The sequence below is a fragment of the Dyadobacter luteus genome (genome assembly GCF_003383615.1).
Classification (GTDB): Bacteria; Bacteroidota; Bacteroidia; order Cytophagales; family Spirosomataceae; genus Dyadobacter; species Dyadobacter luteus.
Map to the genome: position 1 here is coordinate 1 of NZ_QNUL01000008.1, position 115,343 is coordinate 115,343.

The following is a 115,343-nucleotide window of genomic DNA, read 5'->3' on the forward strand; positions in this document are numbered from 1 at the left end:
ACAGAATCTCAAATCAATCAAAATGTCAATGAACAATGGGACTTATTTAATTAAAAAAACTTAACGCATCAGTACTATTTACAAATCGTGGATCAGCCTGTCAATTGACTTCATGATGGCCCTGCGGTAGTTGAGTTTACCTGTTAGTTTCGTAATCATCACCGCTCCTTCAATTGTCGCAATGATCGTCAGCGCTACTTGCTCAGGATCTGTATTGGCTGCAAATTCATTATTAGCAATCCCCTTTTGAATCATTCTGACCACCTTTTCTTTCCAGTAGATAATTGCATCCGCCGCTTTCTTTTTCAGTTCGGGATGTGTGTCATCTGCTTCTATGGCTGTATTCAGAACCGGACAGCCACCTTCGGGAAATGGGAATTCGTAAAAGTTTTCATAGACTTTGGTATACACCAGCAGCTTCTCCCGATACGTATTAACGGTTGCCATTTCCTGCCTGATCACCGCATCTACTTTTTTCAAATTAAAATCAAAAGCTGCCAGCGCCACATCATCTTTGTTCACAAAGTTCCCATAAATACTCCCCTTCGTTAATCCGGTAGCTTCAATCATATCATTAAGTGACGTACCCGCATATCCTTTTTTGTTAAAAATCGGGGCCGTTTTCTCAACGATAAATTGTTTGGTTCTCTCTGCTTTGCTCATGAGTTTTATAAATTTCGATACAAATATATACCAATCGGTATTATTTTGCAAATAATTTAAAAGATAAATAAAAATCGATTGATCCCGGCTGAACCTTGACCAATCGATTCTGTAACCATACTCTATCAATTTTATTTCGCAGCAACTCGCCAGATCGTATTCCCCGAATCGTCATTTACCAATAGTGAACCATCTTTCATCACAGTTACACCAACTGGCCTGCCGTACACTTTCTTTTCACTCTCTACGAATCCGGTCAGAAAATCTTCCATTTTACCACTCGGTTTACCGTTTTTGAACGGAACGAAAGTCACTTTATATCCGGACAGCGTCGATTTATTCCATGAGCCATGTTGGCCTATAAATACACCATTACGGTATTTGGCAGGAAATTTATCCTGATTGTAAAATGCAAGTCCCAGGGAGGCGGTATGCGATCCAACTGCTACGTCCGGCACAATGGCTTTCGCCACAAGATCAGATCCTTCCCCTTTCATCCGCGGATCTTTATTCTTTCCAAAATAGGAATACGGCCAGCCATAGAATCCTCCGTCCTTCACACTTGTGATGTAGTCAGGAACCAATTCATCTCCCAGTTTATCCCGCTCATTCACCGCAGTCCAAAGTATGTTAGTCCTTGGTGCCCAGTCCATTCCTACAGGATTTCGCAGCCCACTCGCATATATCCTCTCCCCCGATCCATCGGGATTAATTTCCAGTATATTCGCTCTTCTTTTTTCGGTATCCATCCCATGCTCGGCTACATTGCTGGCTGAGCCCACCGAAATATAAATCTTAGATCCGTCAGCATTTGCAAGCAAATTCCTCGTCCAGTGGTTGTTATAACCTCCCGCAGGCAGTTCCAATATCTTCTCCCCTTTTCCTGTGAGTTTTGTTTCACCTTCCTTATACGGATAGCGATATAGTCCGTCGGTATTAGCTACATAAAAGTGGTTTTTCAGAACAAGCATTCCGAGTGGCTGTTTCAGCTTTTCCAGGTAAATTTCTCTCAGTTCAGGAATTCCATCTTTATTTACGTCCCTGAGAAGAGTAATCCTGTCGGCACTGTTTTTAGTTGCGGATTCAGCTACAAAAATATCGCCGTTAGGTGCAATATAAGTCCAGCGTGGATTCTTCAGTTTATCAGCGAATTTGGTCACAACGAAACCTTCCGGTGCAACAGGCATTTTTCCTTCCGGCCAGCCCGCCTCATCCGGTCTGTTGGTTACCGACTCTGTTTCAAAAGGAGCGGGTAAAATGAGACTATCTGTTACTGTTGCCACGGAATCCGGTCCGGCCGCTCTTGCTTCTTCCTTTTCTTCTTTGGTATTTCCTCCGCAACCTGACAGGCTACCAGCAATGGCGATACTTGCCAGTAATGTGTGAATTTTGTTCATAACATATCATTTAAAATAAAAGGGGCATCAACAATATGTTGACGCCCCTTTCATTTTAAATAATAATGCCAGTATTTATCTAGAAAGTGATAGGCACCTCCACTACAGTATTTTCCCAACCCAAAGCCATTACTGCTTTTGAAGGTGAGTCACCAGTAAATACGATTGAGAAATTTTCAATCAGTTCAGCAGGCTTTGCGGAAACAGGTACAGTTACGCGCGCCACATCACTGGCTTCTTTGTATTTGTAAGCACCCCAGTAGTCTACATCGGAGTTCAGGATAATTGTCCATTCTTTTTCACCGGGGATAGCAAAAAGAGAATAGGTTCCGGCCTTAATCTTCTTACCGCCAAAAGTAGCATCAGCATAAAATTTTATTTCCGTAGACTCATCGGCACCTGCTCTCCACACCTTTCCGAAAGGTTCGAGTTTCCCGAAAATCTCTCTTCCTTTTACGCCCGGACGGCTGTAAGAAACTTTCACCAATGCTTTTTCTCCATCTTTACGTTTTCCTGCAAATCCATCCGGATAGTAGGCGATATCACGCGGACTCTTATCAAGTGGCTTGAATTTCTGCGCCTGAGCGCCAAACGCAAGAGCAGTAAGCATCAGGGAAAGAAAAATTGTCTTTTTCATCGTTAGATTATTGTTTAAACGTTTAAGGGTAAAAATAAGCAAAAGTGCCGGTTATTAATCAACAACCAGCACTTTTGATACAACCCCAGAAATAACTAGATTTTTACAACCATTTTGCCCGTATTGCCTCCTGTGAAAAGATCCAGCATTGCTTGTGGCAACTGATCAAATCCTTCCACAATTGTTTCTGTGAATTTAAGTTTATCCTCCTTCACCCATTGAGAAAGGTGTTTCATACCCTCTCCGAATTCACTTTCAAAATCACCTACAATAAAACCCTTCATTAAAGCACTCTTTGTGAGCAAAAGTGGCTGAATACGTGGACCGGTGGCAACTTCCGTGTTATTATACACAGATATCTGTCCGCAAAGCGGAATACGCGCCTGAAAGTTAATATGGCTCAAAACCGCATCGGAAATTTCGCCACCGACATTATCAAAATAAATATCAACTCCATCAGGACAAAGCTCGCCAATTGACTTTTTCATATCGTCAACAGTTTTGTAATTGATCCCTTCATCGAAGCCAAATTCATCTTTCAGCATGCTGATTTTTTCATCCGATCCGGCAATACCTATCACCCTGCATCCCTTCAGTTTAGCAATCTGCCCCACTACTATTCCTACTGCTCCCGCCGCACCTGAAACCACCACCGTTTCTCCTTCCTTCGGTTTCCCAATAGAAATCAAACCGAAGTAGGCAGTGAGGCCTGTCATGCCCAGAATACTGAGATAATAGCTGGCCGGAGCAAAGGAAGCATCAATCTTTTTGAGTCCTTTGGCCGACGCAATAATCTGTTCCTGCCAGGGCAATCGCCCGGTAACTAGGTCACCGTTTTGAAATTGTTCGCTACCTGAAGCTATCACTTCTGCCACCACGCCACCCACAATTGGCTTATCCAGTTCGAACGGAGGGGCATAAGATTTTGCGTCGTTCATTCGTCCCCTCATATATGGATCAACTGAGTAATATAGTCCTTTGAGCAATACCTCTCCATCCTTTGGTTCCGGCAATGTAATTTCCTCAAAACGAAAGGTTTCTGTGGTGGGAGTTCCTTTTGGCCGGGAAGCTAATACGATCTGTCTTGTCTTCATTTGTAAACAATTTAAAGTTCTGGTTCCTTAGATGCCGCATAAAACAGCTTTTAATGTAGCAACGCTGCTTCAAAAACCATTCCGTCGGAAAGAGGTTCTAGAACGAGCGCTTACCCACTATAGCCGGACGAGCATCTTCTGTATTATTAATAATCGCCAGACTTCTCCTAAAGCTAAGTTTGACGTTATCATCCTGAAACTGGCAAGTTACAGTCTGGTAATGCGCTGTCTCTGTAAATCTCCAGGTCATTACATACGTATCGTCATCCAACCAGGTACCAGCAGCAACAACTGGCGTAACGGTTTCTCCCGGAACCGATGTTGGAGCAAGTTTGAGTGGCAAAACAGACAAATCGGTTTTGCCTTTTTTCCACTGACCGCTACCACATGATATACTGTGTTCTCCCTGATCATCTGTCATTTTGAACACACAATTGTCGTTATTAAAATGTAGCAATATCGATTTGATTTTCAACTCATTGCTATCAAAGTTATAGGTACCATTATTAATTTTTGCGATCAACGGGCTGCTATTCGCGGGCGGTATGGGGAGTGCTAATGTGGCAAGTTTCTGTTTAAGCTGTGCTTGCGAACCTTTATTTGTAACTACGTCTTTCTGAACAGCAGGCAGAATATGTTTCCACACATGGTTCATTACCGCTCCCATATCACCCGTTTCGCTGGTCATGGCGATCACCATATTCAGTTTAGGAAGCACAATACAATATTGTCCGAAAGCACCATCACCACGGTAGGCATCGTGCCGGCAACGCCAGAACTGATAACCATATCCCTGCTCCCAATCACTATCCGTTCCCTTGGAAGGAACATGGGCCGATGTTGCTTCATCAATCCACTTTTCCGGAAGTATGCGTTTCCCATTCCACATGCCCTTTTGAAGATAAAGCTGACCGAACTTTGCAATGTCCTCTGTCTTTACTCTAAGCCCCCATCCTCCTGTATTGATTCCATGCGGATCCACTTCCCAGTCGGCACCTTCTATTCCGAGTGGCACAAATAGCCTTAGTTTAAGGTAATTGATGAGTGTCTGCCCGGTAAGCTTTTGAATGATAGCCGACAACATATAGGTCGCACCGCTGTTGTAAACGAAGAATGTACCTGGCTCTTTGGCAACAGGATAAGCCAGAAAAGAGCGGATCCAATTGGCATCACCCGATTCTCTCAGCGCCGGTGTAGAATCCTTCTCATGCCCTGTACGCATAGTCAGCAGATCACGTACACGCATCTTCGCCAGATTCTCACTTACCATATCAGGCACCGATTCCGGAAAAAATGAAATCACTTTATCATCAACGGTCAGCTTGCCCTCGTTTACAGCAAAACCTATGGCACTGGACGTAAAGCTTTTACTGAGCGAATAAAGCGTATGCTTCAGATTGGAAGCATAAGGAGCCCACCAGCCTTCTGCCAATACTTTCCCATTTCGCAAAACCATAAGGCTATGCAAATTCAGTTTATCTACTTCAATCGCATTGACAAAATCAAGAATACCAGAGGATTTTACTCCCTGTAACTCAGGTGTACTTCTTGGCAACTGGCTTACTTTCAGGGTTTCAGCAAATGCACCTTCTGCCATATAACTGATCAGACCCAGCTGCAATGCGCCCAGTCCGGCCTTCTGTAAAAATTCTCTTCTGTTAACCATCATACGAATAGTGGTATCTTTGTAAAAATCATTTCAGCAAGTATCCGCAATTTTTATGTCTTTCCAAGCACTGGGGCTCTCAGAACCCTTACTTAAAACCATAGCAGAACAGAATTATACTCAGCCTTACCCTATTCAAAAAGAGGCTATTCCCGCCATTTTGAAAGGAAAAGATATACTTGGTATAGCAAGAACGGGTTCCGGAAAAACGGCCGGATTCGTACTGCCTATTCTGGAATGGTTTCAGGATAAAGGTGCTCCTAAAAACAGATCAATCCGTGTACTGGTGTTGGCCCCAACCCGGGAACTGGCGCTGCAAATTGCTGTAGTATTTCAGACCTTCGGAGAAAAGCTACCTCGAAAGGTGAAAACAATGGCTGTATACGGCGGCGTTTCCATCAATCCGCAAATGATAGGCTTGCAGAATGTGGAGATTCTGGTGGCAACACCCGGACGGCTCCTGGATTTGCTCTCGCACAAAGCACTGACCATATCTGACACCGAAATACTGGTACTCGACGAAGCCGACAAAATGCTTAATATGGGTTTTGCAGAGGAAATGAAGGACATTTTTTTCCTTCTTCCTAAGAAAAGGCAGAGTATACTATTTTCCGCAACGCTTGGAGATGACGTTGAAGCGATACACAAAAGCATACTGCGGGAGCCTGTCAAAATAGAAATTCCCGAAGAAGAGCAGAACCTTGATCTGATCAAACAATCGGCCTATTTCGTTGATCCCGAACGAAAAGGACCACTTCTCAGATACATTATCAAAACGGAAGAAATGAAACAGGTTTTGGTATTCGTTTCTGCTACCAGAACTGCCGACAACCTGGTTGAAAAACTTAAAAAGAACGGAATAGATGCCGCAGCCATGCACAGTGGAAAAAGTCAGGGAGCGCGGACGGAAGCTTTAAACAAGTTCAAATCAGGCAAGCTGAATGTGCTGGTAGCGACTGATCTGGTAGCGCGGGGAATTGATATTCAGTTCCTACCCTATGTGATCAACTTTGAATTGCCACGTTCACCGAAGGATTACGTCCACCGCATAGGCCGTACTGGAAGAGCCGAAACCCCGGGCGAAGCGATCTCTCTGATCTGTCCGGAAGACACCCATCATTTTAAAATTATCCAGAAAAAAATGGGTAAAAAGGTAGAAATGAAGGAGAGTTATGATCTGGAGCTGAAAGGATATTGAGCCAGAAAGACAAACTATTTTCTCACTTACACCTATATACTTCGAAAGTTACGGGTTATATTAATCATATCAACAAATCTTTAAAAAGTGCCTTTTATTAATCGAAGGGCACTTTTTACATTTGCATTATTGCAAAATCCTAACAATATCTTGGCTTATACAGGAGTCTACATGAAGGTGTGATGTTTGACAATGTGGAAATTTGGAGTAAATCTAATCGCATACAAACCATGCATATTTACTACTCATCCTCAAACATGTTAAAAAAGGCGCATCGACACCTCGCCTTATTCATGATTTGTCTTCTGACTGCCGTTACGTCCCAAGCCGTGTTGGCTCAGACGACCATTACCGGAAAGGTTACTGGTGCTCAGGGAAATGAACCTTTGCCCGGTGTTAACATCATTGTAAAAGGGACAACCACGGGGACATCTACCAATGTGGAAGGAACTTATTCTATCAACGCACCCAAAGACGCTGTTCTTCAATTTTCCTTTATCGGCTATGAGCCGCAGGAAGTTCAGATCAACGGACGAACAAAAATCGACATTTCACTTTCAGATGACTCAAAGGCTTTATCTGAAGTAGTTGTGATCGGATACGGTACTTCTAAAAGAGCCAACCTCACCGGTGCGGCAGCGAGTCTTTCTGCAAAAGATATAGAAGAAAGACCCGTTTCAAGGTTGGAAAACGCATTATCAGGACAACTTCCGGGTGTAGATGTACAAACTACAACAGGTGAACCAGGCGCTCCACTTCAGATTCGTGTACGTGGAACAGGTTCTCTGAATGCCTCCAATGACCCTCTTTACGTTGTAGACGGAGTACCTGTAGAATCTTTAAATGGTATAAATCCTGCCGACGTACAAACCATTGACGTTCTGAAAGATGCTTCTTCTGCGGCTATATATGGTTCACGCGGATCAAACGGAGTTGTAATTATTACTACCAAAAGAGGTGTAAAAGGCAAGCCACGTATTCAGTTCAATATGACGCAGGGTGTTTCCAAAGTGGAAGGACGCCTGGATATGATGACGCCTGAGCAATGGATCCAGCAACGTAAGGAAGGTATTGACGCAGCTTGGGTGAGCCGTGGTGTAAGCCAGAAAAAACCATATACTGCGAACGATCCGATGTCTTTCCGTGCTTCCGAATTGGGTATCAGTGAGAGTAACCCGAATACTACTTTGATGTACGATCCGAAATGGGCCTACGGTAGAGATAGTCTTGATTATGTAGACTGGCAGGACGCATTTTTCGGAAACACCGGTACATTGTCCAACTATCAGCTGAGTGTGAATGGCGGAAGCGACAACATCACTTTTAACATCAACGGTAGCTACATGGATCAGAAAGGTGTGATCATTAACACCAACTATAAACGTGCTACAGTAAGAGCTAACATCGACGCAAAAGTCAATAAATTTATCAAGGTAGGCTTAACACTCTCGCCATCTGTCGAATGGATCAACGGAGGAGGACAGGTAGACGGAAAAGACCGTCAGGGTATGAACGCAGTACAAATGCCTCCGGTGGCTCCTTTAGGAACTGGCCTCTACGTAGGTGCACAACCAAACGGTACCTATCCATGGTCAGGAAGATATGTAAGTCCTGTTGCTGTTCTGGAAAGAACGCAAGCCGACCAAACACGTAACCGTCTCAATACCAACATATATCTGCACGCAACACTTGCAAAAGGACTACAACTGCAATTGACCGGTGGTATGGACAACACCTCTCAGGTATCCAATTCATTTGTTCCGACCAACGCAACCCGCGACTGGGCATCGGCTCCGAATGAAGGATACGCATCCTCATCAGACAGACAAAATCTGAATTCGTACAGGTATTTATTCCAAAGCACATTGAACTACAATCGTTCTTTTGGAAAACATAACCTGACAGGTCTTTTAGGATATTCTGTTGAAACTACCAATGGCTATGGAAACCGTCAGAACCATACCCGTTTGCCAAACGACTGGACCAACCTCTTCAACCAGGGATCGTCTACCGTTTCGACTTCTAACATTACTCAGGATAAAACTGCTTTGCTATCTTACTTCGCTCGTGTTCAGTACGATTTCAATGAAAAGTATCTGTTCTCTGCCAGTTTGAGACGTGATGGTTCTTCTAAATTTGGTTCGGAAAATCGTTGGGGAACATTCCCGGCGGTATCAGCCGCTTGGCGTGTATCCAGCGAAAACTTCATGGCTGGAATTGATGACATCACCGATCTTAAACTTCGCGCAAGCTTTGGTATCACCGGAAACAACCGTATTCCTAACAACGCGCAGTTTTCACTTTTGGGCAACAGCGATTATGCTCTCGGTGGTGCACAGCAGACAGGTTATGCGCCTTCCGGATTCGAAAATACAATGCTTGGATGGGAACAAACCAGCAGCTACAACTTTGGTGTAGATTTTGGTATACTTAAAAACCGACTTATTGTTGCTGCAGATTACTACAACAGAAAAACATCTGAGCTCCTACTACAGGCACCCGTAGCGGCCGTAACAGGATTTACCCGCAGCTGGCAAAATATCGGAGACATCGAGAACAAAGGTTTTGAACTCTCTTTGAATTCGAAAAATACTGTTGGTGTATTCAAATGGGGAACAAACTTCAATTTGTCGTACAACAGAAACAGAGTATTGAAACTCGGATATGACAATACGCCTATTCCATCAGGCTTCTCAGGATTGACTTCCATGATCGAAGTAGGGCAACCTATCGGCTATTTCAAATTGTATGATGCAATTGGTGTATACAAAAACCAGGCAGAAGTAGATGCTAATCCCCGTATGTCGAAAACATTGGTTGGAGACTCTCAGTATCGCGATGTAAACGGAGATGGAGTAATTGACGAAAACGACCGCACCAATGTAGGACAACCGCTTCCGGCTTTTGTATACGGACTTACCAATACATTTAACTATCGCAACTTTGATCTTACCATTCTGACAACTGCACAGACAGGCGGGATGATCTATTCGATGATCGGTCGTTCGATCGACCGCCCGGGAATGGGTTATTTATACAACAAGCTTGCTATCTGGGAAAATCGCTGGAAATCACCTGAAGATCCCGGAGATGGTATGACGCCAAGCATCAACTCTACAACAGGTTCTTACTACGATACGCGCTGGTTGTATAGCTCTGATTATATCCGTGTCAAAAACATCACATTTGGCTATAATGTACCAAAAATGAAATGGTTTGAGCGTGCAAGAGTGTATGTATCTGTTGAAAATCCATTTATCTGGCACAAATACTCAGGAGGTTTTACGCCTGAAGCTGCCAACAATGAAGGTGGCGATTACGGTGGATATCCTCAGTCCAAAACCTATTCAATCGGTATCAACCTGAATCTTTAATCATCTGTTTTTAAGCTGAAGATTTAGTAAACATTTCTCCCGCATTCATTTTTGAGACTATGAAAATCACAAAAATATTTCCATACCTGCTCACACTGGGTTTATCGGCAACGATGATTTCCTGCAGTGAAAGCATACTCGACATCACACCGCTGACCAACAATACCGCCAACGATTTTTACAAAACAGAAGATCAGGTCAATCAGGGTGTACTGGCTATATACAATTCATGGCTGCCAGTTCCGGTGTCGTCCAACTGGTATCTGTCAGAAGTGCGTTCCGACAATACACACGAGATCGAAGGCGGAGCGCAGCGCGATTACAAAGAAGTTGGTAACTTCACCGCCTCATCGCAAACAGCCGCTTTCCAGACTGCCTGGTCGCAGCTGTACAATGTTGTATATCGTTCCAACGTCGTTCTTTCCAAAGTAGAGGGTTTTGAATTTGCACGTGTGAATCAGTTCAAAGCTGAAGCACGTTTGTTCCGCGCTATGGCCTATTTCGATCTGGTTCGTTACTGGGGCGATGTGCCTTTGGTAGATAAGGTTCTTAGTATTTCCGAAGGAAAAAATGCAGTGCGTACACCTGCTACTGATATTTATAAATTCATTGTAGACGATCTGACATTTGCAGCAGAAAACCTTCCTGAATCTTATGTGGCTGCTCAAAAAGGACGAGCTACCAAATATGCGGCCAAAGCTTTGCTGGGAAGAGTGTATCTTACAATGGCAGGCTACCCATTGAAACAAACTGATAAACTTGCTTTGGCTAAGAGCCAGCTGGAAGATGTGATGAAATCAAGTTCGCTATTCCCGGCACCCACGCTCTACCGCGATCTTTTCACCATCGCTAATAAGAATAAATATCACGTATTCGAGATCCAGTATTTATCAGGAGGAAAAGGACTGGGTTCTTCTTTGCCTTCAGAAATGGCCTTCCAATTTCCATCTCAATGGAGTCCGTTTACAGGAGGATTTGAAGGAGAAGTAGAACCTGCATTGCTTGCTTCTTACGCATCAGGCGATGCAAGAAAACAGGCAACGCTTGACTCAGGCTATGTGGATACCAAAACAGGGGCAACCTCTGGTCGTGTTCAGTTTACGAAGTTTCTTGAAAAAGGAGATCCGACTGTAACGAGCCGCAACGACTATGCCCGTAACTTCCCGATCGTGCGTTACGCAGATATATTACTTATGTATGCCGAAATCCTGAACGAAGAAGCTGCAACACCTCCGGCACTTGCGCTGCAAGCGCTGAACAAAGTACGATCTGATGCAAAAGTAGCGCCTGTTACACCAGCAACTAAAGCTGCTATGCGGCTGGCATTGGAAAACGAACGTCGATGGGAATTTGCTGGAGAAGGACTTCGTTGGTTTGACCTTGTCCGTACCGAACGTGCCATTCCGGTGATGACAGAGTTCTTCCGCTCCCATGACATTCCTTTGGCAAACGGCGTCACAAACCGCGATCTGCTGTTCCCTATTCCGCTGAACGAAATGCTTATTAACCCTGGTTTCTGGAAACAAAATGACGGGTATTGATATTGAATAATGTAGACTACAGTAGTGCATTACGGAGCCGGGAGAATTTTTCCGGCTCCGTTTTATTTTCGATGTAATGGCAACACAGGAGACCACAGGTAGGACTAATGTATTGCATACTTTAACTTTACTTTTCAGGCTTCTGAGCTATTAAACTTGAAAACCTTTACCCCAAATACCATGAAAAGAGCCGCTTTTAAAATGAACCTGAATCCGGGTCAGGCAGAAGAATACAAAAAACGCCATGATGAATTATGGCCTGAGCTGAAAAAACTATTGAAAGACAACGGGATCAGCGATTATTCTATTTTCCTGGATGAGGAAACAAATATTCTATTCGCAGTACAGAAGCAAGATGGGTCAGGATCGTCACAAGATCTTGGAAGTACAGAAATCGTGCAGAAGTGGTGGGCATATATGGCTGAAGTGATGGAAACGAATCCGGATAACTCGCCGGTGAGCGTTCCGTTGACGGAGGTATTTCATATGGAGTGAGGAGTTAGTTGGGACACAGAAAACACTGTATACCAGAATCACGCAAAGAAGGGAAGATTAAACGAAGGTCACGAAGATTTTGCTTAGCGTGAAATTAAAAATGACACAGAGAACCACAGAGTTCAAAGGAGATTCACAGAGAATAAATCATCCTCCGTGCTACTCTTTTTTATCTCAGTGAAACTCTGTATAAATAACAATGCGAACATCTTAACGCCTTTGCGTGAAATTAAAAATGACACAGAGAACCACAGAGTTTAAAGGAGATTCACAGAGAATAAATACCCTCCGTGCTCCTCTTTTTTATCTCAGTGAAACTCTGTGTAACCTAAAAAAATATGACTAGAAAAATATTAACCTCCCTGCTCCTCTTATGCACACTGTTCTCTGCAACTGCTCAGCGACAGATGGAGCGTTTGAATCGGGGATTGGTTGCGATTAAGGGAGAAAATAATCAGGTTTATATAGGCTGGCGGTTGTTGGGCACCGATCCCGCCGACATAGCTTTCAGTCTGTATAGAGGGAAAGTCAAAATCAATAAAACACCGATTACCGCATCTACGAACTATGTGGATATGAATCCTTCTGAAGAGATTTATACCGTAAAAACAGTCATTAGAGGAAAAGAACAAAAAGTCAGTGAATCTGTTTCTCTGAGCCAAAATCCTTTTATTTCTATTCCCCTTTCTGCACCCGCCGAAGGCATAACACCCAAAGGTGATACCTATACATACAATGCCAACGACGCCAGTGTCGGTGATCTGGACGGGGACGGAGAATATGAAATTATACTTAAATGGGATCCTTCCAATGCCAAAGACAATTCACAAAGAGGGTATACAGGCAACGTGTATATAGATGCTTATAAACTAAATGGCACCCGACTTTGGCGTATTGATCTTGGAAGAAATATACGTGCAGGAGCGCACTATACTCAATTTATGGTATATGATTTTGATGGTGATGGCAAGGCGGAAATCATTTGTAAAACTGCAGATGGAACCACCGACGGAACCGGAAAGACAATTGGTGATGCCAAAGCAGATTTCCGTAACGAGACGGGTTATATCCTCTCAGGTCCGGAATACCTCACGGTTTTTGAAGGCATTAGCGGAAAAGCATTGGATACCCAGGAATTTTACCCGAAACGGGATATTACAGTTGGCGACAATCCTACTCCCGAACAAATGAAAACCGGCTGGGGCGACAACTATGGCAATCGTATAGATCGCTATGTATCTGCGGTGGCCTATCTGGATGGCAAAAAACCAAGCTTCATCGCCGGGCGCGGGTATTACACCCGATTGGTACGGGTCGCCTGGGATTTCAGAAATGGCAAGCTACAACGTCGCTGGATATTCGACAGCAATGAGGCTTCTAACCAAAACTATGCAGGAATGGGAAACCATAGTATGACAGTAGGCGACGTGGACGGAGACGGAAAAGACGAGATCATCAACGGTTCCAGCGTGATTGATGATGACGGCAAAGGATTGTACACAACAGGACTGGGACATGGAGATGCGCTGCATATGACCGACATGGATCCTGACAATCCCGGAATGGAAATTTGGCAGTCGTACGAAGAGGCAAAAAAGTACGGACAATATGGACTTAGACTGCTTGACGCAAAAACCGGAAAGACACTTTGGGGTGTAGATGGTGGCGGTAAAGATATCGGTCGCGCTATGGCATCTGATATTGACCCAACGCATCCCGGATATGAATATTGGGGATCTGTAGGTGGTCTGTATAATAGCAAAGGAGTCGAGATTTCTTCAACCCGCCCTTCCTCTATCAACTTTGCAATATGGTGGGATGCCGACCTCACAAGAGAACTTCTTGACAAGAATCGTATCGACAAATGGGATTATCAGAGCCAGACTACAAAAAACCTGTTTACCGCGGAAGGTTTTACATCTAACAACGGTACTAAAGGGACACCCGCACTTAGTGCTGATATCCTGGGCGACTGGCGTGAGGAGGTTATCTGGCGGAAGGAAGACAATACGGAATTACGCATTTATACAACCACAATTCCTGCAGTAAATCGTATACCGACACTCATGCATGATGCTCAATACCGGGTTGCTGTTGCCTGGCAAAATTCTGCCTACAACCAGCCACCACATCCCTCTTTCTTCTTGGGCGAAGGCATGAAAACCGTTCCGAAACCGAATATTAAAACAAATAAATAAAGCTGTCAGCCATCAGCTCATAGCCTTCTACTACTCGTAAATTTCAACCTGTGAAAATGAAAACCAACATCATTCGTCTTTCAATATTTTCCCTTTTCTGTGTAGTCGTGCTGGCGGCGAGCATCAAACCAAAACCTGTTCAATTATTCCTGATTGGCGACTCTACGGTAAGAAATGGATCAGGCAAGGGCGCCGACGGACTTTGGGGATGGGGAACGGTATTGCCCGAACTGTTTGACACAACTAAAATCAAAATTCACAATCATGCGATCGGAGGTCGGAGCAGCCGGACATTCGTAACAGAAGGACGTTGGGAAAAGGTATTGGCGCAACTGCAGCCTGGCGACTATGTGCTCATGCAATTCGGACACAACGATGGTGGCGCAATCAATGACACCACCCGTGCCAGAGGTTCTATTAAAGGCATTGGAAATGAAACTGAAGAGATTGACAATCTGATGACCAAAAAACATGAGGTTGTTTACACCTACGGACATTACATGCGTAAGTACATTGACGAAGCGAAAGCAAAAGGCGCTATTCCCATTGTATGTTCGCCTGTTCCTCGTAATATCTTCAAAGATGGTAAAATTGAAAGATCCGAAGGAAGCTATAGGTTGTGGTCCAGGCAAGTTGCACAAACGAATGGTGCAGATTTCATCGACCTGTTTGAACTGATCGCAAAAAGATACGATGCCATGGGTCCAGAAAAAGTACAGGCTGACCTCTTTACAGCAAAAGATCACACGCACACAACTGAAGCTGGTGCAAGGGTAAATGCGCAGGAAGTAGCAGCGGGAGTTAAGGGATTGAAGAAAAATAAGTTAAAGAAGTATCTAAAGTAGCATTTGGCAGAGGGTTCGGGGCAAAGAGCGCGAAGATATTACTTGATGGTTCTTTTTGTGAAACCAAAAAACACAAACGAAAACACAATGAACAGACGGAATGCACTCGGGTTATTGCTGGCAGGTGGTGCCGCTATACAGACAACCTGGGCTTTTGGAAAAAACTCGGAAGCATCTAAAATTGATAAAAAGAAAATCCTGAAAACACTCCGCCTCACCAACGACTACTTTGTCAAGAAATGGCCGGACACAGGTAAATCGATCGTTACAAACAGGGAACGTCCCAGTAACATCTGGACGCGCGGCGTTTATTACGAAGGGTTAATGGCGCTCTATACGGTTGATAAACAGCAGTCCTATATCGACTATGCCATATCCTGGGGCGAGAATCATAAATGGGGACTACGTAACGGGATCAAAACCCGTAACGCCGATGACCAGTGCTGCGGACAAACATATATTGATCTCTACCTGATGGATAAAAAACCGGAAAGGATCAGAGATATAAAGGCATGTATTGATCTGATGGTGAATTCTGAACAGAAAGATGACTGGTCGTGGATTGATACCCTGCAAATGGCGATGCCTGTTTTCACACAATTGGCGATCATCTACAACGATGACCGTTATTACGAGAAAATGTTTGATCTCTACAACCACACAAAAACCATTCATGGCGGCAACGGATTATTTAATCCCAAGGAAGGTCTGTGGTGGAGAGATAAAGATTTCGTTCCACCATATAAGACGCCTGGCGGTAAAAATTGCTATTGGTCACGCGGAAATGGCTGGATTGTAGCCGCGTTGGTACGTGTGCTGGATATTATGCCAAAGAATGCACCTCACCGCGACGAATACGAAAAGATGCTTCTTACCATGCTGGAAGCGCTTTTACCATGGCAGCGGAAGGACGGATACTGGAATGTATCTCTGACAGACGAAACAGACTTTGGAGGAAAAGAAGTGACTGGTACTTCTTTGTTCATCTACGGAATGGCATGGGCAATTCGTAAGGGTCTCGTAAAAAGCAGCAAATACGAGCCAGCCATCACCAAAGCATGGAATGCCATGGTTTCGGAATGCGTTCATGACAACGGATTTTTAGGATTTGTGCAGGGAACAGGAAAAGAACCGAAGGATGGTCAGCCCGTGACGTATGACAGCATGCCGGATTTTGAAGATTTCGGTTTGGGATGTTTTCTGTTGGCAGGAGTGGAAATTTATAAAATGAAATGATATTGACATAAGTGGATCGTTCATAAATCAAAAAAACCGTCGCGCGATCGTGACGGTTTTTTTACACGATAAGTAAAAATATTTTACAGAGACCCTCTTCTGATCATAAAAAATGGGTTTTTGACACGCAGCTGCTGCTTATTCATGATGAGTGTCGCAGCAGTTCTGCCCATTTTCTCGAAGTCAGTAGTAATGACCGTAATTTCAAGTAACTCTTTTAAAGTGGTTTCGTTAAAAGATATAATTCCGACTTCCTCTCCGATTTTATATGACGACAGCCTTGCCTTTTTAACCAGCTCAGCCAACTCTCCCTCCTCCACAACGATATAGGCTGTACGCGGTTCAATTTCCGGCACTCGGTTCTTAATGGCAAACTCTTTTTTATAATTAATACAATAATTTCGGAATCCACGGATGATCTCTTTGGGATAATTACCTATTTCAGGAAATATCAATACCAGATTATCATATTTCTGAATCAAATCGTTAGCCTCTTCCAAAGCGCCAAAAATATCTTTATCAAAACTCTGGTGCACACTGCTAATCTCCTGTTGCAAAGCCGGCATATCACGATCCAGCAATACCAGTTCGGAGGCAGGAATGCGTTTCAATATATTCGTATAATCTTCTTCCGAATCCGAATCTGTATTAAAATGGGGCATGATCACATATCTGTTATACTTCCCCAGATTCTTTTCCATAATCTCCCTGAATTTCAACACACTACCATGGTGAATTTCCAGATCAACCGTAGCCGACTCACCCAGCGTTTTCAGAAAAGAATAATAGATAATCTTCTTGTAAGAACTTAGTTTATTAAACACCAAAAGTATACGCTCCTTGCTGTCTTTCACTGCCTGCACATAGTATCCCTTTCCCTGTACGGCCGATATATATCCCAGATTTCGGAGTTCTCTATACGCTTTCTCTACCGTATCACGCGCCAGCTGGTATTCCGCACTCAGCTCGCTGATAGAGGGAAGCTGAACGCCTTTCGCCAAAACGCCAATCTCGATATCAGTTTTGATAGAATGGACAATTTGCCTGTACTTAGGCATCTGATCACGGGGATCAAACTGCATGTGAAACAGACCGTCACGTTCCGGTACATACACATGCTGAAAAACAAAATCCTTGTTATCTAACTTTGTTCCGACACCCGAATATCCATTCATGAGCTTATAAACTTAATTGAATTTTTCTGTGAATTAACGTTCATCAGCGGAAAGGCCTCCGAAAGAAACGTAATGAATATTAGCCAATTAAGAATAGAAAAAATGCAATTAGAAAGGATTTATTAATGCACACGTTATCGGGAACGTTGCCAAAAAGGAGAAAAGCCGTGATAATTTATTATAATTTCGTGGTAATATGATATAAGCCGAAGCGAAGTGCCCCGGCTTATCAGTAATAGTAGTTATATTATTAGAAGACTATGCTTATTTACTCTTCGCAGCAAGTTTGACAATATCCTCTTTACTCCCTTTCCAGAATGCGATTTTCTGTCTGTTCCAGGTATAGGTTACAGCCACAGAATCACCCCAACTTACGATGGCAGGATAAGAAAACTCATCTTCCTTTTTGCCTTTGTCAAGATCAAACTCGTCTGTCCAGGTTTTTCCATTGTCATGGGAAAGTGTCAGGGATAACGGTGAACGGGAGCCCCAGTTTTCCTTATCAGGATTATATGTCAAAGCAATGGTTCCGTCTCCAAGTTTAGCGGCGTCTATGCCACTGTTAGGATTAGGAAGGCTTGTTTTTTTGATTTGAGACCATGTCTTTCCATTATCGAAGGAATCACTCCTGCCAATAACACCTCCTGTTGTACGCACCAGCATATGTACTGTACCCGGCTTAGATTCCCATAATGTAGGCTGAATAGCACCTTTTCCTTTGATCTCCGTTGTGTCAATTTTAAAATACGGACTGGCTGTCCAAGTTTTGCCCTTGTCTTCGCTTCTATCCACAAACACTTCCCAGCGGCCTACTTCATTGGATGCACCAGCCAGCCAGGTACCGTCAGCCAGTTCTATCAATTTATCCTTTACAGGACCACGTCCGCCTTTATCACCTTTTACCAGTTCGTGTGCCACCGACCAGGTATCACCGCCATCTTCGGACGTCTGTACCCAGGTTTCCCAATGAGAGATTTCTTTACCTACCTTAAAATAAAGAATTACCTTTCCATCTGCAGTTTTTTGCAATACCGGATTCCAGTGGGCATCTTCACGAATCTTCGCTATTTCCTTTGGTGCGCTCCAGTTGCCTGGCTGCCCTTTCGAAAGCCATATACCCACATCAGGATTTTTTTCTTCTGTACCTCCAAACCATGCTATCAGAAACTGACCATCATCCAATCGTACCAAGGTAGAAGCATGGCACTGGGCAAATGGCCTGTCGTCTCCGAAAACAAAGCTTTTTTCAACTTTTAATGAATCAGCTGATTCCTCTGCGGCAGATTGTTTTGAGTTTGAATTACATGATAAACCGGCCGCTACAAGCAATGATAAAGCTACATACCGGCCAGATTTAAAAACAGATAAATTCATCATGAATGTGGGTTTGGATTAAAATACCCAATACGATCCGGTAACGTTAAAAGGCTACTATTTAAGATTTTTTTTCAATTCCTCCATAACACCCGCCGGAGCCTGTTCGTCGTAGAGAATACTATATACGGCAGTAGTGATCGGAATATTTACATGAAATGATTTATTCATCTCCATAATACTTCGCGTTGCATAATAGCCCTCTGCAATCATTTTCATCTCCAATTGCGCCGCCTTTACACTGTATCCGCGGCCAATCATATTCCCAAACAATCGGTTCCGGCTGAACTGAGAATAAGAAGTAACCAGTAAGTCGCCAAGATAGGCAGAAGAACTAATTTCCCTTTCCCGTGGATCAAGCGCAGTCACAAACCTTCCGATTTCCTGCATGGCATTGGAAACCAATACTGCCTGAAAATTATCCCCGTAACCAAGCCCGTGTGTAATTCCGCAGGCCAGTGCCACAATGTTTTTCATCACAGCCGCATATTCTACTCCATAAAGATCTTCCAGCGGATTGGCGGTAACAAAACGACAGGTCATCAGTTTGGCAAATTCTGCAGCAGTAGTATTACCGGTAGAAGCGATGGTTAAGTATGACTGTTTTTCTAGTGCTACTTCTTCTGCATGGCAAGGGCCGGCAATTACGCAGGTTTCGTTGAGAGGTACTTTGAATTGCTCGGCAACCCAGTCGGTCACCAGTATATTCTGATCCGGGATCATACCCTTGATGGCAGATACCACGCGTTTTCCCTTAAAGTGTTTTTCTGTAAGTCCTTGTAGTGATTCCTGCACAAATGCCGCGGGAACCGCCAGAATGATATAATCGGCTCCTTTTACCGCATCGGTTGTCTTCTCAAAAACCTTAATTTTTTTTGGAGACAAATGTACATCACTCAGATAACTGGGATTGTGATGAAACTTACGGATATGGTTGATATCGTCCTGATTACGCAGCCACCACCGAATCTGTACATTGGGTTGTTCGGAGAGAATTTTGATCAATGCCGTTGCCCAGCTTCCCCCACCAATTACCGCGATTTTAATATTATTCAAAAAACTCATTGTCTCAGTTGGTCTGTTACTTTTCCTTTCCCGGAAATTAAGGTAAAAAGGAAACTACAAATAAACTGCTTAATGTTGAATTTTATCAAAACTGGCCGTTTTTAAACATCTGCTGAATGTTGCAGACGTAGTGCCCAGGTAGGTAGCAATGTAATGATCAGGCACTCTCCGAAAAAGAGAATAAGGCTGATTGATATAGTATTCAATTCTTTTTTCCACTGATAAATACTTGAAAAGCCGCACCCGTTCGCTAAAACTGACAAGACGCTGTTCCAGCAACTGGATAATCAATTGGGCGATGAGTATATCTTCCTGCGCCATTTTACGGTATCCTTCGTACGAGATCGAATACACCATGGTATCTTCCAGGGTTTCCATTACCTCATCCGATTCCTGCTGAGAAAAGAAACTTTCAGCTACGCAGGCGATTTCCCCTTCGGCAATCAATCTTGATGTAATATCCTCCGAGCCTTTCAGGTAATAGGATCTGATCACACCGGATTTGATAAAGTAGATGGCATTGTTTACCTGACCAATATCCACAAGCACTCTCCCCTTTCGTAAAAATGTGGGTGTAAATAGTTGTGTAAAATGTTCTTTCAAACCTTCGAAACGAGGCGTATCAATCGCTTCAAGTAATTGGTGCAGCGGTAACTTTTCTTTTTTCATAGTCATTCAAATGTTCAGGTTTAAATAACTAATTGAACAAAGCAGATTTAAAATGAGCCAAAATCTTGTCGTACGACAAGTCGAATTGTTGTCGGAGGACAAGATATAAATATTACAAGAACAATTTACTTTGTTTCGGGAATTCTATTTACAAATTCTCATTACTCATCTCAATGAAAAATAATTGTCATGAAAAAGCGCTTACTGCTAATCTGCTATTTTATAGCCATTTCAACCTGTAGCTACGCACAAACTCCTGAAGCAGTTCATGAGATACAAGTCGGATATAGCCCGTTAGCCCGACCACTTTTCTACTCCGACATCACCAGTTTGGTATCAAAGTCGTTTCGCGAGGATTTTCATTTTTCCAATTCTTATCAAATTTCATATCGATACAAAACGCCACGCAAATTGACCCTGGGGTTTTCAGCATCTTTATTGAATGGACAATTATCTAAAAATCAGAATATTGAATTACATCACTCAAGTATTGTAACTGCCTTTGAACCTAGATTCAGTTATTTAAAAAAACCAGCATTTGAGCTTTATTTCTTTGCTGGCGCAGGTATCATTTTCCATAAAAACAGAACGATCATGAATGGTGAATCCGTTGCCTCGCAGCTTTACACCGATCCAACAACTCAACTTACCCCAATAGGCATACGGGCGGGCAAAAAGATAGCGGCATTTGTGGAAATCGGTTATGGATATAAAGGAATCGCCAATTTGGGACTCAGTTCAAGGTTTTGACAGTACGAATACAATCGCAATTTCAGACTAACCTCAGAAGAAGTACGGATTATATAACGTCAAACATCAGGGAAATTATGAAATCGAAACGCTTAACTACAGTAATAGCATATCTGTTTTTTTCCGCCAGTACATTTTCTCAAACTCCGGACAGGGAAGAATTACAGGTTAGCTTTGGCCCATTAGCCAGAAACCAGATTGCAGGAGACATCCTGCTTAACATGGGCCGGGCACTGTTGCGCGAACCAATCAGAAAAGTTGCCTTTTCGAAAAAGGTATCGGCTACTTACAGATACCAGACTAATAAAAAACTGGCAGTGAGTGTAAATGCTGGTCTGGGATGGGGAGATGCCAATAAAAAATATCTGTTTGCAGAGCGATTCAATTATCGTCATAAAAGTTACATGATGAGTTTTGAAGCTAAATTCAACTACGTTTCAAAACCTAACATTGAACTCTATTATTTTGCTGGCGGAGGTGGCATACTTGTTCGCGAAAGAAGGCTGGATCTTGCAACAAATCAATACGAAACATTTATGTATCCAACATTCCAGATAACCCCGTTTGGTGTGAGAGCGGGAAAACAAACCGGCATATTTGCAGAAATTGGCTATGGATACAAAGGAATTATCAATATGGGATTGAGCTCCCGATTCTAAGCATTTCGACAGTTAAATAAAAAATCCTTGCAGCAAAGCCGCAAGGATTTCTCTTTTAACCTAAACTAAATCGAACTTATTACAGTTTTACAACGTATCAGTTAGACTTTTCATTTGATTTTTTTTCGTCTTTTTTCACTTCTTCTTTCTTTTTCTCTACAAGGTCACCGGCATTCAGATTTTTAGACACAACAATATATGGTCCGGATATGATCTGATCCCCTTCTTTCACTCCTGAAACGATCTCAATATTCTCAAAATCACTGATGCCTGTTTTTACTTCACGCATTTCAGCTTTTCCTTTTACATCAACAAACACCACCTCTTTCACAACAACCGGAGCTTTGCTTTTTTTGCTATCGTCTGCACCTTCTTCAACAGGAGCGGCCGGCGTATTATTTCTTGTTGTTACAGCTGCAATGGGGACAGAAACCACTCCGTTTTTACGTTCTGTAATAATCTCGACCGAAGCAGTCATCCCCGGTTTGAAAGGATAAGATTTTTTGGCACGTGTACCCATCAGATCACTGAAAGATTCGTTCAGAATTTTCACCTTCACCTGAAATTCAGTTACAGCGTCTGCAGAAACACTCGCTGTGGCAGTACTTGAAGCCAAACCAGCGGCAGTATTCGCAATTTCTTTCACGATACCTTTGAACTTGCGACCTGATGCATTGTATGCATCTACATCAATCTCTGCCGTATCACCGATTGAAACGCGAACAATATCATTTTCATTTACATTGACACGAACTTCCATATTACTCAGGTTAGCAATACGCATCATTTCCGTACCGGCCATTTGAGATGTACCCACTACGCGCTCTCCCACTTCCACATTCAGCAACGAGATAATCCCGCTTACCGGCGCAAAAATGGTGGTTTTACGAAGGTTCTCAGCAGCATCTCTCATCCCTGCTTCCGCATTTTTAATGTTAAACAACGCTGCCGAAACGTTCGATTTCGCTGATGCGACATCCTGTTGCGCTACCGCATAATTGGACTCAAAGGTTTCAAAATCGGAAGCCGAAATTACCTTGTCGTTATACAGTTTTTTATTTCTGTCAAAATTTGCCTTTGCCTGAATTAACCGCGATTCGGCCTGCAACACCATGGCTTTGGTTTGTTCGTAATTCGCTTTACTGGAATTTACTGATGCCTGGGCACGCGCCATCAGCGACTCATAATTATCCGGTCTGATCTTCAATAGCAATTGTCCTTTCACAACCGAGTCCCCTTCTGCTACATTAAGGCTTATGATTTCACCCGATACATCCGGGCTCAACTTTACCTCTACCTCCGGCTGTACTTTTCCTGAGGCAGTGACGCGTTCAATGATGTCATTGCGTTTCACTGTGGTGTATTCCACTTCGGTCTTTTTCGGCTGACCGATCAACCCTGCCTGTTTGGCACCGAATAGTCCAACTACCAACACCAGCAGAACACCTCCGGTAATCCACCATATTTTATTTGAAGATTTACGCGCCATATTGTTATTCGTTTGCAGATTAATATTGTAAAGGGTACTCGTTAGTAATATTGGATAGTAGCTTAAAAATCAGATAACGGGCGATTCATATAGAAATCCAGAATTTTTGTTCTGAAAACATAGTCGTACCTGGTCTGAATGAGGTTGGCATTGGCTCTGTCCAGATTGGCTTTTGCGATATTGTATTCTACTGAATTGATCGCGCCCACATCAAACCGAACCTGTGCTACACGGAAACTCTCAGCCAATGCCTGTACCTGATTAGCCGTTGCGGAGTAACGTTTTGCTGAGTTATTCATGTCAATATAAGCCTGTTCCACATTTTTGCGAATTGACAACTGCACCTGCTGAGACTGATACTCGGCATTCTTCTGCTGCAATTTTGCATTCGCCACATTATATCGCACCTGAAACTGGCTGAAGATCGGAATACGTAAGCTCAAACTGATGGCTGAGTTTCTGTTACCATCCAGCTGATTGAAATAACCGAAATCCTGGAGACGCCCGTTAGGCGTTGTTACACGCTGAATGACTGGAACTGTAATACCCTGATAAGAAACAAAATTGGTAGTAGAAGGAACGTCTACTGTGGTACTTCCAGTCCCATCTGCAACAAAACGTTGCCTTGGAGCTACACTGGAATAGTTGGTACCCATACCCGCATTTAAACTTAAAGAAGGTAATGCTACACCCTTGGCAATATCAATATTCTGTCTTGCTGCCTCTACTCTCAATTGAGCAGCCTTCATTTGTGGAAGATTTCCTAAGGCTACGTCGTATATTTCCTGAATAGTAGCGTCATAGGGTTGCAAAGCAGGATCGCCTACCGGGATCTTCACAAGGAAAATCGGCTCGCTCCCCGGCATATTCATCAGCTGTTTCAGATTCAATTTGGCAGTTTCCAGATTGTTCTGTGCGTTCACAAGGCTTAGCTCATCGTTAGCCAGCTGTGATTTCAGATCCAAAAGATTGCTTTCTGCAAGTGTTCCTGCATCTACGAGCTTTCCTGTACGTTCCACCTGAAGAACCGAGGCATCCACCTGTCGTTGTGCTACTTCAATCAATTCCTGATTGGTAATTGCCTGCAGGTAAGAAAGAGCCACATTCAGCATCAGATCATTACGGGATGCATCCAGATCTTTCTGACTTGCCTTAAGATTCGTTGCGTTTCTCTTGATAGAATTATGCAGCTGCATACCATTAAATAGTGCTAATGATGCACCCAACTGATAATTCGTTGAGTTTACGCTTTGCTGTACATAAGTATTGGTAAAAGGGTCAATGTTACGACCGGAACTAAATCCCTGCCCCGCACTGAAACTCAGACTTGGCCAACGCTGCCAGCGCGACTGATTCAGAATATTTTCGTTTGAGGAAACCTGTAGCTCAGTGATCTTTACTTCCGGGTTGGTTTCAAGTGCTATACGAATGCAATCTTCCAGAGAATACGTATTGGGTGCCTGCTGAACTTTTGTCTGTGCCGAAACAGATTGAAACGAGGTAAATCCTGCAATTATCAGCGCAATAAGTACGGATTTTCGTAACGATTTAGTCATGCTTATATAAGTTTGATAATCAATATTACACGTTGTAATAAAAAACAACCATCCATTTTGTACGGACGGTTGCATATCTGGGTAAAGGGCGATATGTACGTTTTATCAGGAATGAAAAAACAGATAACCAAGCCATATACCTGCTAACACTCCGATCAGATCGGCGATAAGTCCGGCCACAATCGCATACCTTGTATTCTTAATACCCACTGAACCGAAATACAGTGCAACAATATACAATGTGGTATCTGCAGACCCTTGAAAAATACATACCAATCGCCCGACAAAAGAGTCAGGTCCGAATTCTTTCATTGCATCAATCATCAGTGCGCGGGCTCCGCTTCCACTCAATGGTTTCATCAATGCAACGGGAAGTGCATCCGTAAAATCTGTATTGAAACCTGAAAATGAGAATATCCATTTCATAAAGTCAATCAGATAATCCATCGCCCCGCAAGCCCGGAATGCACTGATGGCGACAAGGAGGCCGACCAGATACGGAATGATTGTAACCGTGGTTGTAAAGCCAGCCTTTGCTCCTTCGATAAAGGTTTCAAAAACATTCACTTTTTTGACCATTCCCCAGAATAAAAACCCTGCAACTACGCCCAAAAGAACTGCATTACCGGTAAAGACTGAAATGGTTTCAATCTGCTCTTTCGGCAATCCCGACAAATACCAGAGCAGTAATCCCATTACGGTCGTGATACTGCCCAATCCCAGCATCACCGACTTGTTGAACAAATTGGTTCGCTGCCAGGCAGCTGTGATAAGCATAGCAGCAACAGTAGTTACATAGGTTCCTACAACGCAAGGAATGAATACATCAGATGGACTTTGTGCCCCGAGGATAGCACGTTGTGCAATAATAGATAATGGAATAATCTGTAAGCCGGAGGTATGCAACACCAAAAACATGATCTGCGCATTGGAGGCCGTATCCTTGCTTGGATTGAGTTCCTGCAAACTTTGCATCGCTTTGAGTCCAAAGGGAGTTGCCGCATTATCCAGCCCGAGCATATTAGCAGAAAAATTCATGATCATCTGTCCGTTCGCCGGGTGATCTTTAGGTACTTCAGGAAATAATTTATTAAAAAACGGGCCGATTATCCGGGCTAATGCATTGATAATTCCTGCCTTTTCTCCCACGTTTAAAATCCCTAAAAAGAAAGTCATCACCCCTGTCAGCGGCAGTGCAATATCCATCACGGCAATTTTGGACATCTCCAGCATTCCTTCAGTAATAGATTTGAAGGTTTGCACATCGCCCGTCATGATGAATTTCAGAAAGGCAATGAAAAAAGCAATTACAAAAAAGGCTACGAAAATGTAGTTTAATGCCATAGAAGATTACTGCGGGATGGTCTGGTTTTTTAGGAATATTTGCTCGAATCTGACTAAGGATATTATCCTACGTTTAAATCAAGATTCAAATTGGCTGTAAAATAGCACAAATTGATGACAGCTTTCTATCTTTATGCCCACACGCTCTAACTTTTCTATATGATGATAAAAAAATACAGTATTCTGTTGGTGGGATTTCTTGCAATAGCATGTGGTAAGGAAAATAAAACTGAAACGGATAAAGGCGGGATGGTGATTGTCAACGACACTATTCCTGAAATCAGAACAAACATTAAGAAAGAAGCAGTAGCCAGCTTTTCGGAACCAGTTCCTGACAAAGACAAACTCAACGATTGGAAGTTTTCAGTGGATGCGTATGAAACCGGAAAGACCTTTCAGTATCTGCTCAAAATCCGCTACAAAGAATTGCAGGTGAAAGACTCGCTAACATTACCGGATTTTGGAATCATGCCTACCATTGAGCTTCAGAAAGGCAGTGAAGATTTTTCCTGTATTGTAGGGTTTAAAGGAAAAGAAAACGAGTTTAAGGAATACAAAAAAGTCTTCATTGACAATGGGGAACTGAGAATTACCACGATCAAAGCATACAGACGGACGCTGCAAAGGAAGAAATAACTGAAATGCAAAATGCCAGGTTGTTGCCTGGCATTTTGCATTTCAGTATTCTATAATCTTACATTAAGCTTTAAAAACCTCATCCATTTTCTCACGTATTGTAAGCAATCGTTTTCTGTCGCCTCCCGACACTTCCGCAGAAGCCCAACCTGAGTAGCCGATTTTCTGCAGCGCTTTGTTCACTTCCGGCCAATTACAATCTCCTTCCATAAACTCTACATCAAATCCTTTCCAAAGACCCAGATCATTCTGCTTTTTGAAACTGAATTCTTTCAGGTCCAATTTCAGAATTCGCTTATTCAGTCCTTCAATCCACGATACCGGCCAGCCATAGCGGAGTACATTACCCACATCAAAATACCAACCGACCATAGGGTGATTAAATTCATCGACATAGCGTGCAGCTTCCAGAGGACTGAGCAGAAACTGATTCCAGACATTTTCAAAAGCAATTTTTACGCCTGTTTCTTCCGCTACCGGCAACAATTTGCGAATCTCTTTCTGCGAACGTTCATAAGCTTCAGCATAAGTTACGTTGGCATTCACTACGCCGGGTACCACCAATACAGTTGTTCCGCCATATTGTTTGGTATCCCGAAGGGCTTTTTCAATGGATTTTACACATTCTTCGCGTTTTTTTGGATCCGGATCCGACAAAGGCAGTTTCCAGTGCATAGAGTTTACCGTTCCTGGTAATTCCAGTCCGGTTTTATCCCTGGCAGCCAGTACCTCTTTCATATCCAGTTTATCCGGCGAATCCAGCTCCACACCATCATATCCAAGATCTTTCAGTAATTTGAATTTATCCATGATGGACAAATCTTCTTTCACCATGCCCCATTTCAGGCTCTTCTTCACCATGGGCCGGGCCGCAGCGTTCGTAAGTTCTGATGGAGATGGTATAATACCTGCGGCATTAGCTGCCGAGCCGACTACAGCAGCCCCGGCAACCAATGCACTGTTTCTGATAAAATCTCTTCTCTGCATGGGATTATGAGAAAGAAGTGATACCCGGACGAGCTACTTCCACAACCGGCGGTTTCATATCGAAGCTATAAGTATCCGGTCCCAGTTTTTCAGTTGAATTCATAGCCTCATCCCAGGTTACACGCTTGCCTGTGTAGGCAGCCATTCTTCCCATAATAGCAAGCAATGTACTTTGCGCCATGTATTCTCCATCGTTGATCAGCTTACCGCTACGGATAGAGGCAAATAATTCGTTGTGTTCTGTCTGATACATATCGTTCTGCGCACCATCGTATTTCCATGGATTCTGTCCGTAAATCTCATGTACGTTTCTGGCGCAGTTAGCCATCGCACGGCCTTTTGTTCCCAGTGTTTCCACCAGGTAGCTTTTTTCGCAATTATCCTGCTGACGAGAGTGGTGGAAGCCTTTTGCTCCGTTTTCGTATTCGTAGGTTACTGCGAAGTGATCAAATATATTTCCGTAAAGAGAATCTGTTCTTACCTGGCGTCCACCTGTACCGGTCGCTGATATTGGCAATTTTCCGCCAAATGCCCACGACATCATATCAATACTATGTACTGCCTGTTCTACAATGTGGTCACCAGCCAGCCAGGTGTAGTAAGTCCAGTTACGCAAAACATATTCAGCATCTGTCCAGCCAGTCTGGCGTGGGAAAGACCATAACGAACCTGTATCGTAGGTATTATAAATCGCAGAAATGTCACCTACTGCACCATCCAGAATTTTTCCGAAAATTGCGCGCTTTGGCTCATGATATCTCCAGCAAAAACCTGACATCAGAGATACATTTTTTTGTTTCGCCAACTTAGCTGCATCCAATACCTTACGTACACCTGGTGCATCTACAGCCACAGGTTTTTCGCAGAAAACGTGCTTACCTGCATTGATAGCTGCCGTCAAATGCTCAGGACGGAAATGTGGAGGCGTTGCAAGAATGACTACATCAACACCAGAGTCCAATACTTTTTTGAATGCATCAAATCCTACAAACCGATGCCCTTCGTCTACCTTCACCTTATTGCCATGTACTTTCGTCAGGTTGGCTAGTGAAGCATCCAGTTTATCCTTGAAAATATCACCCATAGCATGAAGTACCACGTTAGAGTCTGCCTTCAGCGCCTGATTGGCAGCACCGGACCCACGGCCTCCGCATCCGATTAATCCCACTTTCAAAGTTTCGTTATTCACTCCGGCAAATGCACGGTTCGGATTTAGAATGGTAATAGTAGGAAGAGCAGTACCTGCCAGCGCAACCCCGGCCATTTTCAAGACATCCCTGCGAGAAGTATTCATTATTGTAAGAATTTGGTGATTAGATTAAGGAACTCCACTTTTAAAGACTGCCATTTCATGTAAATCCTGACAACCTTCAGCGCATTAAAGATAAATAAATCTATTGTGATTTTTAAAAAATAATCTTAAAAATTCGGCTGTGTGCTCGATAACACATCAGTAAAACGCTTGAAACACAATTTAACCAAACCATGCCAATCACTTACTCTTGAAAATGTGATAACAAGAAAAAACCGGAACAGCTTATGAGGGCAGTTCCGGTTTGAATATGTACAGATTAGCTTTCTCAATCCCACTGCACCTCTACCACTGCGTTTTTGAGGTCAATTGTGGTATACTTTTCTCCGCTCTGACGTTTGAGTGAAATCTTGCCGTGCTGCACTTTTGCCACCTGCTGAGAAAGTACATCCTTTTCATTTTTCTTTCTGTACACGGCAACGAGGGAATCAGTACTGTTCACTTCCACTTCACAAGTTTTTCCCTTTGCCACAACCTTTTTTGAATTATCCGGTAAATACGGAGCTTTGAGCAAAGCCAGTGCGCGGGACGCCATCGGTACTCCATAGCCGACATAATTGTTACCATAAGGATACAAATGAGCTGATTTCTCTATCACATCAATCAATTCCTTGTTCGACAATTTCGGATTTGCCTGCAAAAGACAAGCTGCAAAGCCAGTAATCACCGGCGCAGATAAAGACGTACCGTATAGCGAAAAGCAGGAAACATTCGGTTTTACATACGAAAGGAATTCAGGCCCAATACTGCTGTAGCCGATACGGTTCCAAAGCTTTGCATTGGTAGCACCAATTGACAAAACTCCTTTGGCATCTGCCGGAGCTGAAACGATTCCCCATCCTTTGTCGTCGCCTTCGTTGCCGGCAGAAACGATAATCATAATTCCTTTTTTGTCTGAGGCAATCTGAGCAGCACGCGTAATGGCGCTCGTTTTACCATCCATTTGTGATGGCGTATAATTCTCTTTCGGATCAGAAAACCCTTTTGCATAACCCAAAGAAGTATTGATCAATCTTACCCCAAGACTATCCATCCATTCCATGGCAGCGATCCAGTTATCTTCCTCGCCACGGTATTCACGCAGAGAATAATCGGTACGCGCCAGATAGAATTTAGCATTGGTAGCCATTCCATATTGCATATCATCCTGATGATCCAGACCACTGATAGCAGCCATTACCTCTGTACCGTGCATATCAGAAAACGACTCAGCAGTGCTGAACAGAAGGTTTCCGGCACGTCCTGGTTTTACGTAGTCACGAATACCAAGAATGCGTTTGTTAGAAAAAATATGGGTCAGAGAAGTAGACGAATCAGCACCATAAAAACCGGCATCAATCACTCCTATTGTTACATTGTTTGCAGAAAGTCCTTCTTTCAAAAATGCATTGGCTTGTACCTGAGACATCACAGGGGCCATTTGCGCTTTCTCGACAGGAGACTGTCGGGCGATATAAAAGCCAGGATCAATAGGCACGACCTCCTGCACAAAATCAAGCGAACGCACACGAGCTGCCTGCTCACTTGTCATCACTGCCGATACGGCATTCAACCATTTAGACCGGTTGATGATCTGAATCGAATTATTCTTCAGAACCGTTTCAAATGCAGAATTAACAGGAATATCAAGTTCGTCGGATAATGGCAAACCCAGTTTCTGTCTGTTATCCAAAGTGAGATGTGAAACAGCCGGTGCAACACTAATATCTTTGGATTTAAGATAAATCCAGTATTTGGGACTGGCAGATAAAAATAAAGGCGCAAAAAGAAGTGCCAGTAAAAATACTTTTTTCATGAAAAGATTATCAGTTAGGAATTTCTGGTATTAATTTTCCGGCATTAACTCTCACTCATTCCTTCTTGTAAGGACAGATTTGGCGCTAAGCTGAATTAATAAACAAGATAAACGTAATTTTACGTAATAAATTACCAGGTACAAAATTTTACCACTGATGCGCTATCATCCGATCAACAACACTTTATTTACCGAAAACCGGAAACAGTTTGCCAATGTATTGAAACCGAAATCTCTGGCCATTTTACATGCCAATGATTTTATGCCAACCAATGCGGATGGTACGATGGGCTTCAAACAGAACAGCAATCTTTTCTATCTTTCAGGAGTGGATCAGGAAGAAACCATTCTGCTCATTTCGCCCGATCACCCGGATGAAAAATACCGTGAAGTTTTATTTGTAAGGGAAACCAATGAGCTTATCGCTGTTTGGGAAGGTGAAAAACTGACCAAAGAGCAAGCCAGAAATGTTTCGGGAATTAAATCGGTATACTGGACTCATCAATTCGAAAGGGTTTTCAGCGACATCATTTTTGTTGCAGAAAATGTCTATCTGAATACCAACGAACATACCCGCAACAGTTCTCTTGTACAAACACGCGAGGCCAGATATATCGAGGAGTTTCGCCAAAAGTACCCATTGCATCAACTCTCCAGGCTGGCACCATTGATGCACCAGCTTCGGGCAATCAAACATCCGGTGGAGATTGAGCTGATGCAGCAAGCTTGTAATATCACAGCTTCAGGTTTCAACAGACTCCTGAAATTTGTAAAACCAGGCGTTCAGGAATATGAAATCGAAGCTGAGTTGATTCATGAATTTATACGTAACCGCTCAAAAGGTTTTGCGTATCAGCCCATTGTAGCTTCGGGAGCTAATGCATGTGTGCTACATTATATTGAGAATAATAAAGCATGTAAAGATGGTGACGTTTTGCTACTGGATGTAGCCGCTGAATACGCCAACTATGCATCTGATCTGACAAGAAGTATTCCTGTCAACGGCAGGTTTACAAAACGCCAGCGGGAAGTATACGATGCTGTGTTACGTGTTTTCAAGTCGGCAAAAAGTATGTTGGTTGTTGGCAATATATGGGATGAGTACCATATAGAAGTCGGCAAAATCATGGAAAGTGAATTGATTGGTCTTGGACTAATTACCAAAGACGATATTGAAAAACAGGATCCTGAATGGCCGGCGTATAAAAAGTATTTTCCGCATGGTACCTCGCATTTCCTCGGATTGGATGTTCATGACGTTGGCAATAAATACCAGCGTTTTGAAGCAGGAATGGTTTTCACTTGTGAGCCGGGTATATATATAAGAGAAGAAGGATTAGGCATTCGTCTGGAAAACAATATTCTGATTACCGAAAATGGCAATACAGATCTGATGGCGCATATTCCAATTGAAGCCGAAGAGATTGAAGACTTGATGAACAGCTGAAACCTGGTACAGAATAGCAGAATATGGAATTTGTAGCTGAGGATTTTTTGAAATTAATGTTGTCGTTTGTGTTAGGTGCTATTATTGGAACCGAGCGCGAGTACAGGAGTAAATCTGCAGGATTAAGAACGCTCATTCTTATCTCTGTGGGTTCTACTTTGTTTACGATTATTTCAACAAAAACAGGTCCGGATGCCGGAAGAATTGCCGCCAACATCGTAACAGGAATTGGCTTCCTGGGCGCAGGAATCATTTTCAGGGAAGATAACCGTGTGGTAGGGCTTACTACCGCTGCTATTGTTTGGGTTACGGCTGCCCTGGGAATGGGTATCGGCGTAGGGCTATATACGCTTTCTATCGCAAGTTTTGTGATTGCAGGACTTTCGCTCGTTATACTCACACCGGTACAAAAGCTGATCAGGAAGAAAAGCCAGATCAGGAATTATCAGGTCATGTGTGTGTATCAGAGAAAGACGCTTAAAAACTATGAGGACCTGTTTCATCAGCACGATTTGAAAATACTACGCGGCGAACAAAGCAGATCCGGAAGCCATATTACAGGAAGCTGGAGCCTGCAGGGAGCTGAGCAAGCACATGAGAAATTAACGGAATACCTACTCAACGATCAGGACATTTTGGAATTCAGCTTTTAGCACCTTCCGAAATATCCGGTATACAAGTTTTAAAGAAGAATAGCTGATCATAGGTATCAGGTCAAAACTTCATACACATCATTTCATTACACACACATTCCATCGCTATCATCCTGCATCAGGGAAACTTTATTGTTTCAATGAGGCTTTTAATAAGATTGATGCAGGTCATTTTAAATCCGCAAAGGTTCAGTCACCTTTGTAACCCGAATGAACTTTAATTTATGTCAGATTTCATAACAAAATCAATTTTCGAGATTCTCAGCCAATATACCACTGAAACTGAGCTCGCATGGCTGGAACAAAAGAGCCAGGCGGAGTCTATGGAAGTGATGACCGCTTTCGTGGCCTGCCCGAGATTCCTTTCTAAAAAAATCATTCAGCCTTCGTCAGGAGATGCGACCAGATTGCATACAGAACTCCCGGGTTTTTCGGTACAGGGTTGGTCGCTCGTAAGACTTGCCAGGGTGTGGTTGCTCACACAACTTGATTCCTCGGATAAGGAAACTTATGTCAACCATATCAATACACTTTTCGATACAGCTGAGCTGAATGAACTCGTAGCGTTGTATTCAGCACTTCCTCTGTTGTCTTACTCTGATCAATGGTTATTCAGAGCGACAGATGCAGTACGTTCCAACATGGGATTTGTATTTGATGCCATTGCATTACGTAACCCTTATCCTGAAAAGTATTTCTCTGAAGCAGCGTGGAATCAGCTGGTGATGAAGACGATTTTCAACGATAAGCCGGTACACCTGCTCGAAGGACTTGACAACAGAGCCAATGAGACTTTAGCTTTTATACTTTCCGACTTCGCACACGAAAGATGGGCAGCAGGAAGGTCAGTACCTGCGCAGGTATGGCGACTGGTAAGTCCATTCCTGAACGAAACACTTGTCAACGACATGCGTCACTTGTTGGAATCTGACGTAGTTGACAACCAGCGTGCTGCTGCACTTGTATGTATAGCATCCGGCTATGAGCCTGCACTTAAACTCATAGCGCAATACCCGGAACTAAAAAACCAAGTAAGTTCAGGACAAATAACCTGGGCTGATTTTGAAACCAATGACCTGAACGCCTGATGTGCCTTAACCATAATCAAACACCGAACCCATCTCATTTTGAAGACAGTGACGCTGCCAACGCACCTGCTCACCGTGATATAGCCTGGAACGACTACAAAGATCTTATCGCAGGAATGCGCTTTTTTGATCCGCATATCCACATGGTTTCCCGCACAACTGACGATTACCAAGCCATGTACCAGGCGGGTATTGTAGCTCTGATCGAACCTGCTTTCTGGGTGGGACAGCCACGTACAGGTCTCTCCAGTTTTAAGGATTATTACAGCAGTCTCGTGGGCTGGGAAAGATTCCGTTCTTCACAATTTGGCATCAAGCATTATTGTACGATGGGCCTCAATTCGCGGGAGGCTAATAATGAACCACTTGCTGAACAGGTAATGGAAATATTGCCTTTGTATGTTTACAAAGAAGGTGTTGTAGGCATTGGCGAAATTGGTTTCGACGACCAGACACCAGCCGAAGAGAAATATTTCCGTTTGCAACTGGAACTGGCGAAAGAAGCAAAACTGCCGGTTCAGATTCATACGCCTCACAGGGATAAAAAGAAAGGAACCGAGCGGAGCATGGCTATTGCTTTGGAACACGGGATCGATCCTTCCTGGGTGATTGTAGATCATAACAATGAGGAAACGGTAAAAAGTGTTCTGGATCAGGGTTTCTGGGCTGCTTTCACGATTTATCCTTTTACCAAAATGGGCAATGAGCGTATGGTAAAAGTGGTTGAGCAATATGGCCCGGAACGCATCATGGTCAATTCCGCAGCTGACTGGGGTATTTCTGATCCGCTGGCGATTCCTAAAACTGCTGCTTTGATGAAAATGAGAGGTATTTCAACAGACACAATCGTGAAGGTAACTTACCAGAATGCGATTGATGCGTTTGGTAAAAGTGGCCAGATTGATGTCAATGATTTTGATCAATCAGCTAACAATGATCTTACTGCCAAATTCCATGGAAATTCAATTTTACGTGGAGGGCAGCAGCCCGTTGCCAACAAAAATTCTTTACTGATCCAATAAAGTGAGTAGTTTAAAACCATATCTTCAGCTTACCCGGCCAGCTAATCTTGTTACAGCAGTAGCAGATATACTGGCCGGGATGGCTATTGCCCAGTTCACATTCTCGGACTTCTCTCCCCTCCCTCTTATCATTTCCACGTTGGGTCTGTACGGAGGTGGTGTGGTGATGAACGATGTATTTGATGCCCGCCTCGACAGCATCGAAAGACCGGAAAGACCTATACCCAGCGGGAGAGTGCCTTTGCAGTCGGCCATGACGCTGGGCATCACCCTTTTATTTATCGGTATTCTTTCTGCCACCATTTACAGTTCACTAAGCGGGCTCATTGCTATTGCCATTGCATTTCTTACAGTTATATACAACCGCTTTGCTAAACACCACACCGTTTTGGGACCTGTCACAATGGGAATGTGCCGTGGCGGCAATCTGATTCTCGGTATGAGTGTACTACCCGATTCTATCGACAAATGGGGACTGATTGCACTACTACCTATCGCCTACATAGGAGCCATTACGCTGATCAGCCAGGATGAAGTACATGGAGGAAAACGAAGAACACTTTATATCGCAGCATTTCTGTACGCAGTTGTGCTGGCGGCTCAACTTGTGATCGCTCAAAAACAAGGAAATATCCTGTATACCGTACCGTTTGTCTTGCTCCACACCTGGCTCATAGGACGTCCGCTCTGGAATGCCATTCTGAATCCCGTGGGGCCTTTAATTGGAAAAGCCGTGAAAGCTGGTGTTATATCTCTTATTGTGATGAATGCTTCCTGGTGTATGGCTTTCGGACTTTGGCCTGTGGCTATTGCCGTATTGCTTTTATTGCCGTTGTCTATCTTTCTTGCAAGAATTTTTGCAGTAACCTGACGGCACCTGATACCTGCCTCAAACAGTTTTTATGATTAAAATCATATTAGAATGAAGATATTTCAACGCTGACATGGTAAAAAAAACTCTTTTTAGCGTTTATCTATTAGTACCAATTTCTTAGGCCTTTTTTCAATGCAAACGATACACCAACGTTTTCAGATTGAATACCAGTATTCGGTATTTTTTACTGAAAATCTTTTTCACCAGAACAACCCCTTACTGAAAGACTTTTTCAGCAATTATAAAGATCAGGGCTTTCAGCGTAAAGCCTTAGTGGTAGTAGATGAAGGCTTTGCCAATCATCACCCCACACTTGAACAGGACATCAAATCTTATTTCGAAAGTCAGGTTCAGGATATAGCACTTGCAAAGGACATTATTTTTGTTCCCGGAGGGGAAGCCTCGAAAAACGATCCTGCTCTTTTTGAAAAGCTGTGTAAAGCCGTTGATATATATGGAATTGACCGTCATTCTTTCGTTGTTGGAATAGGTGGAGGTGCTGTGCTTGACCTTGTAGGTTATGCCGCTGCTGTATCGCACAGAGGTATCAAACTCATCAGAATACCCACTACGGTCCTTTCTCAGAATGACTCAGGTGTGGGTGTGAAAAATGGAATTAACTTCCACGGAAAGAAAAACTTTCTGGGTACTTTTGCTCCGGCTGTAGCTGTGTTTAATGATCTAACCTTCTTGCGCAGTCTTGAAGACCGCGATTGGCGTGGAGGAATTTCTGAAGCCATTAAAGTCGCTTTGATTAAAGATGCAGGCTTTTTCACATGGATGGAAGAAAATGCTACTAAACTTGTTAACCGTGATGAGGAAGCGATGGCTTATCTGATTCACCGTTGTGCCGAAATGCATACCGATCATATCGCAGGCGGAGATCCATTTGAATTCGGCTCTTCCCGTCCTTTGGACTTCGGACACTGGGCTGCGCACAAACTGGAATACCTGACCAATTTCGAAGTTCGTCACGGAGAAGCAGTAGCAATTGGTATTGCATTGGATTGTGTTTACGCAGTTCAGATTGGCATGTTAGCTGAAAGTGATCTTTATCGTATACTTGATCTGCTGACCAAACTCGGCTTTGACCTATACCATCCTAAGTTGGCGGAAAATGACAAAATTAATTTAAGAAACGGATTACAGGAATTCCGGGAACATTTGGGAGGCAGATTAACTATCATGCTTCTTGAAAAAATCGGTAAGGGTGTCGAAGTGCATGAGCTGGATGCAGATATCATCGCGAAATCTGTGGATTACCTGGAAACAGCTACCCTGGCAACACCTGAAAAAATTTCCTAGCGAAGAGCTGTGGGCATAAACTTATACCCATATCTCTTTTCACCAATCCCTATGCCCTATGCTAACCCCACAAGGACACTTAACCTATTGCAGTAATATACATCCCGGAGAGAAATGGGATGATCATTTTAAGGCACTGAGAGATAATCTGCCTTATATTAAAAGCCAGCTTTCGCCGGAACAACCATTCGGGCTCGGCTTGCGTGTGGCTAACGAAGCTTCTCTGGAACTAAGTAAGCCGGAAAAACTGGCAGAGTTCAAAACCTGGCTGGACGAGCAGGATATATATGTGTTTGTGATTAATGGCTTCCCGTATGGCGGATTCCATAATACTGTTGTGAAAGGAGATGTACACACGCCCGACTGGACGACTCAGGACAGATTGAATTACACGATCCGGCTTTTTAATATTCTTCAGCAACTCCTGCCCGATGGCATGGATGGCGGTGTCTCTACTCCTCCCCTTTCTTACCGGCTGTGGTGGAAGGACGAGGCTGAAAAACAAAAAGCAACTTCTTCGGCTACGGAACATGTACTCGATTTGCTCGACGAACTGATCCGTATTCAAAAAGAAACCGGCACGACGTTACATCTGGATATTGAACCTGAACCGGATGGAATACTGGATAATGTTGATGACTTTGTGAACTGGTATCGGGATATATTGTTACCTGCAGGAATTGCCAGACTTCAGGAAAAACATGAACTTGATCCTGAGGTAGCGAGAGAAGTGATCCTGAAACATATTCAGCTTTGCTACGACATCTGTCATGCTGCTGTTGCGTACGAAGAGCCCGAAACTATTCTGAAATCTCTGGAAGAAATTGGTATCCGTGTAGGACGTATTCAGATCAGTTCTGCGTTGAAAATTGATTTTGCGAAAAATGCGGAGATCAAAAAGAAAGCAATAGAAAGCTTCAACGAGCCTGTTTATCTGCATCAGGTGGTTACCAGAAATGCAGACCATACAAGCAATCACTATCCTGATCTGACAGAAGCACTCGAAGACTGGAATGAAAACCAGGAAGAATGGCGTATCCATTTCCACGTGCCGCTGTTTATTTCTTCGTATGGCGTTTTGGATTCTACTCAAAATGAGATTGTCAAGACACTTGCTATTCACAAGCAACAACCCTTTTCAACTTTCCTTGAAGTCGAAACATACACATGGGGCGTTTTACCTGAAGACATTCAAAAACCGATTGGTGAGTCAATTGTGAGAGAAATGGAGTGGGTTAAGAAAACATTGTCCGATCTGTAATGATCCCGGACGATCAATGCTATCGTTATGAACAAAACAGTTGTTATAGATATTGTCGGGCTAAGCGCCAATTTGATTGGAGAGCATACTCCTTTTTTAAAGGCTTATGTCGAGAAACGCCATTTAACATATATTAAACCTGTACTGCCTGCAGTTACCACTACAGCACAAAGTACGTATGTAACCGGAAAATGGCCTTCCGAACATGGAATCGTGGGCAATGGCTGGTATGACAGAGACGACTCCGAAATAAAATTCTGGAAGCAATCCAACAAACTGGTGAAAGGCGACAAAATCTGGGACAATGCAAAAAAGCTGAATCCTGATTTTACCTGTTCCAAAATGTTCTGGTGGTACAACATGTATTCTACCGCCGATTTCTCAGTAACTCCCCGCCCGCAATACCATGCGGATGGTGTGAAAGCACCGGATTGTTATGCCTATCCTCCTGAATTAAGAGACAACCTCCAGAAAGACCTGGGACAATTTCCTCTTTTCAATTTCTGGGGACCGAATGCCAATATCAAATCCTCAAAATGGATTGCTGATGCATCCATGTGGGTGGACGATAAACATGATCCTACACTCACATTGATCTATCTGCCTCATCTGGACTATTGTCTTCAAAAGTTTGGACCCGACTTCGGCAAAATTTCGGCGGAACTGGAGGAAATAGATAAGCTTGTTGAAGAGCTTGTTAAGTTCTACGAAGCTAAAAACAGTAAAATTATCCTACTCTCTGAATATGGTATCAATCCTGTTTCCAATCCGATTCATATTAACCGCATTCTGAGAAAAGAAGGACTTATTTCAGTACGTACCGAACGCTGGTATGAATTGCTGGATGCAGGAGCTTCCAAAGCATTTGCTTCTTCCGATCACCAAATCGCGCATGTGTACCTCAACAACCCTTCTGTAAAAAATCAGGTAAAAGAGGTATTGTTAAAGACTCCGGGAATTGAACTGGTGCTGGACAGAGAAGAACAGAAAGATTACCATATCGAACACGAACGTGCGGGAGATCTGGTTGCAGTTGCCAAACCTGATAGCTGGTTCACTTACTACTATTGGAATGACGACGCTAAAGCCCCGGATTATGCACATTTGGTTGACATTCACCGTAAACCGGGATATGATCCTGTTGAAATGTTTATGGATCCGGCCAATCCGTTAATTAAATTAAGAGCTGGTTATAAATTGGCGAGAAAATTGATGGGTTTCCGCTATCTTATGGATGTAATTCCGCTGGACGCTACATTGGTAAAAGGCTCTCATGGCGGAATAAGCGCCGCAAAGGAATATTACCCTGTTTGCATCACCGACCAGCCTTTATCATCAAAAGAAGTAGTTGCTACTGATATATATAATGTGATCTGGAATCACCTGACATAAAGAAGATGATCGGTATGTGGCATTTTAGGTTTGGAATGTCACGTACTGAAATCAGAATTGATCCCATACTTCATACACTGCAAATCCGATCATTACCAGGCATAGCAGCACTTTGATTGCGATGCCTGTGATAAATCCGATAAAGGAGCCAAATGCGGATTTCAATGCACTTTGAAAAACTGCACCGCCAATGAGCTCGCCAACAAGTGCGCCCAGAAATGTTCCGATAAAAATGCCTATTGCCGGAATAAAAAGAAACCCGACAAGCAGCCCAAGTGTTGCTCCAATCGCACCATACTTTGTACCGCCAAATTTTTTTGTACCCCATATCGGTATATAATAATCCAGCACGGCAATCACAACTGTCACAAAGCCCAGGCTAATCAACGCGGTCTTGCTAAATTCCGCATACTTACTGATATGAAGCAGAATAAGTCCGCCGTAACTCAATGGTGGTCCGGGAAGTGGTAATACGGCTCCCGCCAGTCCGACTAAAAGACAGGCAATGCCAGCAATCAGCAACAAAATGTCCATTGTGGTTGTGTTAAATTACTTCTGAATTAACAAAAAAAGATATAGTCCTCCTATCTTTGCCAAAAATATCAAAGTGAAAAACAGTTTACTGGTTAAGGTTCTGTCATTCAATCATTAAAATCACAAAATGTCTAAAGTTCTTATTATTGGTGCCGGTGGAGTTGGAAGTGTAGTTGCACATAAGTGCGCACTAAACAGCCAGGTATTTACCGAAATTATGCTTGCCAGCCGCACAAAGGCTAAGTGTGACAAAATAGCTGCTGAAATTAAGGAAATGCATGGTGTAAGTATTCAAACTGCTCAGGTGGATGCTGATATCGTTGCGGAAACAGTTCTTCTGATCAAAAGATTTCAACCTAAATTGCTGATCAACGTAGCTCTGCCTTATCAGGACCTGACGCTGATGGAAGCTTGTCTTGAAACAGGAGTACACTATCTGGATACAGCGAATTACGAACCAAAAGACGTCGCAAAATTTGAATATAGCTGGCAATGGGCATACCAGGAGCGCTTCAAAGAAGCAGGACTGATGGCATTGCTGGGTTGCGGGTTTGATCCGGGTGTAACGCAGGCCTATACTGCTTATGCCAACAAACACCATTTCGATGAAATGCATTATCTGGATATTATCGATTGTAACGCGGGAGACCACGGTAAAGCATTTGCCACCAACTTCAATCCTGAGATCAATATCAGAGAGATTACGCAACCAGGACGTTACTGGGAAAATGGCGAATGGATTGAAATTCCAGCCATGTCTATCCACAAACCGATAGACTACCCGGGAATCGGACCGAAGGAAAGTTATGTACTTTACCACGAAGAGCTTGAATCTTTGGTAAAAAACTTCCCTACGCTGAAACGTGCAAGATTCTGGATGACTTTCGGACAGGCCTATATCACGCACCTTAATGTGCTTGAAAACGTGGGAATGACCAGCATCGCTCCGATCAAATTCCAGGGCATGGATATCGTCCCTCTTGAATTCCTGAAAGCAGTATTACCTGCACCGGATTCTTTGGGTGAAAACTATTCCGGTCAGACTTCAATAGGTTGCCAGATCAAAGGGATCAAAGAAGGTGAAGACAGAACTTACTATGTTTGGAACAACTGTGATCACGCTGAATGCTACCGTGAAGTGAAAGCACAGGCTGTAAGCTACACAACGGGTGTACCGGCAATGATCGGTGCCATGCTGATGCTTACTAACGAGGAGTGGCTGAAACCAGGTGTATACAATGTGGAAGAAATGAATCCTGATCCATTCATGGACTTGCTGAATCAGCACGGTTTGCCCTGGAACGAGAAAATCAATATTGAGCTACCTCACGAATATCCGGCATAATTATCGACAATATATTATCACAGAGGCCTGTCAGCACATTGTTGGCAGGCTTTTACTTTTTCATACTACTTTGAATGTAAGAAAGGATTTCTTCGAATGTATCAGGATGAAACCAGCGAAAATCTCCCTGATGCCGGAACCAGGTAAGTTGGCGCTTGGCATATCGTCTCGAATTCTGTTTCAGCAATCTGATCATTTCCTTTTCATCATATTCCCCATCCAGAAAACCATATACCTCCTTGTAGCCAACCGTCTGTAAAGCATGATGATGCCTGAATGCTTCCAGCTGCTTCGCTTCATCTACTAATCCCAGCAGCAACATTAAATCCATCCTGAGATCAATTCTATTATACAATTCAGCCCTATCCCGATCCAGTGCGATCAGAATCTGGTTAAATGGCCGGTCATTTTTCAGGTTTTGCTGATATTCCGAAATCGGCTTTCCTGTCGTTTCAAAAACCTCCAAGGCTCGAACAACCCGCTGAGGATTCGAAAATTCACTGGAAGCAGCAAAAACAGGATCAATTACAGCAATTTCCTTTTGCAGTACTTCCAATCCCTGTTCTGTCAGCTTTTGCGTCAGAGATTCGCGCAATCCAGGTAATGGCTGTGGTAGGGCATCAAGTCCTTCCGTCACAGCCTTTATATAAAAACCTGACCCACCCGTTATAACTACACATTCATGTGTTTCGAAAAGTGTTTCCAGCAAAGTGAGAACATCCCGTTCAAAATCTCCGGCACTATATACCTCTGATATAGAGTGAGAATTAATGAAGAAGTGCTCGGCAGCTGCTAATTCCTTATCTGTAGGTTTTGCCGTACCGATGTTGAGTTCCCTAAAAAACTGCCGTGAATCCGCAGAGATGATCACTGTTTTTAATTCATTAGCCAGCCTGATGGCCAGCTCTGTTTTTCCTACAGCAGTTGGCCCGGCAAGGACAATCAGGTATTTCTCTTTACTATTTGGCATTCTCCGCTTTTTATCTGAATTTTATTTAGACCCCTGTTCCTGATTATCTGTTACTATATGATTCATCAGAAGTATAAGATAACTACCGTCGTATCGGACTCCACATTACAAAAATAGAGATCATGGATAGCAACACACTACTTTTTTTCATTTTATCACTGGCAGCCGGCGCTGGCTTGGGAGCTGCGGTTTATTATTCTCTTTCCAAACGAAATACTCCTTCCGGTAATACCCAGGCAGAAGCCACGGTATTGGTTGAAAGAATTGAAAAAGTCTTTAAAGTGGTGATGGCAGAGGGTTACTTCACTGAAATTTATAATTATCAGCACGACAAAAGTATCTGGAACCTTATTAATGATAAAAAGAAAGCATTAATTATTGCCAAAGCGAAAGTTCTGGTAGGTTACGATTTTGGAAAAATGCGGTTTCACGTTTCTGGTAGTAACCGTAAAATCGTAATAGATTATTTCCCTGAGCCGGAGGTACTTTCTATGGATACAGATTATAAGTTTTACGACATAGAGCAAGGCTGGCTTAATCGCTTTCACAGCGACGATTATACCTCTATTTTGAATGAGGCCAAGCAGACCATGAATGAAAAAGCACTTCAAAGTGATCTTCCACGGATTGCCACAAATCAGGTGCAGCTTATGATGTTTCAGCTGGCCGCCTCCATGAACTGGAAAGTTGACCTTCAACTACCTGAATCCAACAGGAAAGATCTTGCCGAATACACCTCCTATCGACCTACCGACGCAGAAATTGATTCTTTGAACCCCAGGCGGGATTGAAAAATATTTTATGTACTTTGTGCTACTTTGGACGACCAAACTCGTCACTTCCACTATCTCTTGCGTATAGGTCAAAAACTATATTTTTTCATTCACTAAACATTTAGCTATTATGTTCAAAAAACTATTAATGATTGCCTGGGTTGGTTTGGTAGGTTTAACGGTAAGTTGCAAAGGTCCACAAGGCGACGTAGGTCCACAGGGTGAGCAAGGCGCTACCGGGGCAACCGGCCCACAAGGTCCCGCGGGACAGGATGGTGAAGGTATAGGATCCGTACCGCTAATTTACTCCTTTGGTGCAGATACAACAGATGCTGATGGCTATTTCCCTACACTTACAGTTAGTGATTTGTCGGCAGAAGAAGAAGAAGCATGGGATTCTGCCGTTATAATGGTTTACCTTAAGTCTGGTGGCGTATATTGGCCTCTTCCTGGCATTGTAGACTTTCAAGCTGGCTCAAGTCAGTTTTCGTTCTATCACGGTATAGAACAAAAAACATTTTTTGTTGATGTATTTCAGCTTGACTGGTCTGGCAGAGCTTCTGCATCAGAAAAACCCCCTGTAAGAATTGTTCAGGATTTCAGACTAATTGTCATCCCCGGTAGTAAGCAGGGTAAGTTGAATGGGCAGGTGAAATGGAAAACCTATGAAGAAGCCGTATCGGCACTTGGCTTAACAGAAGCTAATGTTAAAATAGTTAATAAATAAACAGAAGCTACTGCCTGTTTAACTTGAATTGCCCTCTAATAACATCAAAAAATCAAGAGTTATTAGAGGGTAATTTTATACCTAAACTATAAATTCATTCTAAGCATAGCATAATACAGCGCTCAATCTATTACAAAATCTTCAGCCGGCCTATTTTATCTTTCTTTAAGAGCTTTACGAGCAATAAAAAAGGCCGTTCTTCCATTTTAAGAACGGCCAAAAAACATTTTCAGTACTAACTTGATCTAGTACTCCCAAAGTCCGTGCTCCAGCTCCATAAGCTCTTGCTCGTAATTCAGAGATTTAATCAAAGCTTCTTTTTCACCTCCATAGATATCCAAAAACGCTCTGTCATTAGCATTCGAGAATTTGGTGATTCTACCCCAGAACAGACGTAGATCGAAAGCATCTGCAAGGTTTTTATTTTGAGCCGTATTTTCTGTGTTATACCAGATATACTTCTTGGGATCGCTGCGGAACAAACGTTCTACATCTTTGTATCTGAAAGAAGCAACCGGTAATTCTAATCCACTCGCCGTCTGATCTGATGGAAGAACGATTGTCAGGGTTTGAATATCGGTGTACAAACGTGAACGTTTCTTGTCAAACGCCCAGTCTTCCTTAATTTCAAGAATAGAAAGTTGCTCAGGGAAGTACTCTTCCTCAGTAGCAGCCGCAACTTGTTGCTGCTGGAAAGTATCTACAACTGGTTCTGCTACTGGTTCCTCTTTCTTAGCTACTTCAGTTTTGGCACCTTTCTTGGTAGATTTTTTCTTTGGAGGTCCCCAACCGTCATCTACAACTGCTTCTTCCGCTTTGGCATCTTTTTTGGCAGGTGCTCCCCAACCATCATCTGTAGTATTAGCCTGCTTTGTAGCGTCAGCTTTTGGCTTTGCATCCCAGCCACCGTCGTTCGCCGCAGCTGCAGGAGTTCCAAAACCAGCTGCAATTTCATCAGCGGAAAGTCCAGCCACCTGATTAGGTATCAAAAGCCTCGTATGTATATCACCCGAAGTTACCTTAACAGTACAAGAATCGTTCGTATATGCGTCTATCAGACCCGCCTTAGCGGCCTCCAAAAGATAACGTGTAATCTCGTTGTTTTTAGAGAACATGGAGATATTTTGCTTCTCTTTCAGATCTACCCTTCTCCACAAAGTGCGTTTCATCATAAGATCACCGTCACTAATCGGACGGGACGAAAAGCGATTCTCCACAGAGTCCACCTTTTCCTGCGCGTGAACAGTAGAAGCGCTTACCGAGAAAGCAAGCAAAGACCACGCAATTGTTTTTCTGTTCATTCTTATCATAACTCTAGTGTTCTTATATGCCTTACGCGAATACTATCAGCTCTTAGTTCAAAGGTACTGTACGGAACTGATTCCCCATCTCAACTTCACTTATAGCTCCTTTAAAGTTTTGACGTTCAACCTTATTAACAGTGATTACATAACGATCACCTGGTTGTGCTTGTTGTGCAAGACTGGAAATAGATCCACCACCGTTACCCAATGTCACACCATTAATTCTTCTTGTACCTCTCGCAAGCGAAACTTCGATAGAAGAAACTCTGAAGCGTGCATCCTGCGGAGAAAAGTTTTTGAAACTTTCATCAGGCACAGCAATCACCTGGATGCTTCTTGCTGCCGAAGCCGCAATACCTCTTCTTTCATCAAACGCAGCTCCGTTTACTCTTACTTCCAGAGAAGGCTTTGGTACACGATTCACTCTAAAAGGATCTGATCCCAAAACATTTCCACCATTACTTACCGTAATATTCAGAGAAGCTTTGTTAGGTACGATAGTGAATTTACCTTTTTCACCACTTGGGATAATCTCACCTCCATCTGTAGAGAAAGAAGGCGACCATAATGCACCCAGCGAAGGGCTCTGAATGCTCAGCTTGTTAGCACATCCAAAATAAAGCGGAGGCAATGTTCCTGTCTCAATCTGGTAAGAAGGTTTTACTACGTAATATTCCTGCGTCATACTGTAAGTAGTATCACGACCGGAAGGAGTAGGAATAGTGATTTTTCCTGACAACTCACGCTTTGCTATACCTTCAGCATTGTATCCACCTCCCTGAGCCGTAAACTCAACAAGACCCACACCGTTTTCAACTTTTACTGCCGCTCCGTTCAAGCTCATACGAGGTGTCAAACCGGATGCAGAAGCTGCAATAAACATTTGTCCTTTGAATTTAGTACCTGCTACTACAGTTTTAGCATCAGCACTGATCATGGCCAGAATTCTGTCAAACTTCACATCAGCAGCACCTACTTTACTTGCCAAATAGTTCAAAACTTCACCTTCCATTCTGCGAATGTCAGTTTGTTTCTGGCTCAATACTGCAAGTGCGGCAGCAACCGGAGTCTGTGCAAAGTTAAGCTCTGCGAAGTCTTTATTTCTTTGATCTTTATTGTCTTTGGCAACAGGATCATCTTTACCATCCATCGCCAGAGGCAAAAATTTGTTCTGAGCTATATTGTTAAGCTGATTTGTAAAGCCATTCAAACTTTCCTTCAATTTGTAAGCTTTACCATTCTTTTGCCCACCAACCATCAACTCAGCAACTTTTCCTTCTTCCTGAGGATTTTTAATTCCTCCCTCTTCATTACGTCCGCCTCCGGCTTCAGCTATAATCTGCTGTTTAAGTCCGTTCAGCTCATTAATGATATCAGTAGAATATTTTCTTACATCATCAGCCTGTTTCATGACCGCAACATCGGCGGCACGGTTACCCGATTTTTCAACAGCTGCTTTTATTTTAAGTACCGTTTCCTGGTTAATCTTATTGGCTGCTCCGGAAGATAGTTCCAGAGAATTATTCAGGAGGATGAATTTCTCTATGATCGCTGAACTTACCTGCAATGCGAGCATCGCTGTAAGTACCAGATACATCATTCCAATCATCTTTTGACGGGGTGTTTCTTTTCCACCTGCCATATTGTTCAGTAATCAGTTATCAGTGATAGAATAATTTAAAAGCACAAACAATGTCTCATTCCCGATCTGCCTGTACTGCAATTGTATTATGCATTACCACGCATTGCGGTTAGCATATTACCATAAATACCGTTCAGAGAAGAAATGTTGGTTGTCAACTTATTCATTTCACTCTTGAATACCTGAGACTCTTTGGTAGCATCTGCCATATTTTCCATAGCAGTTGTAAGATTACCGTAGAATGCGTTCATTGCTTTCAGATGCTTGGTTGTATCCTGCAATTCAAGTTCATAAACTGCATTCAGCGCACCCATATTCTTAGTAATCTGCTGAAACTGCTCACGGTACGACTGTGCATCCTTCGTAGCATCAGCCATGGAAGTCATTGCGTTAATCGCAACTCCATACGATTTGTTCATATCGCCGATCGCTGCTGAAGCACTCTTTACGTTTTTAGCGTAGTCGTTTGTAGCAACAGTTGCGTCTGTAAGATCAGTGATTTTACCAACCGTATCGGAAAGCGCACGGAAGTTTTTTCCAAGACTGTCAAATACATCAGGAGAAATTTTAGCATTATCAAGCATGTTATCAAGCTTTGCAGTAACTCCGCTTGAAGGCCCTGAAGAAACGCGGTTAATAGCTGGTCCTGAATAATCATCAGCAAGTTCAGGATATACACGTGTCCAGTCTGGTTCACGGTCTGATGATTGGGTCAATGTTTGTAGTGCGTAAAGTAAAAATATAAGTACCTCTGTCCCCAAACCGATGGTTAGCATTTCGCTACCTCCATCCCAGTGTTGAATTTTAAATAAAGCTCCTAAAATAACGACAGCAGCACCGGCGCTGTAAATCGTTGGTACCAGTTTATCCCAAACAAAACTAGGTCCGCTATTCTTAGCCATACGAATGAAAATCGGTTACAGTGAAAAATTTAGTTATTGTAATAAAAATTTGTGCGATCTGAGAAGGCCGTAAAAAAGAAGCAGTGTGATTTACGCTGCTTCTTTTTTAATTAAAAATCATATTAGCGACGGCGGGTACGCGCTCCTCCACGATCATTCACGTTGTCCATTACACAACGGAAGCCAATAAAGGCACGGCGTTCGGTTTCGTATTCGAAACTGCGTGTGCCTGTCTGAAGGTAGTATGCGATGTCTTTCCATGAACCTCCTTTGATCACCTTGCGTGGTTCATCAGGATTATCATATCTTGGGTTCATATCCCAAACAATTGCAGTTGCATTATCTGTATAAGCATCTGAAGTCCATTCCGCTACGTTACCAGCCATGTTGTAAAGTCCGAAGTCGTTCGGATTGTAAGCATTTGCAGGTGCAGTATAAGGATAACCATCTGCGTCATAATTTCCACGTTGGGGCTTGAAGTTAGCCAGGAAACAACCTTTGGCGTTCATCGTATACGGATTACCCCATGGGTATTTCGCTACAGCGCGTCCACCTCTTGCGGCCCATTCCCATTCTGCCTCGGTTGGCAAACGGAAGCCTGTAGAGTGAAATTGGTTTTCCTGATTCTGGAAGTCATGCAACAGATTTGTTCTCCATTTCGAGAAATACTGAGCTCCCTGCCAGCTAACCCCTACTACCGGATAGGTGTCAAAACCTGGGTGCTGATAGTAATACTCAACAAAAGGATCTCCGTTTGAATAGGCAAAGTCTTTTTTCCATGAAGTGGTATCAGGATAATACTTGGACATGATTTCCTCCTCACCAAGTACAGATACAGAGTCAACCAGAAGGGCATCTACAAACTGGCGGTATTCATGATTGGTAATTTCTGTGTCATCCATATAGAATGAACTGATCGTCACTCTACGGTTCATGTTATTCATGGATGCAGCGATATCCTCATCGGCCTGCCCCATGATGAAAGATCCCGAAGGAATCACTACCATACCAGCAGGAGTAGTTTGCTTATATCCTTTGCGGGCAGTAGCTGTAATTTCCCCGTTTGAAATTCCGCTTTCTTCCTTCCCTCCCTTTCCAAACTTACTTTTGATAAATCCGCAACTCTGCATGAGCATAAGAGCGGCTACCAAAAGCAGGCTTTTGACTCCATCCCGATAGAACACTTTCACATTCATAGTGGTTTTGTAAAATTTGAGTAATAAATGATAGCCTAAAAACGTCGGCAGTAATTATATAGTATACTTTAAACAAAAACAAAAGTAACAATTGGTACAACGGCAGCCTGGAGGTACATTCACAGCACTTTTGTTGTTTCAGTTGCAGGGATATTCGTCATAACGATTGCAATACCAGTATTGATATACCCCTGGAAAATTTTACAAATATAAATTAAAGTTTCACAAACTGAACTTCACCAATCCCGAAGTAAACAACAAAAAAAGCCATTTTTTCACCTTTTTTGGCCACAAATAATATTTTTTACATTTAGCATATAACTATATTACTATCAGAATCTAAACCTTGGTGTACGTATGATTGTCTTTTTCCCAAACTTCGGCGAAGGCAGGTCGTAAGACAATAATACCTCGAATGAAGATGGTGACTTGGCTTTATTTCCACCAATCACGAAGTCGTATGCTCCGGATAACCTTAGAGACTGATCTTCGAGCAGGTAAATCCCACCCATAGCAATGATGTATGCATCCTGATAACGATAAGTTCCTCCCGCCCAGAATCGCTTATTAAATGTAACCGTTGCTCCTCCTTCGGCCGTGTAAACTGCAAAATCGGATTTAACGAGAACGATTGGCTGAACATCCACGAGATATCCCACTTCCAGATTTAGTCCGGCATTCAGATACACCGTACGAGCCAGTGGATTAGTCGCGAGATCAGAACCAAAGCTATACTTAGGTTGCAAAAGGTGATTAAGAGAAAGCCCAAGATGAAAAGTTTCATTTTCATATCTGGCTCCTATAGCCAGGTCAGGATTCATTTGGCTAACGACACCGGTTTGAAGCAGAGGGTCATCTGCATCTATCGGCCTAAGTTTATTAAAATCCATTGCCTGTCTGAAAATTCCCGCACTGGCTCCTACCTGCAAATCACCGCCCATCAGAGGAATCTTATAAGCTGCAGAAACCTTAAAATCCTGATGTGAGAGTGGACCTGTACGGTCATTGAGTGCATAAAAACCTATCCCGAAATTTTTGACAGGCATGCTGAAAGAAAATAGCTGGGTCGATAATGCACCGCCTTCGTCGCTTGGATTGGTTGCCTGGTAGCCCGCATATTGGGTACGATGTGTAAGTTGAAAACGGGTAGCTCCTCCCGCACCTGCGGCAGCCGGATTGAATTGAAGCTGATTCAGTGAAAACAAGCTAAATTGCGCATCTCTCTGAGCTATAGCACCTGACGAGACAAATACTAAAAGAGCAAGTAGCCGGGTACATTTAATATGTTGTGAGATAGACGTCAATGCCATACCGATAGGTTGGGTTTAAAAAGATTCGCTCCTTGTTATTTATATGAATCAATAACGCATATTGCTCAAAAAAATTGACAATATCAGTAAAAAGGCCGGGAAAATTTCCCGGCCTTTTTACTGATATATCGTTCTTAATTATTGTTGGCCTCTTTGATATAAAGTTCAAGAGCACCCGTCATAGACGGCGCATTAGGCAAAGGTGCCTGAATATCAAGTATTAAACCTGCATTTTCAACTGCTTTTGCTGTAGTTGGCCCAAATGCTGCAATACGTGTTGCATTTTGTTTGAAGTCAGGAAAATTGTCGAATAAAGACTTAATTCCCGAAGGGCTGAAAAATGCGATAATGTCATAGAAAACCTCGGTAAGATCAGACAAGTCTGCAGATACAGTCTGATACATCGTAGCTTCTGTGAAATGGAACTCTTCAGTATCTGCAAATTCAGGAATGTCGTTTTTCCTGACATCTGAACAAGGATACAGGAACTTCTCTTTCTTGTGCTTACGCATCAGTTCAATAAGTTCTGCGGCTGTTTTGGTACCTGCAAAAATCTTACGCTTGCGGATAACGATGTATTTTTGAAGATAATTAGCCGTCTGCTCTGAAATACAGAAGTACTTCATCGTAGCCGGCACCTCTATTCTACCTTCATTACAAATCCTGAAAAAATGGTCAATCGCATTACGGCTTGTAAAAATGACCGCTGTATGATCAAGAATATTCACTTTTTGCTTCCGGAACTCCTTATAAGAAACTCCGTCAATTTGGATGAAGGGACGAAAATCTACTTTGACATTGTACTTACGTTCTAACTCAAAATAAGGGGAATTTTCGTCTGCTGGTCTGGATTGGCTAACCAATAGACTGGTAACTTTTGTTAACCGATCCTGATCAAATTTGATAGTCTCACTCATGTATAAGCCTCAATTAGTTTGTTCCCGCTGGTTCGGAAAATCTACAATGCAAACTTTATACCAACGATCAGCGGGATAATTTCAATGACGCAAAGGTACGAAAATAAATACAGATTAATAAAAGTACCCGGCGGTGTGGTGACGATATACAGGGTAATGAAACGGATGGTGTAAAAAATCAGGAAGGGAATTAAAATGTACGGACGTACAGAATCCAGCCACAACGGTCCGTTAAAGGTTAGCATAAAAACAAGAAGAAAAACCGCTACATAAAACAGGTAAGATGATTGGACTATTTTAATAAAGACAATGTCAACCACCTTATCAAGGTTCAGCATATTCCCGATCATCACCATAAGAATGTACTTGCCATAGTACAATAAAAAAAATATTCCTGAGATCAGGAAAAAATCTCCGACAAGCTGAAAGGCGTTCCCCTTCTCGGAAAGAATTGTACTGACAGAAAATATATTTATTTTGTTCACCGCGAGGAAAATGACCACAAAACTACTCAACATGGCAACCACCAGCACAAATAGAATAATACTGTTGCTATATGGTTTGTAGAACTTGGTAAGCGGATCTCTCGGATCATTTCTGAGGAAATCAACCGGATTTATGAGTCTGGTGAAAGCCAGAGGATTCGTATTATGCAGCCAGGCACTCAGCATTAACACCACCAGCATCGCCATCACAGCAAAGCTACCAAAAGGAGAAAAGTTAATTGGCTTGATATTAATAAAGCTTGATGTTCCTGCTTGTAAGCCAATAGCATCATTCGTCTGCCGTTGGTTGCACAATAAAAGATCCTTATCCCCTATTCCTGCACTTCCGTATACCGTAAAAAGCAGTTCATCTCTCTTGTATATCCTATAAAGACTATCAATACTTAAAACAAGCCATTCCTGCTGAGGCACTTCCTTTTGCAACGCGCCTTCTAAAAAAAGATAACTCTTACTTTCAGTTTTAAGTAATAAAAAGTAATTCCTGTTCTTAACAAGATCTATGTATGTACTCACATACCTGGAATCATCATTGATTTCCTGAGAGTACGGAACATAGTTTTTATACTGGCCATTATAGACAAGCCAGTCATTCTGATAATTGTAAATGGGGATAAAGCGGTCGGGAGGAGTGATTCTCGGACCAGCTAAGGAATTGCTCCCGGTTAACAACAGGATTGTAAAAGCCCAAAAAAGGAATGATAGTATGGACTTCATCGTATATTAAAAAGGGCGGGGTTTCCCCAGCCCTCTTGAAGTATTATTAAGATAGATTATCTGTTATTTTCTTCCCAAAGCAAGAAGCATTGTCTCTCCGATCAATGCTGGTGACTCGGCAACGAAGATACCAGACTCTTTCATGATACGGATTTTCGCCTCAGCAGTATCATCAGCACCACCGATAATCGCACCTGCGTGACCCATACGACGACCTTTCGGTGCAGTCTGGCCAGCGATGAAACCAACAACAGGTTTTTTGTTTCCGGTTGATTTGATATAGTGAGCTGCATCTGCTTCCATGCTTCCGCCGATTTCACCGATCATAACGATTGCTTCAGTTTCGTCATCGTTCATCAGAAGTTCAACTGCTTCTTTTGTAGTTGTTCCGATAATCGGGTCACCACCAATACCGATAGCTGTAGTCTGTCCCAAGCCTACACGTGTAAGCTGATCAACCGCTTCGTAGGTAAGTGTTCCTGATTTGGAAACAATACCAATAGTACCTTTTTTGAAAATAAAGCCAGGCATGATACCTACTTTACACTCATCTGCTGTAATAATACCAGGACAGTTAGGACCAATCAGACGGCAGTTTTTGCCTTTGATATACTCCTTCGCCTGCATCATATCCTTTGTAGGAATTCCTTCTGTGATACAAACAATGACACTAATACCAGCATCAGCGGCTTCCATAATAGCATCTGCAGCAAACGCCGGCGGCACAAATATGATAGATACATCTGCTCCGGTTGCACGTACTGCCAGATCAACGGTATTGAAGACAGGTCTCTCAAGATGAGAAAGTCCGCCTTTGCCAGGTGTAACACCACCTACCACGTTTGTACCGTACTCAATCATTTGCTGGGCATGAAAAGAGCCCTCAGAACCCGTAAATCCCTGAACTATAATCTTAGAATTTTTATTAACTAAAACGCTCATGTTGGTAAATCTGTTTTTTTGGTAAAAGTAGGACGAAAAGCACGAAGTAGCAAAATGTAGCCATAATTTGTAAATTGCTTTTTTGAGATTATTCCGCCTTTTTGAGATATGCCCATTAATCCTAACCTATTTTCAAACCTGACGCTTTGCCTGACAGGAATATTCGTTTTTTACAAGTACCTCAGCCGCCAACCTTATTTCAACCGCTTGCTGTGGAGTATATTTCTGCTTACTATTTCGCTCACTGCATTTACTGAACTGCTGATGTTTACAGGACTACGCTTACCCGATAGCTTCCCTGTTATTGCTCTATCCCTGGAACGCACGCTGGGTTCGATAGCTGTTGTTTCAGCAACGTGGTGTCTTATTATGCGCTATAAATCAGGCCAATTTCTTTTCTATTCCACAGTACTGATCGGGCTATTGCTTTTTTATTGCATTGTGTGGTACCATGTTGAGTTCATGGGGCTGATCATCCAACCTCTTTGTCTTATCATTACATTGCTGATTTGTTGCCTCGGACTCGCCGGAAAGCAAACCAGCGCCTTATGGATCATATTTTCCATGATGTTTGTTGCGCTGGCTACCAAATCCAGAGAAATTCCGATCCCGATGAGTCCGCTGGATATAAACCGTTATATGATGACACTCGCGGTGCTGTGCTCAGGAAGGGCGCTAAGAGATGAATTCAAAGTCCTTTTCTAATCTTTTGTTTTTTTCAAACAATTGTTAATGTGCTATTTTTTTACTTTATCATCTATTAAATTGCACGAGTAATTCAAATTAACAAGTTTACTATTATTCAAATATGAAAAGGATCAGTTTTAGCGTATTGTTTCTTGCTTCTGTTATCGCTTTTGGTGCATCTGCAACTACTGTAAATGCAGCTAGTAAGGTTGAAGTTAGTGATGCAAAACAAGAAAAAGCCATAGTTATAAAAGGTAGCGATGCCATGCAGTTTGACCTTAAGGAAATTAAAGTTAAAGCTGGCCAGAAAGTAAAACTTACTTTGACTCACTCAGGTAAGCTTGCTAAAGCTGCAATGGGACACAACTTCGTATTGCTTAAAGCAGGTACTGACGTAGCTGCCTTCGGATCGAAAGCTGCTGCTGCCCGTGAAACAGAATATATTCCTAAATCAGAAGCAGCAAGCATTATCGCTCACACGAAACTTGTAGGTGGTGGCGAAAGCGACACAATTACTTTCACTGCTCCTAAAAAAGGAACATATACTTATATCTGCAGCTTCCCTGGTCATTATGCTTTGATGAAAGGAACTTTCATCGTAGAATAATTTCAAGAAGGTTATAAATGAAGAATGCCACGACGATTGTTGCGGCATTCTTCATTTAATAGCAAACCTACTGTTTAAATTTCCGCGATGTGCTTGTCAATAAGCTCGATAATTTCCGGACGATCCCACTGTGAGGCTCCCACTTCCTGCGCCAATACTTTTCCTTTATAAATAATGTAAGTACGCGGAATAGCATTTCCGTCGAGCAAAGCCGGATACGCTCCCGCAAATTGATAGAACGGTAGATTATATCCCTTGCGCTCTACAAAAGGACTCACAATGGAAAAGTCTTCATCAGAAACGATATAGAAAGCAACCTTCTGATTATCCTTATATTTATCATATAATGTCTGGATACCTGGCATTTCCATATTACACGGTCCGCACCATGTAGCCCAGACATTCAGAAAAACAAGCTTATCTTCCTCCATTGCAGACTGCTCACCCGCAGCGTTGCTCAGGCCTGACAGGTAAACACCATTTGCCTCTGCCGGAGCTGCTGTTTCTTCTGTTACATTCCCGGTACGAACGAATACAAAATACACCGCCAGCGCAGCTACAACTGCCAAAACTGGTACTATTACTTTTTTCCCCACTGTTGCCATCGTATTTATTCTATAAAATTTTTATTTCTCACCTCAAAATTATGTATAAAATCCAGAATGGTTTCTCTAACCTGTTAACAATACATATTACTTCTAAATACAAAGGAGATTTTTAGATACTTTTACCATTAAAATTCACACCACCCATATTAAAGGAAACGTTTACCTTCATGAAACCTTTACTTCTATTTACCCTTTTACTGGCTTCTGCCAGTCTCTCACACCACACACTTGCCCAACGTTCTGCTGCAGAATTTTTTGATGATGGAAACACAAAAGCGGGCAAAGGAGATTTCCCCGGCGCGGTCCAATCCTACACCACTGTAATCGGCATGAGTCCTCAGCATGCGCCCAGTTTTTTCAACCGCGGATTAGCCAAAGCAAACCTTAAAGATCACAGAGGAGCTATCGCTGATTATAACAGTGCCATCGACTTCGATCCTAAGGTTGGTCTTTATTATCAAAGCCGCGGCGTTAGCAAAAGCATATTGGAGGATCACCGCGCAGCAATTATGGACTATTCTAAAGGAATTGAGCTCGATCCCGAAGATGCTAAATCTTACTATAACCGTGGGGTGAGCTATGCCAAAATTCTCAACCATCGTAATGCATTAAGTGATCTTGATCATGCACTATCCCTGCAACCGGATGATCTGCCGACATTATATGCCAGAGGTAGCTGCAAGCAGGATTTACAGGAATATGCCGGAAGTTTGGCTGATTTTACCAGAGTGATTGAATTAAGTCCGAAAAGAACCGGTGCATATGTAGGTCGGGGACTTGCCAAGTTAGAACTTGGTGACTACCCGGGATCGATAGCTGATCTCACAAAGGCCATAGAACTAAGCCCTGAAGACGCCAGTTTATATAACAAGCGCGGATTTGCTAAAAATAAGGTAGAAGATTTTAAAGGAGCGATCATTGACTTTGACAAAACGATTGAACTCAGCCCTGATAGTTATGAAGCATTTTATGGCAGAGGGTTTTCCAAGGGCAAGCTGAATGATCAGCGTGGCGCTATTATGGATCTTACCAAGGCTATAGAACTCAAAAACCTGTATGTTGGTGATCCCAAGAAAATCGTTTACTCAGGAAAGATAACAAGGGAAATTCTCGACGGTCTTCGGGATGAAGTGAAGGAACGTGTTAAAATTGAGCCCCTTACGAGTGAGCGTGCAGAGGCGTATTATTTCAGAGGAATTAACAAATCAGCGATAGGCGATAAAAAATCAGCAATCATTGATTTCACCACAGCGATTGAGCTGAACCCTACTTACTCCAACGCATATTTTGCAAGGGCAATGACCCGGTCCTCAACGGGCGATCAGATGGGCGCAGTGCTTGATTTCAACAGTTCCATCAAACTTCGGTCCGACTATGCAGAAGCTTACTACCTCAGGGGAATCCTTAAAAACAGTCTGGGAGCAGTAAATGATGGCTGTCTGGATATGAGCAAGGCTGGAGAATTGGGTTACCAGCAGGCATACAAAGTAATTGGCAACTATTGCAATACGCCTGGTACGAAGGAATAAAAAACAGAGCCGGGAGAAAAATCCTCCCGGCTCCTTATAAATCTGTCTATTCAGATCAAACTTAAAGTATTATCAGGCTTTTTTGAAGTTCTCTACTACTTTATCCCAATTTACAACCTGCCAGAATGCTTTGATGTAATCAGGACGCTTGTTCTGATAGTGCAGGTAATAAGCATGCTCCCATACATCCAATGCTAACAGAGGCGTTCCTTTAATATCCGAAACATCCATCAAAGGATTATCCTGATTAGGAGTTGAACCGATGGACAATTTACCGCCCTTGGCTACTAACCATGCCCAGCCTGAACCAAAACGTGTTGTAGCTGCTTTTCCGAATTCTTCTTTAAATTTCTCGAATGAACCGAATTGAGATTTGATAGCATCTCCCAGTGCTCCTTTTGGTTCTCCACCTTTCCCTGGCCCCATCACTTCCCAGAAAAAGCTGTGATTCCAATGTCCGCCACCATTGTTACGGATAGCAGCAGGAGCCTTACTGATTGTTTTAAGAATCTCTTCCAGCGATTTTTTTTCAAATGCAGTTCCCTTCACTGCATCATTGAGATTTTTGACATAGGCAGCATGGTGCTTTCCATAATGTATCTCCATTGTCAATTTATCAATATTGGGTTCCAGCGCGCCGAAATCATAAGGTAACGGAGCTTGTTTAAATGGAGCCGTCTCCAGCAAAATATGCTCTGATTCAGATGCAAATGTTTGTGTTCCCAACGCTCCTACTGCAAGAGTACCTCCTGCAAGGGTGCGCAAAAAATCGGTTCTATTCATTGTTTCAGCGTTATTAATTTATTCATCAATCGTAGGCCACCCGGCTCACGATACTTCTGCCCAAAGTAATTTCATCGGCATATTCCAGATCACCTCCAATAGGTACTCCTCTGGCAATAGTACTAACTTTTACTCCGGTAGCTTTTAATTTTTTCTGTAAATAAAATGCGGTAGTATCACCTTCCATAGTCGGGCTGAGCGCTAGTATAATCTCATTCACATCATCGCGACCTTCCTTTTTCTCAACACGGCTAAGCAATGAATCAATGTGTAAATCCGAAGGCCCGATACCTTCCAGCGGAGAGATGATTCCCCCTAATACATGATACAGGCCTTTGTACTGGCTCGTGGCTTCAATGGCAAGTACATCGCGCGTATCCACAACAACACATATAATAGAAGCATCTCTACCTGCATTATTACAGATAGCGCATAGCTCCTGATCAGCAATGTTATGACAACGGGAACAATAGGTGGTTTTTGTTCGCATATTTACAATTGCATCTGCGAGTGAACGTGCTTGTTGTTCTTCTCTTTTCAGCAAATGTAGTGCCAGACGTAATGCAGTTTTCTTTCCTATTCCTGGCAGGCGGGAAATTTCTACAACTGCTTCCTCAATAAGACGTGAGGGGTAGTTCATGGGGACGTGTAAAAATAAGGCGAAATTCCGTTGAGTACTGTATGAACAGTATTTACCGTCCGGAAAAAATAATCAATGTATCTCTGCTGAAATACCGCGGCGACAAATCTCAGTGCGCATGCCCAGCAATTCATCGAATTCTCCCTCTTTTACAGAACACTTTCCTTTATAGTGTATGATCAATGTACATTGTTCAGCCTGCTCACTGGTATGGTTACAGACCTCGACCAAGGTATCAATCACCCAATCGAAAGTATTCACATCGTCATTAAAAATGACCAGTCTCTTTATATCGGTTTCAATCGTTTTTTCCAGAATTTCAACCTCGGTATCCGTAAGCGCTTGCATAACAACCAAATTTCTGTTTGATTAGCAAATCTAATTAAAAACAGACACTAACAGAAGACATTTATCTTCTTTAGATAACCCACTTTCATTTTATATTCATTTGCATTTCATAGAACAAACTTTACGCACCACAAACTTGATATGAATCCGTACATCTCTCTCATTATCCTGATTCTCTATTTCGGGATGCTGATCACAGTGTCTATCTACACTTCCCGTGGAGCTGATACCAACACCTTTTTCACCGCCAATCGCCAGTCTCCATGGTATCTGGTAGCATTTGGCATGATCGGAACTTCGTTGTCCGGAGTAACTTTCATCTCAGTCCCCGGGGCAGTCGCCAATATTCAGTTTTCTTACTTTCAGGTTGTTATAGGATACATCTTAGGCTATCTGGTGATAGGTACCGTTTTGATGCCTCTGTATTACCGGCTCAATCTGATCTCAATCTATTCTTATCTGGATCAGAGATTCGGATTCTGGTCTTATAAAACTGGTTCGGGATTTTTCCTGCTCTCCAGAACAGTAGGCTCAGCTGTACGTCTTTATGTTGCTGCTCAGGTATTGCAGCTGGCTCTTTTTAAGCCACTTGGAGTGCCGTTTGAAGTAGCTGTTGCTATTACCATTTTCCTGATCTGGATATATACCTTCAAAGGTGGTGTGAAGACAATTATTATTACAGATACCCTTCAAACCTTCTTTTTGATCACAGCCGTGATTCTTACAATCGTACTCGTTTCTAACGAACTTAATCTCAGTGGCGCTTCAGCTATTTGGAAGACCGTACAGGAAAGTAAGTATTCCCAGATTTTCTACTGGGACACCAATGATCCTAAAAACTTCTTCAAACAATTCTTTGCCGGTGCTTTCATCGCGATAGTAATGACGGGACTTGATCAGGATCTGATGCAGAAAAACCTGACTTGCAAGAATATTGGAGAAGCTCAGAAAAATATGTTCTGGTTCACGGTAGTTCTGGTTATCGTTAACTTCCTCTTCCTTTCACTCGGCGCATTGCTGTACGTATATGCTGAAGCGCAGGGCATAGCTGTTACTGCCAAAACAGATGATTTTTATCCAATGCTGGCTTTAAATCATTTGGGGGTAGTCGTAGGTATTACATTTCTTCTGGGAATCACAGCTGCAACTTATGCCAGTTCAGACTCGGCGCTCACCGCCCTGACCACTGCCTTCTGTATCGACTTCATGAGTATTGAAAAACGTCCGGAAGAACAACGGTCATCTATCAAATTCTGGGTACACGTAGGCTTCTCGGTAGTCTTTTATATAGTAATACTGATTTTCAACAGATTAAACAGCAAGGAAGTAATCACCGCAGTTTTTGACCTTGCTGGTTATACATATGGCCCGCTTCTCGGACTTTTTTCCTTTGGCGCTTTTACCAAACGTGCGGTGAACGACAAGTTTGTTCCTGTCATCTGTATCGCAGCTCCGGTAATCACTTACATTATTAATGACAATTCAGCTGCATGGTTCAATGGCTATCAGTTCGGCTTCGAACGTCTCATCATTAACGGACTGATCACGTTTATTGGATTGTACCTGCTCAAAGGCTATAAACCGAATGCTTTGATAGCATAAAAACTGAGCTATAAATGAAAAGTGACCTGATCAATGTCCGGGATGTTGTAGCCTACTTTCTGGTTGCTTCCGCCGGGGTAATAGTACAGCTGTTGGTCGGGTCACTTTCTCAGGAATGGTTCGCTCTATCATTCCGCCAATCACTTATTCTCGGATACATCCTGGCCTCCGTAGTGGGATTTATTCTTACAAAAATGTTTGCATTCAGCAACAGGAGTAAGGAAAAGAGCAGAAGGGAGATGATCAAGTTTGCGATGGTGACTCTGTTGTCATTTGCAATCACTGTTTATGGATCTGATTTTCTCTTTACTATTTCTAAAATTACTTTCGGGGTATACACACTTACCATTCCCTTTTCCGTAAAGACCGTAAATATTAACCAGTTGTGCAGTCAGATCGCATGTATGGGCTTAAGCTTTGTCAGTAACTACACATTACACAAGAAATTTACCTTCCAGAATACCGGCTTTTATGAAAGGCTGAAGAGATTGTTATTCTGACAAAAAATCAAAATAATATATTACAAATATTTCTTCATAAAATATTAAAAATGATTAACTTCCTGATAGAGTCATATGATGATTAATTGAGTTCTTTTCAAGCGTAAATGGATGTTGAAATTGAAGAATGCAGTAGCCAGCTTTTTTTATCAAACTAACCGTTTTACCGAAATGAAAACATCAGCATTAATTCTAGTCGGAACGTTGGCTTGCTTATCCTGTACAGACAAAGCCAATGAAACAGCCAGCAAAGAGGCCAATCTTGACAACGAGAAAAAGGCCATCTATGCAACTATTGATAACGAAACCAAAGCCTTCTTTAACAGAGATTACAATGCCTGGAAGGCCACCTATGCGCAAACCGACTATGCTTTTCAGGCATGGAGCAATCGGGATGGTACTTTTGACTCCAATGTAGGTTGGGAGGATATTGATAATCTGATAGGTAAATACATTACTGACAATCCCGAAAAAAGCCACCCCAAAGTCGAACGTAAAAATATCAAGTACAAATTTTACGGAGACAATGTAGCTTATCTCACATGGGATCAGTTTAATAGTGACAGAGACGAGAAAAACTTCCATCACAGCAAGGAGGTTCGTCTTATGGAAAAAATAGACGGTCAATGGAAAATAGTATGTGTATCCGCTTTCTGGGATTATAAAAACGTAATCCCCGGCAGCAGGCTCCCAATGATTCAGAAAATTGCAGCTGAGAGCAGAGGTAAGGATAAGATCTAGGAATGTTCAGAATTAAACAGCTTTGTTCGGATATGAACAGATTTAAAATCAGCAAAAAAACTTACAAAATACACAAATCAACACAATAACAACTGAATAGCAGCAAGTTACAAAAGGATGTAATCAGATAATCGTTTGGCAAATGATTTCTGGCACATCCTTTTTTTAATAGCTATTGACCGGACATCTGGTCATAAACTATAAAACTTACATAGCCATGAAAATTATCATCTCAAAAATCGTTTTAGTTGCCACTCTGATTTGCTCTCTGTCCTCATTTACCACTGACAAAAAAGCAGATGCGATGGCTAAAGCTGAAGCTGCAAAGCTTGCCGGGTTTGGTGCTTCTCTCTTCCAGTTGAATAACACGTATAAAGTGAAGCTTTCAGTAGATAAGAAAGAAGACTCCTATCTGCGGATTATTTTGAAAGATCAGCTTGGGCGTACGTATTACAACGAACTTTATGGCAAGAAGGAAAGCCAGTATCGCCGTACTTTTGACTTCACCGACATGGCCGATGGCACTTACCAGTTTGAGCTTGTTTATAAGGATCACAAGCTTACGAAAGAAGTACAATTGGAAACAAACCAGGATCGCGTTTTCATTCTTCAATAAAACAAATGGGGTCGGACTGTAAAATCCGACCCCATTTTCTTATGTAAGCTCCTTTTCAGGATCCCAGAAATATTTGTCCCAATTTTGAATCTGGTCATCCTTTACCTCCACTCCCTCCTTTTCCAGACGTTCCCGCATTGTATCAGGCGTTTCAAACAACAACCTGGCCGTCAGCACACCTTCCTTATTTACGACCCTGTGCGCCGGCAGTCCCGGCATTGTATAACTACTTCCCATGGCCCAGCCTACAATACGAGCCCCACGTTTATTTCCAAGATAAGCTGCAATAGCTCCATAAGATGTAGCACGTCCTTCAGGAATCAATCTCACCACATCATATACATTCCGGAAAAAGTCTTCGTTTTTACTTTTTCTCTTGTCGTCTTGCTTCTTGTCGCTCATCAATTTCGTCTTCTAATTGGGTATACCAGCCAGGACCATAAGCTCTGATCAAAGGTTCTTTCAGAAACTTATAAACAGGAACTCCAAGCTCCTTACCAAAATCGCATGCCGGACTGCAAATATCCCACCTGTCATAATTCAGAGCATGATACTGATCGTATTTCGTAATCCTGATGGGGTATAAATGACACGAAATAGGTTTTTTAAAGCTTATTTTACCATCATTATAGGCGTCTTCAATTGCGCATTTCAGCATACCCTTTTCATTATAGACTGCATACACGCACTCACGATTGTCTATCACCGGCGTTACATAGTCTCCTTCGAAGTCGGTTGTATACGTTCCTTCTTTGGCAATAACAGCTTTTGCTGCTTCTGTAAGATAGGGTTCTACAATCGGGTAAATCTCATCCATAATAGCGAGCTCGTCTTCTTCCAGAGGAGCACCGGAATCTCCTTCCACGCAGCATGCGCCCTTACACTTGTCCAGGTTGCAAACAAACAACTGGTCCTCTATATCATCACTGATGCACGTATTATCGATGAGTATCATTATCTTATCACTACTATTTTTGTGGAATTTTCAGCTTCTGCCCTACAGAAACATTATTTCCTGATATATTGTTCAATCTCTTAATTTCTTCAATCTCAACACCATAATTCACCGAGATGCGGAAGAGTGTTTCACCGCTGGCTACTGTATGTGTTCTGAATCCCTGAGGAGTATTACTACGAACCGCGTTACGGCCTGCACCTGTTCCCACCTTCAATTGCTGACCCGAAATCAGTTTATTCGGAGAGGTCATGTTGTTTAGCGCCATCAGCTCATTCAAACTGATGCCGTAGGTCCTTGAAATACTGTAATACGTTTCGCCCGGCTGCACGGTATGATACTTGGCGCCCACATCTGTTTTCTCAGCCACTATTCTTTCAGCTTCTCTCTCAATTCTTGTTGGCCCGGTTGGAGTTGTAACTGGCGTAGCAGGTATTTCGGCCTCAACTACTGAACCGGACGAATCTTTTATCCGCAACCTCTGCCCTACCATCAGTCCTTTTCTTCCCCCTGAACTGTTCATATCCGTCAACTCTGAAACGTTCATTCCATACTTTCTCGCAATACTATAATAGGTTTCACCGGATTTCACGATATGTATACCTTCTCTGGCTTCTGCATTCGCCGGAGTTACAGGCTCAGTCTTCACAACCTTTTCAGCAGCTGCTTTTTCTGCCGCATTTCTTTCGGCTATTTCCCGTTGCTTTCTTGCGTAAACAGAATTAGAAGCATTGTTCCCGGCATTAGACGTATTGTTCGTGGCTGGTTCCGATTTTACCTCAGTGCTTACCGGACGTTCCGCCTTTTTCCCATCAGCCGTATTTCCATTACCTGATTTAAAGGTATTATCATCTCCCTGTGTGATAATCACCACTCTATCATTAGGATCAGAAGCTGTCACGGCTGGCTTTACAACCGGTACAGTCACAGTTGGTGTCACTGCCGGCTCAAATTGCTGCTGCTCTTTTGCTATACTGCTCTCGCTTTTCTCAACCAACACTGGGGTATACTTTTTCCTGCCTGCTGCATTAACCGGAATATCCTGAGTAGCGGTTGTGCTTGTCTTTTCAGGCGTACTTGTGTTCTCCGCTATTACTGGAACCACTACATCTTTCGACGTTGGTGTTTCTGGTTTGATAATTTCTATTGGTTGTTTTTTCGGGCGTTTTTTGGTCAGCCACAAAACCTGTCCTGTCTGTACAGGATAATTCCGGCTGATTGTTCTGTTATAATTAAGCAAACTTACCAGTCGCACACCGTATTGCTGGGAAACGCTGTGCCAGGTATCTCCTGGTCTTGCTGTATGGAATGGCGTAGCGGCCTTCTTATTCTTTTTTGCCAGGTAATAAACATTTCCAGGAATAAGAGGCATATCTCTCACCATATCGTTATTACGCATAAATCTGGTCATTCTCAGATTTCCTGCTTTCGCTATGGTTTTTGGCTTGTCTCCCGGCAATGCTTCTATACCAGGTAACCCGTTTATTTCGTAAAAGTTATGTCCGCTTTTACTTGACTGTACATTCGATTTCTTAAGAATAGGGAAACCTGTTTCATCATAGGCAGACGCTGCTGCAACCGCCTGAGCAGGTAATGACAATTTCTCACGAACAACCGCTACCTGATCCAGTGGAACGGGAACAGCAATCAAATACTCGCGGTCTGTTGGTATACGTCCTGTGTTAACCCATTTGTTGTACGATTCAAGTTCTTTCGAATTGATTCCCAAATCCTTACCGATCTCATCAAACGATTGTCCTTTACCATACTCCGATTCAAGCAATACGATTTTATTCGTACTTCTGTGTTTTTCAATGCCTGCTTCCAGAGCAATTTTATGCGCAAAAAAACGCAACATATAGCGGTCTGTTTTCCCGTTCAGCGTTACTTCTCTTGCATAAGCCCAATTGGCAGGAACCACTTTCTTGACACCTCCCGCTCCTAGATAATAGGAGTACAGAGAGGATACCCAGTTATTAAACTGCTGATTATTTTTTTTGAGATACCATGCTGCAGCGTGTGTAGATGAGCTGATATTTTTTCTTTCGTCAACTTCCTTATCAACTCTAAGATTGAGTTCAACTGCAGTTTCCGGCTTAAACTGCCAATAACCTACAGCATTGGAACTGGAAACTACGTCAGGTCTGAAAGAACTCTCCTGAACTGCAAGATACTTGAAGTCAATAGGCACCTCTTCATCCATCAGGATACTTTCAACAATAGGAAAATGCAGAATAGCACGCTCCATTTTTTCTTCCCAGAACTTCTTATTCGACATCAGGTTCTTGATATCTTCCTGAATCAGGTTCTGAGCTGACCTGTCAAACTTTACTGTTATTCCCCCAAATGAAACGCTGGCAGGGATGTCTGGCGTTTGAGCTCTTGCTATACTGAAAGTCAGAGCCATTACAACTGCCCAACAAGAAAATGCTATCTTATATTTTGCGATGAAAATTCTGGTCATATCCGTTTTTGCTGATACTACTAAGTTGGCGATTATAATTTTTGAAGAATCATTAATCCATCCCGAATCGGAAGCAACAGGTTTGAGACTCTCTCATCCTCATGTACCATCCGGTTAAATTCAATTAATAGTTGAGTATCCTTGTCCGATTTTTTAAGCTCTGAATGAGTTACTTTTCCACTCCACAATACATTATCTGCGATAATGAAACCTCCTTTTCTTACCTTTTCAAGACAGAGGTGGAAATACGCAATATAATTCTTTTTATCAGCATCAATAAAAGCGATATCAAAGTCACCCGTCAGGGTCGGGATAATATCGACTGCATTACCGATACGATAATCTATTTGCTGAGAGTAAGGGGAATTATCAAAAAAAGCGCGGGTCATTGTTTCCAGCTCTTCATTGATATCTATAGTGACCAATTTGCCCCGGTCTGTAAGGCCTTCACAGAGGCATAATGCCGAATAACCTGTGTACGTCCCGACTTCTAAAATATGGTCGGGACGTATCATTCTTGAAATCATTGACAGAAACCTACCTTGCACATGACCCGAAAGCATCCGTGGATTAAGCACTTTCGCATGGGTCTCCCGGTTCAGCTTTCGAAGCAGATCACTTTCCTCTTCCGTATGTTGGGCGGAATACTCCTCAATTTCTTCTGCCAGAAACTTCATTCAATATCAATAATGTGGTATAATATATTCTTAGTAACCAATCACCTGTTAAAGATGAGCAACCAATTGTTCCAGATAAGTACCATACCCGCTTTTCACCAACGGTTTGGCTATTTCGCGAAGTTGATCTACTCCAATAAAGCCCATCCGGTACGCGATTTCCTCTATACAGCCGATTTTTAATCCCTGACGTTCCTCGATTACCTGTACATATTGGCCAGCCTGCATCAGCGATTGTATTGTTCCTGTATCCAGCCATGCCGTTCCACGGTTCAAAACACCTACTTTCAGTTTTCCACGTTCCAGATAGATTCTGTTCACATCTGTGATTTCCAACTCTCCACGAGGTGATGGAGGTATTGTTTTAGCTATTTCGACTACATCATTGTCATAAAAATACAAACCAGGAACCGCGTAATTGGACTTTGGCTTCTTCGGTTTTTCTTCGATCGAAATTGCTTTCTTATCTTCATCGAACTCTACTACACCATAGCGTTCAGGATCCTGTACCTGATAAGCAAAAATAACTCCGCCGTCAGGATCATTATTAGATTGCAATAATTGGGAAAGGCCTGAGCCATAAAAAATATTATCGCCCAGAATCAATGCTACTTTATCGTTACCGATAAATTCCTCACCAATAATAAAAGCCTGAGCCAGCCCATCCGGACTTGGTTGAACTGCGTAGCTGAATTTACATCCCAATCGGGTTCCATCTCCCAGCAGCTTCTCGAAATGAGGCAGATCATGCGGTGTGGAAATAATCAGAATTTCTCTGATGCCGGCAAGCATCAATATAGAAAGTGGATAATAGATCATCGGCTTGTCATATACAGGCATGAGTTGCTTGCTGACTGCCAAAGTAAGTGGGTGTAAACGTGTGCCAGAACCGCCGGCGAGAATAATTCCTTTCATATGTATAGCAATCGGCTGTCAGCTGTCTGCTGTCAGCTATTTTTGAATATTTGTTTAAAAACGAATACTGTTGAAGGGCTTTTTGACCCTTCAACAGTATTTAAAAACTTGTACAATCAGCCAATAATTATCTGGCTGCGTACATATCAGCATAGTACTTCTGGTAGTTACCCGAAGTAACATTTTCTAACCATTCTTTATTGTTAAGGTACCAGTCAACTGTGCGTTCCAGCCCTTCTTCAAATTGCAGGGATGGTTTCCATCCCAACTCTTCTGAAAGTTTGGTTGCATCAATCGCATAACGGAGATCGTGTCCTGCTCTGTCTGTTACGTAAGTGATCAGCTTTTCAGTTTCACCTTCTTCACGGCCCAGCTTCTTATCCATCGTTCTGCACAACAGCAATACCAGATCGAGATTTTTCCACTCGTTATGACCACCGATATTGTAGGTTTCCCCATTTTTTCCATCGTGGAAAATCACATCAATAGCGATCGCATGATCCTCTACGAAAAGCCAGTCTCTCACGTTTTCACCTTTCCCGTATACAGGAAGTGGTTTACCAGCCAATATGTTATTAATCATCAACGGAATCAGCTTCTCGGGGAAGTGATTAGGTCCGTAGTTGTTTGAACAGTTGGAGATGACAACCGGCAAATTGTAAGTATTCTGGTAAGCACGTACGAAATGATCAGACGAAGCTTTCGACGCAGAATACGGTGAACGGGGGTCATACTTTGTATCTTCTGTAAAGAACGTACCCGGATCGTGAAGCTCTCCGTATACCTCATCAGTAGAAACGTGATAGAAGCGACGGCCAGTAAAGTCATCCTTCCATGCTTTTTTTGCCGCATTTAGCAAATTAACGGTTCCTACCACATTGGTCATTACAAATGACATCGGATCGGAAATAGACCTGTCAACATGACTTTCTGCAGCAAGGTGAACGATTCCATGAAAATCTCCTTCACCAATCAGCTTATCTATAAAAGCAGCATCAACAATATCTCCTTTTACAAAGGTATAGTTAGGTGCATTTTCAATATCACGCAGGTTTTCAAGGTTCCCTGCGTAAGTCAGTGCATCAAGATTGTAAATATGATATTCAGGGTGATTCGTTACGAAACGTCTTACAACGTGCGATCCGATAAAACCCGCCCCTCCTGTAATTAAAATCTTCTTCATTTTTTTGGTGTGATTTTTAGTTGCCAGTTCCACGCATCTCTCAATGCGTCAGCCATCGTTTTTTCGGCTTTCCACTTCATTACATTGTTGACCTTATCTGACTGGGCATATATTTTTTCAACATCCCCTTCTCTTCTCGGTCCGATTGTATAGTTAAGCCTAACGCCATTTACCTCTTCAAAAGTATTGATCAGTTCGAGAACGGTATAACCTTCACCTGTTCCGACGTTAAAAACATCATAGTAGTTATCTTTTTCTTCTTCATTCAACCGCTCCAATGCTTTCACGTGCGCTTTTGCAAGATCCACAACATGAATAAAATCCCGTATACAGGTTCCATCTTCAGTATCATAATCATTTCCGAAAACCGTCAGAGAGGCACGAAGTCCCGCTGCTGTCTGCGTAATAAACGGTACCAGATTACTTGGAACTCCATTTGGCAATTCACCTATTAATGAAGATTCATGTGCGCCGATCGGATTGAAATATCTCAGACTGATGGCCTTAATATCCGGACGCGAATAAACATGATCTCTGATGATATCTTCCGCAATCGCTTTCGTATTGCCGTAAGGAGAAGTGGCTGGCTGACGTGGAGTCAGTTCTGTAACAGGTAGTTGCTCTGGCTGACCGTACACGGTGCAGGAAGAAGAGAACACAAAATTTTTCACATTAAACTCCTTCATAGTCCGAAGAAGCACCAGCAATGAAATAAGATTGTTTTCGTAATAATTCAGAGGCTTATCTACCGACTCCCCTACTGCTTTATATGCCGCAAAGTGGATTACTCCGTCAAATTTTTCCTTCTCGAACAGCTCTCTTACCTTTTCAGTGTCGTTACAATCAATATTGTAAAAAGGGAAATCTTTGCCGGTGATTTCTCTAATACCCTTTAATACATCCAGATTGGAGTTATAGAGATTATCGACAATAACTGGTTGATAACCAGCCCTATCTAGTTCTACCACTGTATGGGAGCCTATAAAACCCACACCGCCAGTAACAAGAATTTTCATAGTAATGTGCTGTTGTTTTCAGATTTCGTGGAACGTTATTTTTAGCCGAGTCAGTTTTCTTTAAACAAAAAGAAGAATTTCCCCCTGTTAATCTGATCAACAAGAAACGGCAAAAAAGCCATTTTTTTGCGGGCAAAAGTAGAAAATTTGACGTCCATAAAAAAAAATTGTTTTTATTTAACCCGTTGATTGAACAAAGCTGAACTGAGGAAAATGAACCAGAGAGAAATAAAAGCGCTGATATCCCTGCTTGATGACGAGGATCATGAAGTAAGTCAACATGTTGAAGATAAAATATTGTCTTTAGGCGGAAATGTGATTCCATTTCTTGAAACGGAATGGGAGGAAAGTTTCGATCCGATCATACAAAGAAAGATCGAAGAGCTCATTCATGAGTTGCAACTCAGCATCATGATTGAAAGACTCCAGACCTGGAAAAATGGTGGGGGGCTGGATCTGATGGAAGGAATGTGGATTCTTGCCACCTACCTGTATCCCGATTTATCTCTGGACAAACTCAAAGCATCGGTTGAACAGCTGTATTATGATATCTGGATTCAATTTCAGGAAGAAATGAATGCTGTGGATCAAATCAAGCGGATCAACAGTATTTTCTTTGGTTCCATGAACTTTGCTGCCAATACCAAAAACTTTCATTCTCCATCCAATTCTATGGTGAATGTGGTTCTGGAAAGCAAAAGAGGGAATCCTATTACATTATGTGTGATTTATCTTCTGATCGCACGCAAGCTGGGCATGCCTGTGTATGGAGTTAACTTACCCAATCTGTTTGTCCTGACCTATAAAAACGAGGCAACTCAATTTTATATTAATGTATTCAATCGGGGAATAATCTTTTCAAAGACAGATATAGATCATTATATAGCCCAGCTGAATATCAAATCAAAAGATATTTTCTACCAGCCATGTACTAATCTGGAGATTATTCAGAGGGTACTTCGTAATCTGATTCTGTCCTATGAAAAGACGAGTGATCAGGAAAAAAGTAAAGAAGTTGAGAAAATACTGAAGTCGACGCTGGACGATCAAAATGAAGAGTAAATCTCACAATGAGATGGCAAGACAATGATCTTCAATCCAAAATAACTGAATCGGTGAACTGACTATCTTTTCATCGTCTGTGAGTGTGCCGGAAATTACCAATTGATCGGACTCGAATGGATGGATTAATATGTCGTGTTTAAAACTAATCTTTTTCTTGCCATACAGCTTGTAAAGCGCTTCTTTGGCGCACCAGTAAATACAAAGCCTGGTTATGTCGTTGCCGGAATGTTCAAATTCTGCTTCCGAAAGAAACTTTCTGGCTGTGCGAATGAGCTTTTCACTTCTTTTCTCCATATCAATTCCTACGGAAGATTCGAGATTCAATACTGCGGCGACGTAATCTGCTGTATGAGTAAGAGAAATATGCGAGCCATTGTTCACAAGGAATGCTTTACCATGTTCATCCTTGTGCAGTCCTTCGTATAGGATACCGAACTCTTCAACCAGTTTTTTGATCAACAACCTGCTGGCCAGCCATTCTCTGATTTTCTGCGGATGGCTGATAGAAGCCAGCTCATCCATATTATTCACCTGACCCAGCATTTCTCTGAGCACAGATTCGTCTTCCGTTAGGTTCCACAAAAGCAGCGTGGTATTCGCATCAATCTTTTCAGAATGAACGAGGGGCATAATAATTCTGTTTAAAATTCCTGCAAGGGTCGTACTTTAGCCGTTGGCAATGCCGGCTAAACATAACAAAGCATTGCTGAATCAGTTACTCACCATGAATGTTCGCAAAATTGATACTTTTTCCGGTCACAGAGACAGTGTTTACACAATTATTTCTGATGGCAGCACCAGTGGATTTTACTCAGCCGGTGCTGATGGATTCGTAATCCAGTGGGATTTAAAGAAGCCAGACATGGGAAAACTCGTTGCCAGAGCTGGTTCGTCAGTTTATGCCCTATGTTTTGATCCTGAAAACAATCAGCTTTGGATCGGTCAGAATTTTGAAGGCATTCAACTTCTGGATGTAAGCAGCGGCCAGATTTCCAAGAGTATTAAAATAACAACCGCTGCGATTTTTGATATAAGAATATATAAAGGAAAAGCCATTGTTGCGTTAGGAGACGGAGTGATCGTAATTATTGATATTGAGTCTTTTGCAGTCCAAAAGCATATCAAGGTTTCGGAGAAAAGTATCCGTACGCTTGCAGTCAATCCTGAAACCAATGAATTGGCTGTAGGAGATAGCAGCCACAACGTTCATATTTTCAGCCTTGCTGATTTCAATCTGAAACAGACTATTCAGTCTCATACCAATTCTGTCTTTTCTGTACGATATTCGCCGGATCACCGTTATCTTCTCACCATGGGACGCGATGCACATGTAAAGGTTTGGGATGTTGCGAATGGATATGAGCTGATTCACAATATAGCTGCTCATATGTATGCCATTAATCATATTGAATACAGTCCGGATGGCGAATTTTTCGCTACCTGCAGCATGGATAAATCTATCAAAGTTTGGGATAGCAGGACATTTAAACTACGGAAAGTCATTGACCGGTCCCGGCATGCAGGGCATGGTACTTCGGTTAATAAATTGCTATGGAGCAGCTATCAGGATCAGTTGATATCGTGCAGTGATGACCGCACTATTTCGGTTTGGGAAATCCAGGACTAGAATACTTTTAAAATGGTAAAATTGGTAAATACTTTGATATATGATTCATATATCTTTAACTTACGCAGCCGTTATTTAACACATTAAAAAGCATATATCGAATCATGAAAATTTCAGCAATAGACATACGTAAACATACGTTTGAAAAGATTTTCAGAGGTTACGACCCTGACGAGGTAGATGCTTTTCTCAACTCTCTTTCTCAGGAATGGGAACGTTTCAGCAGCGAAAATAATCTGTTAAAAATGCAACTTGAATATGCTGAAAAAGAATTAAGTAAGCTTAAGGATATTGAGTCTACACTGTTTCGCACCTTGAAAACGGCCGAAGATGCGAGCAAGCAGATAGAAAAAGAAGCCAATGAAAATGCTGAGAGAAGAATTCAGGAAGCGGAAAAAGCAGCGAATGAACTGGTAGCGGAAGCTGAAAACCGCACTTCTCAGGTGATCCGGGAAACCGAAGACAAACTGGAGCAATTCAAAAAAGATTTCGCATCTGAAGTAAAACTTCAGGAAAGGGATTTTCGGGCTATAGAAAACTTCCGTGATAATCTGATCGTGCAGCTTGCTTCCCTCGCTAACAGCACCATTGAGACTGTAGAACGTTTCGAACAGAAATATGATAAAGAATCTGTTTTGAATAAAATGGATGAAATCAAACAGCATATTTCTATTATTGAGATTCCTAATAAGCCTGTTGCTCATGAAGATACGCTGCCTGAGTCTGCGGAAGAAGAGATCAATATCGTTCTAGACGACGAAAAGCCTGAGGTACTGTTTGAAATTCCGGCGGAGGAAGAGATAGACGAACAGGTTAAAGAGCCGGAAGCAATTCCTGAGCCGGTAGCCGTTGTTCAGGAGCCGATTATTGAGGAAGTAAAGGAACCTGTCAGAAGCGCAGCCGATGAGGCCAATGAAGCACTTGCTGAATTACAAAAGACAAATGAGAAAAACCGGGAAGAAGCCGCTCCTCTCAACAGACCTCGTGTACACGAAAGCAGTCAGTCAAGAGGCGGAGGCGGTTCATTCTTTGACCAAATTTAATAACATTGGGAACTATCGCGCTTGAAGGGCTGGAGTTTTTTGCCTATCACGGTTACTATCCGGAAGAACAACTCATCGGAAACAAATATTCACTGGACATTATCGTTCAAACTGATTTCCAGGAAGCAGCAGTACATGACAGACTGAGTGAAACGGTCAACTACGCCACGTTGTATCAAATTGCAGCAAAGGTGATGAAAGAACCTGCTAAATTACTGGAACATATTGCATTCAAAGTAATTGCCAGCACACGTGAACATTATCCGCATATAGCGGGTGTCACGGTGAAAGTTTCAAAATTTAATCCGCCGGTGGGCGGTGTCTGTGCAAGGTCAGTAATTACCATGCAGGGCTAAAACAAAAGGCGGAGTTGAAGCTCCGCCTTTTTACATTCAATTCCTTCTATTCCTGCTCTTCCAGATCGCGGTAAGCCAGGATACCTCCTAATACATTTCGGGCATTTGTAAAGCCACGGGACTGAAGAAATGCAGTCGCTTTGCCACTTCTTGCACCTGAGCGGCAGTGAATAATAATTTCCTCATCTTTCAGACTTTCCAATTCGTCCAGATGATCAGGCAATTCTGCAAGTGGAATCAGAGTTGCTCCCAGATTGTCCTCTTCATATTCATGCTCTTCACGTACATCGTAAAAGTGAAGTTTCTCGCCCTTCTCTAAACGTTCCTTTAATTCTTCAACTGTAATATCCATAACTCCTATTTATTTAAAACTTGTCATTTAACAACTATAATCTTTTGAACAAAGGTTCGCTTACCATCAGACGATTTCAGAACGTACATACCATCAGCAATATCGAGAGTGGCAGATCGCTGTTCTGGTTCCGGCAGGATCGTCTTGATTAAACGTCCTTCAATTGTATAAACATCAATCCTTTTAACTCCATTACTTTTCCAGTTCACCACTCCGGTTCCAGGATTTGGGAAAAACCGAGCACTTAAATCTTCGCCGGGCTCTACGCCAACCGGAACTCCAACTCCCTGAGTTCCCAAAAACGGACGTATCATAATGTTTCCTCTCAGATTGTTTGAGACCGCCCATGTGGTTCCAATATTAGAATAGATTCGCTCAGTAGCAAAAGAATTTCTGTCAAAACCCAAAGTAACAGGCAACTCACCTACCTGCAACCACCCCACATAAAACGTAGCGGGAACTGCAACCGGATTTGTGAACTTACAAGTTATAAAGCCATTACGATCCTGAGTATACCGTGCCGCAATGGGTTGCTGTGTTAAAAGCTGATCGGGCAACCCGTCTTTATCACTATAAATCTGCACTAAAAAACTCTGGCCGGAAACGTCAGTATCAAAAGGGAGAACGGAAAGATATACACCACCAAGTGTATCCGCATTTATCATCGTGTAACGTACTGCAGCCCTTCCCCTTCGTTGAGTTATCTGTACTCCATATTCCGCGCTTCCATCATCATAAGCATAAAAATTATCGAGATGTGTCACTGCAGATATGCTGTCATTACTACGTAAATCACCAATAGAATTCTGATCATCTGTTGTCGACATCGCAAATTTATACCGAAGATTGGTCTTCTTATATGTTGCCGGAATAACAAGCGTGCCGACAGGAATAGTTAACCTTCTTTCCTGACTTCCCAGCAAATCAACCGAGCCAGATGCAGGAGCCCTGTAATATTCAACACCGGTTGAATCATCCTTGATGGTAAATGAATACCCTACGATTTTGTTAATACTATTGCTTCGGTTAAGCACGTCTGTCGACACAGACGACGCCTTATAGCTGCCCGCAGCCTTTCGATAGTGACTTAGAGGCATGGCTGTAAATCCATTCAACAGACTGGTTAACGGATTCCGAACCGTCAAATCTGGTGTAAATCTATCGCGGAATGTTCTGTTTGCATTCAAATACACATAGTCCAGATGCCACATGTCATAAGATCCTGAACTACGTCCGAATGAACGAAAACGGAACTGAAATGCAGAATGAAAGAAGGTAGCGGCATCGATCTTAACAAAGGAATGTGTAAAAACAGTATCCAGCTCGTATCCCTGCTGTTGCCAGGCTTGCACCCAATTTCCCGTTGAGGACAGAAATTCCAGTCGGAAAAAATCACTCGAATCCGGCATTTCACCCAAACCTCTACCCAACCAAAAGAAACTGATATATACAGAGTCTTTCACAGCTTTTCCTGATAAATCGATAACCTGAGAAGTCAACGTATCCGTAAAACCCTGAGCCAACGGACTGGTGAAATTGTAGGGCCTTCCGGCAACATTGAGTCCGTCAAATGTAGCCACGTTGATGGAGGGATGGTTTCTGGTCATTGTATTATTCACAAATACACCACTGCCTGTCATCCACCGATTATTATCAGGACTTCCGCCTTTTGCAGTAGAAAAATCATCAAAAAAGGGCAACGTCAGCCCTGCTGTAACTCTCGCATTATGCTGATTCTCTATGCCATCATACATTTCCGCCCGAAATGTATACGGCACCAGTTTCAGCTGGGCATAACCTGCAGTAACCGCGCCCAATGTCAGTAAAAGCAGAAAGCAACATCGCAGTAAGAGGCTTTTATTCAAGTTATTCCTGTTGTGTGTTGTCATTTTCAATAGGTTCGGCCGACTGGGGAGTCACCCATAAATCTATTATATCTCCAATTCTGACACTGCTGCCACCATCCGGATTTTGCCGTACAACTGTACCAGGTGCCTGACCTTCTTCAGCTGGAATCTCCATCAACTGTCCTATTTTAAGACCTGCCCCGATAATCACAATTTTTGCTTCGTCCAACGGCATATTCAGTACCGAAGGTGCTTCAAACTGGGCAGTTCCCAATCCTTCGCCCAGTTCAAGGTCAATTTTCGATCCTTTGGCTATAGGCTGGCCAGGTTCAATCACACGTCCGTTATACATTTGACGCAAAACTGCATTCTGTGCCATATCCGGTACGTAGGAGATGTTACCCTCTTCCAAACCTGCACTTTTAAGCAGCTGCTGAGCGCTTCGGTGCGTCATGTCTGTCAGCTTAGGCATCTTGATAAGCGGCGCTGTTCGGGAAACTACAGTAATATAAATTTTCCTACCCTCTTTCACTTTTTCGCCTGGCAAAGGATATTGAGCTAGGATAGTCAACGGAGCGACATTGGCTACAAATGTGCAATCACTGACCTCATAACGAAGATCACGGGAGTCAAGAAATTCTTCCAGCCCTTCCACACTTTTTTTCTTCAGGTCCGGAACGGTTATAGACTCGCCATGATTGGTCGTGAACGGCAAATAGACAAAGAAAAAACCCAGGAAAAACACAAGAATAAGTGAAATAACTATTCCGATGTGAATAAGAAGATCACTCCGCGATTGCGTACTAATTTTTGCCATGTAAGTGGGTAAGACAATGTTTTAATAAATTGGCTTAAAAATAGAAGTAAAATTTAAGTCTGCCAACAGTCGGTTACTGATAGCCTCCCATTATACGCTTGATATACTTACCCAGAATATCAAATTCCAGATTAACAGCACTACCTTCGGTCAGCTGATGAAAATTAGTATTTGCATATGTATACGGAATAATTGCCACCCGGAAAGTGTCCTGTTCTGAGTTAAATACCGTAAGACTCACCCCGTTGATACAAATTGAACCTTTTTCCACTGTAATATTACCAATGGAAGAATCATATTTAAAATCAAAAAGCCAGCTTCCGCCGCGCTCTTCTTTTTTGATACAAACTGCAGTCTGATCAACATGCCCCTGTACAATATGGCCGTCGAAACGTCCGTTAGCAGGCATACATCTTTCAAGATTGACGCTTGCCCCCTGCTTCAGCTCTCCAAGATTCGTTTTGAGCAATGTCTCTTCAATGGCAGTAACCTTATAAACATTCCCATTCACCTCGGTCACTGTCAGACAAACTCCATTGTGACTTATACTCTGATCTATCTTAAACTCTGCCGCTATCTCCGACTGCAAAGTAAAAGTTTTGTTGGTACCTTCTGTCTCTATCCCGGTCACATCTGCAAGTGACTCGACAATTCCTGTAAACATCCTATTTCCTGGTTAAAACAATTCGTTTGTAAAGTTACAACAACTTTAAAACCTTTTTATTACAAGAACGGTGAATGCGATTTAGTTTCCGTTTGATTTCTCAATTTCAGATAGTTTACGAACTTTGCGACAAATTGTGGTTTTACTACCTGCCTGAGTTTCAAATTCCATTCTATTCAATGAAAAAAGTACTATTTATAGACCGTGACGGAACCATTATCGTCGAACCTCCTATCGATTTCCAGGTAGATTCTCTGGAGAAACTTGAATTCCTGCCGAAGGCGATCTCCAATTTACGCCGTATTGCGGAAGAAACCGATTTTGAGTTTGCGATGGTGACTAACCAGGACGGATTGGGAACAGATTCCTTCCCCGAAGACACTTTCTGGCCTGCACAGAATAAAATGGTACAAATATTGGCCGGAGAAAATATACATTTTGCCAATACACATATAGACCGCAGCTTCCCGGAAGAAAACCTGCCTACCAGAAAACCGGGGATAGGAATGCTTGGAGCTTACTTTTCAGAAGAATACGATCTGGCAAACAGTTATGTGATCGGAGACAGGCTGACGGATGTCCAGCTTGCGGTCAATCTTGGAGCGAAGGCAATCTTTATTGCCGAATCTATTCCCTCTGAAGGAGTTTCACCCGAAATGAATAATGCGATATCATTTGTCTCTACAGATTGGGATGCCATATATGAACATTTGAAACTGCCTTCCCGTACTGCTTTCGTTGAACGCAATACAAAAGAAACCAAAATTAAGATCGAGCTCAACCTTGACGGAAGCGGCCGTTCTGACATTCATACTGGTTTGGGTTTTTACGATCATATGCTTGATCAGCTGGCTCGTCATTCAGGCGCTGACCTGACGATTCATGTGGACGGAGATCTGCATATAGACGAACATCACACCATTGAGGACACCGCTCTTGCGTTGGGAGATGCCTACCGCCAGGCGCTGGGTGACAAACGCGGTATCAGCAGATACGGTTTCCTGCTTCCTATGGACGAGGCTCTGGCTCAGGTTGCTATTGATTTTTCAGGCAGGCCATGGCTGGTTTGGGATGCTGAATTCAAACGAGAAAAAATCGGGGAAATGCCAACTGAAATGTTCTACCATTTCTTTAAGTCGTTTTCTGATACCTCATTGTGTAATCTGAATATTAAATCAGAGGGGCAAAATGAGCACCATAAAATTGAGTCGATATTTAAAGGCTTTGCCAAAGCTATCAAAATGGCTGTACGCAGAGATTTGAAAGCATTGGATTTTATGCCATCGACAAAAGGAGTGCTATAAATTTCATTTCAGCCTTCCGGTGTAAGATTTTTTTCCTATTTTTGTTCATCATATTTTCGAAGAAAAACAAATAGTAATATGGGTTCTACAGGAATGACAATCGTCATGATCGCTTTTTACATTGTCTTGCTTAGCTCAGCTTTCATCGTTGGACGCTGGCTGGAAAACCACGAAAAAGGGTGGAGACCGTAATAAGATCTTAAATAATCTGAAGGGGGATGTAATTTACATCCCCTTTTTTTGTGCCCATCAGTAGTATGTAATAACAACGTAGAAAGTTGAAACCATCTAAATTCTTATCGTATTTTAATAATTATTAATATAACATTAGAATAAGCAAAACGTTTTTACCTTTGTATACAGCGATCAAACCAAACTGATACTTTGAAAAGCCTTTGCCTCATATTGCTCACCGTCTTTTTCTTCTGCAAGTCAGCAGATGTGGCGAGTTTTCTGTTGGCTAAGAATAAAGTTTCATCAGTATGCAAAACTGAAAATTGCGAAAGCGAAAAGAGTGAAGTAGAAAAAGGAGTTGATGATCAGCAACTTATTCACACCACATTAGCTTTCACTTATCCTTCCAGCACAGTACCAGTTAAAACTGTGTTTTCCTACTCCGTACAATTCGAGAATGAGATTTTCAAAAATCTCTTTTCTCCGCCTCCCGAGCAGGCCTGATTTCCATCTTCATTTATTTTAAAGTTTCCGGACAGATGCTTCATCTGATTCTTGTCTATTCTGATATGAATCTTTTTGAATTGCACATATCCAACATTATTTATTCCATTTAAAATACTAATCTGTAAAAAGATGATCAGGTCATATAAAAAACTTTTTGACAACAATAAGAACTGGGTACTGGATAGAAACACAAGCGATCCTGAATTCTTCACTTCACTGGCACATGGCCAGAGTCCGGAATTTCTCTGGATCGGATGTTCGGATAGCAGAGTACCTGCGAATGAAGTAACCGGAACTGCTCCGGGAGATATTTTCGTAACGCGCAACATTGCCAACATGGTGGTTCATACCGACATGAGTATGCTGAGCGTGCTCGATTATTCTATCAATGTATTGGGCGTGAAGCATGTGATGGTGGTGGGTCACTATGGTTGTGGTGGTGTGAAGGCCGCTATGGGAACTAAGCAAGTAGGGCTGATAGATAACTGGTTGCGGAACATTAAAGACGTCTACCGACTTCATGAAAAAGAACTGGATGCCATAGACAATGACCATGATCGCTTCAACAGACTGGTAGAATTAAATGTGCGTGAACAGGTTCTCAATCTTACCAAAACCTCTATCGTTCAGAATGCATGGGCCAATGGTCAGGACCTTCTTGTACACGGACTCATTTATGATGTGCACACCGGGCTTCTGAAAGACCTTGATATATCAATAGGCGACATCAGTAAAGTCAAATCTGTTTACAAGTTTGATGTTGATTACAGCCTGCAATAGTTCTCTTTAACACTCCTGTCCTCATATCGTTTCATTTATTAATATCGACACAATGTCAGCTAGTAAAAATAATTTGTTTACAAACCTCAAATATGATTTTCCTTCGGGGCTGGTTGTCTACCTTGTAGCACTTCCATTATGTCTTGGTGTTGCACTTGCTTCTACCGGAAGATCCGATTTACTTTTTTCCGGCATCATTGCAGGAGTTGTCGGAGGAATTGTAGTAGGTTTTGCAAGTGGTTCTGCATTGGGGGTTTCGGGGCCAGCTGCCGGTTTAGTGGTGATTGTTCTCAACGCACTCGACACTTTAGGAAGCTTCGAAGCATTTCTGCTCGCTGTGGTAATTGCTGGTCTGCTGCAGATTATAGCAGGTCTGCTCAAAGCAGGAATCATTGGATATTACTTTCCTTCGGCCGTCATCAAAGGAATGCTCGCCGCCATTGGTATAACGCTTGTTCTCAAAGAAATCCCTCACGCATTCGGATATGACGCTGATTTTATGGGAGACGAGGCATTCATCCAAAAAGATGGCCAGAATACTTTTTCGGAGTTATTGAACATGATAAAGTATTGCAGCGTAGGTGCAATTATTATCTCGGCAGTGTCACTAGGACTGTTGATTCTCTTCGATAAACCTTTTATGAAGAAAATTCAGCTTTTCAAATTTCTTCCGGGTGCGTTGTTTGTAGTGATCATCGGAACAATGTTGAACCTGCTTTTTGGTACAATTGTACCGGAGTGGGTACTAACAGGCGAACATTTGGTACAGCTCCCGGTAGCCTCGAACGCAAACGAATTTTTCAGCTTTTTCAAGTCACCTGACTTTTCAGCATTCCAGCGTGTAGAAGTCTATACTATTGCAGTCACTATTGCAATAGTAGCCAGTCTGGAATCGCTGCTTTCCGTAGAAGCAACTGATAAATTAGACCCTTACAAGAGAGACACTCCCACCAATCGCGAGCTTATAGCGCAGGGATTGGGCAACATGACTTCCGGCTTGCTGGGAGGATTGCCGGTTACACAGGTTATTGTTCGTAGCTCTGCGAATATAGAATCCGGGGCAAGATCAAAAATGGCGACCGTCATACATGGTACAATCCTGTTATTGTCAGCGATTTTCATCCCTAAATACCTCAACTACATACCTTTGTCATGTCTGGCGGCGGTATTGCTGATGGTTGGTTATAAGCTTTCTAAATTCTCATTGTACCTGGGAATGTACAAGCTGGGTAAGGATCAGTTTATACCATTTTTTGTAACTGTGATTGCGATTTTGAGTACGGATCTGCTGAAAGGTATTGCGATTGGTATGGTGGTTGCTATTTATTTTATATTGAGAAAGAATTACAAACATTCTTACCATTACAAAAAAGAGGAGCACCATCATGGAGAAGTGATTACGTTGCAACTTTCGGAAGAAGTAACTTTCCTCAACAAAGGAAGCATCGGACTAACGCTGGATCATCTGCCTGATAACTCTACGGTTATTATCGACGGAAGTAAGTCCATCCATATTGACTACGATGTACTCGAAATCATTCAGGATTTCAAAGCACATCGTGCACCTCAACGTAATATCACTGTAGAAACGAAAGGAATCAAAGATGTGGCCGCCGTGGGTGGCCACTGATAGATCTGAACAGGATTTGAAATACATATAAAACAGGCTGGACTTTTAGAATTTCCGGCCTGTTTTTGTACAAAAAAATCCCGCAAAGAAATGAATTTCAAATGCGGGACCAGATCAAGGGTAATAAGTCGATTTTGCCGGTTAGAATACGCTTATTGTTTAAGTCTTTGCAGCAACATATCATTAAACGTTTTTTCAGCTTTATAGAGCTCAATAACCTGCCCTGCCGTAATCACCTTCAGGAACCGGTTCTGATATTCTTTTTCAAGATCAAGCTCCTTCTGTTTTAATTCCTGAACTTCTTTCAGATTGTTAAGAACCTGTTCGTCAGCTTTACCTTCCGCTTTTTTCTCGTTAATAATGCGGCGTTGAGCGCGGTGAATTTCACGACGTTTCTGACTATACTCATTATATATCGGCCAGAATCCCGTTGACTGCTCTGATGTGAGATTCAAACGATTTGTAATAATGGCCACTTTTGCATCCTGAATCTTCTTCATTTCCTCTTCCGAACGACGCTGAGCGGATGCCGTGGAAAGAGACAGAAGCAAAAGAAGTACAGGAAATATTCCGAATTTTTTCAATAATCGTAAGTTCATATTTTCTTCACTGTTAGGGTCAAATGGTTTCTCCAACTGTAGATTCGATAATCTGCTGACGGATAAACTCGCTATCCATTCCGTCCAGATAGTGCAAAATGGTAGTATCATTGTCAAAAGCGTGCTGAACTACCTTATGCTCACTCAGGTCATAATAGCTCATATCTTCCTCTTCTAAATAACTAATGATAGAAGCATCACTGATATCAGCCAGCGGCGCCTGTCCAAGCGCTCCCTGCTTTTCAGGTACTGTTATCCATACCAAAAGAAAAACAAGGGACATAGCAGAGACCAAAGCTACCGAACGCTGCCACGACCAGCCCACCAGTGGTTTTCTGACCGGTTCTGACGTAATCTTTGCTTGTATAATCTGTGGCAACTCGTCAAAATAACCATCCGGCACTGAAAAAGGCGTTTCCTTTTTCAAATCATCCAACCGTATGCGTTTGTTGTCCATGACTTTTTAAATTTCTTTATTAACAATTCGTTTGACTTATTAATATGATAATGGTTTAATCAGTGCCATTTAAAAAATCTTCAATTTTTTTTGTCGCCCAGTGATAGGACGCCTTAAGTGCCCCTACTGAAGTACCTGTTATTTCGGAGATCTCTTCGTATGGCAGCTCTTCGTAGTACTTCAAATTAAACACTAAACGCTGTTTTTCAGGCAGTTTCAATAAAGCCTTTTGTAATTTAAGCTGTATGGCATCTCCGCTTAATTCGGGATCAGCTTCCAGCTTTTCATTCAATTCATTCTCAACATCATGTATGGGAATAAAAAATCGCTTCCGTTTTTTATTGAGAAAATTGATGGCCTCATTACTTGCAATCCGGTACAGCCAGGTATAAAGTTTGGCATCGCCCCTGAAATTTTCAAGCGCTGTCCAAGCCTTTACGAATACATCCTGGGTGATATCGTTCGCATCGTCGTGATCCACCACCATTTTACGCACCAGCCAATACACCTTCTGCTGGTACTTTCGTACCATTTGATTGAAAGCATTTCGGCGCGTTTCAGGATTTTGAAAAAGAGCTAATAATTCTTCGTCGGACATTTATAAAAATAAACCTGTCTGTTGATTGCAGGTTAGAAAAGTAGACATTATTTCAATTCTTAACGCTTGCCCGTTTCCGAATCCTTCAATAATACGTTGTTTTACTAACAGGGACAAATATAACAGAGTCTTGCAAAAAGCAAAAGATGTGCTTTCTGCAAGACTCCGAAATTACTGCCAATTACCTTCCGGTAACTGCTATCTTAAATTATTTACGGCTTATAGCACGTTTCGCTGCTGCAACGATATCTTTTGCAGTCAGACCATATTTCTCCATTAATTGAGCAGGCGTTCCGCTTTCTCCGAAGCTGTCATCAACAGCTACATATTCCTGTGGAACCAGTTTGTTCTTGATCAAAACCTGTGCAACGCTGTCACCCAACCCGCCCAAACGGTTATGCTCTTCAGCAGTCACTGCGCAACCTGTTTTCTCTACTGATTTCAGGATTGCTTCTTCATCAAGAGGTTTGATCGTGTGGATATTGATAATTTCGGCATTGATACCTTCTGCTTCCAGAAGTTCACCAGCCTGAATTGCTTCCCATACCATGTGACCTGTAGCGAAGATACTTACGTCAGTTCCTTCGTTTACCATCCATGCTTTACCGATCTCGAACTTCTGGTCAGCATCTGTGAACACAGGAATAACCGGACGACCAAAACGCAGGTAAACAGGACCTTCGTAGTCAGCAATTGCAATGGTAGCTGCTTTTGTCTGGTTGTAGTCACATGGGTTGATGACAGTCATGCCTGGAAGCATTTTCATCATTCCCAAATCTTCAAGGATCTGGTGTGTTGCACCATCTTCTCCCAAAGTAAGACCTGCGTGAGAAGCACAAATTTTTACGTTTTTATTTGAATAAGCTACGCTCTGACGGATCTGGTCATATACACGACCGGTTGCAAAGTTGGCGAAAGTAGTAGCAAAAGGAATTTTACCACCAATTGTCAAACCGGCAGAAACTCCGATCATATTAGCTTCAGAAATACCGCACTGTACAAATCTGTCCGGATTTTCTTTGATGAACGGCTCCAGTTTCAAAGAACCAACAAGGTCAGCACAAAGTGCAACTACATTAGGGTTTTGCTGTCCGAGAACATGCATACCAGCTCCAAATCCGGAACGGGTGTCTTTCTTTTCAGTGAAAGTGTATTTTTTCATTATTAATTAATGTCTAGATCGGTTAACCAAAAAGGATGTCTGTTTTTAATAATCTCCCAAAGTCTCTTCCAGCTGTGCAAGCGCTACAGCAAGTTGATCGTCATTAGGAGCAGTTCCATGCCATTTGTGCGTACCCATCATGTAATCAACACCATAACCCATTCCGGTATGAAGAAGAATCAGAATAGGACGACCATGACCCAGTCTTCCTTTTGCTTCATATAGTCCTTTAACTACTGCAGTCATATCATTACCTTCCTCAACAGAAATAACTTCCCAACCGAAAGCTTCATATTTCTTACCAAGGTCGCGGTTGTTCATTACTTTTAATGTAGGTCCGTCGATCTGCTGACCGTTCAGGTCAATGATAGCGATCAGGTTGTCTACTTCGTGATGCGGTGCAAACATTGCTGCTTCCCAAACCTGTCCTTCCTGCTGCTCTCCGTCACCCATCAATACAAATACTGTAAGATCGTCTTTATTCAGTTTCTTAGCTAGTGCCGATCCTATTGCAGCCGACATACCCTGACCAAGAGATCCCGACGCAATACGAATACCTTCAAGGTGTTCATGCGTAGTAGGGTGTCCCTGCAAACGTGAATCCAGCTTTCTGAAAGTAGCAAGCTCAGATTTCTCAAAATATCCTCTGTGTGCCAACACACTATACCAAACCGGAGAAATGTGCCCGTTAGACAAGAAGAACAAATCTTCTCCCTGACCATTCATGTCGAAAACAGGTTTTCCGTTTTCTTCATTAAGCTTCATTTGCTCAAAATACAAAGCCACAAGAATCTCGGTACAGCCCAAAGATCCTCCCGGATGGCCTGACTGACAGCCATGAACCATGCGGACAATATCCCTGCGAACCTGGGATGCTACTTTTTCTAATTGTTCAATTTCCATTTCTATTGTTTTTCTTACGGATTGGATCCTTTTTAGAGATTGTAAATTTGGTATTAATCAAGCTTAGAATATGACTATTAATTATTCAGTTTTACCGAGAATTTGATCAGTGTGGTTTTTGGTATCCACTTTCCCGATAATTTCTTCTATCACACCGTTTTCATTAATGACGAAAGTAGTCCTTGCTATCCCCATGAAGGTACGGCCATACATACTTTTTTCTACCCAAACGCCATACGATTCCACGATTGCATGATCGGTATCAGCCAGTAACGGAAAAGGAAGATCGAATTTTTTGATGAACTTCTGATGCGACTTTTCATCGTCAACACTTACTCCCAGTACAATATATCCTTTACTGAGCAGTACTTCATAATTATCTCTCAGATTACATGCCTGTGCTGTACAGCCAGGGGTATTATCCTTGGGATAAAAATATAAGATCACTTTTTTACCTTTAAAGTCAGCAAGTTTTACTTCTGCTCCATTCTGATCCTTAGCTGCGAACTCAGGTGCCGCGTCCCCTGCCTGAAGTGTCATACGTTTACTTTTTTCGTTTCACCGACTTAACAGCCGGCTCTTTAAGTTCGGTTTGCAAGATAGTACTATTTCCCGCCCCGTCAGTAACTTCGAGTGTTAGTTCACCTTCGAATGGCATAGTATCATCTAGTTTTTCAGACCAGATATATCCTCTTTTGCTATCAAAATTCAGCAAAACCCATTCATCACCTACCTTAGCTCTGTAGTGTGAAATACCTGAAAACGAATCCCAGATATAGCCTCTTATTCTGGTTTTGCTATGTTCAAGTAGTTTTATTCCCGGCGGGATTGTATCTGTCCTGACCACAAAAGTACCCAGTTCCTTGGTTTGAAAACGAATCTGATCGCCATCCCATTCACCACCAACAAACCGGTAATCACCGTCGAGATAGCGATACACTTTCGCCCTATCCTTATTTTCAGGAAGTTTATCCGGAACAAAAGAAACAGATACGTAATCTCTGAGCGCCGTTCCTCTGGTATTGAGCGTCAGGTAATTCATGTTCCGCTGGGCTGTCACATATAATGTATCAAAAAGGCTGGTCGGCTTAAATTCTACGGTCCAGTCTTTACCTGTATAAAGAGACGAAATCCCGGGAAATACTTTGGTGCGCAGATAGGTCCTTGCTATAGAATTACCAATTTTAACCGAGTCGGGCATATATGCACGCAAATCAGTTAAAAAAACCGCTGATTCCTTATCGTAGAAATCCGGTTCTTTTTTTATCTCTTTACCTTCTGCATAGAAAGTTGCTAATGGCAGACTACTGCGATAGTTTTTAGCTTTGACGATCAGCGTATTATTTTGAACGTCGGTTTGAATCCACTCAGGATTTACTTCTGTATCGGACACAGGCAACTCAGCTTTTCCCTTTTCACCTTTTATCGTGAAAACCAGCTCAGAAAAATTTTCGTAGGAATCAGAAATGCGAATCTTCACTTCATGCGCAAGTGTATCGGTAATGTTTAGCTTTCCTTTCAGCAAATTTGTTTTGTATAGATTGAAGGTGTTTCCATCAGGAACATAACATCTCAGGTAGCGCTGGCCTGTTTCCTGTTCCGTTTCATAGTCAATCAGGTTGTTATAATCACGGGTAGAGGAATTAGGAAATATCTCCATATTGTAGGAGAACACCTCTTCTCCATCCATTCTGATCTCTACACATTGCAAACCATATCGAAAACCAGTCCCAGTCATTTGGTCATGAGCTACCAGATCTATACCTATAATTCCGGTAGCTGTAACCGGATAGGCGAGGCGATAAGATCCATCCTTTTGTTTAACCGGACTATATACCCGTCTGTCAAACTGCCCATTCACCCTTCCGTTGATATCCAAAGGCCTGATCGCCAGATTCACAAACTTGGGTGGTGTTACATCCCTGATTTCTTTAAAACCGAAATAAAGGGGATTCAGGTAATTGTCCTTCGAATCACGGATTTCAAAATGAAGATGCGGTCCCGCTGATCCTCCCGTATTACCTGATAAAGCAATTACCTCTCCCTTTCGGAAAGAAAATTGATTAGGCTCAGGAAATAAGTCAATTTCAAAACTCTGCTTTTTATACTGTTCAGCACGAACCCAGTCAGCCAATTTATCACTGAACTTCAACAAATGCCCGTATACGGTCGTCTGTCCGTTGGGATGGCGCAGAAAGATTACGTTACCATAGCCACTCCGCTGAACTGCCACTTTATACACATAGCCTTCAGCTGCTGCATGTACCGCAAGCCCTTCTCTCTGCTGGGTGCGGATATCAAGTCCGGCATGGAAATGATTGGTTCGCAAATCGCCCAGGCCACCTGCCAGCGTATTGGGCTGGCCAGGCATAATAGGAAACTGATAATATCCCTTGGGATAAGATTCTTTCTGAGCGAACGAAGGTGAAATAAGACTGACGATACCAAGACAAAGAAAACAGTATCGAGCCAGTGCTGACATTTTTTTTAACATGCAAAGAAACGGATGAATGATGGGTGCAAATTTTAGATTTTACTTATCTAACGAACAACTCCAGCATCTTCTTTCCCTCAATGGAAGCCGTAAGCTTGTCACCTATCTGCACTGGTGAAACTCCTTTTGGTGTTCCTGTAAAAATCAGATCTCCTTTTTTGAGCATAAAATACTTTGAAACGAATGAGATCAGGTAATCAATCCGGTACAACATCATAGAGGAATTACCATTCTGACGCGTTTCTCCATTTACATCCAGACTGAAATTCAGGTTTTGTATATCTTCAAAATCGGAAACCGGAACAAAATCCGAAACAGGTGCAGATCCATTAAACGCCTTTGCAAGCTCCCAGGGCAAACCTTTGCTTTTCAGTTCTGATTGCAGATCGCGTGCGGTAAAATCAATCCCGATACCAATTTCATCGTAATACTTATGCGCAAAACGTTCTTCAATATTTTTCCCCACCTTATTAATCTTTACAACCAGCTCTACCTCATGGTGAACATCTTTTGAAAAATCAGGGTAAAAAAAGGGCTCTCCCAATCGGACCTGTGCCGTTTCAGGCTTTAGAAATATAACCGGTGCATCAGGACGTTCGTTGTTCAGCTCCGCAATATGATCGGCGTAATTACGCCCTACACAAATAATTTTCATTCAGAATCGGCACTTATGTTAAAATAATGAACTGTTAATCATCAGTCCAACACCAAAATTACTGACAAACCATACAGAGACATAATATTTATTCTGATTTTTCAGCGCTTATCGTTTTTGACTCACTGCAAATGACCGTTTTATATCTTTTAACCTTTTGTTTTGACAATTTTTGGCAGAAGTGTCGTTATTTGTAAAAGAAACTTCGCAGGCAAAAACATTGCGCATGACCAGGCACATTACACTTTACCTTTCCATTTTATTCATTTTCACGCTTATTTTATCCTCCTGTGATACCCTCAGGAAAACACCTTCCAATGCGTCTGCGGCGCGTCCGGGAAGCAATTCGTCCCGCAATAATCCACGCTCAACAGCAGGTAGAACACCGGCGAGAAAGCCTGCCAATACATCCAGAACCACCACTCCTGCAGCCAGACCTACCTACAGCCGTCCCTCAGGTTCTTACAGCACTGAAGTTCCAAAGGTCGTAGAAGTAGCCCGTACCTACTGGGGAACACCGTACCGCTCAGGAGGTAATGACAAAAGTGGTATTGATTGCTCAGGACTAATTTGCTCGGTTTATTCAGAAATAGGAGTTAAAGTACCGAGAATTTCATGGCAACAATCTGAATTCGGATCAGAAGTGGGGAGTATCAAAGAACTCAAACCCGGCGATTGGGTTTTCTTTGTTCCGGAAGCAGGTAAAGAAGGTTATGTATCACATGCGGGTATCGTAACCGATGTGCGGAACGGCGATGAAATCATGTTCATTCATGCTTCAACTTCAAAAGGTGTACGTGAAGACAATCTTTTTTCAAATTACTTCAAAGGAAGATTTGTAAAGGCGATGCGTCCTTTCTAATTTAAAGGTTATTTTACACAAAGATATATTCTTGAAAATCTGATAGTTCGATGGGGGATACTTCACCTTGAATTGTCTGATGGATAATATTATCACGCTCAACCCGACCCTTTCAATAACTTCATGGAAACTACTCTACCATCATTGTCTCCGGGCCAGACGTATGCTTTGAATAAAAAGGCCAGTATTCCGGTTTACATTCTTGCGACGGTTTTTTCCTCCTTTTGCGTGATCACCGGACTGATCTGGGACATTTGCTGGCATATTTCCATTGGCCGTGACGGACTGCTATCTCCTCCTCACCTGATCATTTATCTGGGAGCTGTGGTAGCTGGACTATTTTCTGGTTATGAAATTCTGCGAAAAACCTTTTGGGGATCAGCTGACGAAAAGGCTGGAAGCGTAAAAATATGGGGATTTTTTTACAGCTCACTTGGTGCTTTGTTTTGTGTCTGGGGTGCCATTGCTATGCTCACTTCGGCTCCCTTCGACGACTGGTGGCACAATACCTACGGACTGGATGTAACCATACTTTCTCCACCACACACCGTACTGCTATTAGGCATGATCGGCATACAATTCGGAGCAATGATCAGTGTGATCGCCATCAGTAACCAGTTTAAGACCTCACACAATCGGACAACTACCAATAAGCTGTTCACACTCTTTGCACTGTCCGCAGGCTTTTTACTTACCATCTGGTTCACATTACTGTCAGAAGAATTGGGCAGAATGGAGTCGCATCGCTCCAGCTACTATATCTACGCAGCATTTGCCTTTCCTCTATTACTTTTTGCCACAGGCAGAGCAGTCCGTCATAAATGGACGATCACTGCTGTTACCACTGTTTACACGGTGATGATGCTGGGTACACTTTGGATCATTCCATTATTCCCTGCTGAACCAAAACTAGGACCGGTTCTTAATCACATCGATCATTATCAGGCTTTTCAATTTCCGCTACTACTTATTATTCCGGCTATTGTTTTGGATTTAATAAGGGCGAAACTCACTCACCTGAACGACTGGACACTTTCGCTTATACTGGGCATCACATTCATAGCCGTTTTCTTTATCGTACAATGGTTTATGGGTGGCTTCCTGATGGAATCTCCTTATGCCCGTAACTGGTTCTTCGGATCCGATTCCTGGTACTTTGGCAACAATCCTGACTTTGAATTCCGCTACAAATTTGCTCCATGGATGCTGGAGAGTAACTCAGAACTCATCCAGGGCCTGGGCATTGCACTGGCAGGCAGCGTAATTTCTACCCGCATCGGACTTTCATGGGGAAACTGGATGCATAAAATTCAAAGATGAAAAAGCTTCTCAACCTCCTTTTCCTGACTGTATTGGGTCACTTGGCTCATGCACACGTCGGTAGCACTGGTGTTCAAATGCAGGGACAAGCCGGTCCTTACAAAATTCTGGTGAACATACAACCGCCGGATGTCATTCCCGGAACAGCCCGCGTAACCGTATTCGTAGAAAACGGTAATGTCACTTCTGTAGAAGCCCGACCCATCTATTTCAGATCCGGCGACAAAGGCGCTCCTTCAGCTGATAAACTGATAGCAAGCCAGCAAAGTCAGTTTGAAGGTGACATATGGCTGATGGAGCCTGGCTCATCCAGCGCCCAGATTCTTGTGGATGGAGATAAAGGCAAAGGCGAACTTATTGTACCTGTCATGGCCATTTCTACAGCACAAAGGGATATGCCGGAAGGTTTGGGAATTATGCTGAGTGTGTTGGGAATTATATTGTTTACACTGATGATCACCACCATTGGTGCCAGTGTTAGCGACGGACTTTTACCTAAAGGCGAAACATTGAGTCAGCCTAAAAGACGAAAAAAATACATCAACATGGGCATTGCCAGTGTGGTGTGCGCGTTGATTCTCTACGGCGGCAGCAGCTGGTGGAACGCCTGGGCAGCTCAATACAAAAAGCACCTTTATCAACCCATTAAAGGTAGTGCGTCTGTATTGGATCAGGGCGATGAACGGACGTTCAGGGTAAGTATTGATACAGCCGACTGGCAATCTCAAAACAGAGGTAATATGCTCAGCACGCTCATACCCGATCATGGCAAACTGATGCATGCATTTTTAATCCGAGTTCCTGGCTTGGATGCCTTTGCCCATATCCATCCTGAGCGGCAAGACAGCACTACTTTTCAAACTTCATTACCCAATTTACCAGGAGGTAAATATGTAGTTTATGCTGATATTGTTCGTTATTCAGGATTTTCAGAAACCATTACAGATACAATTGTCATTGCTGAGCATTCCAGAAAAGCACCGGAAAGTCCGAAGTTTTCCGAAGATACCTACATCATAACAGATCCGATTAACGCGCCGGGAAATGTGGCCATGGATGCAGACGTGGTCATCTGTGGTAAACCCGGAACAAAAACTGTTTTCCAGGATGGTTCCTATGCCATTTGGGAAGGTAAACCGGATCAGGCATTGGAAGCAGGAAAAGCGTATCAGCTCAACTTTGAAATTTTTAACCCTGACAATAGCCCTTGTCTTCCCGAACCTTACCTGGGCATGATGGGCCATGCAGTGGTAATGCGAAGCGACGGATCTGTGTATGTGCATCTGCATCCTTCAGGATCATTTCCTATGGCGGCAGAACAAATTTTCAAGAACCGACTGGCAGATACGACCAAACTCATCAAAAGACCAACTTCAGTCGTATTTAAAGACAGCGTTGATAGTTATCTGACGAAACTGAAAGCCATGTCAGTACTCGAACGGGAAGAATTTCTGATGACCGAAATGGGCATGTATGAACCGAATGAGAGCGGTATGGTAGGGATGGATCATGGAAGCAGAATTTCATTTCCTTATTCCTTCCCCAAGGAAGGGCGCTACCGGATTTTCCTGCAAGTGAAGCGTAATGAAAGAGTTCTTACGGGAGCTTTCGATGTAAAAGTAAAGGGGCCTTCTGTTATGTAGCCCCTTCTTTACCGGCTTATATTCAGAACAGGCTTATGATTTTCTCGTAAGAAAGTTCAAGATAGTTCTCTATGTATAAATTACAGGGTGGCAATTCCTCTTTGGTATGTGAACTTAGCACACCTACCACACGCATACCCGCGTTCAGCCCGGCTGTAACACCAGAAAATGAATCTTCAAAAACTACACACTGTTCAGGTTTTACACCCAGATTGGCAGCGGATGTGAGGTACACTTCAGGATCCGGCTTGTGCTTCTTCACATTTTCACTGGCCAATATAGACCCCAGTTTTTCCCTTACCGGAACTTTGCTCATAATGAGATCGAGATTGGCTCTTGGCGCGGAAGTTGCAACCCCCAGCTTCACACCATGACTCTCAAGATCTGTCATAAAATGGACAATCCCGAGAATTGGCTCAATATATGGCTCATAAATTTCCCTGAAAAGACTCTCTTTTTCATCTTCCAGTTGCAGCAATTCTTCACCCTCAATTACTCTCTGTAAAAAATGGCTCATGATATAGCTATTGCTCTTCCCATACATATGCAGAGCAAATTCCTCATCAGTCGGTGAAAGATTTCTGGTAGAAAAAAATTGACGGAAAGCCATTGAATGGTAAGGATTGGTGTGGCAGATAACACCGTCCATGTCAAAAATCACTGCTATTTCATTATTCATATCGTAAAGTTAAGAAATCAACCTATGTTACTGCCCGAAATCTACCCATATCTTTAAAGACTCTGCCTGTAATATGGCTGATATTACAGAAATAATATTTATTTTAGCTGATTAGTATCATTAAATTAACTGAGAGATACTCTTTTAAAAGCATTGTCAGGTATAGGTCTTATTATCCTGGTAAATCGATTTACATACTACACATTACCCTAACACAATATCCGTTATCATTTAGCTGGCTATATGAAGGAACTAGAACGAACTAACAACGGGACTGCCGCACACCCGGTTGCTACCAGTAAGCCATTGACCTCACTGGAGATTTACGACAGATATAGCGCCATGGCTTATGGGATTATTCTTCAGATTATACCCCAGCAACATCTGGCTCAGGAAATATTGGTCAATGTTTTTGCCTCACCGCAGTTACAGGCTTGTAACAGCTACCCATTTTCCTTCGCTGCATGCGTCATAAAACTGGCAAGATCCAAGGCAATTGATATGAAAAAGAGGATTATGGAGTTGGATAATAGTTCGGCAACTTTGCCTGCAGATGACAATGATAAATCACCTCAACGTATTTTCGATCTTGCATTCAGACAGGGATTTACACCCGATGAGGTGGCGCAAAAGCTGTTTATTTCGAAATCAGAAGTGCTGAAAGCATTTCATGATTTTTTCAAATCGTATCGTAACTCTTAACATCGGCACACTTGGAAACTAGAGATTTTATAGAAAGCGGAATTCTGGAATCGTATGTTCTGGGTCTTACTACAGACAAGGAGAAAGAATTTGTTCTGGAAAGAGTTCTCACAGATCAGGATTTGACAGATTATACGCTGGAATTAGAAGCAGATATCATGTCTTACTTCAACCAGGGATCGGTTCCTCCTCCCCCGGAAGTAAGAGAGATCATTCAATTAAGGACAACGAGACGTGATATTCAGAAGAAAAAACATGTTTATGAGAACAAGTCCTCTGAACAGCCCCCGAAGAAAGACGAATATCTTGAAATAGAGGTTAACGATACCCACATCAAAGTGCATAAATGGTGGCGACCTGCATTTATCGCTGTCTTTATTTTATCAAAAATATTTCTGATCGCAGCGCTGTATTTCTACTTTAAAGCAGCAAGTCAGGAGCAGGAAATTGAAAAACTTAGGGCACCGGGAATAGAAACTACAAAATAAAAAGAACGCCTGTTGAGGATAATCTCAGCAGGCGTTCTTTTTATCATCTCTTTGCATCATCCCACCAGTTTTTATCGGGATAGGCCGTATCGAGTATAATCTGCTCCCCAATCATCGGCGTGGTCAGTCTGAGCCCTATTTCTTTTGCTTTTTTTGCAATTCTTTGCGGCGATTCATTCCATGGATGTAACCCCAGCGTGAACCGACCCCAATGAACCGGCCAAACAATTTTCGCCCCTAAGTCGGCACCAGCCTGCGCCGTTTCTTCCGGCATCATATGGATGTATGGCCACATTTCGTTGTATTGCCCACATTCAAGAATTGCAAGATCGAAGGGGCCAAACTGATCACCAATTTTTTTGAAATGACTCTCATAGCCGGAGTCTCCTCCAAGGAATATTTTGTAATCGGGTGTTTCAAATACGTATGAAGCCCATAAAGATTTACCTCTCGCCAAACTACGTCCTGAAAAATGCCTGGCTGGTGTAGCAGTCACGTTTGCTCCCATCACTGCATTCGTTTTTTCCCACCAATCAAGTTCTGTAATTTGAGAAGGACTAATACCCCAGTGCTCCAAATGTGCTCCTACTCCTAATGGCACCACGAACTTCGTTGACTTCCCTGCAAATTGTTTGATTGTTTCGTAATCCATGTGATCGTAGTGATCATGCGAAAGAAAAACATAATCAATTTCAGGCAGATCCTGCACTTTATATATATTCGTCCCCGGATAACTCTTTGTCCCTGCCCATTGCACCGGTGATGTCCTTTCGCTCAACACCGGATCCATCAGTATATTTTTGTTATCAATCTGCAACATATAGCCCGAGTGTCCGAAATAGGTCAAAGTCGGCTTTTCGGAAGGCTTTATTTTCAGATCCCTTTTTACAGATGGTACCGTGAAGGCCGGATCTGTATCTTCCTTATCTTTAAAAAGAAACTGCAAGGTCAGTTTGAACATATTGGAATTCGGAGCACTCACAGGCGTATCGACAAGATTGACAAAACTGCCGTCTTTATAATTGGGTGATTTTTTAATCCTTTCCAGCCTGGCACCTTCGGGATTTTTACCGAAAGATTCCAACTGAAAAAATAAAAATAGTGCGATGGCACAAAGTACCAGAACTGAGAGAATAATCAGCATTACTTTTTTGAAAATAGATTTTTGTTTGTTGCGCATGAATGATCAGAGCCTGTCGGATGAATACCGGTAAAATAAAAATACCGGCCTCCTGAAAAGCCGGTAAAAATAACTGATAAAAGTCAGATTTCTGTTCAAATATTACCGGGAACTTGCGGTTAAACTCCTGATAGTGATTAAATATCAAAACCTATCTGCCGGCAAACGCCGGACGACCATAGACCTCGTCCACTGGTCTGGTTTCAATCCATAGTATCTTTTCACGATTCTTGTCATAGTAACGAGCGAGCTTACCTCTGAACACTGCTATTCGCTTGATTTCAGACTTCGAAGGTTTCAGATTACTCCCAACGCCATACGTTTGCCTGAAACCATCTAAAAAATAAGCTTCACTATCCATAGAGGTAATGTCAAAAGCATCGATATCAAGCCATTCAATATCTTTCTCTTTCAAATAGGATGCAGGTGGCGCTTCAAGGTTTGTCTTATATGTGTAGTAAAAGAGCTTTTTTCGAAATCGCATTTCACTATCTCTTTCCGTGTTCAACAACGTAACACTGCTTTTCCCGACTGAGCTGTTTACCTCATTGTATGGCACTTTTTCACCATCCAGATAAAACTCTGTAACTCCTTCCCATCCAACAAGTTCACGTGACTGATCAAAATATCCTTTACCAAATTTTGTTATATTATGTTTCGGTTTTTTATAGGCTTGTTTAAAAGAATTTTTAAGATGGCATTCCTCCCAGAACATCTCTTGTTTCTCCAATAGCTCCTTCTTCAAAATAAGCTTGACATCACCCGTTACCTTATTTCCTGCAAAAAATTCCTTTTGATCAATCCTGTAAATACCGCCGGACAAATCTTTTTTATTTTTATCAGCTATAAAGCTTACGTTAAAAGCCCCCCAACGCGGTTCTCCGTTTTTTACAATTACCTGCAAAAACATATCCTTGTACTCATCATCTGTGATTGTTACTCTGTAAACCTGGGAAGAATCCCCCCTAACGTCCTTTTCAAACCAATAGAATCCGTTTTCATCGCTTTTTATGGTAGTGATATACTCCAATGGCGGGAACGACGAACTTATAAAAGCCTCTCCCCCAGCACTGACTATATTCATCGATTTATTCATTTTAAAACCGGATGTTACCTTCAGCGGCATACCAGCGATTGGCTTCCCCGTCTCAGCATCCGCGACAATTCCGGCTATGAAAATTTTTCCCGAGGGAAATCCTCCTTTATTTTTAGTGAAATTATTCTCAATATTCCTGAAAGCTACCAGCAGCACACAAAGCAGCGGCAGTACAAACAGAAATCTGATCAAATGTATTCTCGCTGTTTTCATCTTGTTCATCATCATGATACGCTGTTTAAGGGATGAAAAATTAAACTGACTCGCAATACGGAACTCCCGCACACCCACTACTTTTAAAAGCAGATACTGGTACGCCTTTGCATCTGTACCGTTTTCCAACACGGCCCGGTCGGCGATAAATTCCAGGTTCTGACGAATGGCAGCGCGGAGCATCCAGGCAAACGGATTGTACCAATTGAGCACGCAAATCAACTCTGCCCACAAAATATCAATCGTATGTTTTTGCCGGATATGAATGTATTCATGGAGGATAATTTCTTTTAAATCATTCTCATCGTGAAGATGCCTGTTGATAAAAATGGAGCCCCCAAAAGAAAAAGGCATAATATCCTTGCTCACATCATAGAGTTTCACGCCCTGATTAGAAATCAGCCGAGCTTTCTTCTTTATTTTATAAAAAGCGTAAGCGGCTACTCCGGCACGAAACAACATCAGCAATCCACCCGCAAAAATCACAAATAGCACAATATCAGACAGATAAAAACTGGAAACAGCGGATAGTTCACGATCTGCTATAATCTCCTGTTTTGTATAATCCTGAACTAACGGCACCATACGCACCACTTTTGTCGCAACGGGATTTACTCCCTTCAGCTGACTGTCGACATTGATAAATGGGATAAAAAACGTAAGCACAGAATACCCCAACAGATACCACCGGTTCCAGTTATAGAACGTAAACTTCCGAAGGGCAATCTGGTAAAAAACGGTCATGACCATCAACCCGATTGATACTTTCAGCAAATATTCGATGTATGGAGACATAGCATTTCGGAGTTAGTTTTCCTTATCTCTTCCTTCTATCAGTCCAATAATTTCCTTCAACTCATCGGCAGATATCTTCTTTTTCTCTACAAAAAAATTAACCAGTTCCTTATAAGAGTTTTCGAAGTAATCCTTCACCACATTACCCATAAACTTCTGCTTGTACATTTCTTCTGTCACAGCAGGCGCATACAAATACGCATTGCCGATCAGCCTGCTTTGCACATAGCCTTTCTTTTCAAGATTCTTGATTGTCGAGGCAAGTGTTGTATAGGGCGGCCACGGTTCATCCAATGCAGCCATAAATGACTTTACATTTCCTTCTCCCACTTTCCATACCGCCTGCATGGCCTCCTCCTCCTGTTGTGTTAGCTTTTCCATATCTACGAAGTTTTCGTAAACTTACGAAAACTTCGTAGATAGATGCAATATATTTGAAAAATAAATTCTGAGGAAATGGAATATTTGCCATTCAGCCATACAATCGCCAACTTGCGGGAAAGGTCTCATTAAACATTTTTGACATGTTCCCGTTCCGGATCGGACAAGGTTACGACGTACACCAGCTTGAAGAAGGCCGGCCTTTCTGGCTTGGTGGTATTTTGATTTTACATACACATGGTGCAAAAGGACACTCCGATGCCGATGTAGTTTGCCATGTTATTTGCGATGCACTGCTCGGTGCTGCCAATATGCGTAATATTGGTTATCATTTTTCAGACAAAGATCCTCAGTGGAAAGGTGTGGACAGTAAATTACTGCTCAAAAGGGTGTTGGAGATGATCCGTGAGAAGGATTATGAAGTGGGGAATCTGGATGTGACCATCGTACTTCAGAACCCTAAACTAAATCCTCATATCCCTGAAATGAAAGCTTGCCTGGCGCAGGTGATGCAAATTGACGAAGAAGATATTTCCATAAAGGCCACCACCTCGGAGCATCTGGGGTTTGTAGGGCGTGAAGAAGGAATTGCGGCGCATTGTGTGGCACTTATCTATAATAAAAAGAAACTCCCTTTTGAAATTGTTCACTAAGAGATTTTAAGTGATCCGTTTACATTCTCTCCATATCTACTTAACATGAAACTCCTAAAACTCGCTGCACTTTCCCTTTGCTTCATTAGCCCGGCTTTTGCTCAGGATTCCAATATCACACAGCCGCTTGGGTTTGAAGAATATGATCCTGTTTCGACGCTTAAAGTAGAAGAGCACCCGTTGAAACGTGCCAAATTCCCTTTCATTGATGTACATAATCATCAGTACCAGATGCCGACGCAGGATCTGAAAGCGCTGGTAGCTCAGATGGACAGTTTGAATATGGGAATAATGGTGAACCTGAGTGGGCGCGGGTGGACACAGGAATGGGCAGAAGGAACAACAACACTGAAAGGCTCGCTGGCCAACGTTGCCAAAAATGAACCTAAGCGCATTGCTATTTTCACTAATCTTCAGTTTAAAGGTTTCGGAGAAAAAGACTGGACAATCCGTGCTGTAAAACAACTGGAAGAAGATGTAAAATCGGGAGCTAAAGGATTGAAAATATACAAAAGCCTGGGTTTTGCGGGAATCAAAGATGACAAAGGAAACCGCGTACCAGTAAGCGATTCCCGATTGCAGCCTGTATGGCAGAAATGCGGTGAGCTGGGCATTCCGGTTATTATTCACACCGCAGACGTACCTTCTTTCTGGGATCCTATGGATAGATATAACGAACGCTGGCTCGAACTAAAAACGCATCCCGGCCGCCGTCGCGGACCGAATGATCCAGTGCCCTTTGATTCATTGATTGCTGAGCAGCATTTCATTTTCAGGAATAATCCTAAAACCACTTTTATCAATGCCCACATGGGTTGGTATCCCAATAATCTGAAAAAGCTGGACAGTCTGATGCAGGTGTTTCCAAATATGTATGTGGAAATCGGCGCTGTGATTGCAGAACTGGGCCGTCAGCCACGTACAGCCAAAAAGTTTTTTGATAAATACCAGGACCGCGTGCTATTCGGAAAAGATAGCTGGGTTCCTGCTGAGTATGCTACTTATTTCCGCGTGCTGGAAACGGAAGATGAATATTTCCCCTATCATAAAAAGTACCACGCGTTCTGGCGGATGTATGGTTTGGGCTTATCTGATGAGGTATTGAAAAAGCTTTATTACAAAAATGCTTTGCGTATTATTCCGGGGTTGGATAAAAGTCTGTTCCCTAAATAAAAAATTCTTCATTCCTCCTTTTTTCACCCCCATTTGAAGTCGGGGTGAACAGAAGGGCATAAGCATCCCGGCTGCAAATCAGGACTAACGATTACTTAAAAGCCTTCGCTTCTTTCATCAAAATCCTGTACTCCGCTTTTTCAAGACACTTTTTATAATACTCCTTCGCTTTCGGTTTGTTTCCTGCCCTGCTGGATATACGAGCCAGACCGGCATAGGCCATGGCGTGGTATTCCTTTGTATACTGATCGTCATGCGGAATTTTGAGAGCAGCTAAATACTCCTTTTGAGCAGCTGCATCGCTTTTGGTATTCTTTTCGTAATTGATTCCCTGGAAAGTATGCTGTGCGATCGGATAAAATCCGGTAGTATACTTCCTTAAAGCAGTTATTTGCTTCGCCGCATCATCATAATCTCCGGCTAACAAAAGAGCCTCCGCGTTTTTCATGATAAATAACGGATTTCGCGGATACCAATCCGTAAGCTTATCCAGATAAATCGCTGCTTTCTCCGGCCTCATTTCATACTTGATATACAAATGCGCCAAATAGAAACATGCCTCAGCACGCGTAATCACACCCGAGCGTGTCGCAACATCCACTTGTTTCAATCCCAAAGCTTTATCTCCGTTTTTAAAGAAAACCAGCAGAGGTTTCACCATCGGATGCACCTCGGGATATACCTCCACATAGTAGTTGTACATACCTGAAGTGAAATAGAATTCCGGATTTTTATCCATCAGCTTCATCCCGTCGATAAAAGCATTGTAAGCCTTTTTTCCTTCACCGGCAGCATTCAGCATTTCGCCGCGATAGTTGTACATCATCGCCATATAACCTCTGGCTACCATCACATAAAACATCCCCTCCGGATCTTTGGTATCCTTTCCATATTTTTTCTCGGTAGCACTTAATGCCAGATTCAATTTTTGGATGTATTCCTTCGACTTCGTTGGATTATCCTTAATCGGCAAATGTTTCCAATACAACACGAAAGAGTCGAGAATGTAAGTCACTGGGTGATTGGGGTACTTTTTCTCAATGGCATCTATCACATGACCCGCCTCATCGAACTCGTAATTGTAGATATGATCCAGGCTTTTTTGAACTGTTTTAATTGCTGCCGGATCGTTGAGCAGCTGAGCGTGAGACAAAAACGGAAAGCAGAATAAGACAAAAACTATATATTGAACGCGCAAAGTAAATTTCATGGCTTTTAGTATATTGACGAATTGGTTTGGTGGATTCCCACCAGGTCAGTAGCTTTGTTTATAACCCCAAAATATACAACGTGGTTTCTATCCATCTTTATATTTTTGGTGCTTTGGTTTTCACAATAATTTTCAGTCAAGTCGCTATGATTCGCTACGAACAGTTTACATTGGATAACGGTCTTAAAGTTTTCGTTCATGAAGATTTTTCAACGCCTATGGCTGCGGTCAATATCCTCTATAATGTAGGCTCGCGCGACGAAGATGAAGAACGTACCGGATTTGCGCATTTGTTCGAGCACCTGATGTTTGGTGGCTCCAAAAATATTCCGAGCTACGACATTCCTGTCCAGAATGTAGGCGGAGAAAACAATGCCTTCACATCTCCTGATATTACCAATTACTATATCACCCTGCCGGCTGAAAATGTAGAAACTGCTTTCTGGCTGGAATCTGATCGGATGATGAGCTTGTCATTTGACCCCAATGTGCTGGAAGTGCAGCGTAAGGTTGTGATAGAGGAGTTTAAGCAAAGATACCTGAACCAACCTTATGGCGATATGTGGCTCAAACTGCGGCCACTGACTTATCAAACACACCCTTATCGCTGGGCGACCATCGGCAAGGATATAGAACACATAGAAAGGGCAACCATGGAGGATGTTCAAAATTTCTTTTTCAAATTCTACAGGCCGAATAATGCGGTGATGGTGGTAGCTGGCGCTGTGAAATTTGAACAGGTAAAAGAACTTGCTGAAAAGTGGTTTGGAGAAATCCCTGCCGGTGAGCCTTATGTTAGAAATCTGCCTAAGGAGCCTGTACAGACCGAAGCGAGATTTATGGAAACTTCAGCTGCTGTTCCTTTGAATTCGCTGATCAAAGTATTCCATACACCGGGTCGTTATGAAGAAGGATATTATGCTACTGATCTGGTCAGTGATATTCTGGGGCGCGGAAAATCATCACGTTTGTACCAGGCATTATTGAAAGACCGGCCTGTTTTCAACAGCATTACTGCCAGCGTTACGTCCTCTCTGGATCCGGGATTGTTGCTCATTAAAGGAAACCTGAACCCCGGCATCACACTGGAAGAAGCCGATGCTGCTGTAACGGAACTGATTCTTGATCTGGTTAAAAACGGAACTACGGAAGATGAACTGGCTAAAATTAAAAATCAGACAGAAGCCACACTTGCTTTCTCTGAAGTGGAGCTGCTCAACCGCGCTATGAATCTTGCCTTTGCGGCCAACGCTGGCAATCCTGACTGGGCAAATGACGATGCAGAAATTATCCGTAATCTGACTATTGAAGACATCAATGAAGCTGCTGCGAAGGTGTTGCGTGTTGAGAATAGCTCTACGTTGTATTACAGGGCTGAAAATAATTGATATATATTCAGAGGTGTATAATACAAATCACCTGATTATCAGAAGTTCCGTAGGATCCAAACGTGGCATGCCTACGGCATTTTGAATATGTTATGTTTCTTTCCGGGACTACCAAAATTGCATCCCTGACGGGATTGTTTTTTTGTTCGCAAAAGATCCCAGTATCAGCAAATCCCGAATCGATGGAACATTGGTAGAAAAGGACAAAATCCCCAATTATCCGAAGTACAGGAGGTACCAAACGTGACATGCCTACGGCATTTTGAATATGCTATATTTCTTTCCGGGACTACAGAAATTGCATCCCTGACGGGATTGGCATTTTTATTCACAACCGGATTTATAACTATTTGCCTGGCAAATACGCCCGCACTTCAGGATGCATAGTATAGAGCCTGAATTTGTCTCCATCCGGCACCACAATTCCACTGGATGTATTGTCTCCCAAAATCGGATTCCTTTTGTATTTTTCCCAATGGATCAGATCACTGGAAACGGCAATATTCGTCGACCATTCACGCCAGTCTTTGTAAGCTGATGCATGGTAGTAAGCGTAGTACAAACCCTTGTACTTAATGATCTGATTCATTGCCACTGCGAATTTATCATAAGCTTCCGGCCCACAGTTCAACACCGGTTCATCCTGAATATTTGTCCACACTTTCAGATCTTTTGATGTCGCAAGCCATACCGCTGCATCATTTCTTTCATAAAACAGATACCATGTCCCGTTCTCTTTCCAAACCGCAGGTGTACCGTAAGGTCCTGCTTCAATGGCTTCACCGTTCTTTCTCCTGATATCCAAGGCACCCTGATCCAGCCAGTTGATCTTATCTTTCGAAGTAAGCAAATGGGCAGAATCGCCTCTGCTTTCAGCAAACATGTAATAGGTACTGTCTTCTTTTAACACAAATACATCTTCCACCCACAACCCGCGATGGACCGGATTAGATGGATGGCGTGTCCAGTTGAAACCATCCGGTGAAGTGGCAAGTCCTAGATACTTGATTTGCTTCCCTGTTACCCTGTTATAGCCTGTATACCAAAGGTAATAGGTACTATCCTCTTTCAGCATAAAACCTCTTTCCCTGATTTTTTCATCCCAAAACGTAGAGTCTTTCAAACCTTCAAAAACAGGATTGCCATTATAGGGCTTAAAACTGATCAGCTCCCCGGGAAACTTTTCAGTTTCTTGTTGTTTCGAAGATATCCCACAGGCTACTGCAAGCCATCCCAGCATCAGTAAGCATCCGTATTTTTTGATCATGATTAAAAAAGCAGATTAGCGGTTTTCGGGGAGATTACGAGGTGTTTTATCAATCACTTTATTGATCTTTCCTTTTTGCTTTACCAGCTCAAAAGCATCATACAATTCCCCCGTAGCTGTATACGCTTTAAAATCAAGCACATCCTTATCTACGGTAACAACGTGGTAAAGCTGCGTGTACAAAGCTGAACGGTCCATCCAGCCAGCCTTTTCCACATTAGAGCCCGTCATTTTCGGCCCGCTAACTGATACTACGTACATCGTACCTGACACTGCACCCTTTTCCTGCATAGGAATCTTCGCCATGCCTCTCGCATACGTATGGTCATGCCCCTGCAAAACAATATCAACCTTATATTTATCAAACAACGGCTTAAAAGTTTCCCGCATCCGTTTGTTGTCTCTTGTCGATTTCGGTGAATAAATCGGGTGATGGAAAGTCACACAAGTCCATTTATTTGGATTGTTGCTTAATACCTTTTCCATCCATACCCTTTGTTTTTCCAGATACTCATCCGATTCTTCTGCCTGATCAGAATTCAGCGAAATGAAACGCATACCCTGTATATCGGAATAGTAGCATGTTTCTTCCAGACCTTCCGGACCATTTTCGGGCAGTGTGAATTGTGGCCTCCAAAAAACTGAAGTTACATTTTTCCCATCCGGACCATCATAATGATCATGGTTGCCGGGTGTGGGAAAGCCTGGAATCATACTATGAATAAAACCTCCGGCAGCAAACCAGTCGCCCCACTCCACATCACGGTTGGCTTTGTTGATCAGGTCACCGGCATACATCATCAGTACAGACTCGGGCGCCTTCGCATAGGCATCACGCGCCACCCGCGACCACAGCGATCTGATGTTCGTCTGCACATCGCCATAATAGATAAAAGAGAACTTATCACCTGTTTTCCCGGCCGTGTTAAAATGAATCCATTCGCTCCAATGATCGCCCTGCCCCACTCTGTAAGCATACTTCGTACCAGGTGTAAGCCCTTCAAAGATCTGCGAATGATAGTTTGCCGGAGCAGTATCTTCCCATTTGAGCAATTCTGATTTGGCTTTTAACCGGGTCACTTTATCTGTAAAGCGCGGGTCTGCACTGGCAATAGCAATCTCGGCAAAACTCTCTGTTACGTCCGACGACGTTCTCCAGTTAACCGCCATAGACGTAGACGGATCAACCGTTACGTTAAGGATAATCCTGTCGGGTTGGGCGGTAGGTATATAAAAATCGGTATTTTGCTGGGCAGAAGTTATGCCCGGAAGTATTGCAAAAATACCAATGATCAGGCAGGCAAAAATGCTGGAAACTGATTTCATTTTACTCGTAATCTTACTGTGGATACTATTCAATTTACTCAGATCTAAACTATATAGGCTATCAGAGACTATGCAAGGGCATAAAAAAACCGGTCAGATTTAAAAGTGACCGGCTAATAAAACTTTCTAAAACTATCTTATTCAGGCAGAAAAGTAAGGTAACTAAAGTTCTCAGGATTAAACATTTCCTGTGCTATATCCTGCAATTGAGTCGAAGTGATCGCCTGAATTTCAGCAAAGATTTCAGGCAGAGAATCCACTTTTCCTGTATCCAGTAAACTCTTCGCCATCATCAGCATAAAACTCATATTGCTTTCTTCCGACATCGCCAATTGACCCATGAGTTGCACTTTGGTCTGATGCAACTGTAATGTGGTCAAAGGTACTTCCCTCACTTTTTTAAGCTCTTTATTGATCAATGCAATGCTTTTTGAAAGCTGCCGAGGTTCAGTTCCAAAGAAAATACCCATAAAACCTGTATCCAGATAGGGTGTGTAGTTACCTTCTATTGAATAGACATAACCATTTTTTTCACGCAGTGACAAGTTGAACCGTGAATTCATGCCAGGCCCTCCCAGCAAGTTCATCAACATAAAAAATGGCAATCTGCGGTCGTCGAGTAGCGCATATGCAGGCTGCCCCATCGCGCATTGTGCCTGAGAAATTGAGCGCTCTTTTTGCTGGATGATCGGAGTATACACACCTGGTGCAATACGCTGTCTGTTAGTAGTTTTTCTCTGAATACCTCCCAGATATTTTTCAGCAATACGGATCACTTTAGCAAATGGAAGCTTACTCACCGAGGAAACCACGATGCGTTCTGTATCAATATTATCGTTGATAAATGTGCGAAGATGTTCGCGATCAAACGAATTAACGGTTTCCGTTGTACCGAGTATATTACTTCCCAACGCATGGTCTGCAAATACGAGCTGATCAAAATCATCCTGAATAGCATCTTCCGGAGAATCTACATACATGGACATTTCTTCCAGAATCACATTTTTTTCGCGTTCAATCTGCTTATCCGGAAATACAGAATGGAATGTGATATCAGCCAACAACTCCAGCGCTTTATCAAAATGATCGTCCAGCACCGATGCATGAAAGCAAATCTTTTCTTTTGTTGTATATGCATTAAGCTCACCACCTACATTTTCGAGACGGTTAATAATATGAAAAGAACTTCTCTTTTCAGTTCCCTTAAAGGCCATGTGCTCCCAGAAGTGAGCCAGTCCCTGCTGTAGCGGCTGCTCATCGCGGCTGCCAATATCCAGCATAATCCCGCAATGCGCTATGGAAGTGTAAGGAACCTGTTTATGAGCAACACGTATTCCATTGGAAAGCGTATGTAACTGATAGTCTTCGGTAGTGGGTAATGAGGTAACTTTGGGATTTCTCTGTTTGCGAATATTATTTCTCTTCATTCCTGATTAACACAAAATAGGCGCCAATAATTTTCGGCAGTGTCCACAAAATTACGGACTTTTGCCTGAAACACCTCACAGATAAATGAATTGCTCATCATAGGGTATGAAGTAATCGTTTAGGCTGAACGTGTTCTTTCTGAATTGGATAAAAAATGGCTTTAAATAAAATTCTTGTTATTCAGACGGCCTTCATAGGTGACGTGATACTGGCAACTGCGCTGCTGGAAAACCTTCATCAGCAGTTTCCGGAAGCAAGAATTGATATTCTTGTCCGAAAAGGGAACGAAGGACTTTTTGACAATCACCCTTTTCTGAATCAGGTATTGATATGGAAAAAAAAGGAAGGGAAGTATAAAAGTTTATGGAATATGCTGAAGCAAATCCGGACTGAGCAATACGGTTGGGTGATCAATATTCAGCGTTTCGGCTCCACGGGTTTTCTTACTGGTTTTTCCAAAGCGGATATTACTACGGGATTTGATAAAAATCCACTCTCATTTCTTTTCACAAACAAGATCCCGCACAACATCAGCGAAGGTGTGCATGAAGTGCAGCGTAATCATGAACTGATTAAAACTGAAGTAAAGACAGATATTGCCGGTAAGCCAAGACTATATCCTACCACTCAGGATTTTGAATACATCGGTCAGTTTGAGAAAAAGCCATATGTATGCATCGCGCCTGCCTCTGTCTGGTACACCAAGCAATATACTGTGGATGGCTGGGTTTCACTGATCAACAAGCTCGATCCTGAATTTCAAATTTATCTCCTCGGCGGACCATCGGATGCTTATCTTGCCAAAGAGATTACAGAAAAAGTGGTAAATCTTCAACGCATCGAAAGTCTGATCGGGAAGCTTTCATTTTTACAATCTGCTGCTTTAATGAAAGGCGCGGTCATGAACTTCGTAAACGATTCGGCACCAATGCACATTTGCTCTGCTGTGAATGCGCCCGTTACGGCTGTTTATTGCTCCACAATTCCTGGCTTTGGTTACGGACCTTTGTCTGACAATTCACATGTAGTGGAAGTAATTGAAAAGCTGTCCTGCAGGCCTTGCGGATTGCACGGGCACAAGCGTTGCCCGGAGGGGCATTTCAAATGCGCGAATGACATCAGCACCAGTCAGCTACTGGAAGTATTAAATTAAAAAACGCTGCATATTTCTATGCAGCACCTCTATTCATAGTAAAGATCTTTATGCTATTTCTCTCTGTATTGTTCAATGATACGGAACAATGCTTTTTGTTTTTCCAAATCAGGAAAGAAGTCAAACAACTGTACGTGCGCATCGTAATCCAGCGTAAGTGCCACTTCCAGATTAATCAGTGCTTCGCGGTAATCGCCTGAATGAATCTGATACACTGCCATGCGGTAATACAAATCTGCTTCCTCCGGCATTTCTTCAATAGCAGCCGTCAGCAGATCGCACGCTCTCGCATAATTGCCCTGATCAAACAATACATGCGACCATTTCAGCCATATATCAGGATTAGCAGGTTCAATTTCTGCAGATTTCTCAAAAGCTTCAAAAGCCGAAACTATATTTCCTATGCGGAATTCAGTTTCAGCCAGGGCCAGCCAGTAATCAGGATTCAATTCAGTGATCTGAATGGCTTTACGCAGAAAACCAGCCGCTTCGTACCAACGTCCCAGTTCATTAAAACATATGCCAAGCCCAAACCAGCCATCATCCCATTGACTATCCAGTTTTACCGTAATTCTGTAATACTTGATCGCGGTTTCAAACTCTTCAAGCCTTTCGTAGCACGTAGCCAGGCAGCAACACGTTTCAGGCTGTTCGCCTTCCAATTCTATCGCGCGTAAATACTGCCCTTTTGCATCCTCATATTTTTCAAGATTCATGTAGGCATTTCCCAAATGGAAAAATGCGGAAGCAAAATCATCCTTCACCAGCGTAGCATATTCATATGCACGTACTGCATCTTCATGACGCTCCAATTTACTGAACGCAATTCCAAGATTATACCAGGCGTGATGTGAAAACGGATCTCTGTCTACAAGTTCATTATAATAATCCAGATGACTTTCCAGCTGACCTACCAGATCCAGGCAGTGTGCCAGCTCATACAATGCACTTTCGTTATTGAGGTTTCGGCGCAGTGAAAGCTTGTAATTTTGAATGGCTTCTTCGTACTTCCCCCAGTTCTGATAGGTTTGTCCGATCTGAAAATAAATCTCATCCTTATCCTCTACCCTGTTCAGCAAACCTTCCAACACACCAATCGCCTCTTCAAATTCACCCATCATATTAAAGATACCTACTTGCATATAGCTGATTTCGATATCTCCCGGATGAAAAAGTGATGCGCGTTCCAGAACCTCTATTGCCAGATCGTGTTCGCCTCGATTGGCATGCAATTGCACCTTATTTAGTAGTAAATCAAGCGAGTAAGGAAAATCACTGAGCCCTCTTTCGCAAGCCTCATAAGCCTTTTCCCAATCCCCTTTTTCGATATAATGAGCCGTTATCTTTTCGTAAGTTTCCAGATCAAAAAAGGTCGGTTCATCATTTTTAATCATTCTTTCAAACCTGAGCAGGGTTTCCTTCATGTAGTCTTTTCTTTCCCCGAAATTTTTCTCCATCACACGAACAATTAAGTTAGAGGTTGGTGCTATTGAACCAACACAATATAGCTTTCTGCCTGACAACTCCATGTAATATATCATCCTGCAACATGATATCACGCAGTTGTCTTTCAACAAAGAACTAACATTGATAATGAAAGAAAGTTAAAAATAATTCCTTGTTTATCAAATCTTACCAAGTAAACTTTCGCTGACTCTCGCCACCGTTTTCTCAATCGGTTGAAAGCTAAATCCTAAGGCATTTTTTATTTTTTCGTTGTTGTACCGGATTCGTCGCGCTGCGGACTGAGCGGTCTCCCTGGTGATCAGAGGCTTGGTCCCCAACAACAATGTACGTACTGCTTCCACGCGCCAGATTACCCCGGCCAATCCCGGCCCGACACGAAATGACGGACGCTTTTTCTTCATTGAATCTGCCATCAGATTGAACAAATCCCGATAGGAAATACTCGCTCCATTCAGAAGAAAACGCTCACCCGAAATGGATGAAAACAGCAATTTTACAATTACTTCGGATACGTCCCGAACATCCACACAATTCGCAACGCCTTCTGTATAAAACGGTTTTTCTCTGAATACGTAACGGAACAGTTGTGTACTGCTCTTTTCCCAGTCGCCTTCACCCAAAATGATGGTAGGATTGACAATTACAGCATTGAGCCCCTCCGCTATCCCTCTCCACACTTCCAGCTCAGCCAGGTATTTTGATTTGGCATATTCAGAATTCTCGGGAGAGTCTTCCCATCGTTGCGTCTCATCCAGCACCAGCTCCTGTCCCTGACTTACTTTTTTTGAATCAGGCCGCCCGATGGCTGCAATACTGCTCACATGGCAAAGCTTACCTATTCCATGCTTCAGACATGCATTCACAACGTTGGCAGTTCCTTCCACATTGACTTTGTACATCGTCTTCCTGTCGCGCGGCACAAAAGATACTACCGCTGCAGTGTGTACCACATAGTCTATTCCCGCTAATGCCAGATCCAGCGAAGATACGTCAAGAATATCGCCTTCTATCCATTGTACACTATCAGCCACATCCGCAAGCAGGCTTCTGTCAGAATTCTCCCTCACAAGCGCGTAAACGGTATTGTTTCCGGCAATGAGTTCACGGGCAACTGTGCTTCCCACTAATCCGGTGGCTCCGGTAATCAAAATTTTCATGCGGACGACGATCAATTAATCCTCAAATGTCGGGATTAAAAAGTTACACCGGTAACAATTTGAAAGGTTCTTGTTTTGAAATTGTCGTAAGCGGGAGTATCGTACATCATACCTTTCGTTTCATATGTACCAAACCCCTCGTTGAGCCGCAGACTGACAGGAATAGCCACTTTCCAAAGATGTACAGACGCACCGACACTTACAATTAAGCCGGCCCGATCCTGAGTTGCGAGTGGCTGATAGTTGTTATTGCTCAGTAATTCTGAACACCCGGCAATACCGCAAAAGGAGCTTCTACTGTTATTTGTCAGAGAAGTTCTGAATTTAAAATTAGGACCGGCTTCAATAAATGGTCTCACAAGGCCGTGTCCAATGGTGTATCGAAGCAATATCGGTAGGTTAAAAGATTCAGTTTTCCAATAACTTTCTATACTCCAAAACCCAGACTCATCACGGTTCGAGAGATTTCGTTCTAACTGGTTATAATGCGGTTGCAACAAGACAGAAAAGCCTGTCATTCGACCTGAAAAATGGTATTGACCACTGAGCCCTGCTATAAATCCGGATGTTTTCTCCCATTGATCAGTATCAAATAGTTTTCCCTGCGGCTGCAATCCTGCTATCACCCCGATACTCCATTTTTTAGAATAATTGCTGTCCTGGGCAAATGCGACCAAACCAGTAAAAACAAAGATGATTGAGAGTAGTGTTCTGTTATTCATATACTTATAAAGTTAGATGTAGTTACAAAGACCCAAAATAGTCAGAATGGTTGGAAGCCGTCAGTCACCTTCCTCCAATTCGAATAGCTCATTTACCGTCTTCCCGAATTCCCGTGCTATCTTCATTCCTAAAGCCAGCGTCGGAGAATATTTCCCCGCTTCTATCGCATTGATCGTTTGCCTGGAAACTGCCAGCCTCTCCGCCAGATCTGCCTGTGTGATATTCAATATGGCCCGCTCTATTCTTATCCTGTTTTTCATACCAAACTCCTTTCCTTTTTTGCTTCAATTGCCGGACTTACATATAACAACCAGTAAAACCTTGCAACGAAAATGAAAAGCGGGGTAAACATATTATAGATCATCACCAGAAGAAACCAGGTATCATAAACAAAAATTATACATACCACCATTACGGTAAAGTTAACATAAATACCCCACTGCAATGATTCAAGTCTGATCAATGCGATTCTTTCATCTTCAATTTTTAATTTTGAAAAGCCAGTTATAAACAGGCCACAGATAATCCCTATTCCTAAAATTTCATCGGTGATATTCAGAACGACCGTCCCACCTTTGCCAGTTGAGAATATATTGTCTGAAAATTGCCAATCCGGAATATCGAAATAGCTGTAAGTATTTATCTGAGCAAGTGGAAAGTCTTCACCGCTTATCAACCAACAAATGCTGACCAGAACGGATGTTAAAGTAAGTACAATACCATAAGGACGCCAACTACCTGGCAAAAGGTACCTTGTTTTCATTGCTGTAAAGTTTGAAGTTAAATATGAATCAAATGTATAGTTTGTTTTAATTAATGTCAAATATACTTTACATAAAATCAAATATAAATTACTTTTAGTAAAACAGATCTTCCATTTAGTTTCCTACTGACGGTCTTGTCAGGTTTGATTCGACATGCCACACGCTCTTCTTATAAGGTTTACTGTTAAAGTTGCCTCCTTCTTCTTCATATCTCTAATCACGATTTTGCTAACTTTGCTCTATTATTAAATACAGAATAAAGTAAATGGCCATTACAGACCCCAAAAGATATACCGTTACCGCTGCATTGATTTACGCCAATGGACCCATTCACATTGGTCACCTTGCAGGTTGTTATGTACCCGCTGACATTTATGTGCGTTACCTTCGCTCGAAAGGAAAAGACGTGGCGTTCATCAGCGGAACAGATGAACATGGTGTACCTATTACCATACGTGCGAAGAAGGAAGGACTTACACCTCAGCAGGTTGTGGATAAGTATTATGCTCAGATTGACGATTCGTTCAAGCAGCTGGGTATTTCTTTTGATGTATACTCCCGCACCAGTAAGCAGATTCACCACGAGACTTCTCAGGAAATTTTCAAGGATCTGTACGATAAAGGTGTGTTTATTGAAGAAACAACAGAGCAGTATTACGATGAAACGGCGCAGCAATTTCTGGCCGACCGCTACATCGTAGGAACTTGCCCGGTTTGTGCCAATACCAATGCGTATGGAGACCAGTGTGAGCGTTGCGGTTCATCGCTAAGCCCTACGGAACTTATTGAGCCGCATTCGATGCTTTCGGGCTCCAAGCCGGTCATGAAACCTACAACCAACTGGTTTTTACCTCTTGATAAACTTCAGCCGCAAGTTGAAGACTTTGTAAACAGCCATCCCGAATGGAAAACCAATGTACTGGGTCAATGCCAGTCCTGGCTGAAAGAAGGCTTGAAACCTCGTGCAATGACACGCGACCTGGACTGGGGAATTCCGGTGCCTGTTCCCGGAACAGACGGAAAAGTGCTTTACGTATGGTTTGAGGCTCCTATCGGATATATCTCTGCAACGAAGGATTGGCTGATACAGAAAAACGGAACAGACGAGGGGTGGAAAAAATGGTGGGAGAAAAGTGACGACAGCAATGACCAAACCAAACTGGTGCATTTCATTGGAAAAGATAACATCGTTTTCCACTGCATCATTTTCCCGGCTACGATTATCGCTGAGGGGAATCTGGTATTGCCGGATAATGTACCTGCAAACGAATTTATGAATCTGGAAGGGGATAAAATCTCTACTTCACGTAACTGGGCTGTGTGGCTGCACGAATACCTGGAAGAACTTCCCGGCAAACAGGATGTACTCCGTTACGTATTGACAGCAAGCGCTCCCGAAACCAAGGATAGTGAGTTTACCTGGAAAGATTTCCAAACCCGTAACAACAGCGAGCTCGTAGGTATTTATGGTAACTTTATCAACCGTGCTATTGTACTTACCCAAAAATTCTGCGACAGTAAAGTACCTGCACAAGGTGAACTGACAGAGGCAGACCAGGCAACGCTGGCAGAATTGGCCGCATTCCCGAACAGAATAGGTGAAGCTATTGAGAACTACCGTTTCCGTGAGGCTTTAAGCCTGATCATGGACCTTGCCCGTCTCGGAAATAAATACCTGGCAGACACACAGCCATGGCATGTGATCAAAACAGATCCTGCACGCGTGAATACGATCATGAATATTGCTCTGCAGATTTCTGCATCTCTTAGCGTTGTATCTGAGCCGATTATACCCTTTACTGCCGAAAAAATCCGTAAACAGCTTGGTATTGAAAATGCGAACTGGGAAAATGCAGGAAAAGCCGACTTACTGAAAGAGGGGCAACCAGTCAGTGAAGCCGGACTCTTGTTTGAGAAGATCGAAGACCATGTGATTGAAAAGCAGGTTCAGAAACTTCTGGATGCAAAACGTACTAATGAACTGGAAGGAAAAGTAGTAAGTCCGGTGAAGGCTGAAATACAGTATGATGATTTTGCAAAAATGGATATTCGTGTAGCTACGATAACAGAGGCTGAAAGTGTCCCTAAAAGCAAAAAATTATTGAAGCTGAAAGTGGACATCGGAAGCGAACAGCGCATTGTACTGAGCGGTATATCTGAACACTTCAAACCGGAAGAAATTATCGGCAAAAAAGTACTTTATCTGGCTAATCTTGCTCCACGCAAGATGATGGGTATGGAAAGCCACGGAATGATCCTGATGGCTGAAGATCGCGACGGAAGTCTGGCTTTCGTTCAACCCGGAAAAGAAGTATGGAATGGAGGAACGGTGAATTAACCGTTATACGGATAAATCAAAGACCTGTTTCTTTCCGAAGCAGGTCTTTTTTTGATACTATTGAAATTCGCTTTCTACCTTTTTAAACAAGCTATTCAGTTTATCTGCCAGATTCTGGCACTCGTTCAGAGACAGGCTGTCAATTGAATTCAGAGCTGCGTTGGAGATCACATTACCTTCCTCATCAACGCGAGCGCCCTTTTGCTTTGTCAAAGACAATATCCCTTCCCATTCGGGTATGAGAGAATCTGAGAAATAACGTGGTTCGATGATGTTGAAGTAAGCTGACTGCGCTTTGAGTTTTTCTTTGAGTTTTTCTGAGGAGGTGGATTGCTTTAATTCTTCTACTAACTTGGAGAGTTCAATATATGCGAATATGTTCGACTTTTTCATAATTGTTGAGCTGGAGGTATAAGCTTGCTTTTGCTCCACTAAATTACAAATTGAAAAGCCATTTTTCAGCAAATTTTAAAGCTTTGCAATATTTTAACACAAAGTATTGGAAGGGTATAATTTATTATAATAAAAATAGCATAACAACCACCTGAAATCGCCCTTTACAATACCTGAGGGCACAAAAAAACCTGCAATTTTAAGTTTTGCAGGCTCCTTTTTCGGGGTTGATTACCACCGGTCTATGTCTACTTTTCTTCGGTAGTCACCCTGTTCATCTCCGTAGGGCAAATGCAGCACAAGATGTCTGTAACTATCGTCATATCTGGCTGAGATGTTTTCAACACTAACACCTTCCGGTATTACAAATGTGTTGATAAACCGAACAGTCCTCCACTGCTCGTCTGCGGGCAGCGATTTCTGAGAAAATATAGGTAGTAAATGAAATAATTTCAGGCTGGTAGAATTCTTTTTACCTCTGACAACTTCAAGCTGAAGATCATCCACTTCGATGCCAGGAATTTTGACAACAACCTCAAAACCATCCGACCCTCTTTCGAGCTGAATGGCTGGCTCACTCATTCCACCGTTTACTGTATTGATAAAATCTATGTTCATCAACATCTCCTGCGGTATTTTTAGTTTGCTTTCCATGACCAT

The 115,343-nt window shown here is 42.5% G+C and carries 109 protein-coding genes; 45 read left to right on the top strand and 64 right to left on the bottom strand.

The annotated features are described in order from the left end of the window. Nucleotides 1-78: 78 nt before the first annotated feature. The 5 genes from DSL64_RS12105 to DSL64_RS12125 form a co-directional block, all read right to left on the bottom strand. Nucleotides 79-663 carry a TetR/AcrR family transcriptional regulator gene (locus DSL64_RS12105; RefSeq protein WP_115831168.1) on the bottom strand — a complete coding sequence of 195 codons (585 nt, stop codon included), beginning with the start codon at nt 661-663 and terminating at the stop codon, nt 79-81. Between the two features lie 131 nt (nt 664-794). Continuing rightward, nucleotides 795-2,060: a PQQ-dependent sugar dehydrogenase gene (locus DSL64_RS12110; RefSeq protein WP_115831169.1), complete on the bottom strand. Its 1,266-nt coding sequence runs from the start codon at nt 2,058-2,060 to the stop codon at nt 795-797. 79 nt (nt 2,061-2,139) lie between these two features. Beyond that, complete coding sequence (locus DSL64_RS12115; protein WP_115831170.1) at nt 2,140-2,697, bottom strand: DUF2911 domain-containing protein; 558 nt, start codon at nt 2,695-2,697, stop codon at nt 2,140-2,142. A 95-nt stretch (nt 2,698-2,792) separates the two neighbouring features. Further along, entirely contained in the window at nt 2,793-3,791 is a 999-nt protein-coding gene (locus DSL64_RS12120) for an NADP-dependent oxidoreductase (protein ID WP_115831171.1), read from the bottom strand. 97 nt (nt 3,792-3,888) lie between these two features. Further along, on the bottom strand, nt 3,889-5,460 hold the full coding sequence (locus DSL64_RS12125; protein WP_115831172.1) for a serine hydrolase domain-containing protein: 1,572 nt from the start codon (nt 5,458-5,460) through the stop codon (nt 3,889-3,891). A gap of 52 nt (nt 5,461-5,512) precedes the next feature. Between DSL64_RS12125 and DSL64_RS12130 the strand changes: the two genes are divergently transcribed. From DSL64_RS12130 to DSL64_RS12160, 7 genes are all read left to right on the top strand, one after another. Beyond that, a complete protein-coding gene (locus tag DSL64_RS12130) occupies nt 5,513-6,655 on the top strand; it encodes a DEAD/DEAH box helicase (protein WP_115831173.1) in 1,143 nt (380 codons plus the stop codon). A gap of 257 nt (nt 6,656-6,912) precedes the next feature. After that, nucleotides 6,913-10,029 (top strand): SusC/RagA family TonB-linked outer membrane protein, encoded by a 3,117-nt coding sequence (locus DSL64_RS12135; protein WP_158547909.1) that lies wholly within the window; start codon nt 6,913-6,915, stop codon nt 10,027-10,029. Between the two features lie 59 nt (nt 10,030-10,088). Beyond that, nucleotides 10,089-11,570 carry a RagB/SusD family nutrient uptake outer membrane protein gene (locus DSL64_RS12140; RefSeq protein ID WP_115831175.1) on the top strand — a complete coding sequence of 494 codons (1,482 nt, stop codon included), beginning with the start codon at nt 10,089-10,091 and terminating at the stop codon, nt 11,568-11,570. A gap of 180 nt (nt 11,571-11,750) precedes the next feature. Then, nucleotides 11,751-12,065 (top strand): L-rhamnose mutarotase, encoded by a 315-nt coding sequence (rhaM, locus tag DSL64_RS12145; protein ID WP_115831176.1) that lies wholly within the window; start codon nt 11,751-11,753, stop codon nt 12,063-12,065. Nucleotides 12,066-12,403: 338 nt separating this feature from the next. After that, nucleotides 12,404-14,263: a rhamnogalacturonan lyase gene (locus tag DSL64_RS12150; protein WP_115831177.1), complete on the top strand. Its 1,860-nt coding sequence runs from the start codon at nt 12,404-12,406 to the stop codon at nt 14,261-14,263. 56 nt (nt 14,264-14,319) lie between these two features. Further along, the gene (locus DSL64_RS12155) at nt 14,320-15,108 is read left to right on the top strand and encodes a rhamnogalacturonan acetylesterase (protein WP_115831178.1); all 789 of its coding nucleotides are present in this window, start codon (nt 14,320-14,322) and stop codon (nt 15,106-15,108) included. A gap of 87 nt (nt 15,109-15,195) precedes the next feature. Beyond that, complete coding sequence (locus tag DSL64_RS12160; protein WP_115831338.1) at nt 15,196-16,344, top strand: glycoside hydrolase family 88/105 protein; 1,149 nt, start codon at nt 15,196-15,198, stop codon at nt 16,342-16,344. A gap of 83 nt (nt 16,345-16,427) precedes the next feature. Here DSL64_RS12160 and DSL64_RS12165 read toward each other — a convergent pair whose 3' ends face one another. From DSL64_RS12165 to DSL64_RS12180, 4 genes are all read right to left on the bottom strand, one after another. Beyond that, nucleotides 16,428-17,519, bottom strand: a complete 1,092-nt coding sequence (locus DSL64_RS12165; protein WP_115831179.1) for a GntR family transcriptional regulator — start codon at nt 17,517-17,519, stop codon at nt 16,428-16,430. 264 nt (nt 17,520-17,783) lie between these two features. Beyond that, nucleotides 17,784-18,896 (bottom strand): sialidase family protein, encoded by a 1,113-nt coding sequence (locus DSL64_RS12170; protein ID WP_229217054.1) that lies wholly within the window; start codon nt 18,894-18,896, stop codon nt 17,784-17,786. 54 nt (nt 18,897-18,950) lie between these two features. Beyond that, a complete protein-coding gene (locus tag DSL64_RS12175) occupies nt 18,951-19,958 on the bottom strand; it encodes an NAD(P)H-dependent glycerol-3-phosphate dehydrogenase (RefSeq protein WP_115831180.1) in 1,008 nt (335 codons plus the stop codon). 69 nt (nt 19,959-20,027) lie between these two features. After that, nucleotides 20,028-20,627: a Crp/Fnr family transcriptional regulator gene (locus DSL64_RS12180; RefSeq protein WP_229217055.1), complete on the bottom strand. Its 600-nt coding sequence runs from the start codon at nt 20,625-20,627 to the stop codon at nt 20,028-20,030. A gap of 189 nt (nt 20,628-20,816) precedes the next feature. Between DSL64_RS12180 and DSL64_RS12185 the strand changes: the two genes are divergently transcribed. Then, on the top strand, nt 20,817-21,377 hold the full coding sequence (locus DSL64_RS12185) for a hypothetical protein (protein WP_147300359.1): 561 nt from the start codon (nt 20,817-20,819) through the stop codon (nt 21,375-21,377). Between the two features lie 77 nt (nt 21,378-21,454). After that, nucleotides 21,455-22,036, top strand: a complete 582-nt coding sequence (locus tag DSL64_RS12190; RefSeq protein WP_115831183.1) for a hypothetical protein — start codon at nt 21,455-21,457, stop codon at nt 22,034-22,036. A 97-nt stretch (nt 22,037-22,133) separates the two neighbouring features. Here the strand turns inward: DSL64_RS12190 and DSL64_RS12195 are convergent, their stop codons facing one another. The 3 genes from DSL64_RS12195 to DSL64_RS12205 all read right to left on the bottom strand — a co-directional run bounded on the left by DSL64_RS12195 (nt 22,134) and on the right by DSL64_RS12205 (nt 26,425). Beyond that, the gene (locus DSL64_RS12195; RefSeq protein WP_115831184.1) at nt 22,134-23,525 is read right to left on the bottom strand and encodes an efflux RND transporter periplasmic adaptor subunit; all 1,392 of its coding nucleotides are present in this window, start codon (nt 23,523-23,525) and stop codon (nt 22,134-22,136) included. Nucleotides 23,526-23,587: 62 nt separating this feature from the next. Next, nucleotides 23,588-25,081 carry a TolC family protein gene (locus DSL64_RS12200; RefSeq protein WP_115831185.1) on the bottom strand — a complete coding sequence of 498 codons (1,494 nt, stop codon included), beginning with the start codon at nt 25,079-25,081 and terminating at the stop codon, nt 23,588-23,590. 105 nt (nt 25,082-25,186) lie between these two features. Then, nucleotides 25,187-26,425 carry a spore maturation protein gene (locus DSL64_RS12205; protein WP_115831186.1) on the bottom strand — a complete coding sequence of 413 codons (1,239 nt, stop codon included), beginning with the start codon at nt 26,423-26,425 and terminating at the stop codon, nt 25,187-25,189. A 159-nt stretch (nt 26,426-26,584) separates the two neighbouring features. On the opposite strand from DSL64_RS12205, the gene DSL64_RS12210 reads away from it, so the two are divergent. Continuing rightward, the gene (locus DSL64_RS12210; RefSeq protein ID WP_115831187.1) at nt 26,585-27,061 is read left to right on the top strand and encodes a hypothetical protein; all 477 of its coding nucleotides are present in this window, start codon (nt 26,585-26,587) and stop codon (nt 27,059-27,061) included. Between the two features lie 63 nt (nt 27,062-27,124). Here DSL64_RS12210 and DSL64_RS12215 read toward each other — a convergent pair whose 3' ends face one another. The 3 genes from DSL64_RS12215 to DSL64_RS12225 form a co-directional block, all read right to left on the bottom strand. Next, nucleotides 27,125-28,048: a sugar phosphate isomerase/epimerase family protein gene (locus DSL64_RS12215; RefSeq protein ID WP_115831188.1), complete on the bottom strand. Its 924-nt coding sequence runs from the start codon at nt 28,046-28,048 to the stop codon at nt 27,125-27,127. A 4-nt stretch (nt 28,049-28,052) separates the two neighbouring features. Beyond that, complete coding sequence (locus DSL64_RS12220) at nt 28,053-29,312, bottom strand: Gfo/Idh/MocA family protein (RefSeq protein WP_115831189.1); 1,260 nt, start codon at nt 29,310-29,312, stop codon at nt 28,053-28,055. Between the two features lie 316 nt (nt 29,313-29,628). Next, nucleotides 29,629-31,155 carry a S8 family serine peptidase gene (locus tag DSL64_RS12225; RefSeq protein WP_115831190.1) on the bottom strand — a complete coding sequence of 509 codons (1,527 nt, stop codon included), beginning with the start codon at nt 31,153-31,155 and terminating at the stop codon, nt 29,629-29,631. 157 nt (nt 31,156-31,312) lie between these two features. On the opposite strand from DSL64_RS12225, the gene DSL64_RS12230 reads away from it, so the two are divergent. The 8 genes from DSL64_RS12230 to DSL64_RS12265 all read left to right on the top strand — a co-directional run bounded on the left by DSL64_RS12230 (nt 31,313) and on the right by DSL64_RS12265 (nt 40,197). Further along, nucleotides 31,313-32,602, top strand: coding sequence for an aminopeptidase P family protein (locus DSL64_RS12230; protein ID WP_115831191.1), 1,290 nt, complete (start codon nt 31,313-31,315; stop codon nt 32,600-32,602). A gap of 23 nt (nt 32,603-32,625) precedes the next feature. Continuing rightward, complete coding sequence (locus DSL64_RS12235) at nt 32,626-33,255, top strand: MgtC/SapB family protein (protein ID WP_115831192.1); 630 nt, start codon at nt 32,626-32,628, stop codon at nt 33,253-33,255. Between the two features lie 224 nt (nt 33,256-33,479). Next, nucleotides 33,480-34,343 carry an EboA domain-containing protein gene (locus tag DSL64_RS12240; protein ID WP_115831193.1) on the top strand — a complete coding sequence of 288 codons (864 nt, stop codon included), beginning with the start codon at nt 33,480-33,482 and terminating at the stop codon, nt 34,341-34,343. Further along, complete coding sequence (locus DSL64_RS12245) at nt 34,343-35,365, top strand: TatD family hydrolase (RefSeq protein ID WP_115831194.1); 1,023 nt, start codon at nt 34,343-34,345, stop codon at nt 35,363-35,365. The genes DSL64_RS12240 and DSL64_RS12245 overlap by 1 nt, the downstream gene beginning before the upstream one ends. Nucleotide 35,366: 1 nt before the next feature. After that, nucleotides 35,367-36,236, top strand: a complete 870-nt coding sequence (gene eboC / locus DSL64_RS12250) for a UbiA-like protein EboC (protein WP_158547910.1) — start codon at nt 35,367-35,369, stop codon at nt 36,234-36,236. Between the two features lie 135 nt (nt 36,237-36,371). Next, the gene (locus DSL64_RS12255) at nt 36,372-37,544 is read left to right on the top strand and encodes a 3-dehydroquinate synthase (RefSeq protein ID WP_115831195.1); all 1,173 of its coding nucleotides are present in this window, start codon (nt 36,372-36,374) and stop codon (nt 37,542-37,544) included. Between the two features lie 58 nt (nt 37,545-37,602). Beyond that, the gene (gene eboE / locus DSL64_RS12260; protein WP_115831196.1) at nt 37,603-38,805 is read left to right on the top strand and encodes a metabolite traffic protein EboE; all 1,203 of its coding nucleotides are present in this window, start codon (nt 37,603-37,605) and stop codon (nt 38,803-38,805) included. 27 nt (nt 38,806-38,832) lie between these two features. Beyond that, nucleotides 38,833-40,197, top strand: coding sequence for an alkaline phosphatase family protein (locus DSL64_RS12265; RefSeq protein WP_115831197.1), 1,365 nt, complete (start codon nt 38,833-38,835; stop codon nt 40,195-40,197). A gap of 51 nt (nt 40,198-40,248) precedes the next feature. On the opposite strand, the gene DSL64_RS12270 is transcribed toward DSL64_RS12265, so the two are convergent. Beyond that, the gene (locus DSL64_RS12270; RefSeq protein ID WP_115831198.1) at nt 40,249-40,731 is read right to left on the bottom strand and encodes a DUF456 domain-containing protein; all 483 of its coding nucleotides are present in this window, start codon (nt 40,729-40,731) and stop codon (nt 40,249-40,251) included. A 127-nt stretch (nt 40,732-40,858) separates the two neighbouring features. Between DSL64_RS12270 and DSL64_RS12275 the strand changes: the two genes are divergently transcribed. Further along, nucleotides 40,859-42,076 (top strand): saccharopine dehydrogenase family protein, encoded by a 1,218-nt coding sequence (locus tag DSL64_RS12275; protein ID WP_115831199.1) that lies wholly within the window; start codon nt 40,859-40,861, stop codon nt 42,074-42,076. A 52-nt stretch (nt 42,077-42,128) separates the two neighbouring features. On the opposite strand, the gene miaA is transcribed toward DSL64_RS12275, so the two are convergent. After that, a complete protein-coding gene (gene miaA / locus DSL64_RS12280; protein WP_115831200.1) occupies nt 42,129-43,046 on the bottom strand; it encodes a tRNA (adenosine(37)-N6)-dimethylallyltransferase MiaA in 918 nt (305 codons plus the stop codon). Nucleotides 43,047-43,168: 122 nt separating this feature from the next. On the opposite strand from miaA, the gene DSL64_RS12285 reads away from it, so the two are divergent. Continuing rightward, complete coding sequence (locus DSL64_RS12285; protein WP_115831201.1) at nt 43,169-43,837, top strand: DUF4230 domain-containing protein; 669 nt, start codon at nt 43,169-43,171, stop codon at nt 43,835-43,837. A 112-nt stretch (nt 43,838-43,949) separates the two neighbouring features. Then, nucleotides 43,950-44,546 carry a collagen-like protein gene (locus DSL64_RS12290; RefSeq protein WP_115831202.1) on the top strand — a complete coding sequence of 199 codons (597 nt, stop codon included), beginning with the start codon at nt 43,950-43,952 and terminating at the stop codon, nt 44,544-44,546. Between the two features lie 245 nt (nt 44,547-44,791). Here the strand turns inward: DSL64_RS12290 and porN are convergent, their stop codons facing one another. From porN to sucD, 8 genes are all read right to left on the bottom strand, one after another. After that, on the bottom strand, nt 44,792-45,847 hold the full coding sequence (porN, locus tag DSL64_RS12295; RefSeq protein ID WP_115831203.1) for a type IX secretion system ring subunit PorN/GldN: 1,056 nt from the start codon (nt 45,845-45,847) through the stop codon (nt 44,792-44,794). Nucleotides 45,848-45,899: 52 nt separating this feature from the next. After that, nucleotides 45,900-47,492: a type IX secretion system motor protein PorM/GldM gene (gene porM, locus DSL64_RS12300; RefSeq protein WP_115831204.1), complete on the bottom strand. Its 1,593-nt coding sequence runs from the start codon at nt 47,490-47,492 to the stop codon at nt 45,900-45,902. An 86-nt stretch (nt 47,493-47,578) separates the two neighbouring features. Then, nucleotides 47,579-48,394, bottom strand: coding sequence for a type IX secretion system motor protein PorL/GldL (porL, locus tag DSL64_RS12305; RefSeq protein WP_115831205.1), 816 nt, complete (start codon nt 48,392-48,394; stop codon nt 47,579-47,581). A 122-nt stretch (nt 48,395-48,516) separates the two neighbouring features. Then, nucleotides 48,517-49,590 carry a T9SS ring complex lipoprotein PorK/GldK gene (gene porK / locus DSL64_RS12310; protein WP_115831206.1) on the bottom strand — a complete coding sequence of 358 codons (1,074 nt, stop codon included), beginning with the start codon at nt 49,588-49,590 and terminating at the stop codon, nt 48,517-48,519. Between the two features lie 332 nt (nt 49,591-49,922). Continuing rightward, nucleotides 49,923-50,900 (bottom strand): PorP/SprF family type IX secretion system membrane protein, encoded by a 978-nt coding sequence (locus DSL64_RS12315; protein WP_115831207.1) that lies wholly within the window; start codon nt 50,898-50,900, stop codon nt 49,923-49,925. Nucleotides 50,901-51,034: 134 nt separating this feature from the next. After that, nucleotides 51,035-51,817 carry a uroporphyrinogen-III synthase gene (locus DSL64_RS12320; RefSeq protein WP_115831208.1) on the bottom strand — a complete coding sequence of 261 codons (783 nt, stop codon included), beginning with the start codon at nt 51,815-51,817 and terminating at the stop codon, nt 51,035-51,037. 41 nt (nt 51,818-51,858) lie between these two features. Further along, the gene (locus DSL64_RS12325; RefSeq protein ID WP_115831209.1) at nt 51,859-53,037 is read right to left on the bottom strand and encodes a DUF4271 domain-containing protein; all 1,179 of its coding nucleotides are present in this window, start codon (nt 53,035-53,037) and stop codon (nt 51,859-51,861) included. Nucleotides 53,038-53,100: 63 nt separating this feature from the next. Then, nucleotides 53,101-53,979 carry a succinate--CoA ligase subunit alpha gene (sucD, locus tag DSL64_RS12330; RefSeq protein WP_115831210.1) on the bottom strand — a complete coding sequence of 293 codons (879 nt, stop codon included), beginning with the start codon at nt 53,977-53,979 and terminating at the stop codon, nt 53,101-53,103. 108 nt (nt 53,980-54,087) lie between these two features. Here sucD and DSL64_RS12335 point away from each other — a divergent pair, with 108 nt between their 5' ends. Then, nucleotides 54,088-54,684, top strand: a complete 597-nt coding sequence (locus DSL64_RS12335; RefSeq protein ID WP_115831211.1) for a hypothetical protein — start codon at nt 54,088-54,090, stop codon at nt 54,682-54,684. A 103-nt stretch (nt 54,685-54,787) separates the two neighbouring features. Further along, the gene (gene azu / locus DSL64_RS12340; protein ID WP_115831212.1) at nt 54,788-55,273 is read left to right on the top strand and encodes an azurin; all 486 of its coding nucleotides are present in this window, start codon (nt 54,788-54,790) and stop codon (nt 55,271-55,273) included. 74 nt (nt 55,274-55,347) lie between these two features. On the opposite strand, the gene DSL64_RS12345 is transcribed toward azu, so the two are convergent. Then, entirely contained in the window at nt 55,348-55,878 is a 531-nt protein-coding gene (locus DSL64_RS12345; RefSeq protein WP_115831213.1) for a TlpA family protein disulfide reductase, read from the bottom strand. Between the two features lie 170 nt (nt 55,879-56,048). Here DSL64_RS12345 and DSL64_RS12350 point away from each other — a divergent pair, with 170 nt between their 5' ends. Continuing rightward, entirely contained in the window at nt 56,049-57,410 is a 1,362-nt protein-coding gene (locus tag DSL64_RS12350) for a tetratricopeptide repeat protein (RefSeq protein WP_115831214.1), read from the top strand. 72 nt (nt 57,411-57,482) lie between these two features. Here the strand turns inward: DSL64_RS12350 and DSL64_RS12355 are convergent, their stop codons facing one another. From DSL64_RS12355 to DSL64_RS12365, 3 genes are all read right to left on the bottom strand, one after another. Beyond that, entirely contained in the window at nt 57,483-58,193 is a 711-nt protein-coding gene (locus tag DSL64_RS12355; protein WP_115831215.1) for a superoxide dismutase, read from the bottom strand. A gap of 25 nt (nt 58,194-58,218) precedes the next feature. Then, the gene (gene recR, locus DSL64_RS12360) at nt 58,219-58,833 is read right to left on the bottom strand and encodes a recombination mediator RecR (RefSeq protein ID WP_115831216.1); all 615 of its coding nucleotides are present in this window, start codon (nt 58,831-58,833) and stop codon (nt 58,219-58,221) included. A gap of 72 nt (nt 58,834-58,905) precedes the next feature. Continuing rightward, a complete protein-coding gene (locus DSL64_RS12365) occupies nt 58,906-59,181 on the bottom strand; it encodes an ATP-dependent Clp protease adaptor ClpS (protein ID WP_115831217.1) in 276 nt (91 codons plus the stop codon). Nucleotides 59,182-59,322: 141 nt separating this feature from the next. Here DSL64_RS12365 and DSL64_RS12370 point away from each other — a divergent pair, with 141 nt between their 5' ends. The 4 genes from DSL64_RS12370 (at nt 59,323) to DSL64_RS12385 (ending at nt 62,640) form a co-directional block, all read left to right on the top strand. Continuing rightward, the gene (locus DSL64_RS12370) at nt 59,323-60,783 is read left to right on the top strand and encodes a sodium:solute symporter (protein WP_115831218.1); all 1,461 of its coding nucleotides are present in this window, start codon (nt 59,323-59,325) and stop codon (nt 60,781-60,783) included. A 14-nt stretch (nt 60,784-60,797) separates the two neighbouring features. Further along, nucleotides 60,798-61,283, top strand: a complete 486-nt coding sequence (locus tag DSL64_RS12375; RefSeq protein ID WP_115831219.1) for a GtrA family protein — start codon at nt 60,798-60,800, stop codon at nt 61,281-61,283. Between the two features lie 171 nt (nt 61,284-61,454). Further along, the gene (locus DSL64_RS12380) at nt 61,455-62,024 is read left to right on the top strand and encodes a hypothetical protein (protein WP_115831341.1); all 570 of its coding nucleotides are present in this window, start codon (nt 61,455-61,457) and stop codon (nt 62,022-62,024) included. A 217-nt stretch (nt 62,025-62,241) separates the two neighbouring features. Continuing rightward, nucleotides 62,242-62,640 (top strand): hypothetical protein, encoded by a 399-nt coding sequence (locus DSL64_RS12385; protein ID WP_147300360.1) that lies wholly within the window; start codon nt 62,242-62,244, stop codon nt 62,638-62,640. Nucleotides 62,641-62,679: 39 nt separating this feature from the next. On the opposite strand, the gene DSL64_RS12390 is transcribed toward DSL64_RS12385, so the two are convergent. From DSL64_RS12390 to galE, 7 genes are all read right to left on the bottom strand, one after another. After that, nucleotides 62,680-63,042, bottom strand: a complete 363-nt coding sequence (locus DSL64_RS12390) for an MGMT family protein (protein WP_115831221.1) — start codon at nt 63,040-63,042, stop codon at nt 62,680-62,682. Then, complete coding sequence (locus tag DSL64_RS12395; protein WP_115831222.1) at nt 63,005-63,595, bottom strand: DUF3109 family protein; 591 nt, start codon at nt 63,593-63,595, stop codon at nt 63,005-63,007. The genes DSL64_RS12390 and DSL64_RS12395 overlap by 38 nt, the downstream gene beginning before the upstream one ends. Nucleotides 63,596-63,608: 13 nt before the next feature. Further along, nucleotides 63,609-66,059, bottom strand: a complete 2,451-nt coding sequence (locus tag DSL64_RS12400; RefSeq protein WP_229217058.1) for a LysM peptidoglycan-binding domain-containing protein — start codon at nt 66,057-66,059, stop codon at nt 63,609-63,611. Nucleotides 66,060-66,091: 32 nt separating this feature from the next. After that, nucleotides 66,092-66,736 carry an O-methyltransferase gene (locus DSL64_RS12405; RefSeq protein ID WP_115831223.1) on the bottom strand — a complete coding sequence of 215 codons (645 nt, stop codon included), beginning with the start codon at nt 66,734-66,736 and terminating at the stop codon, nt 66,092-66,094. A 48-nt stretch (nt 66,737-66,784) separates the two neighbouring features. Next, a complete protein-coding gene (gene rfbA / locus DSL64_RS12410) occupies nt 66,785-67,651 on the bottom strand; it encodes a glucose-1-phosphate thymidylyltransferase RfbA (protein WP_115831224.1) in 867 nt (288 codons plus the stop codon). 127 nt (nt 67,652-67,778) lie between these two features. After that, a complete protein-coding gene (gene rfbB / locus DSL64_RS12415; RefSeq protein WP_115831225.1) occupies nt 67,779-68,834 on the bottom strand; it encodes a dTDP-glucose 4,6-dehydratase in 1,056 nt (351 codons plus the stop codon). After that, entirely contained in the window at nt 68,831-69,850 is a 1,020-nt protein-coding gene (galE, locus tag DSL64_RS12420; protein ID WP_115831226.1) for a UDP-glucose 4-epimerase GalE, read from the bottom strand. Before galE ends, rfbB begins: the two co-directional genes overlap by 4 nt. A gap of 213 nt (nt 69,851-70,063) precedes the next feature. On the opposite strand from galE, the gene DSL64_RS12425 reads away from it, so the two are divergent. Continuing rightward, nucleotides 70,064-70,912 carry a transglutaminase-like domain-containing protein gene (locus DSL64_RS12425; RefSeq protein WP_115831343.1) on the top strand — a complete coding sequence of 283 codons (849 nt, stop codon included), beginning with the start codon at nt 70,064-70,066 and terminating at the stop codon, nt 70,910-70,912. 3 nt (nt 70,913-70,915) lie between these two features. Here the strand turns inward: DSL64_RS12425 and DSL64_RS12430 are convergent, their stop codons facing one another. Then, nucleotides 70,916-71,545 (bottom strand): 4'-phosphopantetheinyl transferase family protein, encoded by a 630-nt coding sequence (locus DSL64_RS12430; protein WP_115831227.1) that lies wholly within the window; start codon nt 71,543-71,545, stop codon nt 70,916-70,918. A gap of 49 nt (nt 71,546-71,594) precedes the next feature. On the opposite strand from DSL64_RS12430, the gene DSL64_RS12435 reads away from it, so the two are divergent. From DSL64_RS12435 to folB, 3 genes are all read left to right on the top strand, one after another. Next, nucleotides 71,595-72,542, top strand: a complete 948-nt coding sequence (locus tag DSL64_RS12435) for a WD40 repeat domain-containing protein (RefSeq protein WP_229217061.1) — start codon at nt 71,595-71,597, stop codon at nt 72,540-72,542. A 104-nt stretch (nt 72,543-72,646) separates the two neighbouring features. Further along, entirely contained in the window at nt 72,647-73,585 is a 939-nt protein-coding gene (locus DSL64_RS12440; protein WP_115831228.1) for a DivIVA domain-containing protein, read from the top strand. Between the two features lie 5 nt (nt 73,586-73,590). After that, on the top strand, nt 73,591-73,941 hold the full coding sequence (gene folB, locus DSL64_RS12445; RefSeq protein WP_115831229.1) for a dihydroneopterin aldolase: 351 nt from the start codon (nt 73,591-73,593) through the stop codon (nt 73,939-73,941). A gap of 46 nt (nt 73,942-73,987) precedes the next feature. Here the strand turns inward: folB and DSL64_RS12450 are convergent, their stop codons facing one another. From DSL64_RS12450 to DSL64_RS12465, 4 genes are all read right to left on the bottom strand, one after another. After that, the gene (locus tag DSL64_RS12450; protein WP_115831230.1) at nt 73,988-74,293 is read right to left on the bottom strand and encodes a rhodanese-like domain-containing protein; all 306 of its coding nucleotides are present in this window, start codon (nt 74,291-74,293) and stop codon (nt 73,988-73,990) included. Between the two features lie 23 nt (nt 74,294-74,316). Beyond that, entirely contained in the window at nt 74,317-76,158 is a 1,842-nt protein-coding gene (locus tag DSL64_RS12455; protein ID WP_158547911.1) for a T9SS type A sorting domain-containing protein, read from the bottom strand. A gap of 1 nt (nt 76,159) precedes the next feature. Continuing rightward, nucleotides 76,160-76,957, bottom strand: a complete 798-nt coding sequence (locus DSL64_RS12460; protein WP_115831232.1) for a PASTA domain-containing protein — start codon at nt 76,955-76,957, stop codon at nt 76,160-76,162. 73 nt (nt 76,958-77,030) lie between these two features. Next, nucleotides 77,031-77,621 carry a riboflavin synthase gene (locus DSL64_RS12465; protein WP_115831233.1) on the bottom strand — a complete coding sequence of 197 codons (591 nt, stop codon included), beginning with the start codon at nt 77,619-77,621 and terminating at the stop codon, nt 77,031-77,033. A 179-nt stretch (nt 77,622-77,800) separates the two neighbouring features. Between DSL64_RS12465 and hisB the strand changes: the two genes are divergently transcribed. The 3 genes from hisB (at nt 77,801) to DSL64_RS12485 (ending at nt 82,016) form a co-directional block, all read left to right on the top strand. Beyond that, nucleotides 77,801-78,925, top strand: coding sequence for a bifunctional histidinol-phosphatase/imidazoleglycerol-phosphate dehydratase HisB (gene hisB / locus DSL64_RS12470; protein WP_115831345.1), 1,125 nt, complete (start codon nt 77,801-77,803; stop codon nt 78,923-78,925). A gap of 810 nt (nt 78,926-79,735) precedes the next feature. After that, complete coding sequence (locus DSL64_RS12480; protein ID WP_115831235.1) at nt 79,736-80,386, top strand: carbonic anhydrase; 651 nt, start codon at nt 79,736-79,738, stop codon at nt 80,384-80,386. 52 nt (nt 80,387-80,438) lie between these two features. Continuing rightward, nucleotides 80,439-82,016 (top strand): SulP family inorganic anion transporter, encoded by a 1,578-nt coding sequence (locus DSL64_RS12485; protein ID WP_115831236.1) that lies wholly within the window; start codon nt 80,439-80,441, stop codon nt 82,014-82,016. 152 nt (nt 82,017-82,168) lie between these two features. On the opposite strand, the gene DSL64_RS12490 is transcribed toward DSL64_RS12485, so the two are convergent. The 8 genes from DSL64_RS12490 to DSL64_RS12525 form a co-directional block, all read right to left on the bottom strand. Next, complete coding sequence (locus DSL64_RS12490) at nt 82,169-82,615, bottom strand: hypothetical protein (RefSeq protein WP_115831237.1); 447 nt, start codon at nt 82,613-82,615, stop codon at nt 82,169-82,171. A 19-nt stretch (nt 82,616-82,634) separates the two neighbouring features. After that, nucleotides 82,635-83,072, bottom strand: a complete 438-nt coding sequence (locus DSL64_RS12495) for a hypothetical protein (protein WP_115831238.1) — start codon at nt 83,070-83,072, stop codon at nt 82,635-82,637. A 55-nt stretch (nt 83,073-83,127) separates the two neighbouring features. Beyond that, the gene (locus DSL64_RS12500; RefSeq protein WP_115831239.1) at nt 83,128-83,670 is read right to left on the bottom strand and encodes an RNA polymerase sigma factor; all 543 of its coding nucleotides are present in this window, start codon (nt 83,668-83,670) and stop codon (nt 83,128-83,130) included. A gap of 208 nt (nt 83,671-83,878) precedes the next feature. Then, nucleotides 83,879-84,832, bottom strand: a complete 954-nt coding sequence (locus DSL64_RS12505; RefSeq protein WP_115831240.1) for a transketolase family protein — start codon at nt 84,830-84,832, stop codon at nt 83,879-83,881. Between the two features lie 45 nt (nt 84,833-84,877). Next, a complete protein-coding gene (locus DSL64_RS12510; RefSeq protein WP_262512414.1) occupies nt 84,878-85,762 on the bottom strand; it encodes a transketolase in 885 nt (294 codons plus the stop codon). Between the two features lie 54 nt (nt 85,763-85,816). Then, nucleotides 85,817-86,275, bottom strand: coding sequence for a thioredoxin-dependent thiol peroxidase (bcp, locus tag DSL64_RS12515; RefSeq protein WP_115831242.1), 459 nt, complete (start codon nt 86,273-86,275; stop codon nt 85,817-85,819). A gap of 4 nt (nt 86,276-86,279) precedes the next feature. After that, a complete protein-coding gene (locus DSL64_RS12520) occupies nt 86,280-88,217 on the bottom strand; it encodes a M23 family metallopeptidase (RefSeq protein ID WP_229217062.1) in 1,938 nt (645 codons plus the stop codon). A gap of 55 nt (nt 88,218-88,272) precedes the next feature. After that, a complete protein-coding gene (locus DSL64_RS12525; RefSeq protein WP_115831244.1) occupies nt 88,273-88,884 on the bottom strand; it encodes a fumarylacetoacetate hydrolase family protein in 612 nt (203 codons plus the stop codon). A 226-nt stretch (nt 88,885-89,110) separates the two neighbouring features. On the opposite strand from DSL64_RS12525, the gene DSL64_RS12530 reads away from it, so the two are divergent. The 3 genes from DSL64_RS12530 to DSL64_RS12540 all read left to right on the top strand — a co-directional run bounded on the left by DSL64_RS12530 (nt 89,111) and on the right by DSL64_RS12540 (nt 92,709). Then, complete coding sequence (locus DSL64_RS12530) at nt 89,111-89,746, top strand: C40 family peptidase (RefSeq protein WP_115831346.1); 636 nt, start codon at nt 89,111-89,113, stop codon at nt 89,744-89,746. A 123-nt stretch (nt 89,747-89,869) separates the two neighbouring features. Beyond that, nucleotides 89,870-91,066 (top strand): hypothetical protein, encoded by a 1,197-nt coding sequence (locus DSL64_RS12535; RefSeq protein ID WP_229217063.1) that lies wholly within the window; start codon nt 89,870-89,872, stop codon nt 91,064-91,066. Continuing rightward, complete coding sequence (locus DSL64_RS12540; protein ID WP_115831245.1) at nt 91,063-92,709, top strand: DUF8832 domain-containing protein; 1,647 nt, start codon at nt 91,063-91,065, stop codon at nt 92,707-92,709. The genes DSL64_RS12535 and DSL64_RS12540 overlap by 4 nt, the downstream gene beginning before the upstream one ends. A gap of 22 nt (nt 92,710-92,731) precedes the next feature. On the opposite strand, the gene DSL64_RS12545 is transcribed toward DSL64_RS12540, so the two are convergent. Next, nucleotides 92,732-93,388, bottom strand: a complete 657-nt coding sequence (locus DSL64_RS12545; RefSeq protein ID WP_115831246.1) for an HAD family hydrolase — start codon at nt 93,386-93,388, stop codon at nt 92,732-92,734. 243 nt (nt 93,389-93,631) lie between these two features. On the opposite strand from DSL64_RS12545, the gene DSL64_RS12550 reads away from it, so the two are divergent. Together DSL64_RS12550 and DSL64_RS12555 are read left to right on the top strand one after the other, a co-directional pair. After that, entirely contained in the window at nt 93,632-94,090 is a 459-nt protein-coding gene (locus DSL64_RS12550) for a hypothetical protein (protein ID WP_115831247.1), read from the top strand. Between the two features lie 11 nt (nt 94,091-94,101). Further along, nucleotides 94,102-94,578 (top strand): hypothetical protein, encoded by a 477-nt coding sequence (locus DSL64_RS12555; RefSeq protein WP_115831248.1) that lies wholly within the window; start codon nt 94,102-94,104, stop codon nt 94,576-94,578. A 43-nt stretch (nt 94,579-94,621) separates the two neighbouring features. Here DSL64_RS12555 and DSL64_RS12560 read toward each other — a convergent pair whose 3' ends face one another. From DSL64_RS12560 to DSL64_RS12570, 3 genes are all read right to left on the bottom strand, one after another. Further along, nucleotides 94,622-95,758 (bottom strand): MBL fold metallo-hydrolase, encoded by a 1,137-nt coding sequence (locus DSL64_RS12560; protein WP_229217064.1) that lies wholly within the window; start codon nt 95,756-95,758, stop codon nt 94,622-94,624. 151 nt (nt 95,759-95,909) lie between these two features. Further along, nucleotides 95,910-97,862, bottom strand: coding sequence for a M56 family metallopeptidase (locus DSL64_RS12565; protein ID WP_115831249.1), 1,953 nt, complete (start codon nt 97,860-97,862; stop codon nt 95,910-95,912). Nucleotides 97,863-97,874: 12 nt separating this feature from the next. Then, a complete protein-coding gene (locus DSL64_RS12570) occupies nt 97,875-98,243 on the bottom strand; it encodes a BlaI/MecI/CopY family transcriptional regulator (RefSeq protein WP_115831250.1) in 369 nt (122 codons plus the stop codon). Nucleotides 98,244-98,386: 143 nt separating this feature from the next. Between DSL64_RS12570 and ispF the strand changes: the two genes are divergently transcribed. Together ispF and DSL64_RS12580 are read left to right on the top strand one after the other, a co-directional pair. Next, a complete protein-coding gene (gene ispF, locus DSL64_RS12575) occupies nt 98,387-98,896 on the top strand; it encodes a 2-C-methyl-D-erythritol 2,4-cyclodiphosphate synthase (protein WP_115831251.1) in 510 nt (169 codons plus the stop codon). 45 nt (nt 98,897-98,941) lie between these two features. Continuing rightward, nucleotides 98,942-100,069, top strand: coding sequence for an amidohydrolase family protein (locus DSL64_RS12580; protein WP_115831252.1), 1,128 nt, complete (start codon nt 98,942-98,944; stop codon nt 100,067-100,069). A gap of 91 nt (nt 100,070-100,160) precedes the next feature. Here the strand turns inward: DSL64_RS12580 and DSL64_RS12585 are convergent, their stop codons facing one another. After that, nucleotides 100,161-101,279, bottom strand: coding sequence for a tetratricopeptide repeat protein (locus DSL64_RS12585; RefSeq protein ID WP_115831253.1), 1,119 nt, complete (start codon nt 101,277-101,279; stop codon nt 100,161-100,163). 146 nt (nt 101,280-101,425) lie between these two features. Here DSL64_RS12585 and DSL64_RS12590 point away from each other — a divergent pair, with 146 nt between their 5' ends. Continuing rightward, entirely contained in the window at nt 101,426-102,667 is a 1,242-nt protein-coding gene (locus DSL64_RS12590) for a M16 family metallopeptidase (RefSeq protein WP_115831254.1), read from the top strand. Nucleotides 102,668-103,013: 346 nt separating this feature from the next. On the opposite strand, the gene DSL64_RS12595 is transcribed toward DSL64_RS12590, so the two are convergent. From DSL64_RS12595 to DSL64_RS12605, 3 genes are all read right to left on the bottom strand, one after another. Next, nucleotides 103,014-103,934, bottom strand: coding sequence for a glycoside hydrolase family protein (locus DSL64_RS12595; protein WP_199539384.1), 921 nt, complete (start codon nt 103,932-103,934; stop codon nt 103,014-103,016). 15 nt (nt 103,935-103,949) lie between these two features. Next, nucleotides 103,950-105,260: a purple acid phosphatase family protein gene (locus tag DSL64_RS12600; protein ID WP_115831255.1), complete on the bottom strand. Its 1,311-nt coding sequence runs from the start codon at nt 105,258-105,260 to the stop codon at nt 103,950-103,952. A 137-nt stretch (nt 105,261-105,397) separates the two neighbouring features. Continuing rightward, on the bottom strand, nt 105,398-106,687 hold the full coding sequence (locus DSL64_RS12605; protein WP_115831256.1) for a M16 family metallopeptidase: 1,290 nt from the start codon (nt 106,685-106,687) through the stop codon (nt 105,398-105,400). 155 nt (nt 106,688-106,842) lie between these two features. Here DSL64_RS12605 and DSL64_RS12610 point away from each other — a divergent pair, with 155 nt between their 5' ends. Further along, complete coding sequence (locus tag DSL64_RS12610; RefSeq protein WP_115831257.1) at nt 106,843-107,841, top strand: glycosyltransferase family 9 protein; 999 nt, start codon at nt 106,843-106,845, stop codon at nt 107,839-107,841. Nucleotides 107,842-107,894: 53 nt separating this feature from the next. On the opposite strand, the gene DSL64_RS12615 is transcribed toward DSL64_RS12610, so the two are convergent. The 5 genes from DSL64_RS12615 to DSL64_RS12635 all read right to left on the bottom strand — a co-directional run bounded on the left by DSL64_RS12615 (nt 107,895) and on the right by DSL64_RS12635 (nt 111,951). After that, a complete protein-coding gene (locus DSL64_RS12615; protein WP_115831349.1) occupies nt 107,895-109,301 on the bottom strand; it encodes a tetratricopeptide repeat protein in 1,407 nt (468 codons plus the stop codon). 165 nt (nt 109,302-109,466) lie between these two features. After that, nucleotides 109,467-110,465 carry an NAD-dependent epimerase/dehydratase family protein gene (locus DSL64_RS12620; RefSeq protein ID WP_115831258.1) on the bottom strand — a complete coding sequence of 333 codons (999 nt, stop codon included), beginning with the start codon at nt 110,463-110,465 and terminating at the stop codon, nt 109,467-109,469. A 35-nt stretch (nt 110,466-110,500) separates the two neighbouring features. Next, on the bottom strand, nt 110,501-111,187 hold the full coding sequence (locus tag DSL64_RS12625) for an outer membrane beta-barrel protein (protein ID WP_115831259.1): 687 nt from the start codon (nt 111,185-111,187) through the stop codon (nt 110,501-110,503). Nucleotides 111,188-111,247: 60 nt separating this feature from the next. Next, nucleotides 111,248-111,448 carry a helix-turn-helix transcriptional regulator gene (locus tag DSL64_RS12630; protein ID WP_115831260.1) on the bottom strand — a complete coding sequence of 67 codons (201 nt, stop codon included), beginning with the start codon at nt 111,446-111,448 and terminating at the stop codon, nt 111,248-111,250. Next, nucleotides 111,445-111,951: a hypothetical protein gene (locus tag DSL64_RS12635; RefSeq protein WP_115831261.1), complete on the bottom strand. Its 507-nt coding sequence runs from the start codon at nt 111,949-111,951 to the stop codon at nt 111,445-111,447. The genes DSL64_RS12630 and DSL64_RS12635 overlap by 4 nt, the downstream gene beginning before the upstream one ends. Nucleotides 111,952-112,217: 266 nt before the next feature. Here DSL64_RS12635 and metG point away from each other — a divergent pair, with 266 nt between their 5' ends. Next, nucleotides 112,218-114,290, top strand: coding sequence for a methionine--tRNA ligase (metG, locus tag DSL64_RS12640; RefSeq protein ID WP_115831262.1), 2,073 nt, complete (start codon nt 112,218-112,220; stop codon nt 114,288-114,290). A 57-nt stretch (nt 114,291-114,347) separates the two neighbouring features. Here the strand turns inward: metG and DSL64_RS12645 are convergent, their stop codons facing one another. Together DSL64_RS12645 and DSL64_RS12650 are read right to left on the bottom strand one after the other, a co-directional pair. After that, entirely contained in the window at nt 114,348-114,683 is a 336-nt protein-coding gene (locus DSL64_RS12645) for a hypothetical protein (protein ID WP_115831350.1), read from the bottom strand. Nucleotides 114,684-114,914: 231 nt separating this feature from the next. Beyond that, complete coding sequence (locus DSL64_RS12650; RefSeq protein ID WP_115831263.1) at nt 114,915-115,337, bottom strand: Hsp20/alpha crystallin family protein; 423 nt, start codon at nt 115,335-115,337, stop codon at nt 114,915-114,917. Nucleotides 115,338-115,343 lie beyond the last annotated feature (6 nt).

What these genes read in the sequence shown, in the direction of transcription:
- DSL64_RS12105 (WP_115831168.1), bottom strand. Translation starts at nt 663, where the DNA reads ATGAGCAAAGCAGAGAGAACCAAACAATTTATCGTTGAGAAAACGGCC.
- DSL64_RS12110 (WP_115831169.1), bottom strand. Translation starts at nt 2,060, where the DNA reads ATGAACAAAATTCACACATTACTGGCAAGTATCGCCATTGCTGGTAGC.
- DSL64_RS12115 (WP_115831170.1), bottom strand. Translation starts at nt 2,697, where the DNA reads ATGAAAAAGACAATTTTTCTTTCCCTGATGCTTACTGCTCTTGCGTTT.
- DSL64_RS12120 (WP_115831171.1), bottom strand. Translation starts at nt 3,791, where the DNA reads ATGAAGACAAGACAGATCGTATTAGCTTCCCGGCCAAAAGGAACTCCC.
- DSL64_RS12125 (WP_115831172.1), bottom strand. Translation starts at nt 5,460, where the DNA reads ATGATGGTTAACAGAAGAGAATTTTTACAGAAGGCCGGACTGGGCGCA.
- DSL64_RS12130 (WP_115831173.1), top strand. Translation starts at nt 5,513, where the DNA reads ATGTCTTTCCAAGCACTGGGGCTCTCAGAACCCTTACTTAAAACCATA.
- DSL64_RS12135 (WP_158547909.1), top strand. Translation starts at nt 6,913, where the DNA reads ATGTTAAAAAAGGCGCATCGACACCTCGCCTTATTCATGATTTGTCTT.
- DSL64_RS12140 (WP_115831175.1), top strand. Translation starts at nt 10,089, where the DNA reads ATGAAAATCACAAAAATATTTCCATACCTGCTCACACTGGGTTTATCG.
- rhaM (WP_115831176.1), top strand. Translation starts at nt 11,751, where the DNA reads ATGAAAAGAGCCGCTTTTAAAATGAACCTGAATCCGGGTCAGGCAGAA.
- DSL64_RS12150 (WP_115831177.1), top strand. Translation starts at nt 12,404, where the DNA reads ATGACTAGAAAAATATTAACCTCCCTGCTCCTCTTATGCACACTGTTC.
- DSL64_RS12155 (WP_115831178.1), top strand. Translation starts at nt 14,320, where the DNA reads ATGAAAACCAACATCATTCGTCTTTCAATATTTTCCCTTTTCTGTGTA.
- DSL64_RS12160 (WP_115831338.1), top strand. Translation starts at nt 15,196, where the DNA reads ATGAACAGACGGAATGCACTCGGGTTATTGCTGGCAGGTGGTGCCGCT.
- DSL64_RS12165 (WP_115831179.1), bottom strand. Translation starts at nt 17,519, where the DNA reads ATGAATGGATATTCGGGTGTCGGAACAAAGTTAGATAACAAGGATTTT.
- DSL64_RS12170 (WP_229217054.1), bottom strand. Translation starts at nt 18,896, where the DNA reads ATGATGAATTTATCTGTTTTTAAATCTGGCCGGTATGTAGCTTTATCA.
- DSL64_RS12175 (WP_115831180.1), bottom strand. Translation starts at nt 19,958, where the DNA reads ATGAGTTTTTTGAATAATATTAAAATCGCGGTAATTGGTGGGGGAAGC.
- DSL64_RS12180 (WP_229217055.1), bottom strand. Translation starts at nt 20,627, where the DNA reads ATGAAAAAAGAAAAGTTACCGCTGCACCAATTACTTGAAGCGATTGAT.
- DSL64_RS12185 (WP_147300359.1), top strand. Translation starts at nt 20,817, where the DNA reads ATGAAAAAGCGCTTACTGCTAATCTGCTATTTTATAGCCATTTCAACC.
- DSL64_RS12190 (WP_115831183.1), top strand. Translation starts at nt 21,455, where the DNA reads ATGAAATCGAAACGCTTAACTACAGTAATAGCATATCTGTTTTTTTCC.
- DSL64_RS12195 (WP_115831184.1), bottom strand. Translation starts at nt 23,525, where the DNA reads ATGGCGCGTAAATCTTCAAATAAAATATGGTGGATTACCGGAGGTGTT.
- DSL64_RS12200 (WP_115831185.1), bottom strand. Translation starts at nt 25,081, where the DNA reads ATGACTAAATCGTTACGAAAATCCGTACTTATTGCGCTGATAATTGCA.
- DSL64_RS12205 (WP_115831186.1), bottom strand. Translation starts at nt 26,425, where the DNA reads ATGGCATTAAACTACATTTTCGTAGCCTTTTTTGTAATTGCTTTTTTC.
- DSL64_RS12210 (WP_115831187.1), top strand. Translation starts at nt 26,585, where the DNA reads ATGATGATAAAAAAATACAGTATTCTGTTGGTGGGATTTCTTGCAATA.
- DSL64_RS12215 (WP_115831188.1), bottom strand. Translation starts at nt 28,048, where the DNA reads ATGCAGAGAAGAGATTTTATCAGAAACAGTGCATTGGTTGCCGGGGCT.
- DSL64_RS12220 (WP_115831189.1), bottom strand. Translation starts at nt 29,312, where the DNA reads ATGGCCGGGGTTGCGCTGGCAGGTACTGCTCTTCCTACTATTACCATT.
- DSL64_RS12225 (WP_115831190.1), bottom strand. Translation starts at nt 31,155, where the DNA reads ATGAAAAAAGTATTTTTACTGGCACTTCTTTTTGCGCCTTTATTTTTA.
- DSL64_RS12230 (WP_115831191.1), top strand. Translation starts at nt 31,313, where the DNA reads ATGCGCTATCATCCGATCAACAACACTTTATTTACCGAAAACCGGAAA.
- DSL64_RS12235 (WP_115831192.1), top strand. Translation starts at nt 32,626, where the DNA reads ATGGAATTTGTAGCTGAGGATTTTTTGAAATTAATGTTGTCGTTTGTG.
- DSL64_RS12240 (WP_115831193.1), top strand. Translation starts at nt 33,480, where the DNA reads ATGTCAGATTTCATAACAAAATCAATTTTCGAGATTCTCAGCCAATAT.
- DSL64_RS12245 (WP_115831194.1), top strand. Translation starts at nt 34,343, where the DNA reads ATGTGCCTTAACCATAATCAAACACCGAACCCATCTCATTTTGAAGAC.
- DSL64_RS12255 (WP_115831195.1), top strand. Translation starts at nt 36,372, where the DNA reads ATGCAAACGATACACCAACGTTTTCAGATTGAATACCAGTATTCGGTA.
- eboE (WP_115831196.1), top strand. Translation starts at nt 37,603, where the DNA reads ATGCTAACCCCACAAGGACACTTAACCTATTGCAGTAATATACATCCC.
- DSL64_RS12265 (WP_115831197.1), top strand. Translation starts at nt 38,833, where the DNA reads ATGAACAAAACAGTTGTTATAGATATTGTCGGGCTAAGCGCCAATTTG.
- DSL64_RS12270 (WP_115831198.1), bottom strand. Translation starts at nt 40,731, where the DNA reads ATGGACATTTTGTTGCTGATTGCTGGCATTGCCTGTCTTTTAGTCGGA.
- DSL64_RS12275 (WP_115831199.1), top strand. Translation starts at nt 40,859, where the DNA reads ATGTCTAAAGTTCTTATTATTGGTGCCGGTGGAGTTGGAAGTGTAGTT.
- miaA (WP_115831200.1), bottom strand. Translation starts at nt 43,046, where the DNA reads ATGCCAAATAGTAAAGAGAAATACCTGATTGTCCTTGCCGGGCCAACT.
- DSL64_RS12285 (WP_115831201.1), top strand. Translation starts at nt 43,169, where the DNA reads ATGGATAGCAACACACTACTTTTTTTCATTTTATCACTGGCAGCCGGC.
- DSL64_RS12290 (WP_115831202.1), top strand. Translation starts at nt 43,950, where the DNA reads ATGTTCAAAAAACTATTAATGATTGCCTGGGTTGGTTTGGTAGGTTTA.
- porN (WP_115831203.1), bottom strand. Translation starts at nt 45,847, where the DNA reads ATGAACAGAAAAACAATTGCGTGGTCTTTGCTTGCTTTCTCGGTAAGC.
- porM (WP_115831204.1), bottom strand. Translation starts at nt 47,492, where the DNA reads ATGGCAGGTGGAAAAGAAACACCCCGTCAAAAGATGATTGGAATGATG.
- porL (WP_115831205.1), bottom strand. Translation starts at nt 48,394, where the DNA reads ATGGCTAAGAATAGCGGACCTAGTTTTGTTTGGGATAAACTGGTACCA.
- porK (WP_115831206.1), bottom strand. Translation starts at nt 49,590, where the DNA reads ATGAATGTGAAAGTGTTCTATCGGGATGGAGTCAAAAGCCTGCTTTTG.
- DSL64_RS12315 (WP_115831207.1), bottom strand. Translation starts at nt 50,900, where the DNA reads ATGGCATTGACGTCTATCTCACAACATATTAAATGTACCCGGCTACTT.
- DSL64_RS12320 (WP_115831208.1), bottom strand. Translation starts at nt 51,817, where the DNA reads ATGAGTGAGACTATCAAATTTGATCAGGATCGGTTAACAAAAGTTACC.
- DSL64_RS12325 (WP_115831209.1), bottom strand. Translation starts at nt 53,037, where the DNA reads ATGAAGTCCATACTATCATTCCTTTTTTGGGCTTTTACAATCCTGTTG.
- sucD (WP_115831210.1), bottom strand. Translation starts at nt 53,979, where the DNA reads ATGAGCGTTTTAGTTAATAAAAATTCTAAGATTATAGTTCAGGGATTT.
- DSL64_RS12335 (WP_115831211.1), top strand. Translation starts at nt 54,088, where the DNA reads ATGCCCATTAATCCTAACCTATTTTCAAACCTGACGCTTTGCCTGACA.
- azu (WP_115831212.1), top strand. Translation starts at nt 54,788, where the DNA reads ATGAAAAGGATCAGTTTTAGCGTATTGTTTCTTGCTTCTGTTATCGCT.
- DSL64_RS12345 (WP_115831213.1), bottom strand. Translation starts at nt 55,878, where the DNA reads ATGGCAACAGTGGGGAAAAAAGTAATAGTACCAGTTTTGGCAGTTGTA.
- DSL64_RS12350 (WP_115831214.1), top strand. Translation starts at nt 56,049, where the DNA reads ATGAAACCTTTACTTCTATTTACCCTTTTACTGGCTTCTGCCAGTCTC.
- DSL64_RS12355 (WP_115831215.1), bottom strand. Translation starts at nt 58,193, where the DNA reads ATGAATAGAACCGATTTTTTGCGCACCCTTGCAGGAGGTACTCTTGCA.
- recR (WP_115831216.1), bottom strand. Translation starts at nt 58,833, where the DNA reads ATGAACTACCCCTCACGTCTTATTGAGGAAGCAGTTGTAGAAATTTCC.
- DSL64_RS12365 (WP_115831217.1), bottom strand. Translation starts at nt 59,181, where the DNA reads ATGCAAGCGCTTACGGATACCGAGGTTGAAATTCTGGAAAAAACGATT.
- DSL64_RS12370 (WP_115831218.1), top strand. Translation starts at nt 59,323, where the DNA reads ATGAATCCGTACATCTCTCTCATTATCCTGATTCTCTATTTCGGGATG.
- DSL64_RS12375 (WP_115831219.1), top strand. Translation starts at nt 60,798, where the DNA reads ATGAAAAGTGACCTGATCAATGTCCGGGATGTTGTAGCCTACTTTCTG.
- DSL64_RS12380 (WP_115831341.1), top strand. Translation starts at nt 61,455, where the DNA reads ATGAAAACATCAGCATTAATTCTAGTCGGAACGTTGGCTTGCTTATCC.
- DSL64_RS12385 (WP_147300360.1), top strand. Translation starts at nt 62,242, where the DNA reads ATGAAAATTATCATCTCAAAAATCGTTTTAGTTGCCACTCTGATTTGC.
- DSL64_RS12390 (WP_115831221.1), bottom strand. Translation starts at nt 63,042, where the DNA reads ATGAGCGACAAGAAGCAAGACGACAAGAGAAAAAGTAAAAACGAAGAC.
- DSL64_RS12395 (WP_115831222.1), bottom strand. Translation starts at nt 63,595, where the DNA reads ATGATACTCATCGATAATACGTGCATCAGTGATGATATAGAGGACCAG.
- DSL64_RS12400 (WP_229217058.1), bottom strand. Translation starts at nt 66,059, where the DNA reads ATGACCAGAATTTTCATCGCAAAATATAAGATAGCATTTTCTTGTTGG.
- DSL64_RS12405 (WP_115831223.1), bottom strand. Translation starts at nt 66,736, where the DNA reads ATGAAGTTTCTGGCAGAAGAAATTGAGGAGTATTCCGCCCAACATACG.
- rfbA (WP_115831224.1), bottom strand. Translation starts at nt 67,651, where the DNA reads ATGAAAGGAATTATTCTCGCCGGCGGTTCTGGCACACGTTTACACCCA.
- rfbB (WP_115831225.1), bottom strand. Translation starts at nt 68,834, where the DNA reads ATGAAGAAGATTTTAATTACAGGAGGGGCGGGTTTTATCGGATCGCAC.
- galE (WP_115831226.1), bottom strand. Translation starts at nt 69,850, where the DNA reads ATGAAAATTCTTGTTACTGGCGGTGTGGGTTTTATAGGCTCCCATACA.
- DSL64_RS12425 (WP_115831343.1), top strand. Translation starts at nt 70,064, where the DNA reads ATGAACCAGAGAGAAATAAAAGCGCTGATATCCCTGCTTGATGACGAG.
- DSL64_RS12430 (WP_115831227.1), bottom strand. Translation starts at nt 71,545, where the DNA reads ATGCCCCTCGTTCATTCTGAAAAGATTGATGCGAATACCACGCTGCTT.
- DSL64_RS12435 (WP_229217061.1), top strand. Translation starts at nt 71,595, where the DNA reads ATGCCGGCTAAACATAACAAAGCATTGCTGAATCAGTTACTCACCATG.
- DSL64_RS12440 (WP_115831228.1), top strand. Translation starts at nt 72,647, where the DNA reads ATGAAAATTTCAGCAATAGACATACGTAAACATACGTTTGAAAAGATT.
- DSL64_RS12450 (WP_115831230.1), bottom strand. Translation starts at nt 74,293, where the DNA reads ATGGATATTACAGTTGAAGAATTAAAGGAACGTTTAGAGAAGGGCGAG.
- DSL64_RS12460 (WP_115831232.1), bottom strand. Translation starts at nt 76,957, where the DNA reads ATGGCAAAAATTAGTACGCAATCGCGGAGTGATCTTCTTATTCACATC.
- DSL64_RS12465 (WP_115831233.1), bottom strand. Translation starts at nt 77,621, where the DNA reads ATGTTTACAGGAATTGTCGAGTCACTTGCAGATGTGACCGGGATAGAG.
- hisB (WP_115831345.1), top strand. Translation starts at nt 77,801, where the DNA reads ATGAAAAAAGTACTATTTATAGACCGTGACGGAACCATTATCGTCGAA.
- DSL64_RS12480 (WP_115831235.1), top strand. Translation starts at nt 79,736, where the DNA reads ATGATCAGGTCATATAAAAAACTTTTTGACAACAATAAGAACTGGGTA.
- DSL64_RS12485 (WP_115831236.1), top strand. Translation starts at nt 80,439, where the DNA reads ATGTCAGCTAGTAAAAATAATTTGTTTACAAACCTCAAATATGATTTT.
- DSL64_RS12490 (WP_115831237.1), bottom strand. Translation starts at nt 82,615, where the DNA reads ATGAACTTACGATTATTGAAAAAATTCGGAATATTTCCTGTACTTCTT.
- DSL64_RS12495 (WP_115831238.1), bottom strand. Translation starts at nt 83,072, where the DNA reads ATGGACAACAAACGCATACGGTTGGATGATTTGAAAAAGGAAACGCCT.
- DSL64_RS12500 (WP_115831239.1), bottom strand. Translation starts at nt 83,670, where the DNA reads ATGTCCGACGAAGAATTATTAGCTCTTTTTCAAAATCCTGAAACGCGC.
- DSL64_RS12505 (WP_115831240.1), bottom strand. Translation starts at nt 84,832, where the DNA reads ATGAAAAAATACACTTTCACTGAAAAGAAAGACACCCGTTCCGGATTT.
- bcp (WP_115831242.1), bottom strand. Translation starts at nt 86,275, where the DNA reads ATGACACTTCAGGCAGGGGACGCGGCACCTGAGTTCGCAGCTAAGGAT.
- DSL64_RS12520 (WP_229217062.1), bottom strand. Translation starts at nt 88,217, where the DNA reads ATGTCAGCACTGGCTCGATACTGTTTTCTTTGTCTTGGTATCGTCAGT.
- DSL64_RS12525 (WP_115831244.1), bottom strand. Translation starts at nt 88,884, where the DNA reads ATGAAAATTATTTGTGTAGGGCGTAATTACGCCGATCATATTGCGGAG.
- DSL64_RS12530 (WP_115831346.1), top strand. Translation starts at nt 89,111, where the DNA reads ATGACCAGGCACATTACACTTTACCTTTCCATTTTATTCATTTTCACG.
- DSL64_RS12535 (WP_229217063.1), top strand. Translation starts at nt 89,870, where the DNA reads ATGGAAACTACTCTACCATCATTGTCTCCGGGCCAGACGTATGCTTTG.
- DSL64_RS12540 (WP_115831245.1), top strand. Translation starts at nt 91,063, where the DNA reads ATGAAAAAGCTTCTCAACCTCCTTTTCCTGACTGTATTGGGTCACTTG.
- DSL64_RS12545 (WP_115831246.1), bottom strand. Translation starts at nt 93,388, where the DNA reads ATGAATAATGAAATAGCAGTGATTTTTGACATGGACGGTGTTATCTGC.
- DSL64_RS12550 (WP_115831247.1), top strand. Translation starts at nt 93,632, where the DNA reads ATGAAGGAACTAGAACGAACTAACAACGGGACTGCCGCACACCCGGTT.
- DSL64_RS12560 (WP_229217064.1), bottom strand. Translation starts at nt 95,758, where the DNA reads ATGCGCAACAAACAAAAATCTATTTTCAAAAAAGTAATGCTGATTATT.
- DSL64_RS12565 (WP_115831249.1), bottom strand. Translation starts at nt 97,862, where the DNA reads ATGTCTCCATACATCGAATATTTGCTGAAAGTATCAATCGGGTTGATG.
- DSL64_RS12570 (WP_115831250.1), bottom strand. Translation starts at nt 98,243, where the DNA reads ATGGAAAAGCTAACACAACAGGAGGAGGAGGCCATGCAGGCGGTATGG.
- ispF (WP_115831251.1), top strand. Translation starts at nt 98,387, where the DNA reads ATGTTCCCGTTCCGGATCGGACAAGGTTACGACGTACACCAGCTTGAA.
- DSL64_RS12580 (WP_115831252.1), top strand. Translation starts at nt 98,942, where the DNA reads ATGAAACTCCTAAAACTCGCTGCACTTTCCCTTTGCTTCATTAGCCCG.
- DSL64_RS12585 (WP_115831253.1), bottom strand. Translation starts at nt 101,279, where the DNA reads ATGAAATTTACTTTGCGCGTTCAATATATAGTTTTTGTCTTATTCTGC.
- DSL64_RS12590 (WP_115831254.1), top strand. Translation starts at nt 101,426, where the DNA reads ATGATTCGCTACGAACAGTTTACATTGGATAACGGTCTTAAAGTTTTC.
- DSL64_RS12595 (WP_199539384.1), bottom strand. Translation starts at nt 103,934, where the DNA reads ATGATCAAAAAATACGGATGCTTACTGATGCTGGGATGGCTTGCAGTA.
- DSL64_RS12600 (WP_115831255.1), bottom strand. Translation starts at nt 105,260, where the DNA reads ATGAAATCAGTTTCCAGCATTTTTGCCTGCCTGATCATTGGTATTTTT.
- DSL64_RS12605 (WP_115831256.1), bottom strand. Translation starts at nt 106,687, where the DNA reads ATGAAGAGAAATAATATTCGCAAACAGAGAAATCCCAAAGTTACCTCA.
- DSL64_RS12610 (WP_115831257.1), top strand. Translation starts at nt 106,843, where the DNA reads ATGGCTTTAAATAAAATTCTTGTTATTCAGACGGCCTTCATAGGTGAC.
- DSL64_RS12620 (WP_115831258.1), bottom strand. Translation starts at nt 110,465, where the DNA reads ATGAAAATTTTGATTACCGGAGCCACCGGATTAGTGGGAAGCACAGTT.
- DSL64_RS12625 (WP_115831259.1), bottom strand. Translation starts at nt 111,187, where the DNA reads ATGAATAACAGAACACTACTCTCAATCATCTTTGTTTTTACTGGTTTG.
- DSL64_RS12630 (WP_115831260.1), bottom strand. Translation starts at nt 111,448, where the DNA reads ATGAAAAACAGGATAAGAATAGAGCGGGCCATATTGAATATCACACAG.
- DSL64_RS12635 (WP_115831261.1), bottom strand. Translation starts at nt 111,951, where the DNA reads ATGAAAACAAGGTACCTTTTGCCAGGTAGTTGGCGTCCTTATGGTATT.
- metG (WP_115831262.1), top strand. Translation starts at nt 112,218, where the DNA reads ATGGCCATTACAGACCCCAAAAGATATACCGTTACCGCTGCATTGATT.
- DSL64_RS12645 (WP_115831350.1), bottom strand. Translation starts at nt 114,683, where the DNA reads ATGAAAAAGTCGAACATATTCGCATATATTGAACTCTCCAAGTTAGTA.
- DSL64_RS12650 (WP_115831263.1), bottom strand. Translation starts at nt 115,337, where the DNA reads ATGGAAAGCAAACTAAAAATACCGCAGGAGATGTTGATGAACATAGAT.